At 30.4% G+C, this 115,343-nt stretch carries 92 protein-coding genes and 1 pseudogene (2 of these 93 cut by a window edge); 24 read left to right on the top strand and 69 right to left on the bottom strand.

Annotated features, from left to right (window positions below; translation table 11 throughout):
• From ACULEV_RS03845 to ACULEV_RS03815, 7 genes are all read left to right on the top strand, one after another.
• Positions 1 to 346, top strand: the 3' portion of a protein-coding gene (locus ACULEV_RS03845; protein WP_445457357.1) for an L-dopachrome tautomerase-related protein. 776 nt of this gene lie to the left of the window's left edge; only the last 346 of its 1,122 coding nucleotides appear in the window; the start codon falls outside the window, past its left edge; its stop codon occupies positions 344 to 346.
• A 300-nt stretch (positions 347 to 646) separates the two neighbouring features.
• Entirely contained in the window at positions 647 to 1,387 is a 741-nt protein-coding gene (locus tag ACULEV_RS03840; protein WP_445457356.1) for a hypothetical protein, read from the top strand.
• Between the two features lie 460 nt (positions 1,388 to 1,847).
• Positions 1,848 to 5,066, top strand: a complete 3,219-nt coding sequence (locus ACULEV_RS03835) for a LodA/GoxA family CTQ-dependent oxidase (RefSeq protein ID WP_445457355.1) — start codon at positions 1,848 to 1,850, stop codon at positions 5,064 to 5,066.
• Between the two features lie 2 nt (positions 5,067 to 5,068).
• Entirely contained in the window at positions 5,069 to 6,163 is a 1,095-nt protein-coding gene (locus tag ACULEV_RS03830) for an NAD(P)/FAD-dependent oxidoreductase (protein WP_445457354.1), read from the top strand.
• A gap of 472 nt (positions 6,164 to 6,635) precedes the next feature.
• Positions 6,636 to 7,289, top strand: a complete 654-nt coding sequence (locus ACULEV_RS03825; RefSeq protein WP_445457353.1) for a hypothetical protein — start codon at positions 6,636 to 6,638, stop codon at positions 7,287 to 7,289.
• A 220-nt stretch (positions 7,290 to 7,509) separates the two neighbouring features.
• A complete protein-coding gene (locus ACULEV_RS03820; protein WP_445457352.1) occupies positions 7,510 to 9,822 on the top strand; it encodes an nSTAND3 domain-containing NTPase in 2,313 nt (770 codons plus the stop codon).
• Between the two features lie 251 nt (positions 9,823 to 10,073).
• Positions 10,074 to 14,285, top strand: a complete 4,212-nt coding sequence (locus ACULEV_RS03815; RefSeq protein WP_445457351.1) for a CARDB domain-containing protein — start codon at positions 10,074 to 10,076, stop codon at positions 14,283 to 14,285.
• A gap of 164 nt (positions 14,286 to 14,449) precedes the next feature.
• On the opposite strand, the pseudogene ACULEV_RS03810 reads toward ACULEV_RS03815, so the two are convergent.
• A pseudogene (locus tag ACULEV_RS03810) lies at positions 14,450 to 14,634 on the bottom strand (50S ribosomal protein L19); the annotation flags it as partial.
• Positions 14,635 to 15,126: 492 nt separating this feature from the next.
• On the opposite strand from ACULEV_RS03810, the gene ACULEV_RS03805 reads away from it, so the two are divergent.
• Together ACULEV_RS03805 and ACULEV_RS03800 are read left to right on the top strand one after the other, a co-directional pair.
• Positions 15,127 to 15,906 carry an ABC transporter ATP-binding protein gene (locus ACULEV_RS03805; RefSeq protein WP_445457350.1) on the top strand — a complete coding sequence of 260 codons (780 nt, stop codon included), beginning with the start codon at positions 15,127 to 15,129 and terminating at the stop codon, positions 15,904 to 15,906.
• 73 nt (positions 15,907 to 15,979) lie between these two features.
• The gene (locus tag ACULEV_RS03800) at positions 15,980 to 16,741 is read left to right on the top strand and encodes a dienelactone hydrolase family protein (protein ID WP_445457349.1); all 762 of its coding nucleotides are present in this window, start codon (positions 15,980 to 15,982) and stop codon (positions 16,739 to 16,741) included.
• Positions 16,742 to 16,789: 48 nt separating this feature from the next.
• Here the strand turns inward: ACULEV_RS03800 and ACULEV_RS03795 are convergent, their stop codons facing one another.
• From ACULEV_RS03795 to ACULEV_RS03780, 4 genes are read right to left on the bottom strand one after another with little or no spacing between them, the layout of a single operon-like run.
• A complete protein-coding gene (locus tag ACULEV_RS03795; protein WP_445457348.1) occupies positions 16,790 to 17,227 on the bottom strand; it encodes a hypothetical protein in 438 nt (145 codons plus the stop codon).
• 10 nt (positions 17,228 to 17,237) lie between these two features.
• Positions 17,238 to 17,813 (bottom strand): pseudouridine synthase, encoded by a 576-nt coding sequence (locus tag ACULEV_RS03790; RefSeq protein ID WP_445457347.1) that lies wholly within the window; start codon positions 17,811 to 17,813, stop codon positions 17,238 to 17,240.
• A gap of 9 nt (positions 17,814 to 17,822) precedes the next feature.
• Positions 17,823 to 18,110 carry a type II toxin-antitoxin system RelE/ParE family toxin gene (locus ACULEV_RS03785; RefSeq protein WP_445457346.1) on the bottom strand — a complete coding sequence of 96 codons (288 nt, stop codon included), beginning with the start codon at positions 18,108 to 18,110 and terminating at the stop codon, positions 17,823 to 17,825.
• Positions 18,110 to 18,328, bottom strand: a complete 219-nt coding sequence (locus tag ACULEV_RS03780) for a hypothetical protein (protein ID WP_445457345.1) — start codon at positions 18,326 to 18,328, stop codon at positions 18,110 to 18,112. The genes ACULEV_RS03785 and ACULEV_RS03780 overlap by 1 nt, the downstream gene beginning before the upstream one ends.
• Before the next feature lie 131 nt (positions 18,329 to 18,459).
• On the opposite strand from ACULEV_RS03780, the gene rmuC reads away from it, so the two are divergent.
• The 5 genes from rmuC to ACULEV_RS03755 are packed head-to-tail and all read left to right on the top strand — an operon-like array spanning position 18,460 to position 24,475.
• Positions 18,460 to 19,839 carry a DNA recombination protein RmuC gene (gene rmuC, locus ACULEV_RS03775; RefSeq protein ID WP_445457344.1) on the top strand — a complete coding sequence of 460 codons (1,380 nt, stop codon included), beginning with the start codon at positions 18,460 to 18,462 and terminating at the stop codon, positions 19,837 to 19,839.
• Between the two features lie 3 nt (positions 19,840 to 19,842).
• Positions 19,843 to 20,223 (top strand): 6-phosphogluconate dehydrogenase, encoded by a 381-nt coding sequence (locus tag ACULEV_RS03770; RefSeq protein ID WP_445457343.1) that lies wholly within the window; start codon positions 19,843 to 19,845, stop codon positions 20,221 to 20,223.
• Positions 20,223 to 20,780: an acyl-CoA thioesterase gene (locus ACULEV_RS03765; protein ID WP_445457342.1), complete on the top strand. Its 558-nt coding sequence runs from the start codon at positions 20,223 to 20,225 to the stop codon at positions 20,778 to 20,780. Before ACULEV_RS03770 ends, ACULEV_RS03765 begins: the two co-directional genes overlap by 1 nt.
• Before the next feature lie 60 nt (positions 20,781 to 20,840).
• The gene (locus ACULEV_RS03760; RefSeq protein ID WP_445457341.1) at positions 20,841 to 21,983 is read left to right on the top strand and encodes a hypothetical protein; all 1,143 of its coding nucleotides are present in this window, start codon (positions 20,841 to 20,843) and stop codon (positions 21,981 to 21,983) included.
• Between the two features lie 14 nt (positions 21,984 to 21,997).
• Positions 21,998 to 24,475, top strand: a complete 2,478-nt coding sequence (locus tag ACULEV_RS03755; RefSeq protein ID WP_445457340.1) for an FG-GAP-like repeat-containing protein — start codon at positions 21,998 to 22,000, stop codon at positions 24,473 to 24,475.
• Here ACULEV_RS03755 and ACULEV_RS03750 read toward each other — a convergent pair.
• The 6 genes from ACULEV_RS03750 to ACULEV_RS03725 all read right to left on the bottom strand — a co-directional run bounded on the left by ACULEV_RS03750 (position 24,472) and on the right by ACULEV_RS03725 (position 29,254).
• Positions 24,472 to 25,140 carry a Crp/Fnr family transcriptional regulator gene (locus ACULEV_RS03750; protein ID WP_445457339.1) on the bottom strand — a complete coding sequence of 223 codons (669 nt, stop codon included), beginning with the start codon at positions 25,138 to 25,140 and terminating at the stop codon, positions 24,472 to 24,474. The two genes, ACULEV_RS03755 and ACULEV_RS03750, sit on opposite strands and share 4 nt — an antisense overlap.
• A gap of 429 nt (positions 25,141 to 25,569) precedes the next feature.
• The gene (locus ACULEV_RS03745; RefSeq protein WP_445457338.1) at positions 25,570 to 26,424 is read right to left on the bottom strand and encodes a hypothetical protein; all 855 of its coding nucleotides are present in this window, start codon (positions 26,422 to 26,424) and stop codon (positions 25,570 to 25,572) included.
• Between the two features lie 158 nt (positions 26,425 to 26,582).
• Positions 26,583 to 27,344, bottom strand: coding sequence for a hypothetical protein (locus ACULEV_RS03740; protein ID WP_445457337.1), 762 nt, complete (start codon positions 27,342 to 27,344; stop codon positions 26,583 to 26,585).
• 250 nt (positions 27,345 to 27,594) lie between these two features.
• Complete coding sequence (locus ACULEV_RS03735) at positions 27,595 to 27,822, bottom strand: helix-turn-helix domain-containing protein (protein WP_445457336.1); 228 nt, start codon at positions 27,820 to 27,822, stop codon at positions 27,595 to 27,597.
• 3 nt (positions 27,823 to 27,825) lie between these two features.
• Positions 27,826 to 28,362, bottom strand: coding sequence for a DUF2975 domain-containing protein (locus tag ACULEV_RS03730; RefSeq protein ID WP_445457335.1), 537 nt, complete (start codon positions 28,360 to 28,362; stop codon positions 27,826 to 27,828).
• Between the two features lie 346 nt (positions 28,363 to 28,708).
• Positions 28,709 to 29,254, bottom strand: a complete 546-nt coding sequence (locus ACULEV_RS03725; RefSeq protein ID WP_445457334.1) for a hypothetical protein — start codon at positions 29,252 to 29,254, stop codon at positions 28,709 to 28,711.
• A gap of 111 nt (positions 29,255 to 29,365) precedes the next feature.
• Between ACULEV_RS03725 and ACULEV_RS03720 the strand changes: the two genes are divergently transcribed.
• On the top strand, positions 29,366 to 30,256 hold the full coding sequence (locus ACULEV_RS03720) for a winged helix-turn-helix domain-containing protein (protein ID WP_445457333.1): 891 nt from the start codon (positions 29,366 to 29,368) through the stop codon (positions 30,254 to 30,256).
• A gap of 271 nt (positions 30,257 to 30,527) precedes the next feature.
• Here the strand turns inward: ACULEV_RS03720 and ACULEV_RS03715 are convergent, their stop codons facing one another.
• From ACULEV_RS03715 to ACULEV_RS03665, 11 genes are all read right to left on the bottom strand, one after another.
• Positions 30,528 to 31,259, bottom strand: coding sequence for a hypothetical protein (locus tag ACULEV_RS03715; RefSeq protein WP_445457332.1), 732 nt, complete (start codon positions 31,257 to 31,259; stop codon positions 30,528 to 30,530).
• 163 nt (positions 31,260 to 31,422) lie between these two features.
• On the bottom strand, positions 31,423 to 32,148 hold the full coding sequence (locus ACULEV_RS03710; RefSeq protein WP_445457331.1) for a DUF6794 domain-containing protein: 726 nt from the start codon (positions 32,146 to 32,148) through the stop codon (positions 31,423 to 31,425).
• Positions 32,149 to 32,292: 144 nt separating this feature from the next.
• Complete coding sequence (locus tag ACULEV_RS03705) at positions 32,293 to 32,652, bottom strand: cupin domain-containing protein (protein ID WP_445457330.1); 360 nt, start codon at positions 32,650 to 32,652, stop codon at positions 32,293 to 32,295.
• Positions 32,649 to 33,503 carry a lysostaphin resistance A-like protein gene (locus ACULEV_RS03700; protein WP_445457329.1) on the bottom strand — a complete coding sequence of 285 codons (855 nt, stop codon included), beginning with the start codon at positions 33,501 to 33,503 and terminating at the stop codon, positions 32,649 to 32,651. Before ACULEV_RS03700 ends, ACULEV_RS03705 begins: the two co-directional genes overlap by 4 nt.
• 318 nt (positions 33,504 to 33,821) lie before the next feature.
• Positions 33,822 to 34,577: a DJ-1/PfpI family protein gene (locus ACULEV_RS03695; RefSeq protein ID WP_445457328.1), complete on the bottom strand. Its 756-nt coding sequence runs from the start codon at positions 34,575 to 34,577 to the stop codon at positions 33,822 to 33,824.
• Positions 34,578 to 34,691: 114 nt separating this feature from the next.
• Positions 34,692 to 35,816: an alpha/beta hydrolase-fold protein gene (locus ACULEV_RS03690; RefSeq protein ID WP_445457327.1), complete on the bottom strand. Its 1,125-nt coding sequence runs from the start codon at positions 35,814 to 35,816 to the stop codon at positions 34,692 to 34,694.
• A 152-nt stretch (positions 35,817 to 35,968) separates the two neighbouring features.
• A complete protein-coding gene (locus ACULEV_RS03685; RefSeq protein WP_445457326.1) occupies positions 35,969 to 37,330 on the bottom strand; it encodes an HNH endonuclease in 1,362 nt (453 codons plus the stop codon).
• Between the two features lie 310 nt (positions 37,331 to 37,640).
• A complete protein-coding gene (locus ACULEV_RS03680; protein WP_445457325.1) occupies positions 37,641 to 40,061 on the bottom strand; it encodes a glycoside hydrolase family 31 protein in 2,421 nt (806 codons plus the stop codon).
• Positions 40,062 to 40,107: 46 nt separating this feature from the next.
• Complete coding sequence (gene glgB, locus ACULEV_RS03675) at positions 40,108 to 42,015, bottom strand: 1,4-alpha-glucan branching protein GlgB (protein ID WP_445457324.1); 1,908 nt, start codon at positions 42,013 to 42,015, stop codon at positions 40,108 to 40,110.
• Position 42,016: 1 nt separating this feature from the next.
• The gene (locus tag ACULEV_RS03670) at positions 42,017 to 43,279 is read right to left on the bottom strand and encodes a glucose-1-phosphate adenylyltransferase (protein WP_445457323.1); all 1,263 of its coding nucleotides are present in this window, start codon (positions 43,277 to 43,279) and stop codon (positions 42,017 to 42,019) included.
• A gap of 3 nt (positions 43,280 to 43,282) precedes the next feature.
• Positions 43,283 to 44,689 (bottom strand): glycogen synthase, encoded by a 1,407-nt coding sequence (locus ACULEV_RS03665; RefSeq protein WP_445457322.1) that lies wholly within the window; start codon positions 44,687 to 44,689, stop codon positions 43,283 to 43,285.
• A gap of 291 nt (positions 44,690 to 44,980) precedes the next feature.
• Here ACULEV_RS03665 and ACULEV_RS03660 point away from each other — a divergent pair, with 291 nt between their 5' ends.
• Positions 44,981 to 45,646, top strand: coding sequence for a hypothetical protein (locus ACULEV_RS03660; RefSeq protein WP_445457321.1), 666 nt, complete (start codon positions 44,981 to 44,983; stop codon positions 45,644 to 45,646).
• A gap of 52 nt (positions 45,647 to 45,698) precedes the next feature.
• Here the strand turns inward: ACULEV_RS03660 and ACULEV_RS03655 are convergent, their stop codons facing one another.
• Together ACULEV_RS03655 and ACULEV_RS03650 are read right to left on the bottom strand one after the other, a co-directional pair.
• Positions 45,699 to 47,963, bottom strand: coding sequence for an aconitate hydratase (locus tag ACULEV_RS03655; protein ID WP_445457320.1), 2,265 nt, complete (start codon positions 47,961 to 47,963; stop codon positions 45,699 to 45,701).
• Between the two features lie 398 nt (positions 47,964 to 48,361).
• A complete protein-coding gene (locus tag ACULEV_RS03650; RefSeq protein WP_445457319.1) occupies positions 48,362 to 49,471 on the bottom strand; it encodes an acyltransferase family protein in 1,110 nt (369 codons plus the stop codon).
• Positions 49,472 to 49,503: 32 nt separating this feature from the next.
• Here ACULEV_RS03650 and ACULEV_RS03645 point away from each other — a divergent pair, with 32 nt between their 5' ends.
• The gene (locus ACULEV_RS03645) at positions 49,504 to 50,640 is read left to right on the top strand and encodes a hypothetical protein (RefSeq protein ID WP_445457318.1); all 1,137 of its coding nucleotides are present in this window, start codon (positions 49,504 to 49,506) and stop codon (positions 50,638 to 50,640) included.
• Positions 50,641 to 50,721: 81 nt separating this feature from the next.
• Here ACULEV_RS03645 and ACULEV_RS03640 read toward each other — a convergent pair whose 3' ends face one another.
• The 17 genes from ACULEV_RS03640 to ACULEV_RS03560 form a co-directional block, all read right to left on the bottom strand.
• Positions 50,722 to 52,983, bottom strand: coding sequence for an acyl-CoA dehydrogenase family protein (locus tag ACULEV_RS03640; RefSeq protein WP_445457317.1), 2,262 nt, complete (start codon positions 52,981 to 52,983; stop codon positions 50,722 to 50,724).
• 401 nt (positions 52,984 to 53,384) lie between these two features.
• Positions 53,385 to 54,074 (bottom strand): DUF1963 domain-containing protein, encoded by a 690-nt coding sequence (locus ACULEV_RS03635; RefSeq protein WP_445458516.1) that lies wholly within the window; start codon positions 54,072 to 54,074, stop codon positions 53,385 to 53,387.
• A 130-nt stretch (positions 54,075 to 54,204) separates the two neighbouring features.
• The gene (locus ACULEV_RS03630; protein ID WP_445458515.1) at positions 54,205 to 54,561 is read right to left on the bottom strand and encodes an AHH domain-containing protein; all 357 of its coding nucleotides are present in this window, start codon (positions 54,559 to 54,561) and stop codon (positions 54,205 to 54,207) included.
• Between the two features lie 329 nt (positions 54,562 to 54,890).
• Positions 54,891 to 55,448, bottom strand: coding sequence for a hypothetical protein (locus ACULEV_RS03625; protein WP_445457316.1), 558 nt, complete (start codon positions 55,446 to 55,448; stop codon positions 54,891 to 54,893).
• A 158-nt stretch (positions 55,449 to 55,606) separates the two neighbouring features.
• Positions 55,607 to 56,068: a hypothetical protein gene (locus tag ACULEV_RS03620; protein WP_445457315.1), complete on the bottom strand. Its 462-nt coding sequence runs from the start codon at positions 56,066 to 56,068 to the stop codon at positions 55,607 to 55,609.
• 6 nt (positions 56,069 to 56,074) lie between these two features.
• Positions 56,075 to 56,689: a hypothetical protein gene (locus ACULEV_RS03615; protein WP_445457314.1), complete on the bottom strand. Its 615-nt coding sequence runs from the start codon at positions 56,687 to 56,689 to the stop codon at positions 56,075 to 56,077.
• A gap of 115 nt (positions 56,690 to 56,804) precedes the next feature.
• Complete coding sequence (locus ACULEV_RS03610; RefSeq protein WP_445457313.1) at positions 56,805 to 57,281, bottom strand: hypothetical protein; 477 nt, start codon at positions 57,279 to 57,281, stop codon at positions 56,805 to 56,807.
• Positions 57,282 to 57,295: 14 nt separating this feature from the next.
• The gene (locus ACULEV_RS03605) at positions 57,296 to 57,763 is read right to left on the bottom strand and encodes a hypothetical protein (protein ID WP_445457312.1); all 468 of its coding nucleotides are present in this window, start codon (positions 57,761 to 57,763) and stop codon (positions 57,296 to 57,298) included.
• 31 nt (positions 57,764 to 57,794) lie between these two features.
• Positions 57,795 to 58,235: a hypothetical protein gene (locus tag ACULEV_RS03600; RefSeq protein ID WP_445457311.1), complete on the bottom strand. Its 441-nt coding sequence runs from the start codon at positions 58,233 to 58,235 to the stop codon at positions 57,795 to 57,797.
• On the bottom strand, positions 58,223 to 59,863 hold the full coding sequence (locus tag ACULEV_RS03595) for a hypothetical protein (RefSeq protein WP_445457310.1): 1,641 nt from the start codon (positions 59,861 to 59,863) through the stop codon (positions 58,223 to 58,225). The genes ACULEV_RS03600 and ACULEV_RS03595 overlap by 13 nt, the downstream gene beginning before the upstream one ends.
• 259 nt (positions 59,864 to 60,122) lie before the next feature.
• Positions 60,123 to 61,076 carry an AAA family ATPase gene (locus tag ACULEV_RS03590; RefSeq protein ID WP_445457309.1) on the bottom strand — a complete coding sequence of 318 codons (954 nt, stop codon included), beginning with the start codon at positions 61,074 to 61,076 and terminating at the stop codon, positions 60,123 to 60,125.
• Between the two features lie 218 nt (positions 61,077 to 61,294).
• Positions 61,295 to 62,653, bottom strand: coding sequence for a peptidylprolyl isomerase (locus tag ACULEV_RS03585; protein WP_445457308.1), 1,359 nt, complete (start codon positions 62,651 to 62,653; stop codon positions 61,295 to 61,297).
• On the bottom strand, positions 62,637 to 63,485 hold the full coding sequence (locus tag ACULEV_RS03580) for a hypothetical protein (RefSeq protein ID WP_445457307.1): 849 nt from the start codon (positions 63,483 to 63,485) through the stop codon (positions 62,637 to 62,639). Before ACULEV_RS03580 ends, ACULEV_RS03585 begins: the two co-directional genes overlap by 17 nt.
• Positions 63,485 to 65,455, bottom strand: a complete 1,971-nt coding sequence (locus tag ACULEV_RS03575) for a peptidylprolyl isomerase (protein WP_445457306.1) — start codon at positions 65,453 to 65,455, stop codon at positions 63,485 to 63,487. The genes ACULEV_RS03580 and ACULEV_RS03575 overlap by 1 nt, the downstream gene beginning before the upstream one ends.
• Before the next feature lie 145 nt (positions 65,456 to 65,600).
• Positions 65,601 to 67,544 carry an OmpA family protein gene (locus tag ACULEV_RS03570; protein ID WP_445457305.1) on the bottom strand — a complete coding sequence of 648 codons (1,944 nt, stop codon included), beginning with the start codon at positions 67,542 to 67,544 and terminating at the stop codon, positions 65,601 to 65,603.
• Positions 67,545 to 67,652: 108 nt separating this feature from the next.
• Positions 67,653 to 68,573, bottom strand: coding sequence for a PorP/SprF family type IX secretion system membrane protein (locus tag ACULEV_RS03565; RefSeq protein ID WP_445457304.1), 921 nt, complete (start codon positions 68,571 to 68,573; stop codon positions 67,653 to 67,655).
• 51 nt (positions 68,574 to 68,624) lie between these two features.
• Positions 68,625 to 76,718, bottom strand: coding sequence for a T9SS type B sorting domain-containing protein (locus ACULEV_RS03560; protein ID WP_445457303.1), 8,094 nt, complete (start codon positions 76,716 to 76,718; stop codon positions 68,625 to 68,627).
• Between the two features lie 377 nt (positions 76,719 to 77,095).
• Between ACULEV_RS03560 and ACULEV_RS03555 the strand changes: the two genes are divergently transcribed.
• The gene (locus ACULEV_RS03555) at positions 77,096 to 80,086 is read left to right on the top strand and encodes a ligand-binding sensor domain-containing protein (protein ID WP_445457302.1); all 2,991 of its coding nucleotides are present in this window, start codon (positions 77,096 to 77,098) and stop codon (positions 80,084 to 80,086) included.
• Here ACULEV_RS03555 and ACULEV_RS03550 read toward each other — a convergent pair.
• Entirely contained in the window at positions 80,083 to 80,709 is a 627-nt protein-coding gene (locus ACULEV_RS03550) for a response regulator transcription factor (protein ID WP_445457301.1), read from the bottom strand. The two genes, ACULEV_RS03555 and ACULEV_RS03550, sit on opposite strands and share 4 nt — an antisense overlap.
• 90 nt (positions 80,710 to 80,799) lie before the next feature.
• Here ACULEV_RS03550 and ACULEV_RS03545 point away from each other — a divergent pair, with 90 nt between their 5' ends.
• Positions 80,800 to 82,395 carry a peptide chain release factor 3 gene (locus ACULEV_RS03545; protein ID WP_445457300.1) on the top strand — a complete coding sequence of 532 codons (1,596 nt, stop codon included), beginning with the start codon at positions 80,800 to 80,802 and terminating at the stop codon, positions 82,393 to 82,395.
• A gap of 68 nt (positions 82,396 to 82,463) precedes the next feature.
• Positions 82,464 to 82,664: a hypothetical protein gene (locus tag ACULEV_RS03540; RefSeq protein ID WP_445457299.1), complete on the top strand. Its 201-nt coding sequence runs from the start codon at positions 82,464 to 82,466 to the stop codon at positions 82,662 to 82,664.
• A 37-nt stretch (positions 82,665 to 82,701) separates the two neighbouring features.
• On the opposite strand, the gene ACULEV_RS03535 is transcribed toward ACULEV_RS03540, so the two are convergent.
• The 3 genes from ACULEV_RS03535 to ACULEV_RS03525 form a co-directional block, all read right to left on the bottom strand.
• The gene (locus ACULEV_RS03535; protein WP_445457298.1) at positions 82,702 to 83,580 is read right to left on the bottom strand and encodes a bifunctional 5,10-methylenetetrahydrofolate dehydrogenase/5,10-methenyltetrahydrofolate cyclohydrolase; all 879 of its coding nucleotides are present in this window, start codon (positions 83,578 to 83,580) and stop codon (positions 82,702 to 82,704) included.
• 62 nt (positions 83,581 to 83,642) lie between these two features.
• Complete coding sequence (gene ffh / locus ACULEV_RS03530) at positions 83,643 to 84,980, bottom strand: signal recognition particle protein (protein WP_445457297.1); 1,338 nt, start codon at positions 84,978 to 84,980, stop codon at positions 83,643 to 83,645.
• A gap of 142 nt (positions 84,981 to 85,122) precedes the next feature.
• Positions 85,123 to 86,151, bottom strand: a complete 1,029-nt coding sequence (locus tag ACULEV_RS03525; protein WP_445457296.1) for a hypothetical protein — start codon at positions 86,149 to 86,151, stop codon at positions 85,123 to 85,125.
• A 255-nt stretch (positions 86,152 to 86,406) separates the two neighbouring features.
• On the opposite strand from ACULEV_RS03525, the gene ACULEV_RS03520 reads away from it, so the two are divergent.
• From ACULEV_RS03520 to ACULEV_RS03505, 4 genes are all read left to right on the top strand, one after another.
• Positions 86,407 to 86,922 (top strand): RNA polymerase sigma factor, encoded by a 516-nt coding sequence (locus ACULEV_RS03520; RefSeq protein WP_445457295.1) that lies wholly within the window; start codon positions 86,407 to 86,409, stop codon positions 86,920 to 86,922.
• A gap of 43 nt (positions 86,923 to 86,965) precedes the next feature.
• On the top strand, positions 86,966 to 87,877 hold the full coding sequence (locus ACULEV_RS03515; protein WP_445457294.1) for a FecR family protein: 912 nt from the start codon (positions 86,966 to 86,968) through the stop codon (positions 87,875 to 87,877).
• Entirely contained in the window at positions 87,867 to 90,389 is a 2,523-nt protein-coding gene (locus ACULEV_RS03510; RefSeq protein WP_445457293.1) for a TonB-dependent receptor, read from the top strand. The genes ACULEV_RS03515 and ACULEV_RS03510 overlap by 11 nt, the downstream gene beginning before the upstream one ends.
• 115 nt (positions 90,390 to 90,504) lie before the next feature.
• Positions 90,505 to 90,813, top strand: a complete 309-nt coding sequence (locus ACULEV_RS03505) for a YbjQ family protein (protein ID WP_445457292.1) — start codon at positions 90,505 to 90,507, stop codon at positions 90,811 to 90,813.
• 121 nt (positions 90,814 to 90,934) lie between these two features.
• Here ACULEV_RS03505 and ACULEV_RS03500 read toward each other — a convergent pair whose 3' ends face one another.
• From ACULEV_RS03500 to argS, 24 genes are all read right to left on the bottom strand, one after another.
• Positions 90,935 to 91,123 carry a YgaP family membrane protein gene (locus ACULEV_RS03500; protein ID WP_445457291.1) on the bottom strand — a complete coding sequence of 63 codons (189 nt, stop codon included), beginning with the start codon at positions 91,121 to 91,123 and terminating at the stop codon, positions 90,935 to 90,937.
• A gap of 11 nt (positions 91,124 to 91,134) precedes the next feature.
• Complete coding sequence (locus tag ACULEV_RS03495) at positions 91,135 to 91,440, bottom strand: hypothetical protein (RefSeq protein WP_445457290.1); 306 nt, start codon at positions 91,438 to 91,440, stop codon at positions 91,135 to 91,137.
• Between the two features lie 49 nt (positions 91,441 to 91,489).
• Entirely contained in the window at positions 91,490 to 94,687 is a 3,198-nt protein-coding gene (locus ACULEV_RS03490) for an efflux RND transporter permease subunit (protein WP_445457289.1), read from the bottom strand.
• Between the two features lie 121 nt (positions 94,688 to 94,808).
• Positions 94,809 to 95,888: an efflux RND transporter periplasmic adaptor subunit gene (locus tag ACULEV_RS03485; RefSeq protein WP_445457288.1), complete on the bottom strand. Its 1,080-nt coding sequence runs from the start codon at positions 95,886 to 95,888 to the stop codon at positions 94,809 to 94,811.
• A 229-nt stretch (positions 95,889 to 96,117) separates the two neighbouring features.
• Positions 96,118 to 97,431, bottom strand: a complete 1,314-nt coding sequence (locus ACULEV_RS03480) for a TolC family protein (RefSeq protein WP_445457287.1) — start codon at positions 97,429 to 97,431, stop codon at positions 96,118 to 96,120.
• Between the two features lie 446 nt (positions 97,432 to 97,877).
• Complete coding sequence (locus tag ACULEV_RS03475; protein WP_445457286.1) at positions 97,878 to 98,426, bottom strand: hypothetical protein; 549 nt, start codon at positions 98,424 to 98,426, stop codon at positions 97,878 to 97,880.
• A gap of 852 nt (positions 98,427 to 99,278) precedes the next feature.
• Positions 99,279 to 99,653: a VOC family protein gene (locus ACULEV_RS03470; RefSeq protein WP_445457285.1), complete on the bottom strand. Its 375-nt coding sequence runs from the start codon at positions 99,651 to 99,653 to the stop codon at positions 99,279 to 99,281.
• Between the two features lie 27 nt (positions 99,654 to 99,680).
• Positions 99,681 to 100,037 (bottom strand): hypothetical protein, encoded by a 357-nt coding sequence (locus tag ACULEV_RS03465; RefSeq protein ID WP_445457284.1) that lies wholly within the window; start codon positions 100,035 to 100,037, stop codon positions 99,681 to 99,683.
• Between the two features lie 203 nt (positions 100,038 to 100,240).
• Positions 100,241 to 100,840, bottom strand: coding sequence for a DUF6624 domain-containing protein (locus ACULEV_RS03460; RefSeq protein WP_445457283.1), 600 nt, complete (start codon positions 100,838 to 100,840; stop codon positions 100,241 to 100,243).
• A gap of 74 nt (positions 100,841 to 100,914) precedes the next feature.
• Positions 100,915 to 101,301: a VOC family protein gene (locus tag ACULEV_RS03455; RefSeq protein WP_445457282.1), complete on the bottom strand. Its 387-nt coding sequence runs from the start codon at positions 101,299 to 101,301 to the stop codon at positions 100,915 to 100,917.
• Positions 101,302 to 101,516: 215 nt separating this feature from the next.
• Positions 101,517 to 103,097, bottom strand: a complete 1,581-nt coding sequence (locus ACULEV_RS03450; RefSeq protein WP_445457281.1) for an NADP-dependent glyceraldehyde-3-phosphate dehydrogenase — start codon at positions 103,095 to 103,097, stop codon at positions 101,517 to 101,519.
• Between the two features lie 345 nt (positions 103,098 to 103,442).
• Entirely contained in the window at positions 103,443 to 104,903 is a 1,461-nt protein-coding gene (locus ACULEV_RS03445) for a serine hydrolase (protein WP_445457280.1), read from the bottom strand.
• A 454-nt stretch (positions 104,904 to 105,357) separates the two neighbouring features.
• Positions 105,358 to 105,597: a hypothetical protein gene (locus ACULEV_RS03440; RefSeq protein ID WP_445457279.1), complete on the bottom strand. Its 240-nt coding sequence runs from the start codon at positions 105,595 to 105,597 to the stop codon at positions 105,358 to 105,360.
• 145 nt (positions 105,598 to 105,742) lie between these two features.
• A complete protein-coding gene (locus tag ACULEV_RS03435) occupies positions 105,743 to 106,039 on the bottom strand; it encodes a hypothetical protein (RefSeq protein ID WP_445457278.1) in 297 nt (98 codons plus the stop codon).
• 323 nt (positions 106,040 to 106,362) lie between these two features.
• A complete protein-coding gene (locus ACULEV_RS03430) occupies positions 106,363 to 106,494 on the bottom strand; it encodes a hypothetical protein (RefSeq protein WP_445457277.1) in 132 nt (43 codons plus the stop codon).
• Positions 106,495 to 106,539: 45 nt separating this feature from the next.
• Entirely contained in the window at positions 106,540 to 108,000 is a 1,461-nt protein-coding gene (locus ACULEV_RS03425; protein WP_445457276.1) for an NAD(P)/FAD-dependent oxidoreductase, read from the bottom strand.
• Between the two features lie 38 nt (positions 108,001 to 108,038).
• Positions 108,039 to 108,563, bottom strand: a complete 525-nt coding sequence (locus ACULEV_RS03420; protein ID WP_445457275.1) for a DUF2202 domain-containing protein — start codon at positions 108,561 to 108,563, stop codon at positions 108,039 to 108,041.
• A 125-nt stretch (positions 108,564 to 108,688) separates the two neighbouring features.
• Positions 108,689 to 109,726 carry a cytochrome d ubiquinol oxidase subunit II gene (gene cydB / locus ACULEV_RS03415; RefSeq protein WP_445457274.1) on the bottom strand — a complete coding sequence of 346 codons (1,038 nt, stop codon included), beginning with the start codon at positions 109,724 to 109,726 and terminating at the stop codon, positions 108,689 to 108,691.
• A gap of 12 nt (positions 109,727 to 109,738) precedes the next feature.
• Positions 109,739 to 111,085: a cytochrome ubiquinol oxidase subunit I gene (locus tag ACULEV_RS03410; RefSeq protein WP_445457273.1), complete on the bottom strand. Its 1,347-nt coding sequence runs from the start codon at positions 111,083 to 111,085 to the stop codon at positions 109,739 to 109,741.
• A 49-nt stretch (positions 111,086 to 111,134) separates the two neighbouring features.
• Entirely contained in the window at positions 111,135 to 111,632 is a 498-nt protein-coding gene (locus tag ACULEV_RS03405; protein ID WP_445457272.1) for a methyltransferase family protein, read from the bottom strand.
• 27 nt (positions 111,633 to 111,659) lie between these two features.
• A complete protein-coding gene (locus tag ACULEV_RS03400) occupies positions 111,660 to 111,854 on the bottom strand; it encodes a DUF6132 family protein (RefSeq protein WP_445457271.1) in 195 nt (64 codons plus the stop codon).
• Positions 111,851 to 112,852 carry a Tll0287-like domain-containing protein gene (locus ACULEV_RS03395; RefSeq protein WP_445457270.1) on the bottom strand — a complete coding sequence of 334 codons (1,002 nt, stop codon included), beginning with the start codon at positions 112,850 to 112,852 and terminating at the stop codon, positions 111,851 to 111,853. Before ACULEV_RS03395 ends, ACULEV_RS03400 begins: the two co-directional genes overlap by 4 nt.
• A 411-nt stretch (positions 112,853 to 113,263) precedes the next feature.
• Positions 113,264 to 114,364, bottom strand: coding sequence for a ParA family protein (locus tag ACULEV_RS03390; protein WP_445457269.1), 1,101 nt, complete (start codon positions 114,362 to 114,364; stop codon positions 113,264 to 113,266).
• 146 nt (positions 114,365 to 114,510) lie between these two features.
• Positions 114,511 to 115,343, bottom strand: the end of a protein-coding gene (gene argS / locus ACULEV_RS03385) for an arginine--tRNA ligase (RefSeq protein ID WP_445457268.1). 955 nt of this gene lie beyond the right edge of the window; only the last 833 of its 1,788 coding nucleotides appear in the window; the start codon falls outside the window, past its right edge; it ends in the stop codon at positions 114,511 to 114,513.

Below are 115,343 nucleotides of genomic sequence, written 5' to 3'. Positions count from 1 at the left end.
GATGGGCGAAAATATTTATAGGATTCCAACCCAAGCATTACTTGATAAAAATTTAACTGATGAACTTCTTGGACAACAAGTTGAAAAATTTGCTAAAACGGGTGCCAATGACGGAATTATTTTTGATAAAAATGGTAATTTATATTTGAGTAGCTTAGAAAAAAATGCTATTAGTAAAGTAAACTCTAAAGGAATTATTGAAGAAGTCATTAGTGATAAAGAAATTAAATGGCCAGATTCGTTTGCATTTGACCGTAAAGGAAATTTATTTTTCACTATCTCTCAAATACATTTACCAAAAGAAAAGAGAGGTATATATAAAATTTTTAAGCTAACTTTCAACTGATTTCAAACATGTTATAGCTGATAGCAAAAGTTGTTGTACAATCTTCCAAAAAAGATAATTTTTCAAAATAATTACAAAATAATAATCTCTATAATTACAAAATAATAATCTCTTTTTAGACATGCCATTAATAATTCTGAATAGATAAGGATTTTATTAACTAAGTAGCAATATAATATCTTAAGTTTAAAGACTTATATTGCTATTCTTTATTGAATATTACTTACTATATAATTACTATAACCTTACTATATAATTATTATATATATTTTATATCTTAGCATTATAAAGATTTTACTTATGGCTAAAGGGAAAGGTATTCTTCAAGTGAAAGGTACACTAAATGGTCTTAATTTTTATGTGCTAGATGGTAAGCAAGTAGTGCGAACGGCTGGTGGTGGCTTTAATGGTACAGCCATTAAAACCAAAGATTCTATGGTGCGTGTGAGGGAAAATGGCAGTGAGTTTAAAACTTGTATGCGATGTGTGTCTTTGTTTAAAAAAGCATTGCAACCGTATTTGAATGTACTGAAGGATAACAAATTACACCAACGCTTGGTTAGTTTATTTGCTAAACTTAAGTCTCTTGATACTATTTCTGAAAGAGGAACTCGTCATTTTGTAAAGGGCTTACAAACTCCTGCTGGCAAAAAGTTGTTTACAGGTTTTGTTTTAACGAATGGAAAATCGTTATTGACTATTTTACGTGATAACTATTCTTTTTCTTTTACGAATGGTTTATTGCTTTCTACTTATACTGGTAAAAAGTTATTTCTAGATACGAATGCTACTCATTTTGAGTTGGTTTTGCGCTATATTTCTATTGATTTAGAAAGTGAGGGTTATTCGTTTGTGAGCAGTGATTCTATTTTTTTAGACAAAAACTTCTCTGGTGATGTTACGTTATCTCTTAGCTCTCCTGCAATTTCAAATGGTGTTGTGGTTGCTGTTGTAATTGGCCGTTTTTTCCAAGAGGTTAATGGAAAATTTTTTGGTTTGGAAAATGGAGTTATTGAAGTAGTTGATGTTAAGTATAATTAATGGTTAATGGGAATAATATGACAGATGACAAAATTATTGACCAGATGCAAGAAGAAATTAAAATTTTAAAAGCGGAGAAGATGTGTTTTTGTAAACTTTCAATTTACAAAGGTTCTCGATACTTTTTTATAAAATTGCTATCGCATTTTATAAAAAAACTCGAACTGACGAAGTGCTGGTTATAGAGTTTTTTAGTACAATCATTCAACACAAGCCATGTCATTCCGATAGCTATCGGGATATATTGAGAAGTTTTCATAAAAATTAATAATCATTTTTCCTAAAAACAGGTAAAACTACCTACATCATTTTCCAAGATAAATTTTAGATTTGTAAGGGTGTACTACCAAATAGTGGCTAACTATTGCCCTGTTTTGGTTGTCATAATATCCGATAATACATGCGATTTATGGACTAAAAAGCGAGACTAAATAACCTAACAAACAAATAATTACTAAATATGGACAACAAAAAACGAAACCTTGAAAAACCTACTGCAAACGATGTAAAATGTTGGGATAGTAGTGGCAGTACTGAAATAGTGACACAACGTCTTAAAGAGATGTTTGTAGAAATGGGCCAAAAAACCCGAATTGAAAAAGGACAACATCCCGCTGAAAGGGCTGTTTTTAGAAAACAACATGGCATTGCTTATGGAGAGTTCATCATCGATACAGATCTTCCTGAAGCCTTTAAGGAAGGTATTTTTGCGGGCTCTCGTTATGATTGTGCCGTTCGTTTCTCTAGTGATACAGGAACTACTTCACCTGACTTACACTCTACCTTAGGGGTTGGTTTAAAGTTATTTGGAATTGAAGGTCCAAAACTTTTTGGTGAAGGTACTACTGCGGATTTCATTTTTCAGAATATAGATCGCTTTTTTGCTCGTGATGCACAGCAAATGTGCACGTTTACAACTGCTGGTGTTATTGATAGAGATTATGATACTTATATTGATAAACATCCTGAATTGGCAAGTATTTTACAAGCCATGCAGAAAGAAGAAGCCAGTGTATTAAGTGCTAGTTACTGGGCTATTTTACCATTTAAACTAGGAGAATCTCAAATTGTAAAATATCGTTTGGTTCCAGATGACACTTATAAAGGGGCTCCTTTTGATGATGATAATTATTTACGATTGGATTTAGAAAAACGTTTACGCAATGGAGATGCTACTTTTAGGTTTGAAATACAACTTCGTACTAACGATGCAACCATGCCTATTAATGATGCTCAAGTCGTTTGGAGCACAGAAGAAAGTCCGTACATCTGCATTGCAAAGTTGCATTTACCCCAACAAGATGTAACAGCTATTGGTCAGTCTGAATTTGGAAGTAGTCTTTCTTTCAATATTTGGAGAACTTTAGAAGCCCATAAACCATTAGGTTCTATTGCAGACGCAAGAAAAACAGTATATGCAGCTAGTGCTGAAGCAAGACATCAAGCTAACGGACAACAATTACAAGAACCAAAAGCCATAAATCCGCATTTTAGAGGTAATACAGACGAGGATAGCAATTGTATTGTTAGAGCTGGCATTTATCCTCCTATTGGTGTCATGCGGGTGGGAAATAGTGAAGAGGAATATTTCATAGGCCCTTTGGTAGACGAACCAGAAGTAAAAGATGATGTTTATGCTTATCGCGATAAAACTGGGGCTATAAAACGTCAGGCAGCACAGTTTCGAATTTATGGTTTCAATGCAGCTGGAAAAGCTATTAAGGAATTGACTATGGATAATGCTAAAATTACTTGGCATTCCCATTTGGCTAACCAAAAATCATCTTGGTACCAATTCCAAATTGCCTTAGATATTCCAGATGCATCTGATCCTAATGTTCCACCTTCTCTATTAAGAAATATTGATGTAAAAGACCGTAGTCAGTTATTGATTGATGGTGGTGGTGAAAGTATTTCAAAACCTAATGTCACAGAAGGTAAAAAATTCAAAGGAAAATTCATGGGCAAATCGGTTTATTTAGGGGAAATGCATACCGATGAAAAAGGACGTTTAGTGATGTTAGGTGGTCATGGCAAATCGAAAAACATCAATGGTGATAGAGCTATTACCTTTGCCAACAATGAGGGTTGGTATGATGATATGTCTGATGGACCAGTTACAGCTGAAGTAGAATATGAAGGAGTAGCACTCACTGTTGATCCAGCGTGGGTTATTTGTGCTCCACCAGATTATGCACCGATGCAAAAATCGGTACGCACCATGTGGGATTTAATGCGAAGTGTTGCTGTAGAATCAGGCATGTTAGCTAGACCCGCAAGACCTTCTTTCTGTAAAGACATATTGCCTATTTTTGAAAGAATGACCAATTTACAATGGGTAAATGCAGGATTTGCAGCAGCTTTTGGATGGGGTGGTCCTTTCAATTATACCAGTGTAGAATGGGTAAAAAAATTAAACGATCCTTCTTCAGCTAATATAGAAATGCGTCGTACTATTTCCAATAATTTCCGTAGGTTTGATCAATCTGGAGCTGAAGCTCCACAATTATGGCCTTGGTTGTATGGTGATGCTGTTGCCATTCCTACACAAGGTTCTGTGCGTCAACATTCCACCTTATCTCATTTGCAGTTGGAATTTTTGGATCAATGGGTAGAAGGCGATTTTGATGCCGATTTTGTAGATACAACCGGCTGTCCTTATATTCCACCTGTTAAAAAAATTGACGATTATCCTATTGCGGAACAACCAGATATGTTAACCAAAGCTGCCATGGATTTCTGTTTGGCAGATGCTTTTCATCCTGGCTGTGAAATGACTTGGCCTATGCGAACTTCTGGTATGTATATGGCTCCTTTCCGATTGAAACATGCTCCTAAAACACCAAAAACCGATTATCATTATTATGGTTCTACCATGAATAGTGATGTCTTGACTTTACCTGCCGGTCCTTTATTAGGAGGACAAGTTCCAGGTGGTGTTACTAGATGGATGGCTATTCCTTGGCAAACCGATACAGCAAGTTGTAGAGATGGTTATACTACTGCTTACGATCCTTATTTACCAACATTTTGGCCTGCTAGAGTTCCTAATAATATTTTGAGTGAAGCACGTTACAAAGAAACGATTGACCCTCACTTAGCGGAAGAAACTCGTAGAGAAGCTTTTGCCTATCGTTATTTTTGGTTGGATGATTTGCCATTAGATGGAGCTGCTCCTACACAAACCAATCAGATTAATGCTATGGTAAAGTATTTTGATAAACTAGCAATTGTGCAACCTCGTCCGGGCGTACCAAATAATCCTAATTTTCCACCAGAAATGCAAATTGGTGTAATTCCAAATGAGGAGCAAAACAGGCTGTTATTACAAGAGACAGAAGCTCGATTAAGAAAAATCTTAAATGACAATAAACACTTGGATAAGAAAGAGGAATCCTTATTGCATACTACTTTGGAACATTTGTCTAAGGAAGGTTTGTTTACTGAACAAGTTGTAATGGAGAGCACTCGCGAGCAACTGTTAGAATTGGTTCAGGACGAAATGGTTCAGGATGAAGCTTTAACAAGCGAAGTTGAAAAACTAGTTAATTTATTAGCTTCTAAAGCACATAAACATGCCAAAACTAGAACCGTTCCTCATTCCAGACAACCTAGAAAAGAGGTGGGTGTTCCTGAACAGTTGGTTCGTTTCCAACGTTTTATTCCAAAAAAATATTAGATTTGGCAACAGAAAAAACAGATATAGTAATTATAGGTGGTGGCATTGCAGGTTGCATTGCCGCCATTTCTTTGATAGATAGCTATCAGGTAACATTAGTTGATAAACTTCTTGAACCTACTGAGCGCATTGGAGAATCTTTGGCTCCAGCTTCGCAACGCATTCTAAAACAGTTGGATTTATTGGAGGATTTGGAAAACCAAGTAGGCACTTTGTATCAAAAAAATGTGGGCATGCAATCCTATTGGGGAAGTGATCAAGTACATCTTGTAGATGATTTAAGAAATCCTGATGGTTTTGTTAAAAATTTGAACCGACAAGCTTTTGAATCCTATTTAAGAAAGGCTGTAGAAGCTCGTGGTGTGCATTGTTTGTGGGGTTCAAAACTGCACAGTAGTTCTTATGAAAATTCTCATTGGCAAGTACAACTAAGAGCTAGTGATGACCCTTTACATACTCAGACAATTTCAGCTTCTTTTGTTATTGATGCTAGTGGGCGTCAATCGCATTTTGCAAAGAGTTTGGGCATTAAACGACAAGTGGAAGATAAATTGGTTGCTTGTTGGGTTACTTTACCCAATACCAAAACCAATACCATGAGTACCATTTCTGCTAGTGAAAACGGTTGGTGGTATAGTGCTGTTGTTCCTAATGATAAACGTATTGTAGCTTTTCATACTGATGCTGATTTAATTGCTAAGAGTGAATTAAAATCTACTGCCTCTTTTTTGAAATTGGCACAAAATACTACTGCTATTTCTGAAATATTGAAAGAACACGAACACAGTATCATCTTTCAAGGCACGGTTGCTGCAAATTCAACTAAATTAGAACAAGTTGCTGGGCAACAATGGGTCGCTTTGGGCGATGCGGCTCTTAGTTTTGACCCCTTATCTTCGCAAGGTATGTTTAATGCTATGGCTAGTGCTATGCAATTGCGGGTCTTACTGCTAGAATTTGGATTTACAGCCGAACTCCAAAAAAACTATACGGAACAAATAAATCAAATTTGGCAGCATTACCTGAAACACAAGAGTATTTTTTATCAAGCAGAAACCCGATGGAAAACTGCTGCTTTTTGGGAGAGAAGGCAATAAATATGTTTATTATATTTAGTTCGAGTTTTTTCGATTCCATTTCATTCTATTGGAAAAGTATCGAGAAGCTTTTATAAAAAACTCTTCCTTATTTATTACTCACGCTGATTTTGCTGATTAACGCAGCTTATTTTAACTCCTCGATAAACTGAGGTGGATGGTGTAAAGTACATTCTCGTAACTAGCACTCCGTTAGTTTGAATAGGGTTTATATCATGCAAATAGCGGTTTTATAAACAGTATATCGAGAAGCTTTTGTAAAAAAAACAAAAAAACGTTTCTTAGTTATGGTTTCCCGTAAAAAATAGAAACAAAAACAGGTAGGAATACCTGTATAGGTTTGTAGGTGATTATTTAAATTTGTTAAGATATAGAAAACCAAAAAGTACACATATCTAACCAAAAAAGTTGGCTTTGTGTAGTTTTATGACACACATAAACGAGTTGGTAGCCATTATAAAATCAGTACCCTATGCAAAACCCTTTCCAAATAGAACAAATTTTAGAAAAGTATTTTTCAGAATATGAATCATATCAACGCTATACATTATTAGCAATAATTTTTATAGTTGCCGGCTATCAGATTTGGCAAGCAATATATGTTTCTAAAAAAATCGAAAAATTCAAAAATGACTTAAAGCGATCAGAAATCAAATTTTCAAGATTTCAAAACATGCAAATCGATGCTTTAAAATCAATTTATGATAAGACAGTATCATTTCATTATACAAATCATAGATTTTTAAACCCTGTAAATGCAACGCATGAAAGTTTAAAGTCAAAAATTAAAGAATGGGAAAATGATGCAAGTACCTTAATTGATACATTCCATCGTGAAAGGATTTTGACTCCTCAAAATATTGTTGATGAAGTAAAATTATTAGAAACTGTATTGAAAAAAATTTCTGAGCGATTACATAAAGAATATAGAAGTTTGGAGTCAATGGAGGATTATTATCAAACAAAGAATGTTCAAATCATATATGGAAATCCTGAAGATGAAGTAGCTTCAATAAAGGCTCGGTTAGTGGATTTATCAACCAACGAGGACATACAAAAATCAGATACATCAATTCAAAAGTTTAGAAAAAGCTTAGAAGAATATTTTGAGAGATTAGTACAATAACGTCTGCAAACAAGAGCTTTATGCAAGTGGGGTTTTGGTGTGTATTGGAAAGAGTCAGTGTTTGCACTTCTCTCCTATTTTTCAACTTTTTACTTTCAAACTTTTCGGTATATTTGTATACATCAGTAACAAAAAAACCACCTGCATAAAGCCCCAAGACGTTATAGGCATTTTGGTAGACAGTGTAACATTTAATAATTGCAAACAAATAGAACAGACAATGCCTGACTATAATTTTCTAAATTTATCGCCACCAGAATTTGAAGAACTTTCAAGAGACCTTCTTCAAAAGCATCTTGGCGTTCATCTTGAATCTTTCACAAGTGGACGGGATTCCGGTATTGACCTGAGACATTCATTTAACCCCAAGGACAAATTAATTATTCAGTGTAAGAGATATAAAGACTTTAATTCACTTTACAATAAGTTAAAAAAAGAAATACCAAAAGTAACCAAGCTAAATCCTATTAGATACATCCTAACAACATCCGTTGGACTAACACCAAATCAAAAGGATGAAATAATAACTCTGTTAAACCCATTTATACAATCATCATCAGACATTTTTGGAAGAGACGACTTAAATAATTTATTGGGACAATTTCCCGAAATAGAAAAATTGCATTTTAAACTTTGGCTTTCGAGCACAAACATTCTTGAACGTATCCTTCACAGTAAAATTCATAATCAGTCGAGCTTCGAAGAAGAAAAGGTAAAGGAAACCGTTAGGGTTTATGTCGAAAATAAAAGCTATTACCAAGCACTTGAAATTATAAAATCAAAAAAATACGTAATTATCTCTGGAATGCCAGGTATTGGCAAGACAACATTAGCAAGAATTTTAGTTTACCATTACTTAGCTAACGGTTTTGACGAGTTTGTCTTTCTTTCGGATTCAATAAATGATGGATATGATTTATACAAGGAAAACACAAAACAAGTATTTCTTTTTGACGACTTTTTAGGCAGGAACTTTCTAGACAAAAAATTAAGTAACAACGAGGAACAGAGAATTATCCGATTCATTGAAAAGGTCAGTAGTTCAAATGATAAAGTTCTAATCCTTACGACAAGAGAGTATATTCTAGCACAGGCGAAACTTCGATATGATATTTTTGAAAACCCCTCGCTTGAATTCGCAAAATGCGTCATAGACCTTTCACAATATACAAAGTTTGTTAGAGCAAAAATTCTTTACAATCATTTATTTTTTGCGAAAATAAGCGAATCTCATTTGGCTGACATATTAGACAAAAAAACTTATGCGAAAATTATTAATCACCCTAACTACAACCCTAGGGTTATTGAAACAATTACTCATCCGGACGTATGGAAACATATTAAGCCTGAGGAATTTTCTATCAAATTTATCGATTTTTTGAATTATCCAGAAAGCATTTGGAAACACGTTTATGAAAATCAAATTTCTAAATTTTCTCAATGTGTCTTGGCAAACCTTATGACAGCTGGAGTACCAATTCTCTTGGATGACCTAAAGCAACTTATTCAAAATTTCGCGAAAACACATTCAAAAAAATATGAAATATCATATAGTGAAATTGATTTTAAAAAATCAATCCGAGAATTAGAAAACACGTTTATTAGTATCAAAAAAGATTCTATAAATAAGTTTGCCGTTGACTATCAAAATCCATCAGTTCAGGATTTTCTCGTTAATTATTTCAAAGAATTTCCTGATTATATAAAGGACATAATAAATTCCTCAATTTATTTTAACCAGTTGTTTAAAATATTTGCAATAGAAGAATACTACCAGATGCGTGGTGAAACAGTACAAAGGAAGAACAGAATAATTCTTAAAGGAAATCTAAAAGAAATTTACATAAATAAAATCTTAACTGATTTTGACTTCCTTAACACCTCTGTAATTTCAAGGGTAACCTTTTCAGCAACAAACAACTCGCAATGGTATAAAAAACAGTACTCTGACTACACGAAAATCAATGAAATAACTAAAGAATTTCTAGTTGATGAGCATCCAATAATTAAACAATTCATCCTCGATAGATTTCAAAGTATTATTGAACCAAATGATTTGAGTGGTGAAGAACTTGGATACTATATCAATATTTTAGACCAATTTAAAGACGAGTGTACTTTTGATAAAAATGAAACTATAAAGTCTTTTTCGAAAAACATTGTAATGCTTCAACAGACACAAGATTTTGAAAGATTTGAAGATTTGTTTCCTGATGAGTATCAAGAATTCATTGAATCTGACGAGGACTTTTTAAACAATATTGAAGAATTGATGAAAGAGGAATCTTCAAATGCGGAAGAATACTATTTAGAAGATACACTTTATGAAATAAAATCTGTAGGAGACAAATTTGGAATAGATTACTACGGATTAAAGGAAAAGATTGAAGAAAGAATGGAGGCTTACAAGACAAAACAAGAAGAAGAATATAATTGGGACGATGAGAAAAAAGAAAGTTCTTATGAACCCCAAAATGAGAATGATACTATACGTGATATGTTTGATAGTTTAAGAACCGAATTAAATAATTAACAATACAGACAAATTTAATCAGAAGAAAAACGTCCTATAACAATAGCCACAAGAAATTGCCCGCTACGCATTCTATGATAAAAAACAACTAAAAATGATAAATGAAAGATTTTTTATCAGATTGTCCAGAATTAGTAAAAAAGTTCAATAAAATTCAATAAAAAACATCTAAGATATTTGTTTGTAAAAGATTACAAATAAATTAATTATAACTACATTTGCTAACTTATAAACTGTATATTTCAATTACGATGAAGAGAATTTTACTCCTTTTGTTACTTATTGGTTTTACGTCCTATTCGCAAGAAACACTACCTTATGTAAATAATTTCAATAATGTTAATGCATTGACAGGTTGGAATCATTATGCAATTTCAGGAACCGACGATTGGGAACACGGTTTGGCTTCATTAGAACCTAATACCAATAATTTAGCTTGGGAAACTAAACTTCAGGGCACACCTACAACTAGTTCTGTTAGGGTTTTGGAAACACCCTCATTTGATTTAACCAATGCTGCGCTTCCGTATGTACTTTCGTTTAAACGTACAAGTAATATAAATTCTTCTAGTTTTTATTTAGATTTCTCTATTGATAATGGAGTAACTTGGCAATTATTAAATCCAACGACAACTTTTAAAAAAAACTGGCAAACTAGTGGCGGTTTTAACTATTCATCATCGGGTTACAGTACTGTTTCGGCAATTAACCTTTCTTCTTTACAAGGGAATGCAAATGTAAAATTTAGATTCCGTTTTGCAACCTATTCTTATTGCAATGGTTTTGGTTGGGTTATTGATGATTTTTCAATTGCTCCAGAATATTATAATATTTGGGCCTCTCAGGGTACTACTATTGAAATTTCACCACTTTGTCCAGAAATTAAAGTTGTTAGTATACTTAATTTTAGTAATCAATATACAGCCTATTTTAATGTAACTACAAAATACTATTTGTCTACAGATACTGTTTTGGATGCAGGGGATACATATTTAGATGAAAAAGCTTCAAATATAGTAACAACTGTTTCAAGCTGGGAAAAGATTATTCCAACGCCATCTTCTTTAACTCCGGGACAATATTATATTTTGTATGTTCACGATTTTAATAATACAGTTAATGAAAATAATGAATCTGATAATGTGTCATATGCATCATTACTAGTAAAACCAATTTATAGCCTTCCCTTCTTTGATGATTTTGAATCGAATCAACAAAACTGGAAAGCTACACAGCATCCAGCAAGTACAACTCCTATGATTTGGACACTAGGTGAAGGAACTAGACATCATATTGAAGGGACACATTCTGGTAATTATGCCTGGCATACGAGCGGAACGGTGAATGAAAATATACCAGAGTCTACAGGTCAATGGGTAGAGTCTCCTTATTTTAATTTAAGTTCCTTAACGGAACCGTTGTATTTAAGTTTTTGGTTTAAGGAGCATTATAGCAATAGTGGAGTTGGGGCTTATGGTAATTTCTACAAAGTGCAATATATTTCAGGATGTGGAGATTATTGGCAGGATTTTTACACTATTCCAGAAAACGCTTCGGACGAGTGGGAGTTTGTAAATATTCCAATACCAGCTGCAATGGCTTCCTCACAAAACATTCGATTCCGAATAACATTCCAAACAAATTATTTAAAACCAGAAGGAATTATTTTTGATGATTTATATATTGGTCCTGCAAAAGCTGATTTAACGATAGAAAGAATTGATTTTAATAATAGATTTACTGCTTCTCAGCAAGCTTCAGATGAAATCAAATATTATCTTACTAATAGTGGAAAAGTAAACACTGGAGTTTCTTCCACATCTTTTTATTGGTCTAACGATCAGAATCTTGATGCTTCCGATGTCTTATTAGGACAGCAGACCTATACAGATGTGACAGCAGAAACAGAGCAGTGGGAACAATTTACATTTACTAAGCCCACACAACAAGCTGGCGAGTATTATATCATTTATAGTTTAGATGCTGGTAATCAGGTTGAAGAGATTTTTGAGACTAATAATATTGGTTTTATTAAAATGGAACAAACACCAACGCAAGGTTTTCCATATTTCAATGATTTTGAGACACAAGCTCAGCATTGGGTTCATGATAAAAGTTTAGGAAATGATGATTGGGTATTAACTGTTCCTAATGGACAAGATTTAAATGCTGCATTTTCTGGGACTAAGGCATGGATTACTAATGCAAATGGTATTCTTTCTAGTTTAAGTAGAATGCACCTTTATACACCAGTTTTCGATTTGTCGCAAAGTGTTAATCCAGTTTTAGAGTTCGACATGCTAACTGATGCAAAACACTCTAGAACAGGAGCAATTAATTTAAGTTACTCTATAGATAATGGTGCTACCTGGCAAGTTCTTACGCCAATAAATGACTCGTATACTAAATGGTCGAAAACTATGAAATATAATGAAAATACTGGTTTAGATGAAGATTATCAGACACATGGCACTAATCTTATGTTTAGCAGTCATGAAAGTGTTTTAAGTACACAAGAATATTATAATTCTAGAGATGTTGACAGGAATACCCATTATGCTATAAACATTCCTCAGCTAAAGAACTATGAAAATATCAGGTTTAGATTTAATGTTACCAAGTTTGATAATGCAGATAATAACTATCCAAATTACTCAGGTGAAGGTTTTTTGTTGGACAATTTTTCAATATCCGAAGCAACAATTGATTTAACTGTACCTTACAGTAAAGATATGTATGTGAGTTCCTTGTCGGATTATATTAATTTTTCTATCGATATTAAGAATAATGGCAATTATATAAGTAATGCAACCGATATAAAGTTTTATTTGTCTTCGGATGCTACCTTAGATGCTGGTGATTACTTATTGGGAACTGCTCCAATTTCACAAATTCGTCCTGAGTTCAAACATCACAAGAGTTTGGAATATGCAGTTCCTGCAAATTTCAGTTCTTATTCTTATTTACTTTATGTAGTGGATGGGAATAATCTTAATCCAGAATCAATTGAAACAAATAATACAGGTGCTTGGGATTTAAAACTAAATGGAGTAACTGTTTTTCCTTATCAGGAGAATTTTGAAGAAGCGGTTATAAATGGTTGGCATGGCTATTCTTATAATGGTCTATCCCCAAATGTTCTGGATAATTACCGAGCAGTTACAAGAATTCCACAAGCTATTCAAGAAAGTTTATATCAACGCATTTATGATGGTGTTTTAAGAACGGAGTATGTTGCTTACGGACCATGGCAGAGTTTTTTAACACCAATGTATTATATTCAGAGTCCTGTTTTTGATTTTACAGGTCAGACACAACCATTGTTTATGGCTTTTGATTATATGTGTATTGGACAATCTTTCACCAATGGTGGGAATATGGAATATTCTACAGATGGAGGTACGACGTGGAATCTAATTACAACGGCTAGTGGTTCATCTGTAAACTGGTACCAAAATTATCAGACGCTGTCTGATTTAAATAATGAGCCTGGTTGGTTTGATTTGTCGGGTAAAATTTTGACAGCGAAGATGAATATCTCTTTTCTTCAAAATCAATCAAATGTTGTTTTCCGATTCAAGTATTTTAGTAATACAGCTAGTGCACCGATTGCAAGCAGAGGTTTTAGATTGGATAATTTTGTTATCGGAGATGATACAGCTGTTAATAGGTTTAGTTGTCTAGAAGAAGTTCCTTATGCATTTGACTTTAATGCATTTGACCAGACTTGTTGGGAAATAACAGATAATGATCTTACGATTTTAACTTTGAGATCAGGAGGCATGAATTGGGAGATTGTAGATAATTTTGCCAATACACCAAACAATACATCTGCTAAAATCGATTTAATTGGCTCAGGTAATACCAATGGAGTGTGGATGATTTCGCCTAAATATCAAATGATTGCTAGTAATAAGTTGAAATTCAGAATCGCACTTACAGAAATGGGAAGTACCAATGCGGCAACTATGGATACTGATGATAGAGTTATTCTTTATTTTTCAATTAACAATGGACTAACGTGGTCTATTTTGGAAGAATGGAATAGTCAGACACCGATTTCAAACACAAGTGAAATTGTCAATTTTAATTATTTGCCAGAATCTGGACATGTTCGTTTTGCTTTTTGGGCTACAAATGGTTCTATGAATCAAAATACACCAACGACTTTTTATGTTGATGATTTTGAGCTATATAGTAGCACGTTAGGTGTAAATGATTTTAATCAAATAAATCTAAACTATTATCCAAATCCAGTTGTTGATATTTTAAATATTAAGTCTATGACAGGAAGCTTTTTGACTAAAATTGAAGTTAGTAATGTTTCGGGGCAATTATTGATGACCGAACTTCCAAATACTGCTGATTTTGGTGTGAATATGGTAGGTTTGAGTGCGGGTATTTACTTTGTAACTGTTCAATCGGAAGAAGGTGTTAAGCGATTTAAAGTCTTGAAGAAATAATTGAAATGATTTACTATATTAAAGCCTTTAAAATTCAAGGCTTTTTTGTTTTTCGTTATAAATATTGTTGGTAGAATTATGGTAATAGTATAGCCATTAATGCAATACGTTTAAAGTAGCTAATAATATGTTTAGGGATATAGTGTAAAAGACATAAAGGAGAATTAGTTTTTGTATCTTCTTTCTTTGATTTTTGCTTTTTTACCAGTAAGATCTCTGAAGTAGTAGATACGAACTTTACCTCTTTGGTTCACTTCACCTTTTTTGTAAAGCTGGCATGTTAACTGGGAAGATACGCTCTACACCAACACTCCTGACATTTACGAATTGTAAAAGTTTCAGTTACTCCACAAAGGCTCCTAACTTCGTGCTAAATTAGAGCTACTAATGAGATGCTTACAGCATGACAAGTTTGGGGATGATGATAAATGAAAAATTAAAAACTAAAAATGATAAATGAAATACTATGTCATCAAAATTTTTAATTTTTAGTTAATAAACATAATCTTGTTCCTGCTAGTGTGAGTGTCATGCTCGTACTAACAAACGATTGCAAATAAAGAAAAAAATTAATATAATTGTGGGCACGAGCAAGTTGCTCGTGCTAGCTTTAGGGGTTTTCCCAAAATTGTGTATCGCAATTATAAACGCCAAATATAGCCCCGATAGGAACGGCATCCTTTTCTTTTTTTCTTTAAAAAAAGAAAAGATAGAGTGGATAGCGGGACTGATTTTCTACTGAAGGACTATTTTTGTGCTTCTACTAACAAAAAAAATACCTTTATTCTTATTTCTATCTCTAAATATTTTAGTTTTGCTAAAAGTGTACAACAACTTTAAAATGGCTAAAAAAGTAATACATAGCGAACATCTTTCCATAGGTTATACTAGCAAAAATACTACGAGAACAATTATTGAAAATTGTGATATTAGTTTGGAATCGGGTAAGTTGGTTGCGCTTATAGGTGCTAATGGAATTGGGAAATCTACTTTGTTAAAGACTTTGACGGGTATAATTCCTCCTATAAAAGGAACTGTTTTTTTACATGATAAAAAGTTGTCTCAATACAAACCTAATGAATTAGCACAAGAACTGAGCCTTGTTTTAACGGAGAGCCTTCCTCCTAGCAATTTAACGGTTTATGAAATTGTTGCTTTGGGCAGACAACCTTATACCAATTGGTTAGGAACGCTAACAGAGGAAGATAAAAATAAAGTCATTGAAGCCATTGAATTAACAGGAATTACTGATTTTATGCATAAAAAGCATTATGAAATTAGTGATGGTCAATTGCAAAAAGCTTTAATTGCAAGGGCTTTGGCTCAAGATACTGCCATTATTATTTTAGATGAACCTACAACGCATTTGGATTTGGTTCACAAGGTTTCTTTACTAAAATTGTTGAAAAAATTAACTCATGAGACTAATAAAACTATCTTATATTCGACTCATGATATTGATTTGGCAATTCAATTGTGTGATGAAATGATTGTTTTAACCAAAAATAAATTGGTAAAAGACCAACCTTGTAATTTAATTGAGCAGAATGTTTTTAACGAATTGTTTCAAAATGAATCAGTTGTTTTTGATAAAACGATTGGTAAATTTAAAGTGATTTAAAAAATAAATCTTTTATGTTCTGTTTTATGAAATAACACCAAGTTTTTACTAATTTTATGCAAAATTTACAAAAATGAAAAAGATCATATTATTCACTATTCTTATTAATTTTTCCATGAATGCCCAATTAAAAACAGTTGCTTATACAGATGGCACTCAAAAACTAGAAGGTTTTTTTGCTAAAGCGACAATAGAGAATCCAAAAAACATTGGAATTATTGTATTACCTGCTTGGATGGGAATTGACAATCATGCTAAAGAATCTGCTGAAGCGTTAGCTGCTTTAGGCTATCATGCTTTTGTGGCTGATATCTATGGAATGGGTAATAAGCCTGCTAATACAACTGAAGCGGGCAAACTAGCGGGTTATTTTAAAAACAATTATAAAGATTACCAAAGAAGAATACAATTAGCCATTGACCAATTGATAAAACAAGGTGCAAATCCAGATGAAATAGTGGTTATTGGTTATTGTTTTGGAGGAACTGGTGCTATTGAAGCAGCAAGAGGGAACTTAAAAGTAAAAGGGGTTGTTTCATTTCATGGTGGTTTAGGTAAAGATCCAATGCGCCAAACGGAAGTTATTACACCAAAAATATTAGTTCTTCATGGTGCAGATGATCCTTTTGTGCCTCAAAAAGAGGTATTGGCTTTTCAAGATGAGATGAAAATAGGAAAGGCTGTCTGGCAAATGAATTTTTATGCGAATGCGGTTCATGCTTTTACCCATAAAGATTTAGATACTGATAATAGTAAAGGAGCTGCTTATAACGAATTAGCCGATAAAAGAAGTTGGCAAGCCATGAAAGATTTTTTTGTTGAGATTTTTAATTAAAAAATACTACAATATAAAAAAGAGGCTGTTTGAACAGCCTCTTTTTTATTAACAATCATGAGCATAATAATATTCTAAGTCTAATTTTTCTTCTAATTTTTCAATCTCACTTGGAGTTGTTTTAACTTTGATAAGATTTACTTCAAACTGTTTTTTACCATCTGGTGATATCCAAATTCCTTGAAGTGTTCCTTCTTTTCTTGTAAGAATCAAAATTCCTGTATTAAAATGCTCCACCATAGTAAATTGATTTTTAGTTTCCGAAAAAACAATTTCAAGTAGTAACCAGTTATTTGTTTTGTTTTGTTTGTATTTATACATTCCAGTAGCATACACAGTTGGACAGCCATTTTCTGCAATTTTCAAATACAACGATATACTTTTGTCTCCTAATTTACCTTCATACAATTCTTGTGAAAGTATAGTATCTTGACCAAAACTTACTGAAGTAATTAACAGTAAAAAAGCAATTAAATTTGTTTTCATTTTATTTGTTTTATTCATTTGTAGTACTTATTTCTATTTCTTTCACTTCACCTGCATTCAATCCTTCGAGATGCATATTTCCTATTCGAACTCGAATTAATCTCAAAGTAGGAAAACCAACCGCAGAAGTCATTTTTCTTACTTGACGGAACTTACCTTCGGTAACGGTTATTGAAACCCAAGAAGTGGGTCCATGTCGTTCGTCTCTAATTCTTTTTCCAGGACCAATGTAATCTGGCAACACAGGAATTAATTTTGCCGAGCAATTTCTAGTTAAATATTTTGTTCCATTAACTCCTATTTCAACTCCATTTTGCAAAAGTTCCACAGCTTCTTGTGTAATAATTCCATCTACCTGTGCATAGTATTCTTTTTCAACTGTTTTTCTTCTTACTTGTTCGCTTACTTTTCCATCGGTTGTAAGTAATAACAAGCCTTCTGAATCTTCATCTAACCGACCTATTGCCATGGTTCCTTCTGGAAAAGGATATAATTCACCTAGTAGTTTTTTCTTTCGTTTTAATTCATACACAAACTGACTCAAATAGCCATGTGGTTTGTGAAGCATGAAATGGTGGTGGTTCATTAATAAAAATTAAATAATTTCTATTGGATTTTGACGGTTATCCCAAAAATAAAGCAATTGTATACTTACTTTATTTACTTCATAAAACAAACTGCAATTTTTATGAATCACGGCTTTTCTAATGTTTTCAAAATCTGAATATTGTTTAAAAAGATAAGGTTGATTTTTAATGAGAGTAGAAATTGAATCTACTTCTAAAGTAAAACTTAATGCTTCTTTTTTTCCAAATTTAGCATCTATTTGAGAAACAATTTCATCAAAAGTTATAACTGCATTTTTAGACCAAATAATTTCCATTATTGATACTTTGCAATATATTTTTGCATTACTTCATCATGACTAAATACTTCACCATTTTTTACTTGTTCTTGACTTTCAATTATGCTTTCTTTTACTTTATTTGGCAAATTAGAAAACAACTCTTCATCATTAAAGGAAATTTTAGCATGTATTGCATTAGCAATTGCGACTAACATGTTTTTGTATTGCTCTTCTGTTTCAATAATAACTTTCATAATAATACCTTTTTACAAATGTACGAATATTTTAAAATCAACAATTAGAATAATTAATCATTAAATAGTAATCATTTTTAATCAATTAAAAAGTAATTCCTTAAATTTACAATTGAATTTAGTTAACTTATATGACACAGATAATTTTAGTACTAGCCGCATTCATCATCGCTTTAGCCATAGGTTTTTACCTTGGAAAATTACTTTCTAAAACACAATCCCAAGCAGAAAAATCGGGTTTGGAAGAGCGTGTTAGTGGTTTGGTCAACCAAATAGAACAATTAAAAAATCAATTTCAAGCTGAAAAAATACAGTTTGAGAAAAATTTAGTTCAGGTGGTTTCTGAAAAAGAAATTATTCAAAAAGAGAAAGAAGCATTGGCTATACATTTGGCTAAAAAAGAAAATGATTTTGATAATTTATTGGAACGCAATAAGGAACAAAAACAAGAGGTAAATGAGTTGCAGGAAAAGTTTACTAAGGAGTTTGAAAACTTAGCCAACAAAATATTAGAGGAAAAGACCACCAAATTTACAGAGCAGAATAAAGAAAACATGAAGATTATCTTGAATCCGCTTCAAGAGAAAATTCAGTTGTTTGAAAAGAAAGTAGAAGACACACACAAAGAAAGTATAGATTATCATGCTGCTTTGCGCCAGCAAATTCTTGGTCTTCGCGAAATGAATGATAAAATGAGTAAGGAAACCATTAACCTTACCAAAGCTTTAAAAGGAGACAGTAAAATGCAAGGGAATTGGGGCGAACTTGTATTGGAACGTGTGTTAGAAAAATCAGGATTAGAAAAAGGGCGTGAATATGAGGTACAACAAAGTTTTACTTCAGAAACTGGAACAAGAATTTTGCCCGATGTTATTATTAATCTTCCTGATGGAAAGAAAATGGTCGTCGATTCTAAAGTTTCACTTACTGCTTATGAACGTTTTGTAAATGAAGAAGATGATATTTTAAAAACTAATTTTCTAAAAGAGCATGTAAATTCAGTAAAACGTCATGTGGATCAATTGAGTGATAAGAACTATCAGGACATTTATCACATGGAAAGTCCTGATTTTGTATTGCTTTTTATTCCTATTGAACCTGCCTTTGCATTGGCACTCAATGAAGATTCTAATTTATACAACAAGGCTTTTGAAAAAAACATTGTAATTGTGACTCCTTCTACTCTTTTGGCAACTTTAAGAACAATAGACAGTATGTGGACTAATCAAAAACAACAAGAAAATGCCATTGAAATTGCAAGACAAGCGGGTGCTTTATATGATAAATTTGAAGGTTTCGTTACCGATTTAATAAAGATTGGTAAAAAAATGGACGAAGCTAAAGGAGAATATGGAAATGCTATGAACAAACTGGTAGAAGGAAAAGGAAATCTTGTTACTAGTGTAGAAAAATTAAGAAAAATGGGAGCTAAAGCTAAAAAAGCACTTCCTGAAAGTGTTTTAAAAAGAGCTTCTGAAAATGAAATAAATACAACAATAGAAAACGAATAAATTATGACAATCTTTAAAAAAATAATGTTTTTTGGTACTTTACTAACAGTACTAATTATTGTTGCTTATATGACCTATATCTATTATGTGCCTTATAGTGATGGTGTTCGATCTGGAGAATTAATTAAAATTAGTCACAAAGGCTATGTTGTAAAAACATGGGAAGGAGAAATAAGTCAAGGTATTTCGGGTGCCCAAATTTTTAAGTTTTCTGTTTTAGACAATGATAAAGAAGTAATTGATAGTTTGAAAATCTTACAAGGTAATTTTGTAAAAGTTGAATATGTAGAAAGACTTCGCACGTTCTTTTGGTGGGGCGATAGTCGTTATTTTGTAACCAAAGTAGAAAAAGAAACATCTCCTTATTTTAACAATGGTGAATAATGAAAAAAGATTCTAATACGGTTGAGGCTTCAAAAGTTACTTTTTCTGAACTTATGCTTCCATCGCATTCCAATTTTAGTGGAAAAATTCATGGCGGTTATTTGTTACAATTAATGGATCAAATTGCTTTTGCAAGTGCTTCAAAATATTCGGGTTGTTATTGTGTAACTGCTTCTGTTGATACGGTTGATTTTTTAAATCCTATAGAAATTGGTGAATTGGTTACCTTAAAAGCTTCTGTAAATTATGTTGGTAATACGTCAATGGTTGTAGGCATTAGAGTCGTATCTGAAAACATTCAAACTGGAAAAATAAAACATTGCAATTCTAGCTATTTTACTATGGTTGCCAAAGATGAAAATGGAAATACTGCAAAAGTTCCTAAATTAATTTTATCTAGTTCGGAAGAAGTAAGACGTTTCTTTGATTCTTTAAGAAGAATTAATCAGAAGAAAAAATTAGTCACATTAGAAGAAAAATTTGATCATAAATCCAAAGAATCATTGGAGCTTTTAAAAAAATATAATGTTATAGTCAATTATAACTTAGATATTTAAGTTAAAAAATTATTGAAAAATAGTAAAAAAAGTTATATTTGTTAAACAACATTATTAAATATGACAAAAAATTACACTTTTTTTATTTTAAAACTTTTTACTGTTTCTTTTTTATTTTCTTCTTGTAGTGATGATGACAGTTATGAAGAAATTCCTACTTCTCCAGTAATAGTAGATTTATCTCAAGTTCCTTATTCTAAATTGTCTGACTATCATTTTTTTGAAGGGGATTTAAAAAACCAAACTCCATCGCTTGATGTTATTCCTTATGAGCCTGCAAGTGCTCTCTTTACAGATTATGCTCATAAAAAGCGTTTTATATGGATGCCTCCCAATAAAAAGGGAACGTATAATGGTGACAGCAATATAGTAGAACTTCCTGTAGGTGCTGCTTTGATAAAAACATTTTATTATGAAAATGTACAGAATGTTTCGCCCATAGGATCTTCTCGCATTATTGAAACTAGAATAATGATTAGAAAAGAATCGGGATGGATTTTTGCTAATTATGTTTGGAATGAAGCACAAACTGAAGCTTTCTTAGATTTAAATGGAAGTGACACTCATATAGAATGGAAAGACGAAAACAATGCTACTAAAACAGCCGATTATCGAATCCCTAATGAAGTGCAATGTATTGCTTGTCATAAAAAAACAGAAAATATTGATACTGATCATCCTATTACTTCTTATATTCCTATAGGAATTAAACCTCAAAACCTGAATTTTGAATATTCTTATGGTAATGAAAATAAAAATCAGCTTTCAAAATGGATGGAAATAGGATATTTAGAAAATTTTACTCTTCCTTCACCAGAACATACTACTGTAAATTATAATGATGCTTCTAAATCACTAGAATTGAGAGCACGCTCTTATGTGGACATCAATTGTGCTCATTGTCATCAAAATGAAAGACATTGTTATTATAGACCCATGCGATTTGCTTTTTATGAAAGTGGTAATATAAATGATGGTTTAACTAATATGGGTGTTTGTGTGAACACAAGTGACATGCAAGATTTTCCTTCTGAGTTAAATAAAATTGTTACTCCTCAAGACATTAGTCAATCCATGCTTTTTTATAGAATTAATACTACTAACGAAAGTTATAGAATGCCATTACACGGAAGAACATTAATTCATACAGAAGGTGTATTACTTATGAAGGATTGGATAAATTCTTTACATGATTGCAACTAACTAAATAACTAAACATGAAAAAAACTACTTTACTTAAAAATAACACCAAAAAGTTACACTTTAGCTTTTTTTTAATTACTCTGATTGCTTGTCAAGTTAATTATTCTCAAAATACTTGTGCTACGGCTCTTCCTATTACAGCTGGTTTACACACTGTTGCTGTAATAGATGGTACTAATATTACTACTAGCTGTTCTACTCCTACTCTTGCTGAATGGTATGTTTATACACCTACTCAAGATTATAGTGTGACTATAACTTCAGATTTGCCTCAAAATATTTGTAGAGACACTAATTTTGAAGTTTATACTGGTACTTGTGCTAGCTTAGTATGTTATACTGGTGATGATGATGCGGGAACTATTCAATGTAATTCTGGAAATATCAATTCTTATCTATCCAGAAAAACATTTAATGTAACTGCTGGAACAACTTATTATATAAACTGGAATAATCAATGGAGTGCAACGGGTTTTGATTTTGAATTAACAGAAGCACCATTCGTACCTAATCCTTGTAATTCTGCCACTCCTATAGTTGCTGGAATCATAACTGTGAATGCTATTGATGAAACAAACATTAATACCACTTGTTCTTCAACATCTATGGCTAAATGGTATTCTTACACTCCTTCTCAAGATTCTGAAGTTACAATAACTTCAGATTTAATAGAAAATATTTGCAAAGACACTAATTTTAGCGTTTATACTGGTAGCTGTTCCTCTCTAGTTTGCTTTACTAGCGATGATAACTCTGGAATTATTGCCTGTAATTCTGGTAATACAAATTCTTTACTTTCTACAAAGACGTTTACTGCAATTGCTGGAACAACCTATTATATAGCATGGGATAACGAATGGAGTGCAGTTGGTTTTAATTTTCAATTAATTGAAACTATAATTCCTCCTCCTCCTATAACTTATACAAACGAGACAGTAAGTACTATAGATAGTAATTATAATTTATGCATTGTAGACATGAATGGTGATTACAAAGATGATATTGTAGGAGTAAGTGCTAATAATCTAAAAATTCATTATCAAACTTCAACTCCAGGATCGTTCACTGTTACCAATTTTCCTATAACTGGAACAAGTAGAATGCCTACTTGGAGTTTAGCTGCTGGTGATTATAATAGAGATGGTTTTAATGATATTGTTTTAGGTAACGGAAGCGGACTTAGCGTTTGGAAATCGGAAAATGGAACTTCTTATACTAATTTTACTCCAGGTGATTATATTTTTTGCCAAAGAACCAATTTTGTGGACCTTAACAATGATGGCCATCTAGATGTTTTTTCTTGTCATGATATTGCACCCAATGTATATTATTTAAATGACGGAAATAGTAATTTAACTTATTACCAAAGTAGTGTTACTCCAGGTGCTATGAATATAGGTGCTACTGGAGGTAATTATTCCACTTTATTTACAGATTTTGACAATGATGGAGATACTGATGTATTTATCTCTAAATGTTCTGGACCACCATGTGAGTTACATAGAAATGATGGTAATGGTGTTTATACCAATATATCTGCGTTAGCTCAAATAGATATTACACCTATTCAAACATGGTCTTCTGCCATTGCCGATTTTGACAATGATGGTGACATGGATATTATAATAACAGCTAGTTCTGGTAGTCATAAATACTTCAGAAATAATTTAGATACTTCTAATAGTGTTGAAGAAGCTTATACAAATATTACTATTGGTTCTGGATGGGATACAAATGCTACAACAAATATAGATAATGTGGCTTATGATTTTGATAATGATGGTTATGTTGATGTATTAGGTGGAGGAAATAAAATTATGTTTAACCAAGGTGATGGTACTTTTATTCCAAAAAATTATACTGGAGGAATTGCTGTTGGAGCTATTGGCGATTTAAATAATGATGGATTTTTAGATATTCTAAACAATAACAATACCATACGTTATGCAGTTCCTAATGGTAACAATTGGTTAAAAGTTAATTTAAACGGTATTCAGAGTAATATTAATGGAATTGGAGCTAGAATAGAAATCTATGGAGCTTGGGGAAAACAAATTAGAGACATAAGAAGTGGTGAAGGATTTAAATATATGAGTTCGTTAAATGCTCATTTTGGAATAGGACAAGAAACAGAAATAACAGAAGTAGTAGTTATTTGGCCTTCTGGAACTGTTGATGTTATTGACAACCCTATATCTAATCAAGCGTTAACAGTAATTGAGGGATCTTCTCCGTTAAGTACTACTGATTTTAATTCTCATGCAATTACTATTTATCCAAATCCTAGTAAAGATTTTCTAACTATTAGTAATATTGATAAAATTGATGTAGCAGAAATAGGAATTTATACTACTACAGGACAACTTGTTAAAACTATAAAAGATGATTATTCTAGAATTACAATAGCTGACTTAGCCAATGGTTTATATATATTGACTATAAAAGATATGAATGGAGAAAAATTTTCTGAACGTTTTATAAAGAGAGATTAACTTACGTTTTTTAGAATAATTTCTTTTCGATTAAAATTAAGATAGCCTTCTTCTTGTAGTTCGTTAATTAAAATATTAAGAGTAGGTCTTGATGTTCCTATAAGTGAAGCAATTTCTTTTTGAGTAAAAGGATGCCTAATTACAGTATCTCCAGAGATGGTGTTTTTGTATCCATAATCTAATGCTAACTCGTTTAAATATTCTTTTAAACGAGTTTTTGTATCTTTAAACAGGAGTAATTTTAATCTGCGTTCTAAGCGTTTAAGTCTAAAACCAATGAATTTGTATATTTTTAAACTTAATTCTCTATTTCCTCGAATTAATTCTAGCATTTCATTGGCAGCAATAGGGCAAATTGAAGTGTCATTTTCTAAAGCTAGCGCAAATTCATTTCTTTTTTCTTCCCCTAAAATGGCTTTTTCTCCAAAAATTTCTCCTTTGGATAATATGGCTGAAATAATCTCATCTCCTTCTTCATTTACATAACCGATTTTTATTTTTCCGGAACTAATTAAGTAAATTTTATCGGCAGAATCTTCTTCTGAATAGATAAAATCGTTCTTCTTATAATTCTTAAAAACATGGTCGTATCCTGCATCTTTAAATTTATGCGGACACATTATATTGAATAAATTCACATCTTCAAAATACCAAATCGAATTCATTTGCCAATTGTTTATTCAAAGTTAATCATATTATAATAATAAAAAAATGTATTAGTTTTTCTAATACATTTTTATCGTTTAATTAACTGTTTTGATTCTTTTTGTTTATAGTATGTTGCAGCTTGAAGTTTCTTTTTGAAGTGAAACAATTATCATTCCGTATTTATAAGCTTTCTATTACTAAGGATTAGTATTAGGAGAATTTTAACTTTTATAGTATTTCTTTCTTTGGTTTATGATAAAACATGAGGCGTTTTCCCAACGGATTGTAATTACCTAGCTGGAAAATGGGTTGCTCTTATGGAACTTGTAACTTCTATCTTGAGATTTTCTTATTATTCATTATGTTTTGAAGTCAGGAGACTTCGAAGAGCTAGCTCAAAGTCAGGAGACTTTGCGCAGCAGGGAAATGCCTTGTTATTGGTAGTTTTATATATTATTTAAAGCTGAGTTGGTTTCTTTAAGTGATTCTAACATTTTTTTATTAAACTCGAACTCTAAATTTATTACATCGTTGCACCATTCAGGTCCATTTTTCATTAACTCTAGGAACTTAAATAAAGATTCTTCTACTTCTTGATCTGTTGAAATATTATTATCAATTTTATCAATTAATTTACTTGTTCTACTTTTCACATCTTCGATGTTCTCTAAGTCATTTAATCCCCTTTTATCTGAGGAAATCATTATTTCCTCGATTCCCAATTTTTCTCCTTTAAAATACTTCAGAGTATCATTTTCATCAGGATTCCAGTTGATAAATTTACAATATGAAGAGTTTTCTGAAATAATTTCTTTTTCAGTTACTATACTAGGAAATTTGGCTTCTATACCAGAAAGTCTAAAGGCTAAAACAACCGATCGTCCAATAAGGTCTAGTGATTGATTACCATTTTCTTCGTGAATTTTAAACAATAACCCATCTTTCTCGAAAGTCACACCATGTCTTATGCCAAATTTATCTTTTGGATTTAAACCTAATTGTGTAACGTTATTCAAAAATGTTAGATGCCAAGCTGCTTTGTATACTTTATTAGCAATTTTCTTTTTGTTTCGATCTAAATCAACATCGAACCAAGCTAAGAACCCATCACCTGTCCATTTAATAAATTTTCCTCCAAAAGAATTCACGAGATTATTTGCTGTCCAATAAAGTCTAGGTAAATATTCTTCAATATCATCTACAGATTCTTCTGAGTTTAAATATTTTGATGATTTTATCACATCACATACCCAAACTATTCCCTTTTTTCTGTCGAATTCAAATTTATTCAAAGTTTTCATAGTCGTTAAAAATTACACAAAACGTTTCGCGGCTTTAAGAAGTTGTTGATTTGTAAGCCCGAAACATTCAATTTAGCACTGAAAATCAAAAGTACAAAACAAACTTTAAATTAAGCCCAAAAACCCCAATTTCTTAAAACCGCTTTTAGCGGCAGTATTTATTCTAGAAGTGTAATTACATTATGAACCGATGTTGTGTGTCTTTCGAATTCAAAATCTACAAGTTCTTTAAACAATGCTTGGTAAAATGTAAAATTTTCTTGTTTCAAGGATTTCAAATGTATTAAGTCATTTCTCAATGCATTAAGTTTAATTATATTTTGATAATCGTCAATATGATCGTTATAAATGTCAATTCCCGTAATAAATGGTAAGATGTGTCGAAATTTTTCTTTGAATTCTTTCCATTCAATATTTTCTTTATCCAAAGTCTTTTCACCCTTTGATAATTGAATATCTTCTGGAATCTTTTGATTAAATAACGCCTCAAGCGACATTGTTAATTGCGTAATTGCTTGGAATGATTCTTTAAAAAAGTCAATAAAATTTGGATACAATTCATCAGGAGTCCAATTTTTAGAAATAATTTCCTTCTGAATTATGATTGCATTTTCACTATGATCAATCGCGGAATTATAATAAATAGCAACTGGATTTGGTTCTTGAAAGATTAATATATTTTGTTTAGCCTTACTGGGTGTAATTTTAGCCATTACGTATGAATCATCTTCATGAGATTGTGCTAAAATTATTTTACCACTTTCTTTCAATTTACCTACTTTTTGAAGAAGTTTTTTTACCAAATCTTCTTGCTCTTGACCCGATAAGTTTGATTTTGTCAAATCAATATGTTGCTCGTTTGCAATATTAATTGGCAATTTCTTGAGGTTAGTTAAAGGTTTTGTTTCAATTTTCTTCATACTATTTTCAGTAATATTACCACTAACTCATTTATATATGTGACAAAATCACATAAAGCCATACTATTTTGGGTAGATATGTGTGACAAACATCATTTATTTAATCTCAAATATAAAAATAATTCATTATAAACCTTTAAATAGTTTTTTTATCTGCCTAGTATGAATTTTAAAATTATATCTAAAAAGCAAAAAAAAAATATTTTATGTATGAGTAAATAGACTGTGTTACAAACGAGTACTAGTTGAATTAGCGTTCGTTGTTCTTTTTTTCGTCATTTGCATATTCTAAAATATCACCAGGCTGGCATTCCAATGCTCTACAAATTGATTCTAAAGTGCTGAAACGAATTGCTTTTGCCTTCCCTGTTTTTAAAATGGAAAGGTTAGATAATGTCAAATCAACTCTTTCAGAAAGTTCATTCAGAGAAATTTTTCGCTTTGCCATCATCACGTCTAAGTTTACAATTATTGACATAGTTTAAACAGTTAAATCGTTTTCGTTTTGAATATCTACTCCTTTTTTGAAAATAGTCGCAATAATATATATAACAGCTCCCATTAAAATAAATGCTTGACTGTCAGCCCAAAATTGGTCTAAGTTGTCGGGAACAAAACCGTGATGCTTTAAACTTTCAACTAACTGTCTGGCAATGTGACTTAACAATCCAATTGAAAGGGTAAAATAACTAACTTGTAAAATTTTTGTTGCAACAAATGCATTAAACGGTTTTGACAAATCCATTTTGTGCATTAGTCTGATAACTGTGTAAAATAGGCAAGCCTTTAAAATTGAAATGATTAAAATAAAGCTATAGACACCGAAAAAAGCTAATCTACTCTCTTTATACATTTCACTTAAGTCCAACTTTTGATAAAGATTTTGGACAAATTCAGGGTTATAAAGGCTGAAAACAAAATTTACTATTAAGCCTCCTGCTTCAATAGACAAGCCTACAAAAATAATCCAGGCTATACTATATAAGCCCCAAAATACGAAGTTGTTTGTTTTTGACATAATTATTTAAGTTTAAAATTATGTCCAAATATAATAAATAATTATTGATAAACAATAAATATAGATTTTTTTACAATAAATTTTTATTAACTTATATTTTAATTGCTAATTTCTATCGCAGTAAATTGTTTTTGGAAATCATCAAGCACTAAATTGTTATCAATCCAATATCCATAATTATTCTTGAAAAACATTTTGAGAATTACTGGGTTAGCCTGCAATTGGTGATTTGCAGGCTTTTAATGTTTTTGCTAGTGTTTCCATATCTCTACGGGAGATTCTTGAACATTCATTAGCGTTTTTTTGAGATGTCAAAACTGGTTTTAAGCCATTAGCGACACCTACCTCAACAACCTTTATTTTTGCTAAAGTCACGTTTAAAAAGCACCTTATTATTTCGTGCAATATAGTCGCCCGATATAATCAAATAGGGATGATTAGGAGAAAGCCCTGCGCTGCGACTTCTTACAATTATTTTGTCATTAACTTTCAAGCTTTTTAGATGCTCAAAATCCTTGGGACTAAATTGCATCATATATTCTTCGTCATTAATCCTAACTATAAGCCATTTTATTCCTGATGATTTCCCGTTGCGCTGAAAAGTAACGGAGGTTACCACGGCCTCCATATTGGTGAAAGCCTTGATGGATTTCTTTATTTTTTCATAACTGGCATGCACTTTTTTACCTTCAGGAGAAACCTCCCATTCTTTGTACTTTATACCGTCAGGTGAAGCCTCCCATTTTTTCCTTTCATCCAGATCGGTTTTCCTGTCAGCAATCGACAACTGCTTTGGGGATGGCTTAGTTTCATTTTTAATTTCACGATTAGCAAATACTAGTCCGCACACCACAACCAATGGTGCTATCAGAAAATAGATGGTTTTTTTCATATGTTTCATATCTTTTTAAATTGATTCTACGAATTTAGTTTGATATTTTTAGGCTTGAGTTATTTGGATTGTAAAAAAAAATGTAAACTTTGTAAATAAAAACTTTACACTATGCCTCTTAGTCGAAATCTCTTTTCTAAAAGACGCAAATATCTGTTCGGGTTAGTATTACTCTTATTTATCTCTGCAATCTATGTGGCTTTAAGTACAGAGGATAGTGACGATTTTGATATATCCAGAAGGGAAGTTTTACTCCGCAGGATTGGACACGAACTACTCTTACAATCGGGCGATAGTACATCAAGAGTTCTTCCAATAAAAAAGATAACTGAAAATGAATATCAAATCAGCTTTGAGAATAAGCTTACCTTTCAAGCTGACTCATTGGTGAATACGACTCAGCGTTTGTTGGCCAAAGACCCGTTTGCACGAGATTATGTTGTTAACGTACTTAACTGTGTTAATTCTAGTGTAGCCTATGGATATGCTATATCCAAAAATAAAAAAGATGATATTGTAGCTTGTAGAGGAAGAAAGCAACCGATTGCATGTTATATGATTAACATTAAATTTAAACCGAATGGCATAATTACAGCAAGAAATAAATATTTTTTGGGCGGTCTATCATTATTAGCATTTGTTGGCTTTGTTTTTTTGATATCAGTTAAGCCACAGAGAGCCTTACCTAAAGAGGAGCATAACAAGATATTTACTTTTGGATCGGTTTTATTTGATGTACAGAAACGGCAGCTACTAATAAATAAAAAAACCATAGATCTTACTGGAACTGAAACGCGTCTGCTACTCATTTTCGCACTATCCCCTAACGTGACTATAGAGAGAAGCCGACTGCAAAAAGAGATATGGGAGGATGAAGGTGTTATTGTGGGGCGTAGTTTGGATATGTTCATATCAAAACTTAGAAAAAAATTAGAGCTTGATCCGAATATTAACATTGTTGTTATACGCAGTAAGGGATATAAGCTTGAAGTTAGCTCTTAAGACCCGAGGCTGACCTATCATTAAAAGAATTATCCTTCATTTCTCGCAAAGTGTACTTAATTTTGAAGTGGCTTCTTAGTAAAGTCTCCTGAAAATGAAGATAATTCCAATTATAAATGATATTTAATATTTCATAGGAATGCGTTTTTAATATTTCTGCTAATGTTTCGGGGCTTTACGTTCAGGCGGAAAATCGAAGCACAAAAACCAATATTATTACAAAAGTTCAATCTAAACCCGTCATATTGCCAAACGACGGTTATGTGCTACCCTAATTTCCATCTTCATTGTAAATATTGAATTTTTCAAAGGAAATAATTCCAAATTCTTTTGAAGTTTCCATATTGTCAACATCAAGGACTAAAGCCTCTGCATCTGGGTCGTCACTTTCGTTTAGTTTGTAACTTACATAATGGTCTTTATAAAGAAACCAATTTTTCTTTGATCGGTCATACTTAAATGTTACCACTTGCTCCCAATGCTGTCCACCTGCAATTCCATGTTCAATGGAAAAGTAACCGTTTTTAATTGTTGTTCCTGTAAATGGATCTCCAAATACTCCACCACAGTCAATACAATAAACAGCATTATCGTTTCTATATATGAGTTTGTATGAATTGTCTGGTTGTCCTAATAATAACAATAAAGGTCGTTTGTCAGGTTTATCCTCGGCATGATTTGAAGTTGTTTCCTCAGTATTTTTTCTAAGAACTAATATTTTATCGGTTAAACCATCAAGATTAGCATCTCCTGATGATATATTAATTGCAGAATAATTTTTCGGAATAAAAGGTTCTAGAACTTCGGGAATTGAATCAATATTTTCATTAAAAGTTTCGTGCTTTCTTATCTCTATGGTGTCAATTGTAGAACTTGTTGATTGTTCTTTGTCGCTAATTTTAGATATCAATGTATCTTTTGTTTGTTCAACGTTTTTATCATTTGTTTTGTTTCCACAAGAAATCAAAATTAACAAAGATCCCAAAATTAAAAGTTTATTCATATTTATTGTTTAAAAGGGTTGTACGTAACGGTTTCTCGTGTATGGCTTGTTGTGGTTAAATATCCGAAGTTTTCGGTTAAGAAGTAAAGTTAGCAAAAAATCACTAACTTTAGCCTAAGAACTTCAGTTTCAATCAGCTATACACGGTGTTGTCAGTAGTTTTTTATTTTATTTTCCACGCTGTTGAAAGTCCAAAATCAAATTCATCTCCTACATTTATTTCTCTCATCATAATTTCTGTATCAGGATGATTTTTACTTAAAACTTTTACTTTAAAAAACACATTAGTTTCGCTATTAATATTGTATTTGTCAGTAATTATTCCGCTAATGGAAAGGTCTTTGGATTCATCAAATTCCCATTCTAAATTTCCATTCGAGCAAGGGAAATCTACAACACTATTGTTTTCACTAACTGGCATTTTTATGGTTAATGTATCTCCAACTGTGTATTTATTAAAAAGTTCAACCGCTTTTATTTTCTGATTTTTGTTACACTCAATTATTGGTTTCCAATATTCCTCATATTTGTCAACTTGAGATTGTAACTCTATATCTTGATTGTTTAAATATCTATGATAAGAAGTCAGAATTATTGAAGACATTTCATCGTAATGATGAATTCCAATTGAGTCAAAAAATTTAGTCAGATTTTCTGATTTCTCGTGATGTCTTAAAAGATTGTTTCTTAAATACATTCCAATTCCGAAGTGGTAATTTCTCGGTGTTGTTGAATCATTTTCCGAAATATTTTTAAAAACATCAATTTCCTTTGAATCCCAATTTTCATTAAGATATTCAAATGAGAATTTCAATTCTTTTGGAATTTGTTCTTGTCCATTACAAGAATAAATTATCAAAGTCAGAAATAAAATTATTAGTATTTTCAATGTGTTTTCAAATTACTGGCAACTAATTTATATGTGCGACAAATGGCACATATAATTTAATCTCAAATATAAAAATAAATTACTATAAAACTTCAAAATACCAAATCGGATACATTTGTATTATTTTCTACTACATTTTTTTAATTAATATTTTTGCTGGTCAATTGATTTTGTAATTTCCGATTTAACTTTTCCAGTATGCTCAGTAGTTTTTGATTCAATAAGCATAATTAAGCATTCTTCTGTAGATGAAACTCTGTGATTTATTCCTTTTTTTACCACATAAAAATCGCCTTTTTGCATAATAAAATCTTCCTGAAATTCAATTTCCATTAACAATGACCCTTCTATAATGTAAAATAATTCGTCTTCATTTTCATGATTATGCCAAGGAATTTCTTGCCCTTTTATTTTTGCTACCTTAATATATTGGTCATTTACTTCTCCTATTATTCTTGGAGAAAAATATTTATCAACATTTAATAACTCGTTTTTTAAATTCATAATTTAATAGTTTTTCTTTTGATTATTTTTCCTTCTTTATTAGATCGATAATATAAAAATATACCGATTGATAATAAAAAAAGAACAGTTATAATAGAACCTTCAATACCGACAGCACCACCAGTAAATAAAAGTGGACCTTCAAATCTTGATTGAATAATAGTTCCCATATCATTTAATCCAGTGAGGTTTGAACCATAAAAAGGTTGGGCAAAATTCCAACCAAGATGAAAGAAAAAGGGCAACCAAATTCTTTTCGTATAAATAAAAAGCATAGACATAGTAAAACCCCAACACAAATCTGTAAAAAGACTAAAAAGGTTTGAATTAGGGTTAAAAAAGTGTGATGTTTCAATTAGCATAATTATTACCAAGGCAATGTGAGTGCCAAGCCAATTTTCTAATTCACGTAAAATTAATCCTCTTATAAAAAGATCTTCAATTAATGCTGCAACTACTAAAGTTGTAAATAATTTTATGGGATAATTTGCTGTTGATATGCCAATAAATTGATAATATCCTAATGAGTATAAAATAAAAATGGACAATGTAATGGTTAAAAATCCAACCGTAAAACCTCCAAACATTTCTTTGGCTAAATATTTTGTAGAAAGTTCTTTTATTTCTCTTTTATCATAAAAACGGAATAGAAAATAATAGCTAAGTAATAAAACAAAAAATGAAATAATATGAATTAATGGATCAGCAATATTTTTATCTTGAATTAAGTTGTACAATAGTGGTTTTGAAATAAAATTTTGAATTGCGACAAAGAGTGATAAACAAATACTAATTCCTAAGATAATTTTTGTAATGGGGAAATACAAAAATTTTTTGATTGATTGATTCATGCTTGATGATTGATTGATTGATTGATTGATTTGACGGAAAGAATACTAAATTGTTACAAAAATTGAAAAGTTCAATTTTAGGTATGAATAAGTAGGTAGCGCTACAAATGAGTACTAGTTGGAGATAAAAGAATGTTTTTATTAATTTTTATAGGAAACCGTAAATAGAGGAAGTAAGTTGTGGTATAACTTAGTGCGTTGCAAACACTTTATTTTCTTTTCAAATAGAAAGTGGGTACTCGTTGCAAACGAGCACCAGATTGGTTTTATTTTAAGTATGAATAAGTAAAAAGAGCCAAAGCAGATTATCCACAGTACTTATTCTTTCCATTTTTGAAGTCGGTCGAGATACAAATAACTTTCTACAAACTTTCTATGTTGGGAACTGGTCATTTTTTCCAATAAATTTAATGCAGCAATGTAACTCGCTAAATTTCCGTTTGAGGAACTAAATTTTCCATCCTCGACAAAAGTTACTAAACTGTCATTTTGGACTTTTAAATTCGGATACTCTTTTTGTAATTGTTCTCCACCACCAATCCATGTAACGATTTTGTGTCCGTCTGCAATTCCTGATTTTCCGATTAATTGTGCTCCTGCACAATTGCTCACAGTAAATTCTGTTTCTTGGTTTTTCTTTTTTATAAAATCCACAATTTTGTCATTATGAACTTGTGCGTACATATCATAAGCACTTGGAATAAATAAAGCTGTTAATTTAGGGCAATTCTCAAAAGTATAATCAGGAACAAAATGCATTCCTTCTTCCGTTGTTATTGGATTTTCAGTTTCAGCTATTGATACAACATTGAAAAGTTGTTTTCCATCTTCTGTAGGTTTTGCAAAAACGTCAGATGTTGCGATGATTTCGCTTTGCAGAACTCCGTTATACATCAAAAGTCCAATTGTGGGTAAATCTGCTTTGAATGGTTTTAGGTGTTTTGTTAGCGTGTCGGTTTTCTTTTCGGTGTGATTTATATTCTCACTTTCTAGATTATTTTTTGATTTGTCAGAGTTACAACCTATTATAATAGTTGCAAAAATCAATATTATTAAAGTTCTAAATTTTGTCATTAAATTTTGTTTTTTGTATTGTGGGTAACGGTGTGTGTATGGCACGTGTCCCAAAAAGCATGTGCTATACACGATTTTGTAGAACGTTTTTACACTTTACTTTTAATGAATCCATCATTCTTTTTTGTTGCATTCCATTAAACCCTGTCGCATTTCTTGTTCAAAGTTTGAATTCGGATATTGGACAAGCCCTGCTTTGAAGTATTTAATAGCATTCTGGTAGTCCTTATGATTTAAATAAAACTGCCCGAAACGATTTTGCCAATAGGCAGAAGCATATCTTTTTGTACCTAAAACATCTTTAAATTCAGTCATGAAAAAATTAAAGTACTCAAAATTATTTCTGTTCCATGCTAACCAAATTAATCCATTTTTTGTGTTGTCATCTATACGGTCATCACCACCAAATCGTTTTGCCCGTTCTTTAAAATAAGTAGTCAGGTAATCCATTCCGCCTAAATCAATATATTGTTGTATACTTTCAAAAACTGGTGAGTCATAATTATAATAGTAGTATTTCAACCCTTTATATATTGCTAAATGCGCTAAGGTTTCATGTACTTCATCATTAAACAAATCATATTTCCAAATAAGATTCTTCGGATTGTTCTTTTTCAATATTTCATGGAACGCTTCAGTTGAACCGATATAATAAATGTCCTTTCTGGAGTTAGCCATAAATAGGTAAATATCTTTTTTTGAAGAAAACTTTTTAACTATGTCTTCAGAAGCATAACCTCCATCAGTTATTATTGCTCCATTAAAAACCTCACTCTTTTCTAAAATTAATTCACTTATATAGTAAGCCGCAGCTTCCCAACCAAAAATGACACGTTCTTTATTTGTTCTGTAATTTGAATCTATATAATGTATGACTTCATTAATTAAAAAATCAGTAAATTTTTTATTTTCATCCCCAAATAATGTTCTTCTTAATGGATTACTATTATTGATACCTACAACAATCATTTCTGGAATAGCACTTGGAGTGCGTAAGGCTTTTTGAATTGCTACACCACTTAAAAAATACCATTGTCCATCTAAAATATAAAGTACTGGATATTCTTGCTTTGAATCTGAATAACCATCAGGTGTATAAATTTGAATTATTCTTTCTTGATTTAATATGGAAGACTTAATAGTATGATGAGCACCAATAGTAATTTGGGAGTTATTTTCTTGTGCTATACATATTATATTTAAAAAACAGCACATAATAAAAATGTATAATGACTTCATAGGTTTGATTTTTTATTGAAATTTCTCAATGTTCTACAACGTTCTGGGACTAAATTAAGCCCATTATTCTGATTTGCCAAATCTCCCAAATACAAAAGCAACTTTCCATTAAGTCTGTTGCTCAAATCCCTTGCAGTAGCTGTTAGTAGCTGTTAGCAGTTGTATTTTACGCTTATTCCCTCAAAAAACTCTCTGTATGGTATGTATATTCTATTGAAACCATTAAATAAACAAATGTACAATCTATTTATTTTTATCCCATTTTGTTCTGCAATTGGTGCTTGTGAAAACTCTTCAATTAGATAAGTTTTGTCATTCTCATAGTTAACTTTTTTGCCAATTAACTGTTTATATTTATTGGAGAATTCTTCAAATTGCTCTGCTCTAATATTAGAATGATAATAATTAAGTTCATCATTATTAGCATCGTCCACGTCGTCCATTAAATAAGGATTTTCAATTGAAAGTTCTGCAATCATTTCAGTACTTTCGTCAATATATTTTTCAGCAAATTGTTTTTGTGTAATTTGTTTGTTCTTTAACTCATTTTGTAATCTATTTGCTATTGAGTTTAATTCAAAATCAATTTTATCACTAAAATCTTTATCTCTTTTTCTTAAAAATAATTTATTAGCCAATGGATTAAAATCAACAATGTTTTCTGGTTTAGATTCTACTAACTTTTTTATTTCATTTAAGTTGATTCCGAGATCACTGTCCATTTTTTCACCTGTTATTGCGTTTTGATAATATTGATGTTCAATATCCTCTCCTATATAATTATCGTCAATCACAATCACTGAACAAATGACATTAAATAGTTCAATATAGACAATTAATTTGTTTTCTATTTTCTTTAAAAAAATGCAATGTGTTATTTCTCCATTAGAAAATTTTCTAATTTCTTCAGTAAGATTGCAATAAAAAACATTTGACAAAGTTTTATCAAGAACTCGAACTTTCAGGGCTAAATCTTTTGTATTTAAGTCTGTCATTTTTATGTAGTGACAATATTCTAATGCTATTTTATTTAATAAAATATTTATTTCAGAATTAGTTTTAAAATCAACCTTGATTCTAAGGGGAACTCCTTTTGTACTTTCTTCAATTGATTTAGCTATGATTTTTGACCCAGTATCCTCTAAAGTTTTAGTAAGTTTTTCAAACTTTTTCATTGCGTCTTTAGGATTCCCGGAAACAGAAACTAGACGTTTTCCTTGAGATTTGAACTCAGAAATATCTAACTTAACTTGTTTTGGAGTTAGATTTTTTTGAAATAAAAATTTATCCTCCCCTTTTAAATTTTCAGCTATTTCACCCGAAGCATTTTTGAATTGAAAAACTAATAATATCGTATTAAAGAATTTTTTAGCAACATTATCTAAATGTAAACCAAAAAAATTATTGCATTCAGAACATATAATTTCTTTTGAGTGTAGCTTTCCATTTAAGCTATTTAGAATTATATGTTCATCCGAATTATCTAAATTATTGTCGCAAAATATACATTTCATAAGGATTCTTTCTGGATAATAACTACTAACTCATTTATATATGCGACAAAATCCCACAACGCCATCCTATTTTGGGTAGATATGTGTAACAAACACATATATTATTTAATCTCAAATATATTAATAATTTGCTACAAATTTCAAATACTCTTTTTGAAATTGTGTCTAAAAAGTCAAACGTACTTTTATAGCCCCGATAGGAACGGCATCCTTTGCTTTTTCTTTTAAAAAAGCAAAGATATAGTGGATAGCGGGTGATGCTAGTACTGAAATACTTTGTGTGTGCTTCTACTAAAAAAAGAAAGGTTGTTTATGGTTTTAAATCTATTTCGCAATATTTGTTGTAAATTCTTATTTCTGTAAAGTCTTTTCTGGCTCTTACAAGGTTAGATTGAATGGCTGAATAATCGATGATTTCTTTGTCTACTTCTACTATTCCTTTTTCGAAAGGTAATCCAATAATATTTAACTCTATAAATTCGTAAGAAGTATTAAACTTGCCTGATTTGAATTGCTGAATAACTAAGGTGTCTTCTTTTCCTATTAAATTAAAGTTTCGAATGCTGTAACGCCCTTTCATATAATCGTAACCGTCTTGACCGTCTTCATACACCATGGAGGATTCTTTTCCTAGTTTATAATAAACATCTAGTTTTAATTCGGTAATTTCTATTTCTCCTACATATTGCTGGATAGGATATTTTGGAATTATAGCTCCTTCTTTTACGAATATAGGCAAGGTGTCTATATCTGCATTTACCCAACATTCTTCTCCTCCTTGGATTAATTCGTTATCAAAGAAGTTATACCATTTCCCTCTTGGGAAATACATTCTTCTTCCTTTGGAATTGGGTTCTACTATAGGACATACTAAAATGCTATCTCCGTAAATGAATTCGTCATTTCTAAAATAGGTTTGCTGGTCTTCCTGATCGTATACTACTAATGATTTTATTATAGGAATTCCTTCTTCTATGTATTTCCAGAATGCTGTGTATAAATATGGTAATAATTGGTAACGAATTTCAATAAATTTACGAACTATGTCGGTTATGTTTGTGCCAAATGCATAAGGTTCTTGATCACCATGATCGCCTGAAGAATGGGTTCTACAAAATGGATGAAAAACGCCTAATTGAATCCATCTTGCATATAATTCTCCGTTAGGTTGTTCTGCAAATCCTCCAATATCTGAACCTACAAATGAGAAGCCAGAAAGGCTCATTCTTTGTGCTTGTGCATTTGCAATTTGTAAGTGTTCCCAAGTGGCTACATTATCTCCTGTCCAAGTTGAGGTATAACGTTGGGTGCCAGAATAAGCAGCTCTTGTGATTACAAAAGGTCTTTTTGGATAGGAGAATTTTTTTAATCCGTGATAGGTTGCTCTAGCCATTTGCATGCCATAGACGTTATGGGCTTTTCTGTGACTACAGTTTGAACCGTCATAATTATGTCTTACATCATCTGGAAATGATTTGCCTGGAACGTCCATTACTGCTGGTTCATTCATATCGTTCCAAACTCCTTTTACTCCTATTTCTTCTATTAATTCTTTAAATAATCCTGCCCACCATTCTCTAACTTTTGGGTTTGTAAAATCGGGGAAATAACATTCTCCTGGCCAAACTTTTCCTTTTACATAAGGTCCATCTGCTCTTTTACAAAAATATTTGTTTTCTAATCCTTCATTAAAGACCCAATAATCTGGATCTATTTTTATTCCTGGATCGATAATTACGATTGTTTTAAATCCGTCTTCGGCTAAGTCAGCTACCATTTGCTTTGGATTTGGGAAATATTCTTTATTCCAAGTAAAACATCTAAAGCCTTCCATATAATCGATGTCTAAGTAAATTGCATCGCAAGGAATTTTTAATGCTCTAAACTTACTGGTTACTTCTTTTACTTTTGCTTCTGGAAAATAACTCCATTTACATTGGTGATACCCTAATGCCCATAAAGGTGGTAAATGCTTTGGTCGACCTGTTAAATCGGTATAATTTGCAATTACATCATTCATTTCTGGTCCGTAAATAAAGTAATAATTCATTTCTCCGCCCATTGCCCAAAAACTGGTTACACTTCTGCGTTCTTGGCAAAAGTCAAAATAGGTTTTAAAGGTATTGTCAAAGAAAATTCCGTAGGATTTTTTAGAATGTAGTCCTATATAAAAAGGAATTGCCTTATAAATAGGATCGGTGTCTTTCCCAAAAGCATAAGAATCTGTAACCCAATTTTCAAATCGTTTTCCTTTTAAATTATTTTGACATGGTTTATCTCCTAAACCATAGAAGCTTTCGCTTACTTCTGAATGTTTAGACATTTTTACAATATCACCTCCTAGTTCGTAGCTTTCTTCCCAATGGAACCCTAATTCATCCTGGCAAATTAATGTTTTATCGACTGCATCATATAATACTGTTTTTAAATCTTTTTTAGAAATAACGCAGATTATTTTTGAAGTAATTATTTCATAGCTTTCTGTAGTTTCATTAATTTCAAGTAAATTGTAACCACGACTAGCACTTGGTGAAATAGCATAAGAAAAATCTCTACTGAATGACCCTACAGTTGTAAATCTAAAACGCAATACACTATCTCTTATTACTGTAACTTGTAAAACAACATTATTAGCTGTATAAAAGTAAATTTTATCGACATCTTTTTTAAAGGATACTATTTTATCTGGAAAAATATTTCCTTTATGTTCTAATTCTGTATTTAAAATCATGACTTACTTTTTTACAATCATTTTTAATTTTCTCTAAAATAATAAATTATTGGTACTTATAAACAGAAATTCCTAAAGGAGGTAAAGAAGTTATGAACGAAAACGTTTGATTGTGAAATAAAACGGCTTCAGTTGCAATGGGAATTTCATTTACAACATTGCTTCCTCCATATTTAAAAGCATCACTATTAAATATTTCTTCCAAAATTCCTTCTTGAGAAACACCTATTCTATAATCTCTAAGCGTATTGGTAGAAAAATTACATATAACAATTAATTTATCTTTTTCATTGTCTCCTTTTCTATAATATGACATTACACTATTTTCATTATCATCATATCTAATCCATTCAAAACCGTCTTGGGTAAAAGGAATATCATGCAATGCATTATTTTTTTTATAAAGAAGGTTTAAATCTGAGATATAATTTTGAAAATTAATATGCGGAAAGAATTCTAGTAAATTCCAATCTAAACTAGATTGAAAATCCCATTCTTCATATTGTGCGATTTCATTTCCCATAAATAGTAATTTTGTTCCAGGATGTGTAAACATATAGCCATAAAGCACTCTCAAATTGGCAAAGCGTTGCCATTCATCACCAGGCATTCGACCTATGATAGATTTTTTACCATAAACTACTTCGTCATGAGATAAAGGAAGCATAAAATTCTCGGTAAACATATAAGCCAAACTGAAAGTAATTTCGTTTTGATGGTATTTTCGATAGATTGTGTCTTTACTAAAATAGTTTAATGTATCATGCATCCAACCCATCATCCATTTCATTCCAAAACCTAAACCACCTATTGATGTAGGTTTTGAAACCATAGGAAAAGCTGTAGATTCTTCTGCAATAGTTTGTACATCTGGATAATTTAAATACACAGTTTCGTTTAATTCTTTAACAAAGCTAATGGCTTCTAAATTTTCGTTTCCACCAAAAATATTCGCATCCCATTCTCCTTCTTCTCTAGAATAATCTAAATAAATTATTGAAGCAACTGCATCTACTCGAAGACCGTCTATATGATAGTGGTCTAACCAAAATAGAGCATTACTAATTAAGAAAGCTCTTACTTCATTTCTACCATAATTAAAAATTAAACTTTTCCAATCGGGATGATAACCTTTCTTTAAATCGGGATGTTCATATAAACATGAGCCATCAAATTTTCCAAGACCGTGAGCATCTTCTGGAAAATGAGAAGGCACCCAATCTAAAATGACACCTATTTCATTTTCGTGAAACTTATCTACTAAATATTTAAATTCTTCTGGGTAACCTAAACGAGAGGTAGGAGCAAAATAACCTGTTATTTGATAACCCCATGAAGGGTCATAAGGATATTCCATTATGGGCATAAACTCTACATGAGTAAAGTTCATTTTTTTTACATACTGTACTAAATCTTCTGCTAATTCAAAATAAGATAAAGAACGATTTTCTTCTACTTTTCTTTTCCAAGAAGTTAAGTGCACTTCATACACTGAAAAGGGCGATTTTAAACTATTCTTTTCCCATCTATTTTTTAACCATTTTTCATCTTTCCAATTATAATTGTCTTCCCAAACTATAGAAGCTGTTTTTGGTGGATGTTCACATCTTCTTGCAAAAGGATCCGCTTTTTCTATATTTTCTGAAGTTATTTTTGAATGAATTTTATATTTATAAGTACTTCCTTTTCCTACATGAGGAATAAAGCCTTCCCAAATTCCAGAAGCGTCCCATCTTACGTTTAATTTATGTTCTTCTTCATTCCAATAATTAAAATCGCCTATTACCGAAACACTTTCTGCACTTGGTGCCCAAACTGCAAAATAAGTTCCGCTTTGTCCCTCTAAGACTACACAATGTGAACCAAGCTTTTCGTAAAGACGATAATGCTTGCCCGATTTAAATAAATTAATGTCAAAATCTGTAAAAAGGCTATATGCAACAACATTTCCCATATTATATAGTAAAGTTTGATGGAATTACCGCTCCTTTTTTAATGATTACAATTCCTTCTCTTACTGTATAAGTTTTTGTATCTATATCCTCTAAATGTGAACCACCTTCAATCTTTACATTGTCACCAATGCAACAATTCTTATCTAAAATGGCATTTTTAATATAACAATTTTTACCAATTCCCATATTTACTACCGACTCATCTAATATTTCTTCTAAAGCTTGATAAAAATCGCTTCCCATCATGTAAGTATTAATTACTATGGATCCTCTTTCAATTTTGGAACGAATTCCAATAACTGAATATTCAATTCTTTCGGCATTTATAATACATCCTGATGCAACAACTGCTTTATACATTTGTGTTCCAGACACTTTTGAAGTAGGTAGCATTCTTGCATTTGTATAAATTGTTTTCGATTTATTATATAAATCAAATTTTGGAAAATCGTCTGCCAAACCTAAATTTGCTTCAAAAAACGATTCGATGTTACCTATATCTGTCCAATACCCTTCAAACTGATAACTTACCACTTTATTTTTATGGATAGATTGTGGAATTATTTCTTTACCAAAGTCAATAGTATCAGGATTTTCCATTAGTTTAACTAACAATTCTCTGTTGAAAATATAAATTCCCATTGAAGCTAAATATTCTCTACCTTCTTCTTTCATTTCTGGACTTACTGCAGATTTCCAATCGGACAACAATTCTTTTGCTGGTTTTTCGATAAAAGAAGTAATTTGATTACTAGCATCAGTTTTCAAAATACCAAAAGAAGTGGCATCTTTTCCATTAACTGGTATCGTCGCTATTGAAATTTCTGCTTTGCTCTCAATATGATTATCTAACATTAATTGGAAATCCATTTGGTACAATTGGTCACCCGATAAAATTAAAAAGTATTCAAAATCATGTTTCAGAAAATGATGCATGCTTTGTCTTACCGCATCAGCTGTTCCTTGAAACCATTTTTGACTCATAGGAGTTTGTTCTGCAGCTAATACATCTACAAAAGCTGAACTAAAAAAGCTAAAATGATAAGTGTTTTTTATATGTCTATTTAATGAAGCAGAATTAAATTGGGTTAACACAAAAATTCTCTTAAAATTAGAATTAATACAATTAGAAATAGGAATATCTACTAATCTATATTCACCAGCAATAGGTACTGCAGGTTTTGATCTATTATCAGTTAATGGATATAATCGAGAACCTTGTCCTCCTCCTAAAATAATCGATACGACTTTTTCTGAAAACATAATTTAGTTTTTTAGTTTTTTATATAGTTGTTGGTATTCTTTTGCAGAAGCTAACCAAGAATGGTCAATTTTCATTATTTGGTTTTTAATTTGTTTTAATAAAACTTGATTGTCATATAATTGAACCGCTTCATCAAGTGCTCTTTTAATTTCTAACACATTAGATTCGGTTATAACAATTCCAAAACCATCTGGTCTACGATAATCTATAATAGTATCTTTTAAACCACCTACATTGTTTACAATAGGAATAGTTCCATAACGAAGTGAGTACATTTGGTTTAAACCACAGGGTTCAACTCTTGAAGGCATTAATAAAAAATCTGCACCAGCATAAATAACATGTGATAAAGCTTCATTATATCCTGCAACATATTTGTATTTATCTCTAAAAATAGCATTCAAATTGGTTAAATCTTCTTGAATTTTTGTGTCACCAGAACCTAAAATTAATATAGACACATCTAATTCTTTTAAATAGCTTGTAAAAAGTTCTGCAAATAAATCGCAACCTTTATCATGAACAAATCGACCAATGAAAGCAATTAATGGTTTATTTTTATCGAATTCATATTGCTCACATAACCAGTTTTTATTTGTTTTTTTTCCTGAAATAGCATTTGTTCTTTTATAATTCTTTTTAAGATATTCATCTGTTTCAGGATTCCAGACTTCGGTATCAATACCATTTAAAATACCGATACATTTTCCTGATTCATGTTTGAGTAAATCTTCTAATCCGTTTGCTTTATGTTTTAATTCTTCCATATATGATGGAGAAACTGTAGTAACTGCCCAAGCACATTTTATGGCTGTTGCCATAGGATTGATTTCTCCATTCCAATCGAGTAATCCTACTTTTGAGAAATCGAATTTTGGAATTAAACCTACTTTTTCATGTGAAAACCATCCTTGATATTGTGCATTATGAATGGTAAAAACTGTTGGTATATTCTTTAATACATCAAATTGATACGATTGTGTCATCATAAAAGGAATTAAAGCCGTATGATGATCATGAACATGAATTATTTCTGGTTTGTTTTCCCAACTTGAAATCCATTTTAGAACTGCAATTTGGAAAGCTAAAAAACGAATTGTATCATCTTGTGAATACACATACTCTGTGTACAGTAACTCTGGGATATCAATAAAATTAATAGTAAACTCAGATTTTTTTGAAAGGTTTACTACTCTAAATGTGTAATTTGTACCACTTATAGGAACTTCACCTTTATAAATCTCTTTAAATTTATTTTTCTGTGTAAAAGGCAAGTTATAAAAAGGCATTATCACTTCTGCCTTTTGATTATTTTTATTTTGAAATTTAGGTAATGCTCCTACAACATCTGCAAGACCGCCTACTTTTGCAACAGGAAAGCATTCAGCAGCTACGTGAATTATTGCCATTTTTTTTGTTAAATTACAATTTTTTACCCTAAAATTGATTAAGAAAAAGAAAATAAAAAAGCCTATTTTCTATTAAAAAAGCTTCTTTTGAACGAATATTTTATCAATTTATTAATATTCTATTTATATATGGTTAAAGTTAAAAAACACTAAGAATAGAACATTTTGAAGTATTAATGAATTTTAAAAAATTAAATATTTAAAATATTAACATTATACGCAATAAAACTATAATAAATTAACATTAATCGTTTTTAAATTTGATATTATCCTAATTTAAATATTACGAATATGAAAAAAATTACTTTGTATTCACATCTATTAGCTACACATTTTTTATTTTCTCAAATAGGCATAGAAACTACAAATCCAACTAGAACATTAGATATTAATGGTGATTTAAGAATAAGAACAACAGAAATTACAAGTAACGAATCGGCTGCTAAGGATTCCATATTGGTAGTCGATAATATGGGAAATTCAAAAAGAATATCATCAAAAACAGTTGTTAATAGTTATCTTAAAACAGTAATTAAAGGACAGTTTTCAAGTAGCTCACTTGTTGATTTAAATTTATTATCAAATAGAGTCAAAATTCCTTTTAATCTTACTGAATTTGATAGTAATTCTGAATTTAATACCACAACAAATACTTATGTTGCTAAACAAGATGGAATTTATTCTATTTCTGCACAAATTAAAGCCAATACTACAGTAGGTGTTGCAACTAATTTTGGAATTGCTATTACAAAAAATGGCACCATTATAAATAGGAATAGTTTTGCAAATATTAGTGTACTCGGTATAAATGTTACACCACCAGTTAGACAGGTTACAACTTTAGTAGAATTAGATATTAATGATACCATAATTTTTGAAATTTTAAGTGACTTAGCCTCAATCACAATTTTAGGAACAAGTGAAGATTGCTTTTTCACCATTCAGCAAATTAGATAAAATAAAAAAAGCTCCAAAAAATTGGAGCTTTTCTTATAAAAATATTAAAAAATTAAGCTTTTCCTGCAGCAATTAAATTTAGTGCAGAACCTGCTTTAAACCATTCAATTTGTCCTTCATTATAGGTATGGTTTGCTAAAATTACATCTTTAGAACCATCTTCATGAACGAATTCTATAGCTAGCGGTTTTCCTGGAGCAAATTCTGTTAAATCTAAGAAATTGATAGTATCATTTTCTTGAATTTTATCATAATCCGCTTCGTTAGCAAATGTTAAACCTAACATTCCTTGTTTTTTAAGATTCGTTTCATGAATACGAGCAAATGATTTTACTAAAACTGCTTCCACTCCTAAAAAACGTGGCTCCATTGCAGCATGCTCACGAGAAGAACCTTCTCCGTAGTTATGATCTCCTACAACAATTGAAGAAATTCCAGCTGCTTTATAAGCTCTTGCCACAGCAGGAACCGCATCATAAGCACCAGTTAATTGATTTTTAACTTTATTTGTTTCTTGGTTATATGCGTTTACAGCACCAATCAACATATTATTTGAAATGTTATCTAAATGCCCACGGAAACGTAGCCAAGGACCTGCCATAGAAATGTGATCTGTAGTACATTTTCCAAAAGCTTTGATTAACAATTTAGCATTTGTAATATTTTTACCATTCCATGGTGCAAATGGAGCTAACAATTGTAAACGTTCCGATGTAGGTGAAACAACAACTTCCACTGATGAACCATCAGCAGCTGGAGCTTGGAAACCTGCATCCTCAACATCAAAACCTTTGCTTGGTAATTCATCTCCTTTTGGTGGAACCAATTTAATTTCTTCACCTTTGTCATTTAATAATGTATCTGTTAAAGGATTGAAATCTAATCTTCCTGAAATTGCTAAAGCAGCAACCATTTCTGGTGATGTTACGAAAGCATGAGTATTTGGGTTACCATCAGCGCGTTTTGAAAAGTTTCTATTAAACGAATGAACGATAGTGTTTTTTTCTTCTTTTTCAGCACCAGCTCTGTCCCATTGACCGATACATGGTCCACAAGCATTGGTAAATACTTTAGTTCCCATTTTTTCAAAAGTAGCTATAATTCCGTCTCTTTCTATAGTGTAACGAATTTGCTCTGAACCTGGATTAATACCAAACTCTGCTTTTGGAGAAATACCGTGAGCAACCGCTTGTTCCACAATTGATGCTGCACGAGACATATCTTCGTAAGAAGAATTTGTACAAGAACCTATTAATCCCCATTCTACTTTTACTGGCCAACCATTAGCTGCAGCTTCTTCTTTCATTTTAGAAACTGGAGTTCCTCTATCTGGTGTAAAAGGTCCGTTAATATGTGGTTCTAATTCTGATAAGTTAATTTCTATTAATTGATCAAAATATTGCGCTGGATCAGCATATACTTCTTTGTCAGCTGTTAAATAAGAAGCCACTTTATCAGCCGCTTTTACAACATCTTGACGATCTGTAGCATTTAAATAACGACGCATAGAATCATCATAACCAAATGTAGAAGTGGTTGCACCAATTTCTGCTCCCATGTTACAAATAGTACCTTTACCAGTACAAGACATAGACTCTGCTCCTTCTCCAAAGTATTCTACAATTGCTCCAGTTCCACCTTTTACAGTAAGAATATCAGCTACTTTAAGAATAACGTCTTTTGGAGCTGTCCATCCGTTTAATTTTCCAGTTAATTTAACTCCAATTAATTTTGGAAACTTTAATTCCCAAGACATACCTGACATTACATCAACTGCATCTGCACCACCTACACCAATTGCTAACATTCCTAATCCACCAGCATTAACTGTGTGAGAATCGGTACCAATCATCATTCCACCTGGAAATGCATAATTTTCTAAAACGATTTGGTGAATAATTCCTGAACCTGGTTTCCAAAAACCAATTCCATATTTATTTGAAACTGATGACAAAAAATCAAAAACTTCACTAGATTGTGATTTTGCACGAGTCAAATCAGCATCTGCACCTACTTTTGCTTGGATTAAGTGATCACAATGTACTGTTGTAGGAACAGCAACTGTTTTTTTACCTGCATGCATGAATTGTAATAAGGCCATTTGTGCAGTCGCATCTTGACAAGCTACTCTATCAGGAGCAAAATCAACATAGTCTTTTCCTCTAGTAAATGCTTGCGTAGGCATTTTTTCCCACAAATGCGAATATAAAATTTTCTCAGATAAGGTAAGTGGACGACCAACTAATTCACGTGCTTTATCCACACGTTCTGCCATAGTTGCATACACTTTTTCAATCATTTCAATATCAAATGCCATACTATTATAAATTATTTTTTGTTAGTTTTAAAAGTGATACAAATTTAATGAATCTTAATGAGATTTAAAAATTTTTAATAAAAGCATCTTTTCAAAGAAATATTATTTAAAAACATTCTATTTTAGTACTAAATATTCAACAAAAAAGAATAAATGCATCTTTTTTTATTAAATTCTTAAATTAAGAATCAAAAATTATTAAATTCTCAAAAATACTAAAACGTTATAGTAGGCTTGTTTTAGAAAAAACAAAGAATATGCTTTAAAAGTTTTTTAATTTACCTCAAATACTATCTTAATTTTACTTTTTTATGATTTTAAAAATAAAATAAGTTCTCTATATTTTATATAATGTTTTAACTAGAACAGATGTAACTAAATGTTTTGTAGACTCTTTTCTATTTATCTCTTAATTTCATCATTGGTTTTTCGTAAAAACGATACATTAGATAAGAAAAGAGTATTGTAATGAAAATATAGATAACTACAATTAAGGAAGCAGAAATGGAAATTTGTAACTCATTTAGTATATATTTCAGTAAAACTGTAATAATACTATAATGTAATAAATATATACTGTAAGAAATTTTACTTACAAACTCAACAGCTTTTGTTATTTTAATATTGGCTTTATTCCAATATACAAATATTGGTAAACCTAAAGCAAAGGTAAAAGCTGAAAAAGTGAAATAAAAAACTCTGAAATATAAAGGCTTTGTATTTATATCGAAACCATAGACATTAAAAACAACAAACTGGAGAAAAAATAAATGTACTGAAATTACAAAAGCATAAAAAGCATATTTTCTCAATACATCTTTATAATAATAGTGTAACCAAGCAACTACAAAACCTATTACAATAGCATCTATTCTATAAATAACTAATGATTTTATGTTTAGATTCCAAGCTTCCATATCTGTTATTGAACTATTTAAATAATAAATATAACGCATTACATTAAAAAAAAGAAGCAACAAAAGGCTTACAAATAAAAAGCTCCTCTTTCTATTTGTTTGAAAAAATTTACCTACAAAAAATAGCACTAAAGGAGTTAAGATATAAGTAAATTCTTCTATGGATAAGCTCCACGATTCTGTAAAAATAATGATGTGATAGCTTGAAAAATTTTGGAGAAATAAAAAATATCTCCACCATCCTTCAATGGAATATCCTAAGTAAATAGCGAGTAGTATATTTAGCACTAAAACCAAATAATAAGCTGGCAAAGTGCGAAACCATCTTCTTTTTAGAAAAACTAATACTTGTTTTTTAGAAAAATGATGGGCAACATACATTTTTAATAAGATAGAACCAATTAGAAAACCACTTAAAACAAAAAACAATTCGACTCCTGTAAAACCAAACAAACCGCTAATTGAAATAAGAAATGGATTGGTGCTATCTATTAAGTAATAAACATGTGAAAACAAAACCAAAGTAATTGCTACTGCTCTAACAACATCTAAACCAAAGATTCTTTGATTATTTTGCAGTTCTTTATTCATTTCGCTTATTTTTGTTCTTATTATTTTGTAGGATGATTAGAAAATCAAAGATATATAAATATTTAGCCTTTACTTTTATAATTTCAAGTGTTTTTGGAATTAGCGTTTATTCTTTTTTATCAAATAGACACCAAGCTATTGTAAAAACCAAGTTGTTGTACACCTTTGGTTTAGTAGATAACAATTGGGAAATTGGTAAACAAAACCAAAAATATAAAATGCTATCTCCTACTTTTCTTATTGATGAAATTTATAAATCGATGGAAGGTCCGAAATCATCTAGATACATACAATTAAGTCCTAATGAAGATTTATTGTGGATTACTGGTTTTGAGGTAAAAGCTGTTGATGCAAAAACCAATGAGTCTATTTCAAATGATTTCATTTGCCATATGAATGTTGATATTAATGATGTAAATTATTATACTAATTGGGATTTAAAAGAGCGTATTGGCAAACAATATCCACGATTGACTTCTTTATCTAATGGTTTTGAAAGCTATAACTATCCAGAAGGCTACGGTGTTCCTATAAAAGGAAGCGATTATTTATACATTACTTCTCAGGCTTTGAACCACAATTACCCTTCTATTTTAAAAAAAATTAAGCATGAAGTAACTATTACTCATGAAAAATATAATGGTACACAAAAACCTTTACTAAGTAAAACAGTTTTTATTCAATTGCCTTACAATAAAAATAATCCTTTTGAAGGACCTTTGTCACCTGGAAGTAACCAATGTATTCCTGTGGAAACTAAAAACCATAGTTATATGGATAAAAAAGGTAATATGCTTTCTGGACATTGGGTTATTCCAAAAGGAAAAAATACTTACCATAGTTCGATTAGCGAACAATTGGATTTACAAGATAGTTTACGTTTGCATTTTTCGGCTATTCATGTGCATCCTTTTGCTACTTCAATTGCTTTGTATGACAAAACAATGAATCAAAACATTTTTAAAAGTGCCATTTCTAATTATAAGGATAAAATAGGATTAATTGAAATAGCTCCTTTTAGTTCGAAAGAAGGAATATGGTTGTATGCCAATCATGATTACGAATTGGTTTTGGAAGTTGATAATACTTCTAACATTAACCAAGATATGATGGGAAGTATGTTTTTGTTTTTTTATGATGCTGAATTAGATAAAAAGATTAAACAATAAATTTTCATTAATTTGCTTATTACATTCACGAGAAAGAATGCTTACGGAAATGATTGAGAATATACTAGATTAGGGTAAAAATTATTGAAAAGCAATTGGTGCTGCTAAACAACTATCAGGAATTGCAAAAGCATCCACCAAGGCAATAGCATTTGGACGAATATCCCAACATAATTGATTGACCATTTTCCGAATGGCTTTAGTTTTTACACTTTCCATATAACCTTCTTCTAAATACCAAGCTTTATTTTTTTCTATTTGAGAAAGCGCATATAATTGGGCCAATTTACTTAAGATAGCTTTAACTGACTCGTCTTCAATTGTTTCGATTGCTATTTGAAATTGTTCGATTGTTACCCGTTCTAAATAGGCTTGTGCTACATCAATCATGTGATGTTGTACTACGTTAAAAGCATCATAAGGCTCCAAACCACTATCGATTAATTTTTTAATTCTTTTAGCTGCTGAAGCTAAAATGCTTTTCTCACGATATTGAAAGGCTTGTAAATGAAATTCCATATCTAACAAATGATTTTCATCTGTTTTTCTTGTTATAATTGGGTTTTTTTCTGCAACAGCTGTTTTAGCATTTTGGTAAACATAATTAATGATTCCTAAAGAACCCATTTCTCCAAATGATTTTCTAAATTCAGATAAACGATTTTTAGCTACTAATTGCATTAATACAGTGTTGTCTCCTTCAAAAGTAGTGTAAACCTCAGTATCATTTTTTAGTGCATCTATTCTGTTTTCTGACAAATAGCCTTTTCCACCACAAGCTTCTCTACACTCTTGCAAAATATCTCTGGTACTCCAAGTAGAATAGGATTTCATTCCTGCTGCCAATGCCTCTATTTCTTGTATTTCTTCATCTGTTTTAGATAGAAAACGACTTGTAAGGTACTGTAAACCAAAATGAATTGCGTAGGTCTTTGCTAAATGGGGTAATAATCTACGTTGGTGTATTCGGTAATTTAAAATTGGAACTTCAGAACCACCTTCTGGACCAAATTGACGTCGTTGATCTCCATACTTAATTGCAATTGTTAAGCCTGATTTAGCTGCAGCAAGTGCAGAACGTGGAATTCCAATTCGACCACCAACTAGAGTTCCTAGCATGGTAAAAAAACGTCTATTATCGCTTGGAATTGGACTTTCAAATTCTCCTTTTTTATTTACGGTAGCAAAACGATCTAGCATGTTTTCTTTAGGAATGACTACATTATTAAAACTAATAGTTCCATTATCAACTCCGTTAAGTCCCATTTTAGGTCCACAATCGCCAATAGTTATTCCTGTTAAAGTATTGCCTTGAGTATCTCTTAGTGGTACGATAAAAGCATTTACACCATAATCATGATTATCTATGATTAATTTAGCAAAAACGGTTGCCATTTGTCCATGTAATGCAGCATTACCTATATATTCTTTTTGTGCCTTTTTATGTGGTGTCTGTATAGTAAAAGTTTGATTGGAATGATTATAAGTTGCTGTTGTTTCCAAGCCTTTTACATTAGAACCATGATGGGTTTCTGTCATAGCAAAACAACCAGGAAGTGTTAAGGTTCCAATATCTTTTAAATATTTTTTATGGTGTTTAGCAGTTCCTAAAGAGTATACACTCATTCCCCATAATCCAAATTGTACTCCAAATTTGATTACTAAACTCAAATCATGATAACTTAGCGTTTCCATAATTGCAAAATAGTCAGCCATATTATCTCCACCTCCATATTCACTTGGATATGCCTTATTTCCAAAATTTTCTTTTGCTAAAATTTTACACCATTCATACACTTTATTTCTATAAGCCGTATTATCTGTTTCTGATTGGTAAGCAAACTCTGGCTTAGAAATTACAGCTTTTACTTTATTTATAATTGCTGCTTGTTTTCCATCTAAAATACCAGTTAATTTACTAACATCAAAATTGGTATGAGTTGTGTTTTTAGTGGTTAGTGTATTCGTTGTGCTTTTGAAAGTACTGATTATTTCTTCTCCTAAAAAACCTAAATCATTTTCAATTTTTGCAAAAGAAGGCTTTAATTTGTCAATATTTGCATCATTATTTGATAAGACTTTTACTAAATCATAAATGGAATTAATTGCAGGATTTACTTGAACTATTTCTTCAAGCTCTTTTTTCCAATTATTTATATTTTCTCGTGATGGAGGATTTGAAACATCCACTTTAGAAAGTAAAAACTGTTGTTCTTTTTCTGAAAGCCAACTTTGTGAAGTTATGAAATCTCTTAATGTTGTAAATTCTTTTTGCGTTAAAAGATCATCAGACCATACTAAGTAAAAAAGTGGTGTAAAAGCTCGTAGTTTGGCATTATCCATAATAATTTAATACTTAAATTAATCTTGATTTTTTTGTAAAACTCTAATTTACTAAAAATACCTCCTACAGAATTTTAATTTTTTATAATATAATGTTAAATCAATGTTTTATACTTGTTTGTTTCAAGAATTGGAGTTTAATCTATTAAATTTTGACTAAGCCATGAAAGTTAGAATCTTTCATTCTTTCTATTACAAGAAAATTGATATCATAAAGTGTTAGTAAAAATGACCCTGTTTCAAATTACATTTCATCTTATTTCTAATTTCTCAATTTTATATGTTGTGATAAAACCTTCTATATTTTCAAATGATTCTATAATTTCTAAAGGATAATATTTTAAAAGAATTTCTTTTTCATTATATTATTTAAATCAAATAATTTATTAGTGTGAATTATTTTAAGTGTTTTGTATTATCAATTTTACATTTTCGAAATTTTTATTTTCTAAATCATGTTTATGAATTCCAAAATATGCAACACTATTCCCAAAATAATCAACTTCTATTTTAGCATCATCAAAGTTCAATTGTAAAAGTAATATAAAATTGTTTTCTTCTTGTCTTACTCTTTTGAAATCTATTTCAGAAAGTTTAGTATCTTCTTCAAATCCAAAATATTGTTTAGACCACCAAAATCTTACACTTCCTTGAACCGCTTTCGGATGTCCTAGTATTTGATGACTAATGTCTAGATTTTCATCTATTGGTAAATAAATTTCAGATTCTATCTCTTCAATTATTTCAATGTCTTCATCAGAGATATTATTCTTTTCTATAATACACTCTTGAAAAGATGGAAAAGTGTAATGCTCAAAAAAAGAAATTGAATGTTCTTTAATTTTAAAGTAATTATTTTTGTCATTTTCAAGAACATTATCCTCAAAATAAAGCACTTTAAACTCTCCTTTTTTAGTGGGATATCTATTACCAATATCTTCTAAAAGTATAAAGAAAAATAAATTGCCTTTTAATTTTAGTGAATTATTTATTTTATTAATTTGATCTAAAGATAATTTACATAGAAATAGTAAAGGTCTTCCATTGTATAACGGCCAATTTTTATCAGAAATAAATGGATTTCCTCCAATCTTTGATTTATTTAATTCTGAAGTTCTTGATTCAGTCTTGAAACAAATTGATTGCAGTAATAACGATTTTATTTTTTCTTTCTCGTTTATATCTGAGTTATTTATTAATTCATATATCTATTTAACATACCTAAAATATTAAATCATTTAAATGTGTATTTGGATTATTTATAATTGCTTGTTTAGCTTGATTTAAAATATTTACTAATGCTGTATATGCTTCATTTGGATTTAAATTTGTTGGTAAAGCATCAAGCTTATTTTTAATTAGACTATTGTAGGTGTTATGATTAGGCTGATTTCTCCATGCAGCAACAGCAATTCCATTTAAAGCTTCACTCATATGAAAAGCATTACCAGATTTTGCTGCATTTTGTATCACATCATGATTTCTCCATACACATGGTAAAATATGATGTGCTTGATCTGCATTGCCTACTGCTAAACCAAGTACTTTTCTTAGCTGACTTCTATTGTCAAAATCAATTGTATTGCCTATTTACTTTCCAAGTAAGTCTAACCTTTGTCACAATAGTTGTAACTGTTTGTGATGCATCGACAATTTTAATAGCATATTTTATCCAATTTACAACAACAACAGTCTATTCCATATCTTATAACGAGAGAGAAAAACTCTACTGATTTTTCATTTTTTTCAAAAATAAAATTATTAAAAGATAAATTATTAATAAAATAGGCATTGTTAAATAAAAGTAGCTTATTAAGTAATATGTATCATGTAAATCTATCATGTAAAAGTGTTCTTCAAAATAAAAATATAACAATATTATTATTGAAAATAAGAGGTAAAAAAGTTTAAATTTTTTCATTTTTAAAAAAAGCATTAAAGTAAGTAAATTGTCCAAAAGTAATATCTTCAAATGAAATATTGCTAATTATTTTATCAGTATAATTATTATTAAATTTATAAAAACCGAGATCTTTTTCTATTACACTAGATATTTTTTCTGTAATATTTTGAAATTTATCAGGATTAGTTATTTTTGGGTAATCTAACCATTGTAAATTCTTTTTATTAATTTTATTTTGAAAGATTTGTATTAAATAAAAAGGGATTATTAAACTTAAATTTATAACAATTCTATACAAGGTAGAGTTTTCTATAATATTTATTTCGTAAGTTAAGCATCTATCGTTCCAGCTTAAAAGTGATTTATCATTTATTTCAATATCATTTATTTTCAATTTTAAAATTGAAAGAATATTTTCATTAGTATTTTGTTTTTCAAAATAATCAATAGTTTTTCTAAGTAATAAATATTCCTTTGTATTAAGGTATGTTTCACTATCTTTAAAAGAACAAATATTTTTTGGATAAAAACTGTATATCAAATTTTTATATATATCAAGCATAAATTTATATTAATTACAATTGCCTGTTCCATAACTAACAGTTTGGTATTGAGTAGGTATTACATTTAAGTTAGAAGAATTAAAATTTACTCTACCACCATTTGTCATTATTGGATAATTATATTTTAATCTTTGTTTAATTGTAAGCCATATATATATTACATTTTTATTCCTTGTCCTCTCCATTTTACAGGATAAACGACAAATTGCTGATCAGAAATAATTTCGATTAAATAAGTTTCAAAAATATAGTTTTTGTCAAAAGTATGAATAGGTAAATTATAAGTACCTGTTTCTTTATTCTTTTTTTGAACTTCTTTAAATCGCTCTTTTCTCCATTTTTTTTCCATTTTTCTTATTTCTTCTATCGAAAAAACTTTATAATTTTTCAATTTAGAAATTGAAAGTGTATCTGCCTTACAATTGTCACTAAATAAAAAACTTTCTCTAGATTTATCTATAAAAACATAACCTTTTTCTGCTTTACTATACTCTTTTTGTATTTTAAATATGCTGGAATCTATTTCTGTTTTAACATATATCTTTATTTTGTTTGTATTTTGACCCAACAGAATAGAAGAATAAAAAAGTAGACTAGTTATTACAATTGAAATTTTCATTAAAAATTAGCTTTTTATAAACATTTGAACTTTTGGGTGTTTAAACCTTGTAGCAATTAACTTATGTAGATTCCAAGTGCTATTATTTTTAACATAAATATATATAGAACTTAATGTTGGAGTTTCTACTTGTACTAATGCTATATTCCTCTCATTAGAATAAATAGGGCTAGATATACTTATATAATTAATTAATTTTTTTGTTATATTAATTTTTTTATCCTCAATGTATTTTTTATTCCATTTAGTGGTAATCTTTTGAGATATAAAATTTTTAGACTCTTTTTTATTAAATACTTTTTCAATAATTGAATCATAATCTTTAGCATTGAAGATTAATTCAGATTTAATACTATCTATTTTAATTTTATTGTTTTGGCTTTCATAAAAACCTAATTCTTCAAAAATAGTTATAATATTATTATTGCTTTTTTCAAAAAACAGGTCTAATTCTTTTAACTTTTTTACATTTCTATTATTTAATATATCATTAATGATTATATAATCATCATCTCCACTATGTATAATGTTTTTATTACAACATGCATAAGAAATAATTATAATGAAAATAAAATAAATTTTACTGACATGGTGTTTCTTTAATAGGTAAAGAGGTATCATCTTCTAAGTTGTTTTGTTCTGTTAAAAAAAAATTATTTGCAATTGCTTATTGACTAGGAGGTTTTTCAATGGAGCAAAGAATAAAAAATGTTAGTTTTAAACTAACATTTTTTATTTAAAGTCCTGATAATTTTTCTAAGACGACTTTTTTTGCTATAAAATATTCCTTGTCATCCTTATCTTTTTCTATAAGATACAAGTCAAATTTAGAAACTATTTCAGAAAAATTTTCAGAATTCATACTTTCAATAATTTCATTATAGAATAAAACATTTTTGATATCTTTTTTTTGAACTATTATTGGAATATTATGGTTTTTTTCATTCCTGTAAACCAAGTTTAAATTTCTATTATTAGAAGGCTTTATTTTGAAACTTTTTATTAATGTTCGTTCTTTATCTATAGATAGATTAATCTCTTTATTTTTAGAATTCTCATTAAAATCAATTACAAACTTTTGAAATAATAAAGTATCATTTTTAACTTCAACAACTGGGTTTTTATCTATAAATAGATATATTTCTTTAACACCTTTTTGCGAATAGCATATAAAAAAAGCATTAAAAAACAATAATAAAGCTACTATTTTCATCTATTATAACTTTTTTACATTTTTATTCCTTGTCCTCTCCATTTTACAGGATAAACGATAAATTGTTGATCAGAAATAATTTCGATTAAATAAGTTTCAAAAATATAGTTTTTGTCAAAAGTATGAATAGGTAAATTATAAGTACCTGTATCTTTATTCTTCTTTTGAACTTCTTTGAATCGTTCTTTTCTCCATTTTTTCTCCATTTTTTTTATTTCTTCAATTGAAGAAATTTTATAATCTTTCAATTTGGAAATTGAAAGCGTATCTGCTTTACAATTGTCACTAAATAAAAAACTTGGCCCTGTTTTACATTCATTATTTAAAATAACTCCTTTCTCTTCTGCTGAATAAAATTTTTGTTTTCTAAAACAATTTGAATCCAATTCAAGTTGTATGTTTGTTTTTATTTGATCTTTTCTTTGTTGTGAAAAAAGAGAAAATGAAATAAGAAAGTTAATTATTACAATTGAAATTTTCATTTTGTATTTTATTGAAAATTAGCATGTTAAATCAATTCTCTGCATCAAACCAATAAACTTCATATTTTAGATATTCATTTTCATCTATTTTTTCAATAAAATATATTTTATTAAAAACATATCTCTTAGAAAACATATCAGATTCTTTTAATCTTTTAATAAAGTAATCAAAGTTTACTGTTTTTAATTTATTTACAGTATTAGATTTTATTTTCTCAATTTTTGTATCATTTATTAATAAAAATCTTTCTAAACATATATTAAAAAAAATCTTCTCTCCTAAACTATGTTTAAACATTTTTCCTTTATAATTAATTACAGTTTCATTACTTTTCTTGTCAGATTCATCTCTAAAACAATCCACCTCTTTTTGATCTTCAAAATAGAGGTAAACAGTATTGTTACTTTGTGCTTTACAAGAAATTTGAAGAGCAAAGACAGTAACTGCCAAAATATTAATTAATTTATGCATGTTTGGTTTGAGTTATTAATTAAATAATTATTTATTATGTTTTCAATTTGTACTTTTTGAAAACTTGAAAGATTTTCCCATACAGTATTATTCATTAATCCTCTCCAAGCCAAGTCTAAATATAGTTGTTCTGGCTGTTGAGTATCTGGAACAGCAATTCCTGTTATAAATTCTTGAGTTGTTCTTGCAATAACATCTCTATAATGTGCAGCCATATAGGTATGGCTCCAATTTTTATAATTTCTAAAATATTCATATAATAAATTATAATTACTATTCTCAAGAGCATCTAAAACATTTTGGTTAGTAATTCCAACTAAATTACCTTGATTAACAGCTTCTATAATCTGTCTAAAAAATTCTGCATGAATAATTTCATGGATGATTGTTTGAGCAACTAATAAATTAGGTTGTTGATTAACACTATTATTATTTATATTTGAAGGAGGTACATTGTTTAGCGTTATAGTTATTAAGTTATTTGCATCAGGAAAAGATGTATTAGCTCTATCATAAGAAATAATATTTCCATTTTCATATACTGCTAATGTTTCTCCTGTGCTATCCAATTTAAATTCTAAATGTGCAATTGTAAATTGACCATCAAATTTATTTATCGCATTATTAAAACCAGTGCTTAAATTTTGTAATTTATTATAAATACATAAAGCTTTCCCTTCTAATTTATTTATAATCTCATTATAAAAATCCACTTCACCACCATCTTTTAAAGCCTTTATGGCTTCTTTTACAAACATCCAAGCTTCACCGTCATTTACTCTAGGATTTAAATAATCTAAAATTGCATTTTTAGTATTTACATTAGCATTATTCCACCAAAGTAATTCTTCAGGAGTTAAAATATTTTCTAGTACATCGGTTATGCTTCCACCTGCTCCATCATTATATAAATTAGGGTTTGAAGTATCGTCTATAATTTCAACTGGTGTTGAAGGATCATTACAAGTAGTAGTAATGTAAATTTCATAATGTGCATCGTTAATATAACCTGTATTACATGATTCTCCTACACCATGTTCTCCTGAATGACTGCATTTTACTTCTACTATATCGATTAAATCTCTACATCTTCCTCTTAAAAGGTTTTCTGTTTTACTTTGATTCTCTTGTTTTACTCCATTAATAAATTGTGTTGATGCAGTTATCTCTAATTCGTTATTTAAAATTTGAGCTTCACCAGTAAATGATTTTAAATCTAATAACACAGTTGGTGTTGTTGGAATGTATTTTAGGTAACCTACTTTTTCAGTTTCATTATAATTTTTTGTTATAATAAACTTTAGAAAATAAGGATTTTGTTGCGAATAAGAATTAAGATTTAAAATATAAGTTGTTAGACTATCTCTTTTTTGAATTTTAATGAAAGTAACATTCGCATCATTTATTCTTGAAAAAGAATCATTGCTAAGTTTATAAAAAGATTTGTTTTGTAAAATTGTTTTAATTTCTGGTGTTTGTATTTCGTTATACAGTTCAGATATTGAGATTTTGCTAGAACTAATACTTACTATATTATCCTCTTTTATTTCTGTAGCAACTTCCTCTTTTTCACAATTGGTAAAAAAGATAACTAACAGAAACCAAGATAATAATTTGATTTTTTTCATGGAATAGATTTTTAAATTTACTGTAAATAATTTTATGGCAAAAATAAATTTAATATTTATGGTAGTCAATACGTATTTACACGTATTTTTAGGGTTTTTCCTACGTAGAAATACGTACAAATTCTTACAAAAGTGTATTTTTTAAAAAGAATAAGTTTTTTTATAAAAAAAGAAGAGAGAGAATGATTTTTTACGAAAAATAATTTAATCCTTTCCTTTTGGCTACCCAAAAAGGAAAGGATTAAATTATTTTATAAGTTTAAAACAACTTCTTAATAATAGCTTCATCTGAAATTCCTTCTGCATCTGCTTTGTAGTTTTTTACAATACGATGACGTAGGATTCCTGTTGCGACTGATTGTACATCTTCTATATCAGGTGAAAATTTACCGTTTAAAGCTGCTTGTGTTTTGGCTGCTAAAATTAGGTTTTGCGAGGCTCTTGGTCCTGCTCCCCAATCGATATAGGTTTTTACAAAATCTGTTGCTAAAGTGTTGTCTGGTCTGGTTTTGCTTACTAAGGTTACTGCATATTCAATTACATTGTCTGGTACAGGAATTTTACGAATTACATTTTGAAAATGAATAATCTCTTCTGCTGTAAATAATGGATTAACTTGTGGTTTAAAATCGGAAGTAGTGGCTTTTACTACATCTACTTCTTCTTGAAAACTTGGATATTCTAGTTTGATAGCAAACATAAAACGGTCTAATTGTGCTTCTGGTAATGGATAAGTTCCTTCTTGCTCAATAGGGTTTTGTGTTGCTAATACAAAATAGGGCAAACTTAATTTGTAATTATGCCCGGCAACAGTAACTGCTCTTTCTTGCATGGCTTCTAATAAAGCAGCTTGTGTTTTTGGAGGTGTACGATTAATTTCGTCTGCTAAAATAATATTAGAAAAAACAGGTCCTTTTATAAATTTAAAATGACGGTTTTCATCGAGTATTTCACTTCCTAGTATATCAGAAGGCATTAAATCAGGTGTAAACTGTATGCGTTTGAAATCTAATCCTAGAGCCTGGGAAATGGTGTTTACCATTAAGGTTTTCGCCAATCCTGGAACACCTATTAATAGTGCATGTCCTCCAGCAAAAATGCTTAATACGATTTGATTGATGACTTCGTCTTGCCCTACAATTACTTTTGCAATTTCTTGTTTTAATGCTTTTTGTTTTTCTACCAATTGTTGAATGGTTGCTACATCTGACATATATGTGGTGGTATTTTTAACGTTATATTTTATAGGTTACTAATGTAAGAAAAAATACTTACAAAAATAAAAGACATTTACTATTTAGCCCTGACAGTAGTGGTATCCTTTTTAACTTTTCTATAAAAGTTAAAAAGATAAAAGCGAATGGCAGGAAATTCATTTACTGATTTGCCCTAACCATTCGCTTCTATTAAAAAAAATTAAGTAAACTCTTCTTATTTTTTTATCCAATTATTAGTAAACTCACATGATTTGTAGTCTTGACTAATTTTTATATAGGTTTCTTCTATTTTTTCTTCTGTCCATTTTCCAATGGTTTTAATTTGCTTATCACGTAATGCTAATTCTTTAATTTTTAAATAATCTTGAGCAAAATCTGCTGTGTGTTCTTCTGTTCTACTATTCACAGTGATAATTTTATAAAATTTACCAGTTCCTTGTTGGCCATCGCTTAAAATAGGTTGTGAAATTTCTCCATCTTTCAATGAGGAAACTTGTCCGTAAAGAGAAGGATCCATTTTTGTTAATTCGAAACGTGGTTCTAGTGTTCTTGGGTTTAATAAGACACCTCCATTATTACGTGTTTCTTTTTCATCTGAAGATGATTTTGCAGCATCTGAAAAAGAAATTTCTTTATTAATAATTTTTGAACGAATTGATTCGATTTTTTCTTTTGCTTCTTTAAGTGCTTCTGGTGTGTATTTTGGAGCAATTAGAATATGACGTAATTCTACTTCTTGTCCTTTTATTTTTTCTACCATAATAATATGGTAACCAAATTCTGTTTCAAATGGATCTGAAATTTCTCCTTCTCCTAATGAAAAGGCTACATCTTTAAATTCTTTTACGAATGGTGTTTTACGGTTCATCTTGTAAAAACCTCCATTTGAACTTGATCCAGGATCTTCAGAAAATAAAACTGCTTTACTAAAGAAACTTGATCCTTCTAAAACTTCTTTACGAATTTGTTTTAATTTGTCTATTACTTTTTGTTTTTCTTCTTCTGCAACTACTGGTTTTATCACAATTTGTGCTACTTCTAATTCAGCACCAAAAGTTGGAATTTCATCTTTTGGAATACCTTTGAAAAAATTACGAACTTCTTCGGGTGTAATTTCTACTTCGTCTACAATTTTCTTTTGCATTTGAGACGTTAGCTTATTATTCTTGATAATATCGAAGAAATAAGAACGAAATTCATCGATATTTTTTTTACGATAGAAAGCAATTACTTTGTCTAGTGAACCTACTTGCTCTACCATTGCATCGATTTGTTGATCCATATAAGAATTTACTTCTTCGTCTGTAACAATAATACTGTCTTGAATGGCTTGATGTGCATATAACTTGTCTTCTAATTGTTTTCCAAACAACTCGCAACGTGTTATGTCTTTTGTATCTACTCCTTGTGCTTTTAACTGTATGTACTCTAAATCGATATCTGAATCTAAAATTACATAATCTCCTACTACACCTACAACTCCGTCCACTTTTTCTTTAGGTGCCTGAGCAAAAATAGTGGTTACCGAAACCAAAAAAAGGACAAGAATTGATTCTTTATTTATAAACTTCATATTTTTTATTTTTGATAGCATCATTTGTAATTTCCGTTTCTATTGTATTTATTAATTCTAATTTTCTGTTATTAATGATTACTTGTTTGATAGTGGGTCTTAAAAATTGTAATGGTGTTGCACTATCTTTTGGTAATACTTTATTGACTTTTACTAACCAAACTGTAGTTGAATCTGGATATTGATAATTGATTCCGTCAACTACATATCTATCTTTATTTTCAAGATTTATAAATGGTAGTTTTTCAAATACTTGGTTAACATCTACCCAAATGGAATCGTTAAATGCATAACTTTTAAACTGTATTGATAAATCTTCAAGATATTTTATATCTTTTTTAGCAAAGGAAGTAAACTTTGCTCTAATATTCTCAAACTTTGGATTTTCTTTAACTAAATTAATATAGCGTAGTTTAACTAGTTCTGTAGGGTTTTTAAAAAACTGTTTGTTTTTTTCGTAGTATTCTTTTATTTCTACTTCTGTTACTACTGTATCTATTTTTTTGAATACTAACTGTTCTATATAAGCCTTTGTATATAAATCGATTTTATATTGGTTAATTAATGCTGCAAATTCTTCTATTTTTTCTTCTGATAGATTAAGTTCTGCTCCTTTGAATAACAGTTTTTGTGTAGCCCAACGGTCTAAAAAGGTTTTTACAATGGCTAGACTATCTGCTTTTGATGTTCCCTTTGGTATTAAATTTTGAATGTCTTTTTTGTATAAATAATCATCACCAACTCTTGCTACAGCCATAGGTTCTTTAGGTTTCCTAAAATAGTCACATGATGTTGTTAAGATAATAAGTATGATTATTTGAAAGAACTTCATTATTTATTTAGTTGTTTTTTAATTTTATTAAATACAGCTTGATTAACTTGAATGGTAAATTCTTTTTTAAGTTCGTTTACCCAATTATTTTCTAAATATTGTTGGTAATCGTTTATTAACTTTCCTTTACATTCTGCAATTGTTTTTGGTTCAGATGGTTTTACTTCTTTAACTAGTGCTGTAAAAAAATAATTTTCTTTTGAAATAATAGCTGTTACTCCTTTTGAATCTATTTTAAATTCTGGTAATATATCATAATCTTCTTCAAAAAGTCCTGATTTAACCATAACGTTAATCTTATCGTCTTTATTGAGTTTCTCTTTAATATATTCTAAAGATTTTCCACTTTTAAGATAGGATTGTGCTTTTTTGATAATTTTACTGTCAGTAGAAGATAATAAATCTACATCTAGTCTTCTTTTCCACAGGTAATCATTTTTATGATTTTCATAGAAATTATTTAATCCTATAGTATCTGTTTTTGCTTTTATCCAAATTTCTTTTTCCATTAAATCAAATAACAATAATCCATCTCTATACTCATCCATTACGTATTTAAATTCTGGAAATTCGTTTTCTAAATTGTTATCGTAATATTCAATTAGTTTTTCATCTAGCCATTTTTCAAAAAGTTCATCAACTAAATTTGAAATAGGTCTAGTTTTTACATTTCCTTTTTGTTGGGTAACCAAATAATTTAAAAAGTCTTTTGTTTTTACTTTTTCTACATTATTTATAACTACAATGTCTCCGTCAAACCCGTTTAAGTTTTCTGGAACATTCCAACTTTGATTATAATAATCATTAGTTACAATCGATTTTACTTTTAATAAAGTTTTATTGCCTATCGTTACAGGATATTTGCTTCTTGCTTTTTTAGCAAGTGTATTTGTAATAATTAAAGATCTTTCGTCTCTTCTTACTTTATTTTCCAATTCGTAACGCATTTCGTCTAGACTTTGAACTGGATGTTTATCTATAAGTTTTACAATATGCCAACCAAACTTAGATTCAAATGGCTCAGAAATTTGATTTTTATCTTTTAAAGAGAAGGCAACATTTTCAAATTCGATAGAAGTTAATTGTCCTACTCCAAAACGTTGCAAAACGCCCCCATTTACAGCACTCGATTTATCTTCTGAAAATTGTTTTGCTAGTGTTTCAAAGCTTTCTCCTTGTTGGATTTTTTTATAAATATCTTGAATGGTTTGTTTTGCTTTAAGTTCAAGTTCTGCAGTAGTCTCTTTATTATTGGGTTTTAAAATCATAATATGAGCTGCTGTAATTTCACCTCTATTTTCTCTTTTATCGGTTACTTTTATAATATGATACCCAAAACGAGTTCTAAATGGATTAGAAATAGTACCCACTGGAGTTTTATAAGCTGCATTTTCAAAAGGATAAACCATTTTAAAGGCTGAAAAATAACCTAAATCTCCTTTGTTATCTTTTGCTGAAGGGTCTTCTGAATATTTAGCTGCCACAGCATCAAAACCTTCGCTTCCTTCTGCTCGTGCTTTTAAATTCATTATGTTGTTGTAAGCTTTTAAAGTGTCTGCTGGAGATGCACTTTCATCTACAAGTACTAAAATATGAGAAGCTCTTACTTCGTTTTTTGTTCTTTCATAAGCTTCTTCAATTAATGAATTAGTTACTTTAGAATCATTCAAATAGTTTTTTGCTAATTGTGTTCTATAAGAGTTTAATTCATTTTGATATTTAGCTTCGTTTTGCAAACCTAATTTATTTGCTTTTTGAACTTTTAATTTATATCCTAAAAAAAGTTCTAAGTATTTATCCAAATCTTTTTGAGAGTCATCTTTTACTAAATCTAAATTTTTATTATAGACTCTTACAAACTCATCTGTGTAAAAAGGTTGGTCATCTATTGTGAACAATGTTTCTTTTTCTTGTGCAGATAAAAAGAATGAAGAATAAAAGCAAATTAAAATAAATGCAATGTTTCTCATAAGATTTTTAGTTTTTTTTATTTCCAACCCACAAAAATAATAATTCAAACTTATATTGCAACTATATGTTGGGCTATTAACAAAAATTTTAAATAAATAAAAAAAGCATCAATTTCTTGATGCTTTTTAGAGTAAAAAATTATGGTTATAAAGCAGTAATAATAAATTCACTACGTCTGTTTGCTTGGTGCTCTTCTTCTGAACATTCAACACCATCAGCGCACTTATTGACTAATTGATTTTCTCCATATCCTTTAGCTGTAAGACGGTTTGCATCAATACCATTTTTAATCATCCATTTCATAGTAGATTGTGCTCTTCTTTCGGATAATTTATCATTATACATGTTTGTTTGACGGCTATCTGTATGAGAACGAATATCTACCTTCATAGTAGGGTTTTGTTTCATTACTTCTACAATTTTTGCTAAATCTACTGCTGCATCTTTACGAATATTAGACTTATCTAAATCGAAATAAATTATTTTTATATCAAATGTTTTAGCTAAATCGGTTCCAATTCCAACTGTTTTAAGTTTTTTAGTTATTTGTAAACTCACTTCAGTTTCCCCAGAAATTTTATCTGTTTTAACAGATCTTTCTACGGTTTCATATTTTGGTAAAGCACCTCTTACATAATAAACTTTACCACACTCTAAATTTTCGAAACGATATTTACCCTCTTCATCAACCATCACTTCAGAAACACTATTCATTTCACTATCTAATAAAGTAATACTTGCATTTTTTACAATTTCACCAGTTTCAGCGTCAGTTATAAGACCTACAATTACTTGTTTACATTCAAACTCTATAGGTTTTAATTCTTTTAGTTTGTAAATATCGTCATACCCATTACCTTCATTACGATTAGAAGAAAAGAACCCTAATTTTGAATTTGAATCTATTAAAAATGCAAAATCATCATGAGGTCCATTTAAAGGTGAACCTAAATTTACTACTTTAGAAATTGATCCATCTTCATATAATTTAACAGCAAAAACATCTAAACCACCAAGCCCTAATTGACCATCTGATGCAAAATATAAAACATTGTCGCTAGATACAAAAGGAAAAGTTTCTCTGGCTTCTGTATTCACTTTTAATCCTAAATTTTCAGGTTTTCCATAAGTACCGTCATCATTAATAGCAACCTTAAAAATATCTGATTGTCCTTTTGTTTCTGGCATATTTGAAGCAAAATATAATGTTTTATTATCTGGACTTAATGCTGGGTGAGCCACACTATATTCATTACTATTAAAAGGTAGTTCTTCAACATCTTTCCAATTTATACCATCAAAAGTTGCTTTGTATAATTTTAAAAGTATGGTTTTTTCACTATCTGTTCTTTTCTTACCATTAATATAGTTGTTCCTTGTAAAATACATCGTTTTACCATCTTTAGTAAAAACAGGAGTTGATTCATTAAACTTAGAATTAACCTTTCTTGATAAGGGTTCAGGAGCGTCTAAAGTTCCATCTGTATTTATTTTTGAAGTATATAAATTAGTAAAAGATTGATTCGTCCATTTACTTCTAATAGTAGAAACACTACCTGTGTCTCTTGCCGAAGCAAAAACTAATTGTTCGTTATAGATAGCTGCTCCGTAGTCAGAATATTCAGAATTTATTCCCGCATTTTCTATGGTATATCTATTTGATATTTTTTTTATATCAGATAAATAATTTATATTTTCTCTATACAGTTTAGAACGATTATCATCTGAGGAAGTTTTTTGAGTGAACTTACTTAAATATTCATTTGCTTTTGTATAGTCTTCTTTTGCTTTTAAACACTGTGCGTATCTATAATAATACTCAGCATCAATATCTTGGTTTAAAGCAAAAAGTTTTTCGTACCATTTTCCAGCTTCTTCTAATTGAGCATTAAAATAATAGGAATTTCCTAATTTTTGAAATAATTCTGCTGATTCATATCCATTTTCAGCAACTTTTTCATAAATCTTAATAGCATCAATATAAGCTAAAGCTTTATATTTATTGTCAGCCGATTCAAGTTTTGCTTTTTGTGCAGAAAGTGATAAAAAGCTAAATAGGCATGTGAATAATATGTATTTAAATTTCATGTGTTTAGATTTTATTTTTTATAGGTAACATATGGTATCACCTTATTTATCATTTGTATTAACATACACAAAGACATTTTTGATAGCGATTTCATAATCATCAATTTATTAGAAGAATCTAGGTGATACCACTTTATCGTAATTTTTAAACAATTCATATCTCAAGAATATCTCATGAGAACCCGAGTTATATTTAGCTAATTTTGTTGTTTCCATATCATAAGCATAACCAATCATCCAAGAATCTGAAACTTGAAAACCAACCATTCCACTTACAGCAGCACTCCATCTGTAGGCTGCTCCAAATGTGAACTTCTCATTGAATAAAAAATTGGCTGAAATATCAACTTGTAGTGGAGCACCTTGAACTAGTTTTCCTAGAACTGCTGGTTTTAACTTTATATTTCCGGTTAAATCAAAAACATGACCTGCAATTAAATGATAATGCATTCTTTCAGAAGCTATCGAAGCAGTAGAATTCTCTTTATTGAAATGTTCGGTTTCTAAAAAATTAGGAACAGAAAAACCAATATAACTTCTATCTGAATGATAATAAACTCCAGCACCTATATTTGGTGAGAATTTATTATCTATATTAGTTGTTCCTAAAACATCTCCTGGATCATATTGACTTAACTTAGTAAAATCGATATTCAACAAATTAGCAGTTCCTTTAACTCCAAAAGATAATTTAAAATTCTCAGAAGTAGGAACAGAATAAGATACATCTACTGAAATTGTATTTTCATCAGATGGACCAATTCTATCATTAATAAAGGATAATCCTAAACCCATTTTTGATTTAGAAATTGGAGTATTTAAAGAAAATGTATTGGTTACTGGAGCACCATCTAAACCTACCCATTGATTTCTATGTAAACCAAATATACTTAAAACACCTCTTGAACCAGCATATGCAGGATTTATATTAACAGTGTTATACATATATTGAGTGAACTGTGAATCTTGTTGTGAGTATGACATAATACTCGCTAAAATAAAAGCTATAAATAATATTCTTTTTTTCATTTTTTTCACTTTTTATAATTACTAACAGGGGTTTTCACCCCTATTAGGTTTTTATCTATTAATATATAAGTATCCTGAACGTTCTTTTCCTTCTCCGTTATCTTTCACATATTTTACGATGTAAAAATAAGTTCCTACTGGTAATTCAGATGATTGACTTATTGTAACTCTTCCTTCAGAAACTCCTCTAAAATATTTACCGTTTTGACCATATCCCGTTGCTTCATAAACTAATACTCCCCAACGATTGTAAATCTCAACTGTATTATTTGGAAATAACTCTATGTTTCTTATTACAAAAACATCATTGTCATTATCTCCATTAGGAGTTACCAAATTATATATTTCTAAATCATCTTCAGATGGCGTATGATTATTATCATCTAAGAAATCATACTCACCATCTCCATCACTATCAAGTGGGTCATTAGGATCTGGTCCATATTCATCTTCATTAGAAATTCCATCATTATCACAATCTGCATCTAAAAATTCTTGAGACTGAGGTAATGTTACATTTTCTGCAACAAAATCACAAAAATCATCTGGATCTGTTCCGTCAGCAATCTCGTCTACATCTGTAACTCCATCTCCGTCCGTATCTGTAATTATAATATATGTAGCTGTTGCTGTATCACAATTATCAGGAGTGGCTCCCGTTTCACAAATTTGATAGGTTATCGTATATGTTCCTGCAAGAGTATTTGGCGCGATTGTTACATTTCCATCCACATCAATACTCAAAGGACCATCTGTAGTTGGTGTAACATCTGTATTAGCTATTGTTACCGGAGTACCATTTAAAGTATCATTTCCTAAAACCGAACCACCAGAAATAGGACCTGTTGTTAGAACAGTGATTGTTGTTGGACCGTCATCTACTGCATCGATTACATTCAATACTACTACTGTTGCGGTAGCTTGATCACAATTTGCTGGTGCAGCTCCTACTTCACAAATCTCATAGACTACTGAATAAGTGCCTGAGGCTGTGTTTGGGTCTACTGTTATGGTTCCGTCTGTATTTAAGGTTAATCCTGATGGAACTGTAATGCCAGTTAGGCTTACTTCTCCTGGATTGGTTCCTATTACTACTGGATTACCGTTTAAAGTGTCATTAGTAACTACTGTTGGTGTAGAATCGCCTACTGCAACTGGTGTGCTACTAAAGTCGTCGTCTACTGCATCGATTACGTTCAATACTACTACTGTTGCAGTAGCTTGATCACAATTTGCTGGTGAAGCTCCTACTTCACAAATCTCATAGACTACTGAATAAGTGCCTGAGGCTGTGTTTGGGTCTACTGTTATGGTTCCGTCTGTATTTAAGGTTAATCCTGATGGAACTGTAATGCCAGTTAGGCTTACTTCTCCTGGATTGGTTCCTATTACTACTGGATTACCGTTTAAAGTGTCATTAGTAACTACTGTTGGTGTAGAATCGCCTACTGCAACTGGTGTGCTACTAAAGTCGTCGTCTACTGCATCGATTACGTTCAATACTACTACTGTTGCAGTAGCTTGATCACAATTTGCTGGTGAAGCTCCTACTTCACAAATCTCATAGACTACTGAATAAGTGCCTGAGGCTGTGTTTGGGTCTACTGTTATGGTTCCGTCTGTATTTAAGGTTAATCCTGATGGAACTGTAATGCCAGTTAGGCTTACTTCTCCTGGATTGGTTCCTATTACTACTGGATTACCGTTTAAAGTGTCATTAGTAACTACTGTTGGTGTAGAATCGCCTACTGCAACTGGTGTGCTACTAAAGTCGTCGTCTACTGCATCGATTACGTTCAATACTACTACTGTTGCAGTAGCTTGATCACAATTTGCTGGTGAAGCTCCTACTTCACAAATCTCATAGACTACTGAATAAGTGCCTGAGGCTGTGTTTGGGTCTACTGTTATGGTTCCGTCTGTATTTAAGGTTAATCCTGATGGAACTGTAATGCCAGTTAGGCTTACTTCTCCTGGATTGGTTCCTATTACTACTGGATTACCGTTTAAAGTGTCATTAGTAACTACTGTTGGTGTAGAATCGCCTACTGCAACTGGTGTGCTACTAAAGTCGTCGTCTACTGCATCGATTACGTTCAATACTACTACTGTTGCAGTAGCTTGATCACAATTTGCTGGTGAAGCTCCTACTTCACAAATCTCATAGACTACTGAATAAGTGCCTGAGGCTGTGTTTGGGTCTACTGTTATGGTTCCGTCTGTATTTAAGGTTAATCCTGATGGAACTGTAATGCCAGTTAGGCTTACTTCTCCTGGATTGGTTCCTATTACTACTGGATTACCGTTTAAAGTGTCATTAGTAACTACTGTTGGTGTAGAATCGCCTACTGCAACTGGTGTGCTACTAAAGTCGTCATCTACTGCATCAATTACGTTCAATACTACTACTGTTGCAGTAGCTTGATCACAATTTGCTGGTGCAGCTCCTACTTCACAAATCTCATAGACTACTGAATAAGTGCCTGAGGCTGTGTTTGGGTCTACTGTTATGGTTCCGTCTGTATTTAAGGTTAATCCTGATGGAACTGTAATGCCAGTTAGGCTTACTTCTCCTGGATTGATTCCTATTACTACTGGATTACCGTTTAAAGTGTCATTAGTAACTACTGTTGGTGTAGAATCGCCTACTGCAACTGGTGTGCTACTAAAGTCGTCATCTACTGCATCAATTACGTTCAATACTACTACTGTTGCAGTAGCTTGATCACAATTTGCTGGTGCAGCTCCTACTTCACAAATCTCATAGACTACTGAATAAGTGCCTGAGGCTGTGTTTGGGTCTACTGTTATGGTTCCGTCTGTATTTAAGGTTAATCCTGATGGAACTGTAATGCCAGTTAGGCTTACTTCTCCTGGATTGGTTCCTATTACTACTGGATTACCGTTTAAAGTGTCATTAGTAACTACTGTTGGTGTAGAATCGCCTACTGCAACTGGTGTGCTACTAAAATCGTCATCTACTGCATCGATTACATTCAATACTACTACTGTTGCGGTAGCTTGATCACAATTTGCTGGTGCAGCTCCTACTTCACAAATCTCATAGACTACTGAATAAGTGCCTGAGGCTGTGTTTGGGTCTACTGTTATGGTTCCGTCTGTATTTAAGGTTAATCCTGATGGAACTGTAATGCCAGTTAGGCTTACTTCTCCTGGATTGGTTCCTATTACTACTGGATTACCGTTTAAAGTGTCATTAGTAACTACTGTTGGTGTAGAATCGCCTACTGCAACTGGTGTGCTACTAAAGTCGTCGTCTACTGCATCGATTACGTTCAATACTACTACTGTTGCAGTAGCTTGATCACAATTTGCTGGTGAAGCTCCTACTTCACAAATCTCATAGACTACTGAATAAGTGCCTGAGGCTGTGTTTGGGTCTACTGTTATGGTTCCGTCTGTATTTAAGGTTAATCCTGATGGAACTGTAATGCCAGTTAGGCTTACTTCTCCTGGATTGGTTCCTATTACTACTGGATTACCGTTTAAAGTGTCATTAGTAACTACTGTTGGTGTAGAATCGCCTACTGCAACTGGTGTGCTACTAAAGTCGTCATCTACTGCATCAATTACGTTCAATACTACTACTGTTGCAGTAGCTTGATCACAATTTGCTGGTGCAGCTCCTACTTCACAAATCTCATAGACTACTGAATAAGTGCCTGAGGCTGTGTTTGGGTCTACTGTTATGGTTCCGTCTGTATTTAAGGTTAATCCTGATGGAACTGTAATGCCAGTTAGGCTTACTTCTCCTGGATTGATTCCTATTACTACTGGATTACCGTTTAAAGTGTCATTAGTAACTACTGTTGGTGTAGAATCGCCTACTGCAACTGGTGTGCTACTAAAGTCGTCATCTACTGCATCAATTACGTTCAATACTACTACTGTTGCAGTAGCTTGATCACAATTTGCTGGTGCAGCTCCTACTTCACAAATCTCATAGACTACTGAATAAGTGCCTGAGGCTGTGTTTGGGTCTACTGTTATGGTTCCGTCTGTATTTAAGGTTAATCCTGATGGAACTGTAATGCCAGTTAGGCTTACTTCTCCTGGATTGGTTCCTATTACTACTGGATTACCGTTTAAAGTGTCATTAGTAACTACTGTTGGTGTAGAATCGCCTACTGCAACTGGTGTGCTACTAAAATCGTCATCTACTGCATCAATTACGTTCAATACTACTACTGTTGCAGTAGCTTGATCACAATTTGCTGGTGAAGCTCCTACTTCACAAATCTCATAGACTACTGAGTATGTGCCTGAGGCTGTGTTTGGGTCTACTGTTATGGTTCCGTCTGTATTTAAGGTTAATCCTGATGGAACTGTAATGCCAGTTAGGCTTACATCTCCTGGATTGGTTCCTATTACTACTGGATTACCGTTTAAAGTATCGTTAGTAACTACTGTTGGTGTAGAATCGCCTACTGCAACTGGTGTGCTACTAAAGTCGTCGTCTACTGCATCAATTACGTTCAATACTACTACTGTTGCGGTAGCTTGATCGCAATTTGCTGGTGTAGCTCCTATTTCACAAATCTCATATACTACTGAGTAAGTGCCTGAGGCTGTGTTTGGGTCTACTGTGATGGTTCCGTCTGTATTTAAGGTTAATCCTGATGGAACTGTAATACCGGTTAGGCTTACTTCTCCTGGATTAGTGCCTATTACTACTGGATTACCGTTTAAAGTATCGTTAGTAACTACTGTTGGTGTAGAATCGCCTACTGCAACTGGTGTGCTACTAAAGTCGTCGTCTACTGCATCAATTACGTTCAATACTACTACTGTTGCGGTAGCTTGATCGCAATTTGCTGGTGTAGCTCCTATTTCACAAATCTCATAGACTACTGAATAAGTGCCTGAGGCTGTGTTTGGGTCTACTGTTATGGTTCCGTCTGTATTTAAGGTTAATCCTGATGGAACTGTAATGCCAGTTAGGCTTACTTCTCCTGGATTGGTTCCTATTACTACTGGATTACCGTTTAAAGTATCGTTAGTAACTACTGTTGGTGTAGAATCGCCTACTGAAACTGGAGTTCCACTAAAGTCGTCATCTACTGCATCGATTACATTCAATACTACTACCGTTGCGGTAGCTTGATCGCAATTTGCTGGTGTAGCTCCTATTTCACAAATCTCATATACTACTGAGTAAGTGCCTGAGGCTGTGTTTGGGTCTACTGTGATGGTTCCGTCTGTATTTAAGGTTAAGCCTGATGGAACTGTAATACCGGTTAGGCTTACTTCTCCTGGATTAGTGCCTATTACTACTGGATTACCGTTTAAAGTGTCATTAGTAACTACTGTTGGTGTAGAATCGCCTACTGCAACTGGTGTGCTACTAAAGTCGTCGTCTACTGCATCGATTACATTCAATACTACTACCGTTGCGGTAGCTTGATCGCAATTTGCTGGTGTAGCTCCTATTTCACAAATCTCATAGACTACTGAGTAAGTGCCTGAGGCTGTGTTTGGGTCTACTGTGATGGTTCCGTCTGTATTTAAGGTTAAGCCTGATGGAACTGTAATACCGGTTAGGCTTACTTCTCCTGGATTAGTGCCTATTACTACTGGATTACCGTTTAAAGTGTCATTAGTAACTACTGTTGGTGTAGAATCGCCTACTGCAACTGGTGTGCTACTAAAGTCGTCATCTACTGCATCGATTACAGCTGCATCAACTACTATTGTAGCGATTGCTGTATCGCAATTGGTTGGGTTTAAGTTCTCACAGATTTGGTAAGTAACATTGTAAGTGCCTGCTGGTGTGCCTGCTGGAACACTAATGTCGCCATTAGGTGCAATACTTACGCCTGTTAATCCACCATCTGCAATTACACTTATTGTTATTTCTGTGTCAACTACTGCAACTCCGTTTAAGGTATCGTTTGTTGTAACATCACCTGCAATTCCTCCTGTTAATCCATTTACACTTGATAAATCTGCTGGAGTAGTATCGTCTACTGCATCGATTAAAGTTAATATAGCTGTAGAAGATATTATATTAGTACAAATATTGTTTGGATGAGTTATAATCACTTGATAACTATATCCATTCATAGGAGCAGTAACTCCAGTCAACGTTAAAGTTGCTGTATTAGCTCCACTATAAATACCTCCATCTGTAATGTTTCCAAAACCTGAACCAGAATCTTCTTGCCATTGATAAACTGTTCCTCCTGAAACATCAGATGCAGGAACTGGCAAGGTATAATCTGGGGTACCATTAACAAATGCTGTAGTATTTATAGCAGAAACGACTACTGAAAATGTTTCATTACCCCCAACATTAGTAGATTGATTTGTTGGTTGAGTAGTTACTGAAACACTTGTTGCAATATAAGTATTAGGATTAGGAACTGAATAAGCAGCACCAATAACTTGACCATTAGCATCAACTTCACTAGCACCAATAACTCCTCCATAAGTTCCATCACCATTACTGTCTGCTGTTGTTGAATTATATGCTTCATTAGCATCAGAACAACCATCATTGTCTGAATCTAAATCAAATTGATTTAATGTTCCATCTAAATCAGTATCATAATTATCGTTAATTCCATCATTATTATCATCTACAAAACCAGTTAAATCTGGATCCAAATAATTTGGAACTCCATCTCCATCATCATCTCCTAAAGGATCTGGTAGTCCTGCAGCATATTCATCTGTGTCCAATATTCCGTCATTGTCATCATCCAAATCACAATCTAAACTTACACCATCATTATCATTATTACCAGTATAATTAGGGTTTTCGATTGGAGTATATAACGATATACTTCCTCCTGACTGACCATCTTGTGAATCATTTCTAAATGCATCTGAATGCACCCCTCCAATTCCACCATTTGCATTTAAAGTAACATTTGCTGGTAAGCTGGCTAAAGAATATAAAAAAACACCACCACCACCACCACCACCAGGTCCATGATGTGAAGCTGTATTTAAATCTTGCCCTTGACCACCATTTATATCAATAATCAAATTACTTGTAAACGATGGAGATTTAATTACTACACTACCTCCGGCACCACCACCACCACCACCATCTGGGGCACCAACAGGGTTTACTGCAACTGGTGAAAGACCATTGGCATTTATACGGAAACCATTTCCAATAATGTCATTAGCAAAAATTATTACAATTCCACCACCATTTGCAGCAGAAGAAGGGTTATTTGTAGTCACAAAACCTGGACCACCTGCACCACCTAAAAATACTTTATCTAAGGCTAAATAAGGCGTCATTGAAAAACCACCCACTCCACCAGCATTTAAGCCACTTACATCGCACCATCTCTTACCTCCTTCTCCACCTGCTCCAAAATTTGAGCCTCCACCACCACCAGAGTCACCAGAAACACCAGAACCACCTCCATTTGCTCGAGGAGCACGACCTCTATCGGTTAATGCATCAAAAAGTGCAATCCCTTCACCTCTAGTAAATGAACTGTTATTAGTATTAGCTAAAACCATTTGAGTACTTGGGTTTATTGTACAATTATCTGGTGTACCATTAAAAGGCATACCAACTCCTGTGAAACCTAAACCTTGTACATCAATATCTGCATTAAAAGTTAATGTATTTGCTGATAAGGCTAAAACTCCACCTGTACCTGTTACATCATCCCAAGGTGCAGCTGTTAGTGTTGCATTAATATTTGCATCATTTAAATCTGGGATTCTTAACACTTGTAATTTCCCTGCAATATTATAGTTTCTTATCAAAGCATATTTTGGAGTAATCACATTTCCTGCAATTGAACCCACTTCAAAAAACTCATAATTTCCTGCTTCATTTATTGCTGTAACTGAACCTCCAGTAGCATTATTTGCAGTTGAAATTGTAGCTCCTTTCATTTGAATAATTAAAGCTTTATCACCAACAGCAAATGCAGATGCATCAACTACTGTGATTGTGTGAATACAATTTGCATCACAAGGCAAACATGCTGGATTATTAATATTTGTTACTGCCGTATAATTGTTTATCACTCCTGAAATATTTTGAGAAGAGATAAACTGACTAAAGAAAAGAAGTAAGAAAACAGATATTTTTAACAAATACCCTGTTGCTACTTTTTTTAAACTAAAAAAATCAAATCGTAATAATTTCATCCTTATCATATATTTATTTAATTATCATACAAAAAAAATATTAACACTTATTACACCTTTATAGTAAATAACGTTAAAAACTGCCTGCAAAAATAAAACATGCCATTTGATTAAAAACAGGTAGAAATACCTGTTTTCTGATTTTCTCTTAAAAAATCAATTAATAATGATCTCCTCATTATTATATATTTACTTAATAGCATTTATAAAAGTGTATTATATTCTTATTAAACAATACACAAATTTTGAGCAAAACTATTAAGATATTTTTAAGATATTTGCATTCTTGGTAGGCTTTCTTCTGTAGAATAAATACTACACCGCACTTAATCGATTATATTTTATATTTCATCGGAATTAATTAACATAAAAAGCTATTGAACAGATTTTATCTCATATTACTCTTACTTCAATTTGGATATTCTCAACAGAATTTTCATGAAGAATGGTATTCTGCTGATACAAAACATTTGCCTCAAAATTCTGTTAAGAGTATTTCTCCTGATAAATATGGTTTTATTTGGATGACTACTGAAAATGGATTAGTACGATTTGATGGTGAAAAATTTAAGGTTTATAATAGTTCAAACACTAATACTACTTCAAACAGGTTTCTATATCTTAGTGGGAATATTCAACAAGATTCCTTAAGGTCTTTTACTGAAGGCTATTCAGACAATATTTTTATAACAAAGAGGAAAGCAACTAAACTTAAAAAAGTAGCTCCTGAGAAAATGGCATTAGAATATGAAAACAAAAGATTTTATCTAGATTATAATTACAGAACAAATCTTGGTTTACTTGACACTAAAATTTATGATTCAAAAGGAAATTATTATTTAATAAAAATGAATAAAATATCATTTTTTGATAAAAAAAGTAACACAACAACAGAAGTTGGGCATAAATACAGTCCAACTAATGATTATTTCCTAATTGAAAACGATTTAATTTGTATGGAATCTAATGGAACTTACTCTTTATATAAAGATAAATTTCAAACTTTGAATAAGATAAACATTCCTGCAAATTCAAAAATAATTTATAATCATTTATCTCAACAATATTTTATTTGTACTCCTAAAGAAACATTATTACTAAAGAAAACAACTAAAAAACTCTATTTAACGACTTTGCATAAACAAAATAACAATAGAGATTACATTATTCGTTGCGCATACTATGACTTAAAAAACAATAAATTATTCATTGGAACAGATAATAAAGGCTTAGCCATATTTACGCTTAATAAATTTAAAATATTAACAAATAAAAATAATATTAACAACGTTTATTATGGAGCTATCCCAATATCTCAAAATGAATTTGTTACTGCAAAAGGAGAATTTTATAACAAAGATAAAATCATAAGAGATTTAAAATTAAATACCTCGGGTTCTCTATATGGAATTACAATTGACCATCAAAAAAACATTTGGATTCAGAACAAGAACAAGCTAATTCGATTAAATAAAATAACAAACTACAAATCACATGATATAATTAATTTTAATTTAGAAGTTTCTGGAATTTTTTGTGATTCAAAAAATAAGATTTGGATTGGTTTTAAAAATGACGAAAATGAATTGGCTGTTGTAGCAACAATTAATGCTAATAGTAAAGAAATTACTCCCGTTTTTTTAAAACATATTGTAGAACCAGTAAGTTTTTTTGTAGAAACACAAAATCATTCCATTTTAATGGTTGGAAAAAAAACAATTATTACTTATGATGAAACTAAAAATAAGATTAAAAGAATACCAACTGGCAAAAATGAGGTGAGAAGTATTTTTATTTGTAAAGACCAAAAAGTATGGGTTTGCACCTATAATAATGGTTTTAGCTTACTTCAAAACGACATCTTCTATAAACTTCCATATGACATCAACCAGTTTTTAACTTCAGCACATTGCATAAATGAAGATAACAATGGGCATTTTTGGATTAGTACAAATAAAGGTTTAATTGAAGTTGATAAAAAAAGTTTATTAAAACATATTGAAGACAAATCACCTATTTATTATCATCATTATGATACTGAAAATGGCTTTTTAACCAATGAATTTAACGGTGGATGTCAACCTTGCAATGTTAAACTTGATAATGGTTATTATGTTTATCCAAGTTTAAATGGGTTAGTTGTTTTTCATCCTGAAAAGGTAAACAAAATATTACCCTCAGGTGATTTTTTTATTAATGAAGTTGAAACTGAAAACAAAACAATTTATTTCAACGATACTTTATTTACAGATAGAGAGAACAATCGTTTAAATATAAAAATAGATTTTCCTTATTTTGGTAATAAAAACAACATTCATTTTGAAGCTAGACTTCAGCTTGAAGAAGATAGCAAATGGGTAAATATTTTAAACGAAAAAACAATTAGTTTTACCCATTTACCTCCTGGACAACATACCTTATTTATTAGAAAATTAGGGGATTTTTCTTCAAAATATCAAACTAAAAAAATTATTATTTGTGTGCCATTTTTATATTATGAAACCCTTTGGTTTAAAATAATTGTTTACTTACTAATTATAGGGATATTTGTATACGGTATTCGACTAAGATACTATTACATTCAAAAGAAAAACGAAGAACTTGAACAAATTGTCCATGAACGAACAAGCACTTTAATTAAAACTATTGATACATTGAAAATCACTAAAAATAGTTTAACTCAGGAAATAATTCAACAAAAAAAACTAATTGGAACTATTAGTCATGATATTAAAAGTCCATTAAAATTTCTATCAATTACTGCAAAACACTTGAATGACAAATTATTGTTTTCGGAAAATGAAACCATTAAAGACAATGCAAAAATAGTACATGATTCAGCCAATCAATTGTACCGTTTTGTAGAAAATTTAGTCGATTATTCTAAAATTTTTATGGAACATAATGATATTAATAAATTAAGAAAAGAAAATATTGATATTATAATTCTCGAAAAAATTAATTTATTTAAGAATATGGCTGAAGCAAATGCAGTAACAATAACTTATAAAAACTTTGCTCCTACTCAGATAAACTTAAATGAAAAAGTAATTGGAATTATCGTTCATAATTTATTAGATAACGCTATAAAAAACACAATTAGTGGCACAATAGCAATTGAAACTAATATTACAACAGACAAAATTTACATTAGTATAGAAGATACAGGCTCAGGCATGCCTAAAGAAATTAAAGATTATTATTTAAATCTTCAAAAAAACTTTGAAACAGATAAACTTGCCATACAAAATTATGGTCTTGGTCTTCATTTGGTTTTAGAACTTTTACGCTTATTAAAAGGGGAATTAAAAATTTATTCGAAAGAAAATGAAGGCACAAAAATAACTCTAATTTTAGATACCAATTAATTATATATTTGATACTTTTCTATTAATTCAACCAAATTATTGATTTTCAATTTTTCGAAGATTCTATTTTTATAAGTACTCACCGTAGACATTTGTATTCCTAAACTATTTGAAATTTCAAGATTACCATCTCCACTAACCAATAAATTTACAATTTCAATTTCTCGTTTAGAAAGTTTATCAAACGGATTTAAAAGTTCTTTATTAAATTTACTATCATTTAATTGATCCATTAAATCATCAGTCAAATATTTCCCATAATCCATAATTGATTTAACCGCTTCAACTATTCTTTCTTCACTACTCAGTTTATTTAAAAAACCATCTGCACCAGCATAAATATATCTTAATGCATAAAATTCTTCTTCATGCGCAGAAAACATAAGTATTTTTACTTCATGAAGAATAGCTCTAATTTCTGAAATCATTTCAATATTTTTTCCACCAGGAATATTAATATCTAAAATGATTAAATCATAATTAAACAACTTAACTTTTTCCAAAGTTTCACTAAAAGTTGAACTGTATTGAATATCTAAATTATCAAATTCTCCATTTAAAATAATTGAAACACCAGCCTTAATAACTAAGTGGTCATCAACAATTAAAATTTTATAACTCATTAGATGGAAATTTATAAATGCTAAAATAATAAATTAATCCTATATTATAATGTGATTTTTTAGTACTATTTTTGCACCAAATTATTACACATGGGTTTTAAAGACGAAATAAAAAGAAGACGTACATTTGGAATTATATCACATCCTGATGCAGGTAAGACTACTTTAACTGAAAAATTATTATTATTTGGTGGTGCTATTCAAGAAGCTGGTGCCGTAAAAAGTAATAAAATAAAAAAAGGAGCTACTTCTGATTTTATGGAAATAGAACGTCAAAGAGGAATATCTGTAGCTACTTCTGTACTCGCTTTTAATTATAAAAATAAAAAAATAAACATTCTAGACACACCAGGTCATAAAGACTTTGCAGAAGACACTTTTAGAACACTAACAGCAGTTGATAGTGTAATTGTTGTAATTGATGTAGCAAAAGGTGTTGAGGAACAAACTGAAAAACTAGTGGAAGTTTGTAGAATGCGAAATATTCCTATGATTGTTTTTATTAACAAATTAGATCGTGAAGGTAAAGATGCTTTTGATTTAATGGATGAAGTAGAGCAAAAGCTAAAACTTAGAGTTACTCCTCTAAGTTATCCCATAGGAATGGGTTATGATTTTCAAGGAATTTACAATATTTGGGAGAAAAACATCAATCTATTTGAAGGAGATAGTCGAAAAAATATAGAAGAAACAATTGCTTTTTCTGACATAGATAGCAAAGAATTAGAAAAAATAATTGGAGAAAAACCAGCTCAAAAATTAAGAGAAGAACTAGAACTTATAAATGAAGTTTATCCAAGTTTTAGTGAATCTGAGTATCTAAATGGTGAATTACAACCTGTTTTTTTTGGTTCGGCATTAAATAATTTTGGAGTTAGAGAATTATTAGATTGTTTTATAGAAATAGCTCCAACACCAAGAGCTAAAGAATCTGACACACGATTAGTCGAACCTGATGAAGAAAAATTTAGTGGTTTTGTTTTTAAAATTCATGCCAACATGGATCCTAAACACAGAGATAGACTTGCCTTTATTAAAATTGTATCTGGTACTTTTGAAAAAAATAAACCCTATTTACATGTAAGACATGGAAAAAACATTAAATTTTCTAGTCCTAATGCTTTTTTTGCTGAAAAGAAAGAAATTGTAGACATCTCTTATGCTGGTGATATTGTTGGACTTCATGATACAGGTAATTTTAAAATTGGAGATACTTTAACTGAAGGGGAAAAAATGAATTTTAAAGGTATTCCTAGTTTTTCTCCAGAGCATTTTAGATACATCAATAATGCAGATCCTTTAAAGTCAAAACAATTAGAAAAAGGAATTGACCAATTAATGGACGAAGGTGTAGCGCAACTATTCACTCTAGAAATGAATGGAAGAAAAGTAATTGGAACTGTTGGTGCTCTTCAATATGAAGTAATTCAATATCGTTTAGAACATGAGTATGGTGCTAAATGCAACTATGAAAATTTTCCTGCTCACAAAGCATGTTGGGTAAAACCAAAAGATCCTAAAAATGAGGAATTTGCCGAATTTAGAAGAGTAAAACAAAAATTTCTAGGTCATGATAAATATGGCCAATTGGTATTTTTAGCAGATAGTGAATTTTCAATACAAATGACACAACAAAAATATCCTAGTGTGGAATTATTTTTTACATCAGATTTTCGTATTTCATGATTTTTTAATATCATTGTAACGTATTTATTCTAAATCAAATACTGCTAACCCAATTAACCTAGAATAAAATGAAATCTAAATTAGTAATTTTTTACCTCACATTATTTGTGAGCTTATTTAGCTTTGTTACTTTTGCTCAAGAAGATCCACCAGCAGATGATGATCCACCAGCAGCGCCAATTAATTCAAAATTAATTTGGTTAGCGCTTCTAGGAATTGCATTTATGGTTTTTTATTTCAAAAATAAGTATCAGAATATTCAAAAATAAAAAAAGTTGCCTTCGCAACTTTTTTTATTAAAAGAAATTATTTATTTCGTTTTTGTTCTCTCGCTAATAAAGTATTTTTCAACAACATAGCAATTGTCATTGGTCCAACACCTCCTGGAACTGGTGTTATAAATGAAGCTTTTTTAGAAACATTTTCAAAATCTACATCACCCGTAATTTTATACCCTTTTTCTGAGTCATCAGGAACACGAGTTATACCTACATCGATAATTACAGCGTCATCCTTAATCATTTCTGCTTTTAAATAATTTGGAACACCTAATGCTGTAATAATAATATCTGCCTGACTTGTTATCTGGTTGATATTTTTAGTGTGACTATGTGTTAAAGTAACCGTTGAATTTCCAGGAAATCCTTTTCTTCCCATTAAAATGCTCATTGGCCTTCCTACAATATGACTTCTACCAATTACTACAGTATGTTTGCCTTTTGTTTCTACATTATATCTTTCTAACAATTCTAGAATACCAAAAGGAGTAGCTGGAATAAAAGTGGTCATATCTAAAGCCATTTTCCCAAAATTCTCAGGATGAAAACCGTCTACGTCCTTACTTGGATCAATAGTCATAATTATTTTTTGAGTATCGATTTGTTCTGGTAATGGTAATTGAACTATAAATCCATCAATATTATCATCTTCATTTAACTCTTTAATTTTCTTTAAAAGTTCCGTTTCAGAAGTAGTACTTGGCATCTTTACAAGAGTTGATTCAAAACCAACACGTTCACAAGATTTCACTTTACTACCTACATAAGTCAAACTTGCTCCATCATTACCTACTATTATAGCAGCTAAATGAGGCACTTTCTCATTATTCTCTTTCATTCTTGCAACTTCGGCAGCAATTTCATTTTTAATTTCTTCCGAAACTTTTTTACCATCTAATAAATTCATTCTGTTGTTGTTAGTGTAGTTATTATATAAAAAAAGAAGACGCGAAATTTCGCGTCTTTGTATTATTTCATTCCTTTCATGCCACCCATCATTTTCATAAGATTCTTGCCTCCTCCTCCTTGCATCATTTTCATCATCTTACTCATTTGATCAAATTGCTTCATCAATTGGTTTACTTCTTCAATCTTTCTACCTGCACCTTTTGCAATTCTAGTTTTACGTTTTACATCTATAAGGGATGGTTTACTTCTTTCCGCAGGTGTCATAGATTGAATTATTGCTTCAATATGTTTGAAGGCATCATCTTCAATTTCAACATCTTTAAGTGCTTTTCCAGCTCCTGGAATCATTCCAACAAGATCTTTCATGCTTCCCATTTTCTTAATCTGTTGAATTTGACTCAAAAAATCGTCAAAACCAAACTCATTTTTTGCAATTTTCTTTTGTAATTTTCTTGCTTCTTCTTCATCATACTGTTCTTGAGCTCTTTCTACCAAAGAAACAACATCACCCATTCCTAAAATTCTATCAGCCATACGAGAAGGATAGAATATATCAATGGCATCCATTTTTTCTCCTGTACCAATAAATTTAATAGGTTTATTTACAACCGATTTAATTGAAATAGCAGCTCCTCCTCGTGTATCACCATCTAATTTTGTAAGTATAACTCCATCAAAATTTAATCTATCATTAAAAGCTTTTGCTGTATTTACTGCATCTTGACCTGTCATAGCATCTACAACAAACAAGGTTTCTTGTGGTTGAATTGCTTTGTGAACATTTGCAATTTCAGTCATCATCTCTTCATCAACTGCTAAACGACCAGCAGTATCAACAATAACCACATTAAAACCATTTGCTTTAGCATGCTTAATTGCATTTTGAGCAATTTCAACTGGATTTTTATTTTCAGGTTCTGAATATACTTCTACTCCTATTTGATCTCCAACAACATGCAGCTGATTAATAGCAGCTGGACGATAAATATCACAAGCAACTAATAATGGTTTTTTTCCTTTTTTAGATTTTAAAAAATTGGCTAATTTACCAGAAAAAGTAGTTTTACCAGAACCTTGTAAACCAGACATTAATATTACAGAAGGTGTTCCAGATAAATTAATTCCTGCTACATCACCACCCATTAATTCAGTTAATTCATCTTTAACAATTTTAACTAATAACTGACCTGGCTGAAGTGTTGTTAATACATTTTCACCTATTGCTTTTTCTTTTACTTTAGAAGTAAAATCCTTAGCAATCTTAAAGTTAACATCGGCATCAAGAAGTGCTCGTCTTACTTCTTTTAAAGTATCTGCTACATTAACATCGGTAATTTTACCATGTCCTTTTAATATATGAAACGCTTTATCTAATTTATCAGTTAAATTATTAAACATAATAGTATTTGATTTTAATAAGTTGCAAAGATAGTATAAAGTGTAAAAGTTTCAAAGTGAGAAAAGAAACTTGTTTCAAATAAAAAAACCAGTCTAAAAGACTGGTTTTAACTTGGGGCAAAAACTAATAAAAAACCAAATTTTAATTCTTAGATAGGTATAAGTAATTATTTCCTCCATTACCTTCTCCTACCAATCTTAACTTAACCAAAGTAGTGGAATATTCTACTACTTTCCATTTTTCTTGTAATCTAACTAAAGCATTATCATCAAATTCTAATTCTAATTTTCTCTCACTTGAGTTGGAATTTATTTCCCAATTTCCAGTAATAAGGTTTCCATTTCCAGTAACTTCAGTAGTACCATTAACATTAAAAGTTAAATTATAACCATTAAAATCAGCAGTAATATCTATATTATTTTTAAAAAAATAGGATACATACCAAGTACCATCAGTTATAACAGATTCTAATGTAATACCATTACTTGAATTATTACCACATTCTTCTATAGCGTTTTCAATTGCATTTTCTAATTGTCCATTAGAATTAATTACAACATTCTGTCCGTTGGAATTAACTATTGAAATGGGATAACTAATTGAAACATAAATATTACCTTCTATAGTTTCAAAGAAATCATATAAATCAATATTATTTTGAATTGTAGTAGCACTTGCTATTTGATTATTACTATCATAAGTATTTATTACAATAGGATAATTTATAGAAATACAATCTATTTCATTAAAATCATCATCTTCATCACAATCATCTAACACTTCATCTAGTTCATCTACATTATTAATTGTTTGCAATTCAAAATTTTGAAATTGAATGACTATTGGGAATATAAAATTCACAATATCATCATCACCTGAAAAAGCGTCTATTGCATTTTGAACAGTTTGATAATCAGAGGCATTACTAACTGTGATTTGTTGACCATTAACAATAACATCCACAGGAAGTTGCACCATAAAACAACTTGAATTATCCAAAACATTATCCTGAGATGTAGGGTTTTGAGCTACTCTAGCCATTATTTCATATAAAGGGGCATTTGCTCTTAAACTGTTATTTGTTTCTTCACTAATCTCAATTTTTTCCTTTTGACAAGAAAGGGTAAAGAATAATAAAGCGATTAATACTATACTATTTAATGTTTTCATAAATTATAAATACTTTCAAATCTCAATATTTTATTCCATTACAATGTAAACAAATTAAAAGCGAGTAACAAAATTAAACACCATATAGTTGTTTGAATAATAAAATAATTTATTTTTTTCTCTTCAAATGATTTTTTGTTTGTTAGCATGCTTATAATATAAATTTCAAATTATTGAGTTTATTTTCATAAATTTGTTTATCTATATTAAACAGTTGCATTACATTTTACCCTACCTGTTTTTATATATTTTTTAATGGAAAACAAAAATAACATTTGTGAAGAACGATTTTTTACTGCTTTTTTTAAATCAAATGTAAAATCGTTGCGTAATTACCTTTTGTATAAATTTGGCAATGAGGAGCAAGCAGAAGACATTACACAAGAAGCTTTTGTGAAATTGTGGCAAAATTGTAAAGATATTCCAATAGAAAAAGCAAAGTCTTATCTTTATACTGTTGCGAATAATGCTTCTTTAAATGTAATCTCTCACCAAAAAGTAATATTAGAATATTCAAAAAACAATAAATTAGATGACAGGAATAATGAAAATCCTGAGCACATATTAGAACAGAAACAATTTAAAGAAAAATTATTAAAGGCAATTAATACTATTAATGAAACGCAACGAATTGCTTTTTTAATGCATAGAATAGATGGTAAAAAATATTCAGAAATTGCTGAAGAATTGAACATAAGTGTTAAAGCTGTCGAAAAAAGAATTCACTTAGCTTTAATAGAAATTAAAAAAGAGATAACCAATTTTAAGTAGGGTAAAAATGATTTAACTTGTTTATTATTAAAAAGCAACATTAATGGAAGAAAAATATATGCTTGCCAAATGGATTAATAATGAATTAACCACGGAAGAAATAAATGATTTTAAAAAAAGTCAAGATTATTCTATATATAAAAATATTAAGGAGTATTCAGCTCAATTAAAAACAAAAGAATTTGATGAAGATGATTTGCTTAATAAAATAAAATTAAGAAAAAATGATTCTACTAAAGTAATCCAAATAGCTCAAAATTGGTTTTTTAGAATTGTGGCATTAATTCTTATTTCATTAGGTGTTTATATGTTTTATCAAGAAAACAATAGTGTTGTAGAATTTGTTGAGAAAGGACATAAATCTACATTTGTTCTTCCTGATAATTCTAAAATTACCTTGAATTCAGATTCAGAACTTAAATATAAAGAAAAGAACTGGGAAAATAATAGAACATTACATCTTACTGGTGAAGCTTATTTTAAAGTAGCCAAAGGAAAAAAGTTTGAAGTAAACACTAATTTAGGTAAAGTAACTGTTTTAGGAACTAAATTTAATGTAAAAGCAAGAAATAATCGCTTTGATGTTATTTGTTTTGAAGGAAAAGTAAAAGTAGATTATAATGACAAAACCATTATCTTAAAACAAAGTGATAAAGTTTCTTTTGAAAACAATGACCTTATAATTCAAAAGAAAACAGCTGAAACTATGCCTAGCTGGTTAAACAATGAAATAGTATTTGATCAAGAACAATTAAAAAACATACTGGAAGAAATTGAACGTCAATACAATATCTCCATAAAGTGTGATTTAGAATCTACAAATCAATTATTTACTGGAGAAATACCCAATAATAACATAGAAGTTGCGTTACAGATTATAGCCACAACCTTCCAATTACAAACAAAAAAAGTTTCTAATTTTCAATATGAATTGAAAAAAATGGATGAGATTTAAACTATGTTTTTCATGTTTGTTTTTCATTGCCCTTGTTTTGCAAGCTACTGCTCAAGACAAGGGCAATACTATTGAATTAAAAACTATTTTAATCTCAATTTCAGAGAAAGAGAATATTGTTTTTAATTATTTAGAAAATGAAATTGCTGTTTTTAAAATTATTCCACCTAATCCAAATTTAAATCTTAAAGAAAAATTAGACTACATCTCAAAAACAACCCATTTAAAATTCTATTTTATTACAGAAAATTACATTTCAATTGTTTTAGATCAAAAACAAAAAAAGGTACTTTGCGGTTATTTAATTGATAGTCAAACCAATGAAAAAATAGAAAATGCTTCAATAAATTACATCAGTACAACTATTTTTACTGTTTCGGATGAAAAAGGATATTTTGAGTTACCCTATAATTCATCTTATTCCATAGAAATAAGTCATTTAGGCTATAAAAAAACAGTTTTAGAAACTAATAAGTTTAAAGAAAATGATTGCATTGAACTTGTTTTAAATCCAAATTCTAGTCAATTAAACGAAGTTATAGCCGAAGTTTATTTAACCAAAGGTATTAGTAAAAAAATAGATGGTTCTTTTGAAATTCAACCAAAAAAATTTTCAATTCTTCCTGGTTTAACTGAACCTGATGTATTTCAAACCATGAAACAATTACCTGGAATTTCAAGTATAGATGAAACTGTTTCAAATATTAATACAAGAGGCGGTTCACATGATCAAAATTTATTTATTTATAATGATATTAGGCTCTTTCAAACGGGTCATTTTTATGGTTTAATTTCTGTTTTAAATCCAAATCTTCCCAATAAAATTAATATCATAAAAAATGGTACATCTGCTTTTTATGGAGAAAGTGTTTCAAGCACTGTTACCATTTCTGCTGATAGTACTACTGAAAAACGTAGTTCAATTGGGTTAAACCTATTAAATATTGACTTCAACACTCATTTTACCATTTCAAACAAATCGTCTTTAGCTATAAGTGGAAGAAGATCATATACCGATTTTTTTCGTTCCCCAACTTATACCAATTATTTTCAGCGAATTTTTCAAAATACTATTGTTACTAATTTTTCAGACAATCAAAACATTGCATTTAATACCAATGAAAATTTCTATTTCTATGATGCTACCTTACAATTTAATCAGAAAATAAAAGAAAAAAGCAACCTTCAAGTAAATTTTATAACCATTTCTAACCAGTTAGATTTAAATCAGAGTAAAGAAGAAAACAATAATACAATAGTAAAAAATAGTACTCTAGGGCAAAAATCTTTAGGTGGTAGTCTTATTTTTAAAACCGATTGGAATTCAAAAAACACTTCTAAACTAATTTTATATGGTTCTTTTTACAAAATAGACTCTAAAAACGAATCAATAATTGGTAATCAAATATTTACACAAGAAAACGCTATTTTAGATACTGGAATTAGAATGGAAAATAGCCATATATTGAATGCTCAATTTACATTTAAAAATGGTTATCAATTTAATGAAATTGGCATCCAAAATTTTGATAAAGTTAATACTCCTTCATTTTCTAGAAAAACAAAAGAGGTTTTACACAATCATGCTTTAATAACTGAAATTGAATATCTTTCAAACAATCAGAAATTCAATTCGTCTTTTGGAATTAGACACAATTATATTTCTCAATTTAACACTTTTATTTTTGAACCTAGACTACGAATTAATTATCAATTATCTAACTTCTTTTCGACTCAACTTTTAGCAGAAAAAAAAAACCAAACCAGTTCACAAATCATAGATTTACAACAAGACTTTTTAGGTGTTGAAAAAAGAAGATGGATTTTGGTAAACAATGAAGATATTCCTATTGTTAGCAGTAATCAAATTGCATTAGGCATTACTTTTAAAAAAAGAAATTGGTTATTTTCTATGGATAATTTTTACAAAAAAGTAGAAGGAATTACCTCTAAAAGTCAAGGTTTTCAAAACCAATTGGAATTTGAAAAAATCATTGGTGAATATACTACTATTGGTTCTGAACTATTAGTTCAAAAACAGATAAAAAATTTCACTTCTTGGATTAGTTATACTATCTCAAAAAACAATTATACATTTGACTTTTTTGTACCCAAAAAATTTCCAAATAATTTTGATATTCAACACAATATAGGACTAGGAATTATTTATAATTTTAATCCTTTAAAAATTGCACTTGGAAGTAAATGGTTTACTGGAAGACCTACAACTTTACCTTTAAATAATTCCATTGAAGACAACTCGATTGTTTATAATAATCCTAATTCAGATAGATTACCCAATTATTTTCAAACTAACATATCTGCTGGTTATACCTTTTCTTTTAAAGATTTATATAAATTACAAATAGGAGTTTCTATACAAAATGCTTTTAACACTAAGAACATTCTTAATCAGTATTTTAGAATTAATCAGAATACAAATTCTATTGAAAAAGTAACTATCTATTCTCTAGAATTAACTCCAAATGCTTATGTTAGGTATTCTTTTTAAATAAAAAAACTTTTAAATTAAGTAGCTCTTATTTAACATTTTCTATCCTAAAATTGAAACAATTGAGTGATTTATTAGACTAATTAGTAATCACAAACCTATTAAATAATAAATTATGATTTTAACGACAACCAATTCCATTGAAGATTTTAAAATTATTGCGTACTGCGGAATTGTAACTGGAATTGCAGTAAATATGCAAAAAACGACAATGACCTTTAGCATGCAAAAATATTATGCAACAGTTAGTGATAGTATTTCAGAAGCTAAAGAGCAAGCTTTTGCACAACTAAAAGAGAATGCTGAAAAATTGAATGCAAATGCTATAGTAGGTATAAAAGTTGATATCGAACTAACAGAAAGTAATATGATTAGTGTTATTATAACAGGAACTGCGGTTAATATAGTAAAGAAGATAAATTAATTTTTTTTTTGAATCCCTAAATAAATACAACACAAAAGTATATTATACTACTCTGTATATTCAAATATTTTAGAAATAAAATGCCGTTTAATGAGCTAAACGACATTTTTAATTAAAGTTATTACTCTTTAACTTTTAATACTTTTCTAAGAATATCTTCCATTAAACACCATTTTGTGAAAGAAGATTGTAGCAAATTAGCGCCAACAAAAATGGTGAACCATAACCAATTTTGGTTAACATACATGGCTAATAATACACTGATTATTATAAATGTTCCAGCGATTGCCCTAATTAATCGATTTATCATATTTTTTTTATTTAATTATATCTTTCTAATTGTAAAACGGCAAGATGAATATGTGAAATAGATTGTTGCTTGGCATTGAAATCATCCACTAAAGCAAACAAACTATCTACATTTTGTTTTTCTACAAAAGCATAAAAAACTACTGACTCTGTTTCATTCATTTCTGAACCAAACCAGTTACTTTCTAGTGCTTCTTCTGTACTATCTCTGTATCCTTTTACATCTCTGTACGAATAAGAAAAGACTTTAGCCTGTTTTAGCATTTTCTTGACTTCTTTATCGAATGCTACTATGGCTGTTATAATTACTAATTTCATAAGCTTTTTATTTAAACCTGACAGGCTTTTGAAACCTGTCAGATTGTTATTATTTATTTTTCTCCCATTTTTTTCGTTCTACAACATAATATATCAAGGGTACAACAATTAAGGTTAGTAATGTGGAAACAATAGCTCCAGCTACTAATGAAATGGCTAATCCTTGGAAAATTGGATCAAATAATATTATTGAGGCTCCAATTACTACCGCTCCTGTTGTGAGTAAAATAGGTGTTGTTCTCACGGCTCCTGCTTCAATTATTGCTTGCTTCATAGGAACTCCATCTTTCAAGCGAATCTCGATAAAGTCAATTAATAAAACTGAGTTCCTGACCATAACTCCTGCTAAAGCAATCATACCTATAAATGAAGTTGCAGTAAAGAAAGCTCCTAAAATCCAATGGCCTAATACAATTCCTACTAATGAAAGTGGAATAGCAACCATCATTACCATAGGTGTTTTAAAATTTTGAAACCAACCTACAATTAACATATAGATTACAATAATTACCACTAGAAAAGCAGTTCCTAAATCACGGAAAACTTCTAAAGTTATTTGCCATTCTCCGTCCCATTTTACGGTAAAATTACTTTCGTCTGTGGGTTGTTCCATATATAATTCATCCACTGAATAGCCTTTTGGTAATTTTATTTTTTGCAATTTTTCATTCATTCCTAAAATAGCATAAACCGGACTTTCCAATGCTCCAGCCATATCTGCCAAAACATACACTACTCTTTTTTGATCTTTACGATAAATAGTATTTTGTAAAGTATCTGTTTTTACTTTTACTAAATCGCTTACAGAAATTACATTTCCTTGCGAACCTTTAATTTTAAGGTTTTGAATATCTTGCAATGACGTTTTATCTTTATCATCTAATGTTAGTACAATTCCAACAGGATTATTGGAACGTTCATCATATAAATTTGACACGGGCATTTCACGTAGCAAATAAGTTAGATTTCCTACTACTTGTTGTGGTGCAATTCCGTTTAACATGGCTTTTTCTCTGTCTACTTCTAGCTTATATTCTACTTGAGGTGCTTCTACCATCCAATCGGCATCTACTACATCATCTGTCGCTTCTAAAATGGCTTTTACTTGCTGAGCTACTTTAATTTGATCTTCATAATTAGGACCATAAACCTCAGCTACTAATGTCGATAAAACTGGTGGTCCTGGTGGAACCTCAACTATTTTTACATTGGCTCCATATTTTTTAGCAATTTTTTGTACTTCAGGACGCACTACTTTTGCAATATCGTGACTTTGTAAATCTCTGTCCTCTTTGTGTAATAAATTCACTTGAATATCAGCCATATTGCTTCCACCACGCATATCGTAATGACGAACCAATCCGTTGAAGGTTATAGGTGCAGATGCTCCGATGTAATTTTGGTAATCCACTACTTCTGGAACTGTTGAAAGGTATTGTGCTATTTCTTTGGTTACTACAGCAGTTCTTTCTAACGTAGTTCCTTCGGGCATATCGATTACTACTTGGAATTCGTTTTTATTATCAAAAGGCAACATTTTCACAGCTACCGATTTGGTAAAAAATAGAGTAACAGAACCCAATAACAATACTATCGTAACAATAAACATTAAGTTACGTTTTTTCGAATTATCCAATAGTGGTTGTTCTATTTTCTTGTAAATTCTATAAATGAAAGAGGTTTCTAAACCTTGTTCTTCCTTATGTGCTTGTTCGTCTTTTTCTTGTAATAAATGATATCCTAAATAAGGAGTAACTGTTAAAGCTACAAACAACGACAATAACATAGCAATAGAAGCTCCTATTGGCATTGGACTCATATATGGTCCCATCATTCCAGATACGAAAGCCATGGGCAAGATAGCTGCGATAACGGTGAAAGTAGCTAGGATTGTTGGATTTCCTACTTCATTAATGGCATAGATGGCTGCTTGTTTAAATGGAAGTCGTTTCATTTTAAAATGCCTATGCATGTTTTCGGCAATAATGATACTATCGTCTACTACAATTCCAACTACAAATACTAATGCAAAAAGTGTAATTCTATTTAGGGTGTAGCCCAATAAATAATAACTAAATAAAGTTAGTGCAAATGTTAATGGTACTGAAAAGAATACTACTAATCCTCCTCTCCAACCCATGGCTAACATTACCAAAATAGTTACAGCAAGAATTGCAATACCTAAGTGCATTAATAATTCGCCAACTTTATGAGAAGCGGTTTCTCCATAATTACGAGAAACTTCCAGATGTACATCAGTAGGAATTAAATTCTTTTTTAAGCTTTCTACTTTTGTTAGAATTTTATCGGCAATTTGCATGGCATCAGCTCCTTTTACTTTAGCTACTGAAATAGTTACTGCTGGATATTCTGATTTATAATTACTGAATTTTTCATTGGCTTTGCCATATCCAAAAGACACATAATTCTTTGGTGTTTGTGGACCATCTTGAATATTTGCCACTTGTTTTAAGTAAACGGGTCTATTTTGGTTTATACCAATCACTAAATTTTCTACATCTTCTGAACTGGTTAAAAACTTCCCAGTTGTTACTAAATATTCTGTGTCGTTTTGAACAAAACTTCCTGATTGAGCGCTTCCGTTATTGGCTTGAATCATTTGCATAATACTTAATGCATCAACTTTATTTTCAGCCATTTTATCTTTGTCTAAAACTACTTTTAGTTCACGCGTTCTTCCTCCTATTTCTTTAGTAATGGCAACATCTTTTACTTTTTCAATTTCTGAGGTTACTTCTTCTGCTATTTGACGCAATTGAAAATCGCTGTAATTTTCGCTCCAAAGCGTTAATCCTAGCATAGGAACATCGTCTATGGAACGGGTTTTTACAATAGGTTGATATACTCCTTGTGGAAACATATCTTGATGTTTCATTAGCTCGTCATATAATTTTACATAGGAATCTTCACTGTTTTCTCCTACATAAAATTGCACCACCATCATGGCTTGACCGTTCATAGCCATACTGTGAATATGCTCTACTCCTTTTATGTTACCAATAATTTTTTCTAGTGGTTTTATGACTCTGCTTTCCACTTCTTTAGGGCTTGCTCCAGGATAGCCTACCATTACGTCTGCCATTGGAACATTTATTTGTGGTTCTTCTTCTCTTGGAATTAAGAACGAACTATAAGAACCAATAATCATCAATGCTACCATTAATAGAATGGTTAGTTTTGAGTTGATGAAGAAATTGGCTATTTTACCTGATATACCTTCTTGCATTTTTTTTAAGTTTAAATGTTTATGAGTTTAAAAGTTTAAAAGGCAATGCTTAAAACTGAAAACTGCGACTAAAAACTGATCACTGAACACTGAACACTGATTACTGATTACTGATTACTGATTACTGAACACTAATTTTAGCTCCGTTAAATAATTTCCCATCTGCTGAAATGATATAAGGCTCGCCTATGGCTAATCCTGATAGAACTTCTACTTGATTTCCATAAGTTTTTCCGATGCGTAACCAACGTAATATGGCTATGTTTCCATTTCCTATGGTGTACACTCCTGTTAGTTGTCCTTCTTTTACTAAGGCACTTTCTGGAACTAAAACGGTTGTTGTGTTTGTTGTAGTTTTTGTTTTTTCAATAGGAAATTGAACGTTGACAAACATGCCTGATAGTATGCTTTTATTCATTTTGTCAAGATTTATTTTTACCAAATATTGTCCGCCTGTATTTTTAGCTGACAAACTTACTTCTATGACTTTTCCTGTTACTTCTTTGTTTAAAGATTTAACGTTTATGGTTACTGGCATTCCGTTTTTTATGGCTGCAATATCACTTTCTGAAACCATTGCTACTACTTGCATTTTCCCTGTACCTTCTATACTTACTAAAGGCATTCCTGGATTTGCCATATCACCTTCTTTTATAAAAGTATTGGTTACTGTTCCGCTAAATGGTGCTGTTATATTAGAATATGAGAATTGTGCTAGTACTTCATTACGCATTTGTTTGGCAGCTTCTAAACCAGCTTTTGCCATTTCGTAACGCGAAGTTATGTCGTCTAGTTCTTTTTGTGAGGCACTTTGTTGTGCAAACAAGTTTGTAAAACGTTCATAGTCTTTCTTTGCGTTGTTAAATGCGGCTGTTGCTTGTGTAATTGATGCATCAACTTGTGCTTTTTTTGCTAGTAAATCGGTATTATTAATGCTTACTAGTTGTTGACCTGCTTTTACGTTTTGTCCTACTTTTACATTTACTTTGGTTACATAACCCATCATTCTTGTGCTTAAATTAGCACTGTTTTCTGATTCTATTTTTCCACTTGCGGATACATACGGGCTTGTGTCGTTTGTACTTTTTCCAGATATTTTTACAACAATTGCTGGTGTGTTATCTACAGTTTCTTTTTTATCACTACCACATGAAATTAGGGTAAGTGTTGTTGCTATAATTAAGGTTGTTATTTTTTTCATTTTAATATTGTTGTATGTTATACGTTGTGTGTTCTAGGTTGTCGGTTTTCTGTTATCTGTTATCTTACTAATAGTTATCACGTTACTTATAGTATTAAGTGTATCGAGAAGTTTTATTTTTTGGAACACAGATTAAAGAAATTGGATAAATCTTAAAATCTATGTTCTATTCTCTTTCTTCTTTCTTCTATCCACTAAGTACTGAGGACTAAGCACTATTCACTAATCACTATTCCATCAAAAACTGTAAATATTCTTTCGTAAAATTATATTCAAATACAGCTTGTAGGTGTTCTAATTCCTTTTGAGCCATTTGGGTTTCAGATGTTAGTAAATCGGTGGTTTTTTCTAATCCTTGTGTGAATCGGTTTTGACGTATTCTGAAAGCTTCTTGACTTTGTTCGAAAGCTAATTTGGATAGATTTACTTTATTTTCTGCATCTTGTAATTGACGATTGGTTTTATTGATTTCTAACTGGCTTTGTTTTTTGTATTGTTCGGTTTCAATGGTAGCTTTGTTGAAATCGGCTTTTGCTTTTTGGGTTTTCCCAATGTTTTTATAGCCATCAAAAATATCCCATGACAATTGTGCTCCTATTAAATAGCCTTTAGCATTGGTACTTAAAAATTTACTATCGTATAATTGGTAATTACCAAATGCATTCAATCTAGGTAGAAAGCTATATTTTGAAGATTGCAACATCTTTTTATAAGCTTCTGATGATTTTTCCATGGCTTGGATATCTTTTCTTGATGTGTTTAGACTAGTGTTTATTGCTTCTAAAGTGATTTCGTTTGCCAATGACTCCGTTGGTTTATAGGTTTTTCCATTGGTCTCTTCGTTTAAAAGAAATCCCAAATAATCGGAAGCATTTTGCACGTTACTTTTGGCATATTGCAATTGGTTGGCAATTTCGTTGACACGTACTTGCACGTTTAACAAATCGGTTTTTTGCAGCATGCCGTTTTTGAAGTAGTTTTCTACCATTTTTAGGTTGCTTTGTGCGGTTTCATTTGCTTTTTCTAATACTTCTACTGCTTTGTAGGCTAATTGCAATTGCATATAGGCTTTTGAGGTTTCTAATACTAGATACTCTTTTGTTCTTTCGGTTTGCAGTTGGAATGCATCCATTTTTGCTTTGGCTGCTTGTCTTCCTAATAAGCCATCGATGTTTAGTAAGGGTTGTTTGACTTCAATTATGGTTGCAAAATTTTGTGTTCTTTCTGGGTCATTTAGCAACGCTGGATTGAAATCGGCTTGGGTTAGGATTTCTTGATTTAATTTGGAACCAAAAGCCATTAAGGGATTTGTGGTTACAATTCCTGTATAAGACAGGTTTACATTTGGCATAAAAAGTGCATTTGACTGACGGTAATCGGCTTTTGCAGATTGAAAAGAAGCTTCTGCCATTTTTATTTGCAGACTTTTTTCTGTTGCCTTTTGCACGACTTCTTCTTTTGAAATGGGAAGCGTTTCTTGACTGTAACTTGTTGTTACCAAAAGCACTAGTCCAATAAGGGTTACCAATTTTATTTTCTTCATTGTTGTTTTATTCTTAATTACAGAAACAAAAGTACAATGTCAAAATGGCTGTTTTGGTAACATGTGTTACATAGGGTTGTAACTTTGGTTACAGAGTAAAAAATTAGAATTCATCTTTTGATAACTAGTACTGTGTATTTGAATAATAGAACACTGCATTTGATTACTAGTTCTGTGTTTTTAATTATTAGAACTGTGTACTTGATTAGTAGAACTCTGCATTTGATTATTAGTTCTGTGTATTTAATAACTAGAACTCTGCAATTGATTAGTAGTTCTGTGTAATCAATAACTAGTTCTGTGTATTTGATTCATAGAACTCTGCATTTAATTATTAGTTCTGTGTAATTGATAACTAGTTCTGTGTATTTGATTAGTAGGTAATGTTTAATTAAACATTACCGAAGAACGAGGTGTACTCATTGTAAAGGAATACTAATGGGATTTTATTCAATAATTTTTTCTTTTGTTAATTCTCCTTTTTCGTTATAAGTTTTCCAAAGCCCCACGCTTTTACCATTCAAAGTTTGTCCTTCTTTAAACAAATAACAAATTTGTAGCTTATATGAGTATTTAAAATATTTCACATTTCTTTTAAAAATGAGATGCTTGTCGGAATGGAAAAATTCAGTTGGATTATCTGCGTTTGAGTCTATTTCAGTAGTTATTGATTCCGTTTTTTTGTTCCCTTTTCGGTCATAAGAATTCCAAGATAATATATTTCCAAATTTTCCTAAAAAAGCTTCACTTGCAATTTGTCCATTTTTATAATATTGAATTTGTTTTCCTGAATAAGTAGAATAGTTTTCTAAATTGTATCTATAAGTTGTAACTGTATTTATCCACCAAATCTTTCCGTTTTTGTAAAAAATGGTGTCTGGTTTGGATTCAATTTCCTCAATTTCACTCACTATTTTTTTAAATCTATCAGTATGTTGTGCATTTGATAAATTACAAATTAAAAATAAAAATAGGATTATTAGAAATTGTTTCATTAAAATCTTTTATAGAGGTTTGGGACTAAATTAAGACTTATTTTGTGAATCTACCAAATCATCCCGAATACAAAACTGTTTTTTTTAATTAAGTTAATTGCCAAAATCTGTTGTAGTTACTATCATATGCCGTTTTAGTATTTGTTTTTGGTAAAATATTTTATTCCTTTCTTTGACAAAATCAATCCATTAAAAGAATATTTTCTAAGATTTTGCAAATGCAGAGATATTGTAATTTCTCTTTCATCCTTTCTAAATATATTGAATAAATATTGATCTTGAAATTTTGGGTTTTCATAAATAATTTTAATGTTTTTAATTTCATCTAGAGAAATTTGTCGTAAAGTAAACCCAAATAGATTTCGAAACTTTAAAATTTTTAATTCAACAAATATTGAATTTACTAATCCAAAAAAAATAATTGTACACAAACAAATTGAAATTATAAAAATCTCTAACAATTCAAGTTCAAAATTTATAGTTTGTTTTAAAATCTTGCTCATTATAAATATGAAGAAAATTAAACCTCCAAAAATCATTGCTACACGAAAATATATAAATTTCAGGTTTGATTCTAATTTCATTGATTGCGGTTTTTTTAAATGACATCTAACTCGTTTATATGTATAATAAAATCCCACAAAGCTATCTTGTTTTGAATAGATATATGTTACAAACGAGTACTTGTTAATAAAAGTTGGTCTCTATTTCATCTACTTCTCACAAATCTAAACTTTTACCTATAATCAACAACAGGTATTTTTACCTGTTTTTATTCTCTTTTGTAAAGATAAAAGAATGCTTTTATTGTTTTTTACGGGAAAACGTAAGTGAAGAAGTTTTTTATTCAAGTTATTTGGTATTTCTCTTTTGCAGATTAAATACTGTTCCTGCTGGATCTTGAATCCAATGCATATTTTCTGGAAGTTCTTCAAGTTCGTCACAAGTTTCTACTCCTTTCGATTGTAAATAGTTTGTGGCTTCCTCTACATCTGGCACTGTTAACTGAAGCCAAGTTTCTGAATGCGTATAGTTGTCGACGCAGTCTAACCATATTACATTATTTCCAAACTTTACTTCGTGTGTTCTGGAGACAGTTGGATTAGTAATGGGTTTTTCTTCGACTTTTAATTTTAAGATATCTTTGTAAAATGCAATGGTCTTTTCATATTTGCTTTTTGGAATCTTTATTGCAATATTAATTCCTGCTTCAAATTTTGTATCCATATTTATCTTTTTTGTTTGTTTTAGTAGTTATTTTATACGTCCAACTTTTTTAGCAACTTCTATATAATCTTCAGATTCAATAAATTCGACAGCTTCAGAGATTATTTTTTTTAGTAATTCTTTTTCTCTCGCTACTATTTTTACTCCGAATTCCGCAACTTTGACTTCAGAAAGTATTTCTGTTTCTAATGCTGATCGAATTTCAACTTCTTCATTATTTAGCAATAGACTTCCAGGTAATGGTAATTTTTCTCGATTTGTTAAAGAAACTTTTTGAACAAATTCAACATCATAAAGAAGTGATTCATTCTTTTTCATTTTTAAAGTGATGGTTCCACCATCCATCCAACAATGAACATCTTCAATTATGACTATCTTTTTCATATCAAAATCTAGTTTGATTAATTATGCATAACTTGCATATAGGTCTAACATATCATCTCAATCTACCTAAAATTGGATAAATAAGTTTGATAAAAGTTGGTATTTAATTTATTTGCTTCTCACAAATCTAAACTTTTACTTATAAACTGGCAATAGAAATTATAGCTGTTTTTTTTATAGAAGGTTAGTTGGATGAGGAAATTTTATTTTATCCAACCAACCTTTTTTTTCCATTCCTCTATTTCCTGTTCTCTTTTATTATAATCAGTAGGTGGCAATTGATTTTCAGCTTTGGCTCGTTTTCTTATAAGTTCTGTTTGTTCTTCGAGTGTGTTAAGTCCAATTGATTTTCTTCTTTCATTAACTTTGATTAAATCGTCAAAAAGGTTTGGACTTAATTCTCTGTTTTCATCCCAATCAAATTGAGTTCCATATAGTTGGGGTTTATTTTCAGATACTGCTATTCGGTCAGTTAGATAGGCTAAATTTATAGGATTTGCTTTATTTTCGCTAACTGCATTTTCTAATAGTTTCAAACACTTTCTCAAGAAGTTAGGTTGTTCAATTGCATGTTGAATAATTAACCAAGCTGCTTCACTGGCTTCTTTACCTACTTTGTCGATTGTAGGATAGCCGATTGTGTCGATGATTTCATCTAATTCATGAGCATTTTTGTCATGGATATAAGCCATTTCTTTATTATACCCTTTTCCAAGTTGTCCTTTTCGAATAAGGCTATCTCGGAATTCCAAATCTGCCTTTTTTAATGCAATTATTCTTTCGGCAATGCTCTTGTATTTCATCCTAAAATTGGTCTTGTTTTATGAATGTAATAAGTTATTGTTATGTTGTTCCTATCTCTATCACTGTCCTAAACTCACATATAAAACACATTGAATTTATGTCCGTCTGGATCTGTAAAAACAAAGCCATAATATCCTTCTCCAAATTCTTCTGCTTTGGAAATAATTTTTCCTCCAGCATTTTCAACTTCTCTTTGCCAATTATTAACTTCTTCTTTACTATCAGCAGATAAGGTGAAAACGACTTCATTTCCTTGTTTTGTATCGGCAATTTCTCCTTTAATATTGGACTTGAGTACTTCCTTTAAAAAGAAATGTATTATAAAATCATTTTGACCCACCAGAAAACTTGTTAGTTCTTTGGATTTACCATTAGGTTTAAAACCTAATTCAGTATAGAATTTAGTAGTTCGATTTAAATCTTCCACAGTTAGATTTGCCCATATTATTTTTGTATTCATAAGTATTAATTTTAAAGTTATAATTACTAGTTTTCTTACTTTTAAAGAATAATTTATCTTCATTGGTAATACCAATACTTTCAATTCTAATATTAATTTCTTATTAATTTTTGAGGTTGTAGCAAGTTGAAAAAAATCTCACCATTAAAAATGTTCTCGATATTTTTTAACTCCCTTTCGCTACATTAAAAAACTCAAACTGACGATTGAGTTAATTACAAAATATAATCGGTATTTATAAAATTACTTTTTTTACTGTCTAATAATTCTTGTAAAATCGCATTGTTATAATCGTTGTCTTTTGATGCCACGAAGGTTCTTATTGAGAACGAACGCAAGGCATCGTGAATACTTAGTGTTCCTACTGCTGAATCTTTTCTTCCTGTAAATGGAAAAACATCTGGTCCTCTTTGGCAAGAGCTATTTAAGTTTACTCTACAAACTAAATTAACTAAAACATCGATTAAAGGTGCAACGGTTGTAATATCTTTTCCAAAAAGACTTACTTGTTGGCCATAATCTGATGCTGCCATATCGTCTAGTGGTTCTTGTATGTCTTTAAAAGTTAAAATGGGTACTACTGGACCAAATTGTTCTTCGTGATACACTCGCATTTTTTTATTGATTGGAAATAAAACAGCTGGAAATATATAATTATCCATTCGCTCTCCTCCTCTTTTATTAATAATAGAAGCTCCATTCGCTTTGGCATCATCAATTAATTCTTGGATGTAATTAGGTTTATCAGCTTCTGGTAAAGGAGTTAGGAATACATTTTCTTCCCAAGGATTACCAAATTTCAGTGCATCTACTTTTTCTGTAAATCTTTTATTAAATTCTGCTGCAATGGATTCGTGTACATAGATAATTTTTAAAGCAGTGCATCTTTGTCCGTTAAAAGAAAGTGAACCTGAAATGCATTCGGAAACGGCTAAATCTAAATTGGCATCGGGTAAAATAATCGCTGGGTTTTTGGCTTCCAAGCCTAAAATTAATCGCAATTTGTTTTTATTAGGGTGCAAATCTTGTAATGCGATTGCCGATTTACTATTACCAATTAATGATAAAACGGTTACTAATCCAGATTTCATAATAGGTGAAGCGACTTCTCTACCTCTACCATATAGCATATTGATAACTCCTTTTGGGAACGAACTTTGAAACGCTTTTAATAAGGGTGCCAATAATAAAACTCCGTATTTTGCTGGTTTAAACAAAACGGTGTTTCCCATGATTAATGCAGGAATTAACAGGGCAAAAGTTTCGTTTAAAGGGTAATTATAAGGCCCAAGACACAAAACAACTCCTAGTGGACTTCGTTTAATCATGGCATTTATTCCTTGAACTTTGTTAAAACGTGCTCCTTCTTGATTTAATTCTTTGTAATCTTTAATGGTATCGTAGATGTATTCCACGGTTCTATCAAATTCTTTTTCACTATCCGGTAAGGTTTTTCCAATTTCCCACATTAATAGTTTTACCACTTCACTTCTGGTTTCTTCCATTTGTTTGACAAACTGCTCCATACATTTGATGCGGTCTTGTACTTTCATGGTTGGCCAAACTCCTTGACCGTTGTTGAAGGCTCTGTTAGAAGATGCTAAAGCTTCTAATGAAGCTGCTTCAGTCATATTTGGTACAGAACCTAAGAGTGTAGGTTGGTATTCTTCACTAGTTGAAATAGTTGAGATAACATCTGCTGTTTCTCCTTCCCAAATTTTTAATTCTCCATCTAATAAATATTCTTTTTGATGTAAAGGTTTTTTTAGTAGTATATTTTCTGGAATTGTTTTCATGTTGTATTACTTCTATTTTTAGTTATTTAGAACAAAATTTTTGCTCTAGTCTTACTATAAAAGTCCTACTATTTTAGTTAACAAACAAATATTTACTGACTAAAACACATTATATAATAAATTATTGTTGATTTGTTAAAAATACTTAAATTAATTATTTCAAAACTGATGGTATTTTTAACTTTACTCCAAAAGGAGAAAAACCTTATTTTAGATTTTCTCCTTTTAATAAGTAATAAATAGTAAGCTTATTGGTATAAAAATTATTGTATTAAATTACCATTAGTGCAATACTATTCTTGTATTTGATATTAAGTTGCTAATTTTCAAAATAATGCGTTTTCTTTATTTAATTGCTTTAAGTTTCTGCAATTGATTTGTTGCATTATTATTGTTAGGATTTAATTGAAGTACTTGCTCATAATTTTTAATAGCTAAGTCTATTTGTTCTAATTCAGCATACGTTTCTCCTAAACTATCATAAACATTTTCACTTTTAGGATATAAATAAACATTTAATTTGAAGATTTCCAAAGCGTCTTTAATTCTTCCTTGCTTTATTAATTTATAACCCCAACCATTTAACTCATTTTCAGAAAAATTAGATTGGCTATTTTTCATTTTAGCAACTATTTTAATTGCGTTTTGATATCCTTTTTTGTCTAATTGCAATTTTAAACTTTTAATAGAAGTTGATAATCCAAATCCGTTAGATTCTTTCATATCAGGAATGTAAAAACCTGCAATTTCATCTATAAATGAATCTGGAGATGCTCCCATTAAATTAGCTAACACGATAATAGAAAGATTATCTTTAGGATATATAAACACAGCTGATCTTCCTCCACCAACTGCAGCAGCAGCTGGATGATCTTTTCTTACTATCACTGGCCAACCTACTGCATATCCATTTAGCAAATTACTAAATCCTGCTGTTTTTCCGTTATTTAATTTGGCTGGTGTAAAAAGTATTGAAAGTGTTTTTTCATTTTTAAAGAATTGATTATTTTGCAAAGCAATAACCCACTGAGCCATTTCTGTAGCTGTTGAACTCATGCCAGCTGCTGTTTGTAAACTCCTAGGAAATGAGAAAAAAGTGTTACAAAGTTTTCCTTTTGAGTATTGATATTGTCCAGCTGCATGTGTTATTACCTCTTTAGTAGCTCCAAAACCTGCTCTTATAGTATTAATCATATTTGCTTTTACCAATTGTTCTTTAGTAATAAATTCATTAAAAGACATACCGCTAAGTGAATCTATAATGCGACCTAATAATAAATAATTAGTTTGATTGTAACTGAATTTTTCTCCTGGAGCAAAAACATTTGGAAGTTCTAATACTTGTTTCCATGATGCTTCTTCTCCATAAGGAGAAATTAAAACAGCTTCATCTTCATCTATTATATCAGGAATTCCAGAGGTATGTGATAATAATTGCAAAACGGTTACATTATTCCAACGCTCAGGTAAGTCATAAAGATATTTTGAAACTGGTGAAGATAAATCTAATTTACCTGCTTCAACCAGTTGCATAATTGAAATGCCTGTGAATGCTTTTGTAATTGAATTAATAGTAAACAAAGTTTCGTCATTTACAGGAACTGAATCTTGAACATTAGCTATTCCATAATTTCCTTTTTTTACAATTACTCCATCTTTAATTATTACTAATTGTAACCCTGGCACTCTTCTTTTTGTCATTTGCTCTTTTACAAAAACATCAATACTATCTTGTTGTGCAAAAATGAAAGTATTAAAAATAGAAAAAACTATTATAATACATGCTGATCTTAAATTTAAAGTCATACTTTGTTTATTATTTTGATTTAAAAAGAGTTGGTAGGATTTAGTGATGATTTTCTGAAAAGTTATAACATCATCCTAAATACAAATTGATATAAATTATAAGTAAGACGAGAATAGGTTTTATATGTTACTCGAAAAATAAAATAAAGTGTATAATTGCATGTCAAATATATAGAACTTTTCTTAACAAAAAATCTTTTAAAAATTATGTTTTTTAGTAAACAATGTTAGTTTTTTAGTAAAAAGCTAACTGTCAAACAATTCTTCTAAAACGTTTGTATTTTAAAGTAAACAAACTTACAATCATAAAAAAAAACAAATTGATACTAATTTGCTATTACTTAACTATAATTTTCACAAATTGTTCCTATTCTACTTGAAGAGCAAGATTTGTCCAAGTATTTCTATGTGTAATGTTACTGTAATGGTTGTAACCAATTCCATTGTAAATAATTTATTCTAATTCAATACAACTATAATTTAAGGTATCAAATATTTCGCAGACTGTTTTAGTAATATTAGTCTCAGCTACTATTCGTAAAATATTATCACAATCTTCTAAATCAAAATTCCATTTTTTAATTTCGTTAATTTCATTGAGGTTTTTGGATATATCCTTAATTTGCTTTTTGTGTTTAACTGATGTTTTGAAAACGTAAACCATAATTAATGCTGTTTTTTTATTTGCTTTCACAAATTTAAAACCATATTGCGACAACAGTATGTCAATAGTAATATGTCAATACTGTTTTTTTTTGAAGTTTGTACTAAATTGTTTTTCTTCATAATTAAGCGTTTAGAATCTTACGTTTTTGCTAACCATAATCATTAAAGATTAATTAAATGAAGGCAATCAAAGTAACTAGCATTAATAAAATATAAATAGTTATTGATGCATCTAAATAAAGGTTAACATACATCGTTCTAAAAGAAGGATGAGATTGTTCTGCACACAGTTTTAAAATGTACTTAAAGAAGGAAATAATCAAACACATAATTGAAATTGCAATAAAAGAAACAATGAATGTCATTATCATTTTATCATAAGTAAATTTTGACTTAAAATGATTTGCTAAATAATTAAACATGATAAAATTTAACAAAATTAAAACGATTACAAATATTAGTCTTTTCATGGGATAAATATTTATTAAGTTAAAAATTTTGGTTAAAATTTTGCAGTTCATCACATAATGATAGCTAATTTCTACTCAACGAATAGCGTGTTAGAATTTTTAAATAAAATTATTTAAGTAAGATTAATGGGGTTATTAATACACTATTTTCTTCTATAAAGATAAAACGTTTTTTTTAGTAATACAATACGTATTTATACGTATTTTTCCTGTTTTTTCGTGGGTATAAATACCCCTAAAAAAGACAAAGAGAGCAACTTTTAAAGCTGCTCTCTTACTAACCAATAAAAAACCACTAAGCATCATCATGATTAAAATGACAATTAGTTTCTTGTTCCTCCATGACCACCAGCAACAATTTTTAAAATTCGAATATTTAAATAAATAAATTTAAAAAATTGTAGAAAAGGATTTTGCATTCTGGAGCGTTGTGATTTTGATATTCTTTGTGTCATTTCTTCTAGTATTTTGTATTGTTATATAATGTAAATAGCTGTTCTTTATTCAGGAATTAACCACCAAAAAGGACGCATTTTTGCTTTATAAATAAAAGCATAATGCAACGCTAATTTTACCCAATGCCCTGCTAAACCTATATCTCCAAATGTTTTATTAATATCTCTTCCACCAGTTTTAGCATACTTTACATAATCAGGTACAATGGGAAAAGTAGTTATACTTACTCCACTTCCTTGTGTCATTCCATATCCAGCGGAAGCAATACAAGCCGCTCCCATATTTCCTAAAGAACCTTTATGATGTAATGATTCTTTTCCAGCTTTTACACTATCAATAATATTATCAGCTACTAATTTTGCTGTAATTCCAGAAGGCATACCTGTGCGAGGTGGTGATGGAAAAATTTCAGTTCCATTTTTGCTCTTACGAGGTTTTGAAATGGAGTGTGGTGGTGCAAAAGCAATTCCTGGAGCAAATATATTTTTGTAAGTTGGGTTTTGATAGGTTTCTGGCCAATCTTGAACAGTCCATTCTTCATAAGGTTTTGTAGTATAATCGGCATCCACTATCATAAATCCTTTAAATAATTTATCGGTTACTTCTTCTTCATTTTTATTATATGCTTTAAAACCATGCCCTGAAAAGGCAGGAATTAACATTGCAAAATCAAATGTTTCTGTTTTATACTCTCCTTCTAAATTTTCATAATGAACTAATCCATCTTCAACTTTATTTACACCAGCTCCTAAAATCCATTTAATTCCGCGGTCTTCAAAAATCATTTCAATCATATCTTTAGATTTCATATTGAAGCCATTGTATTCCATAAGCATTCCGTCCATTCCAAAATCGCCTAATTCATATTCGTTAGAAATCCAAGTAATTTCAGCATTGTCACGAACACCAAATTTTTGTAATTCCTTTTCTACGTTTAAGATATACTCAAACGCAGCTCCTTGACAAGTGGCCTTTGGGTGTCCAGTACCAATTAAGATTTTAACTTTTTTATCTGAGTTTTTTAATTGGCCTATTAAATTATGTAAAGCTTCTGAAGCATGTTCTGCATGGTCATAAGTACAAACAGAATATACTTTATTTGTTGCAGGTAGTAATCCTTCTGTTAAATCAAACGCTAATTTGGGTCCAGTTGCATTTATCAAATAATCATAGGTTATATTTTCTTGAGTTCCTTTGGTTTCACCAAAAACATATTCAACTGTTACAAATGGTTTTTCTTGGGTTATATTTCCTTCTGGATGAAAAGAAATCACTTTGGCTTGTTTGTAACCAATACCTTTTCTTTTATATAATGGTTCTAATGGAAAAATAACATCTTTGGGTTTCATTCTACCAATTCCGACCCAAATATTAGAAGGTACCCATTGGTAATTTCGATTAGGAGAAACTACAAGAACTTCATGTTCTTTTCCTAGTTTTCTTCTTAAGTGGGCCGCAGCTGTATGACCAGCAATTCCTGCTCCTAGTATAACTATTTTTGACATTTTAAATTGGTTTAGTTGTTCGCTATTGGTTTTTCAAATTAATATCTCGATAAATTTCTATTGAAAGCATTTAAGTGATTATAAGAAGCATTTAAAAGATTAGTATAAATTTGTTTTGCATAAGTATCATTTGTGTTACTAATTGCTATTTCTAAATCGTCAATATCTTTTTCTTCAATAATTTTACCCACTTCTAAAGCATCTACTATTGAAATAGAACCTTTAGCAATTAAATCTGCATACATCATTTGTAATTCTTCATTAAAAAAAACACCTTCTTCATTACTTACCTGAAATGTTATATTGTTTTGCAGCAATAAGTTCTTCATAGCTTCCATGTGTTTGGCTTCGCTTTCCTTTATATTAGCAAATACTTGTAGATTCCATTTTTCATTTAAAAAAGTATAAACATCAAACGCTACTTTTTCTTCTTCTAACATGAATTTCATATTATTAATTTCTTCTTGTGTCAGAATCTTATCATCAGTATTATTTTGACATGAAATATTCGTTAGTATGATTAACAAAATTGCTAAAAACTTAAATTTGATTCTATTTTTCATTGGTATGTGATTTAAGATTACTATACAAATTTGAATAAAAATCCTCTTTTCTACAGCTACTTTTGTTACATAAAAAAAGTGCCTAAAAAGGCACTTTAAACAATTCTAAATATTAAAAAAGTTAACTAATAACTAGTATCATCTAATTTTACTTTTCCATAAAATGTTTTATAAAGAAAAAAGAAATATCCAGCTAATAAAGGTGAACCAATAACCACAATGGTTAACATAATACCTAAAGATTTTTGTGATGATGCTGCATTATAAATAGTCACACTGTGATCTGGATGAATTGTTGAAGGCAAAAGTGTGGGATACAATTGAAAAGCTACCAACATCAATAAAAAAGCCATTGTGAGAGACGAAAAAACAAGAGCATGACCATATTTTTTCATTGAGACTAATCTAGGTACATTGGCTACAGCCAAAAAAGCCAAAAGAGGTAAGACAAAAAATACGGGAGTTTCTTTAAAATTATCGGTTACGCCAGGAATAAAAATTAAAGTATATAAAGAAGTTATGGAAAAACTAATGATAAAGAAAATCATCCCTTTTTTTAATAAAAAAGTCAATCTTGCATGCAAACGTCCTTCTGTTTTTAGTAGTAAAAAGATCGCTCCTTGTGTCATAAAAATCGATAAGGTTGTTAGTCCAACCATTATTGCATAAGGACTGAGAAAAGACAAAAACATACCTCCATGATAACTGAACTCGTGACCAATTTCAAATCCTTGCAGCACATTTCCTAAGACAACTCCCAGTAAAAAAGAGATTAATACATTTGAAACAAAATAAATAATATCCCAAGTTTTTCTCCACCAAAGCATTTCTTCTGCACTTCTGAATTTTATAGCTGAAGAACGTAGTACTAATAGCATTAAGAACAGCATAAAAGGAATATACATAGCCGATAACATAGTGGCATACATAACAGGAAATCCTGCAAATAAAGCACCACCTCCTATAATTAACCAAACTTGATTAGCATCCCAAATAGGTCCAATTGCATTTATCGCAATTCTTCTGCTTAAATCTTTTTTTAAAAACAAATGCCAAGATCCAGCTCCATAATCAAAACCTTCTAAAATAGCATACCCTGAAAATAATAATCCTACTACTAAGTACCAAAGCGTGGGATAATCGATTCCTAAAAATGTTTCCATCTGATTTTCTTTTTAAATAATTTCTAATGCATTTTTAGCTTCATCGTACGGTCCGTGTTTGATTTTCTTATTCAACGAATACAAAAACAACAAAAACAATAATGCATATACAATGGTAAACATTACCAATGAAAATATTATCTGATTAGCAGAAACTTCTTGCGAAAACCCTTGACTGGTACGCAAATGCCCATAAACAATCCATGGTTGTCTTCCCATTTCTGCCGCAAACCAACCTACTTGATTGGCAATTTGTGGTAAAATAACCGAAAAGGAGAAAATCCATAGTAACCATTTTGTTTGAAACAATTTTCCTCTCCACCATAAGAAACAAGCATAAAATGTAAGTCCAATTAAAAACATACCTATAGAAACCATGATGTGATAAAATTGAAAGACTGCATTCACTTGGCTTGGTCTATCTTCTTTTTTGAATGCATTTAACCCTGTAACTGGTGCTTCAAAGTCTTGATGTACTAAAAAAGACAACCCACCAGGAATTCCTATTCCTGATACTTTTTGATTTTCATTATCGACCCAACCTAACAAATACAAATCGGCTGGTGCTTCTTTCTCATAATGACCTTCCATTGCTGCTAATTTTGCGGGTTGGTTTTTAGCTACACCATCAGCAGAACTATGTCCAGATATTAATTGTGAAAAAGAAGTTACTGTAGCGACTATTAAAGCTATTTTAAATGCTTTTTTAGACAAATCCACATATCTTCCTTTTCTTAAATAATAAGCATGTACACTAAGCACCATAAAAGCTCCAGCTAAAAAAGCTCCTTGCCAAACATGGATAATTCGGTCTAAGCTAGAAGGATTAAAAACCATAGCCCAAAAATCGGTTACTTCTGCACGGGCATGTACTCCTTCTCCAACAATATGATAACCCGCAGGTGTTTGTTGCCAACTATTAGCCACTACTATCCAAACCGCTGAAAACATAGAACCCAAAAATACACCAATTGTAGAAATAAAATGAACTCTAGGTGAAACTCTATTCCATCCAAAAATTAATATTCCGAGAAATGTACTTTCTAATCCAAAAGCAAATAATCCTTCTGCTGCTAAAGCACTTCCAAATATATCTCCAACATATTTAGAATAAACAGCCCAATTGGTTCCAAACTCAAATTCCATTATGATTCCTGTAGCAACTCCAATTCCAAAGGTTATAGCAAATATTTTTAACCAAAAACGAGTTAATACTTCATACTCACTTTTTCCGGTTTTCAAATATAACCCTTCCATAATAACCATAATTAATCCAATCCCTATACTTAGAGGTGGATAGATATAATGAAAAGCAATAGTGAAAGCGAATTGTATTCTAGCTAATATTTCAACATCCATAATTGTTCTTTTTATTTTTACACAAAATTATTCGATTTTAAATCAATCATTAGGCAACAAGAATTGCATTTTTCTTTCCTTTTTTAAAACATAAATCAATCATTTTAATAAAAAAATAACTCGTTTTTTGCTTATAAATAGTATAATTTGGAAACTTATCTTGTAATAATATTTCTTCGTATGCTGATTTAAAGTAGAATAAAATCAATAATAATATACTAATAATCGACTTATAAACAGAAGCTAAGTAAAAACTACTTTCAAAAACGAATAGAACAATCCCAGTATAAATAGGGTGTCTACTATATTTATACAAATCGTTTTGTATTAAAATAGCCTTGTTTTTAGGAGTAGGAAAAGGGGAAATTTTTTTATTGAGTTGTATAGTAGCTACAATAATTATTAGCAATCCAGTTATTGCTATAAACAAACTTACTGTTTTCAATCCATTTGAAATGGAAATTAGAATAGTAAAATCAAGAATAAAACAAGCAAACAAACAAATTTGTATTCCTACAAAAAACAAGTCTTTATACTTAATGTTCATTTTAGTTTTAAACTTTGTATAAAAGTACTATTTTTTCTTTTCTCTTACAAACAAATTAAAGAACAAACCACCCATTAAACCTCCATATAAAGTACTATTTATTGGCCTAGATGTAATAGCACAAGTACCAGAGGCACAACCCACATAATAATAGTAAGCATAACCAAAAATTAATCCCATTACAACTCCTATTCCTGTGATAATATATCCTCTTTTTGTCATTGTTTTTTATCAAAAGTTATGCTCCAAATTCCTCTTACTTCATTTTCTGAATAACCAATAGCTAAATCATTAGGATATAAATTTAGTATTTTTTCTTTTACCTCAGTTTTTATGTTATCTGATTTTCCATGACATTGCAAGCACATACTATTAGTAGTAATGGGATAATAAAAATTAACTTTATCCTTTAATTCTTCTACTATTGCAGTGGGTTCTTCTTTTTTTGCAATTTGATTTTTAAATGTTTCAATATGCTTTAATTCAACGACATTAGCTTTGTTTTTTGGATTTCTGTTTTTATCAGATACTCTTCTTATGGTGGCATTATACTTAACTGACATACTATCTGTTAAAGGCATTGCTTGACTATTGCAAAATGCTAATGCTTCTATTGTGCCTTTCTTTTGGATTTTATCCATAAGATTTTGACCTAATATCTTTTTAGTCGCAAGAGCATATTCTAATCCTATATCTTCATATGTTTTTTCTTTTTCCTCAAACACAAATTTCTTACCTGGTTGTGACCAATTATCATGTCCGCGACTTTCCCAATGTTCTTTAAACCAAGTAGGTTCTTCAATTTGATAATCAAACATAAAACCAGCTATTTGTGCAACTGTATTTTCAGGAAAGACTTGCTTTGGCATCACACCAAATTTTTTAACTGCTCCAAACATTTTGGTTTTATCTTCAGATGGATTTTCCACAAATGTTGTTATTGCTTTTACAAAATCTTCTTTCGTTTTATAATCCATTAAATATCTCGATTTCACGGCAATCATTGGTGGAGCTATTCGTCCTTCATTTTCTAATGCACTTGGACTATGACACAAATAGCATTGCTTTTCCATCAAACCTTTTGCCTGTTCAGGATTATCTTTTGCCTGTTCGGAATTAGTCGTGATTATTGGAGTTTTAGTTTCTTGATAGGTTTCGTTCTTTTGCTTACAACTAAAAGAAATCAGTCCTAACACAACAATTATAAGTATTTTCTTCATTTGAATATATTTTTTCTTTTGACAAAAAACAGCATAGTATAGAAATTGCATATAAAGAATTATGCTATGCTTTGCTATTCATCAAATTTAAACTTGAAATCCAAATTTCACAGTAACTAAAGTTACAGAACTTCTATCTTCATAAAAACTTATAATTATAAATAAACAAGTACCTGAATTTAAAGTAGATACAATACAAAAGCAGTCAATTTTACGAAAGATTTGGAATTAACTATTTAGGGAAGTCAAAGATGTTAATGGAATACAAAAAATAGAAGTACATTTTATAACCTAACAAAATGTTTTGTCGTTGATATAAATTAAAAATGGATACAAAAACATAGCTACAATTTGAAAAACGATAAAGAAGTAAAAAAAATTATAGCATTTTTAAAATCAATTTATTCTTGTTTATTCTCTCTTTTTAAAAACAGTTAATTCATATCTATCTACCCTTTGGTTGTAAAAATGGATATACAGATAATTTTTTTTAAAAAAACTAGTTCGTTCTCTAATTCTAAAAACCCAAACATCACTATAAACATCATTATAGGAATCTGTAAATATAGTAATGATGTCTTTTTTGCTTAAGCCAATTAATTTCTCGTAGTTTTCAGAAAAATAATTAGCACTATTTTTATCTTTATTAATGGGTAATTTCTCAAAAATAGTAGTTAAATCTTTCTCTTTCGTTGTGTCTTCTAGAATTTTATGTAAACTTTTACCTAGACTATCATTATTCATTTCGTCAGTTTTATTATTTTCTATAATTTCTGTTGCTAAAGATAAGTAATTTATAGCACCTCTACTACTTGCGTCAAAATCAATTACAGCTTTCCTATGACTTTGTGCTTCACTTATTTTTACATTTCTTTCTATTACAGTTTTGAAAACCATCGTTCTAAAATGACTTTTTATTTCTTGTATAATCACATTAGAAAATGCCAAACGCTTATCGTACATCGTTATCAAAACACCTTCAATATCTAAATTACGGTTGTAATTTTGCTTAATGGTTTTAAATGCACTAAACAATCTATTCAATCCATTTAGTGCATAATATTCGCATTGAACTGGAATTAAAATAGAATCTGCAACTGCTAAAAAACTGGTGGTAATAAAATTTAAAGAGGGTCCACAATCTATTATGATGTAATTGTAGTCATTTTTCAAATCTGCTAAGGTATGCTTTAATTCATGATGAGTTCCAAAGTAATTTTTTCCTTGTATCTCAAGTTTTACCAAATCAATACTTGTTGGAATTAAACTTAAATTTGGAGTTTCAGTCTCAAAAGGAGTAATGGTATTTTTATGATAATTAAATAAATCTATTGTAAACGTACAAACTTCATCATCAGCCACTGGAAAAGAACTCGTGGTGTTTGCCTGTGGATCACCATCGATTAGAAGTGTCTTTTTTTCTAAAATAGCCAGAGAAGCCGCTAAATTTATAGAGGTTGAAGATTTACCCACACCACCTTTTTGATTTGCTATCGCAATAATTTTAGACATCAAACTTTATATAAGTCATTAATAAGTACATTTTTGCTTAATTTTTCTCTACTCGTTCTTACAAATATATGAAATATATTATGTAAAAAAATTACAAAAAAAAGAGACCACAATGGATCTCTTTAAGTCTTATCATCAATTAAAAATTACATTCTATTTGGAACTTGAATTCCTAATAATTGAAAAGCATTTTTAATGGTATTACCCACTGTTTTAGACAATTGAACTCTAAATGCCTTTTTCTCCACATTTTGTTCTGGTAAGATAGGCACATTTTGATAAAAAGAATTAAACTCTTTTACTAAATCATACGTATAATTAGCAATCAAAGCTGGACTATGATTTTCAGCAGCACTTTGAATCACATCTGGAAATAATTGTACTTGTTTGATTAATTCTTTCTCTTTTTCGTGTATTTCAATTTCACTAGATATAACCGTATTTTGGTAATTAAAATCGGCTTTTCTTAGAATCGATTGAATACGAGCATAGGTATATTGAATAAATGGTCCAGTATTTCCATTAAAATCTACCGATTCTTCTGGGTTGAACATCATTTGTTTCTTTGGGTCAACCTTTAACATATAATATTTTAAAGCACCTAAACCAATAATTTTATATAAAGCCGCCTTTTCTTCGTCATTATAACCGTCAAGTTTTCCTAATTCTTCCGAAATATTTTTTGCGGTTACTGTCATTTCTTCCATTAAATCATCAGCGTCTACAACAGTTCCTTCACGGGATTTCATTTTTCCAGAAGGTAATTCTACCATTCCATAACTTAAATGATATAAATTTTCTGCCCAATCAAATCCTAATTTCTTAAGGATTAAGAATAACACTTTAAAATGATAATCTTGTTCGTTACCTACTGTATAAACCATTCCACCAACATCTGGATAATCTTTTACACGTTGAATGGCTGTTCCAATATCTTGCGTCATATAAACTGCAGTTCCATCTGAACGTAGCACGATTT

Source organism: Flavobacterium sp. HNIBRBA15423 (genome assembly GCF_052655965.1).
The sequence above is the reverse complement of the archived record's forward strand: the minus strand, read 5'-3'. Positions and strand labels throughout refer to the sequence as shown.

Bases quoted from the DNA above. Each gene is read 5' to 3' on its own strand.
- ACULEV_RS03840 (WP_445457356.1), top strand. From the start codon at position 647: ATGGCTAAAGGGAAAGGTATTCTTCAAGTGAAAGGTACACTAAATGGT.
- ACULEV_RS03835 (WP_445457355.1), top strand. From the start codon at position 1,848: ATGGACAACAAAAAACGAAACCTTGAAAAACCTACTGCAAACGATGTA.
- ACULEV_RS03825 (WP_445457353.1), top strand. From the start codon at position 6,636: ATGCAAAACCCTTTCCAAATAGAACAAATTTTAGAAAAGTATTTTTCA.
- ACULEV_RS03820 (WP_445457352.1), top strand. From the start codon at position 7,510: ATGCCTGACTATAATTTTCTAAATTTATCGCCACCAGAATTTGAAGAA.
- ACULEV_RS03815 (WP_445457351.1), top strand. From the start codon at position 10,074: ATGAAGAGAATTTTACTCCTTTTGTTACTTATTGGTTTTACGTCCTAT.
- ACULEV_RS03805 (WP_445457350.1), top strand. From the start codon at position 15,127: ATGGCTAAAAAAGTAATACATAGCGAACATCTTTCCATAGGTTATACT.
- ACULEV_RS03800 (WP_445457349.1), top strand. From the start codon at position 15,980: ATGAAAAAGATCATATTATTCACTATTCTTATTAATTTTTCCATGAAT.
- ACULEV_RS03795 (WP_445457348.1), bottom strand. From the start codon at position 17,227: ATGAAAACAAATTTAATTGCTTTTTTACTGTTAATTACTTCAGTAAGT.
- ACULEV_RS03790 (WP_445457347.1), bottom strand. From the start codon at position 17,813: ATGAACCACCACCATTTCATGCTTCACAAACCACATGGCTATTTGAGT.
- ACULEV_RS03785 (WP_445457346.1), bottom strand. From the start codon at position 18,110: ATGGAAATTATTTGGTCTAAAAATGCAGTTATAACTTTTGATGAAATT.
- ACULEV_RS03780 (WP_445457345.1), bottom strand. From the start codon at position 18,328: ATGAAAGTTATTATTGAAACAGAAGAGCAATACAAAAACATGTTAGTC.
- rmuC (WP_445457344.1), top strand. From the start codon at position 18,460: ATGACACAGATAATTTTAGTACTAGCCGCATTCATCATCGCTTTAGCC.
- ACULEV_RS03770 (WP_445457343.1), top strand. From the start codon at position 19,843: ATGACAATCTTTAAAAAAATAATGTTTTTTGGTACTTTACTAACAGTA.
- ACULEV_RS03765 (WP_445457342.1), top strand. From the start codon at position 20,223: ATGAAAAAAGATTCTAATACGGTTGAGGCTTCAAAAGTTACTTTTTCT.
- ACULEV_RS03760 (WP_445457341.1), top strand. From the start codon at position 20,841: ATGACAAAAAATTACACTTTTTTTATTTTAAAACTTTTTACTGTTTCT.
- ACULEV_RS03755 (WP_445457340.1), top strand. From the start codon at position 21,998: ATGAAAAAAACTACTTTACTTAAAAATAACACCAAAAAGTTACACTTT.
- ACULEV_RS03750 (WP_445457339.1), bottom strand. From the start codon at position 25,140: ATGAATTCGATTTGGTATTTTGAAGATGTGAATTTATTCAATATAATG.
- ACULEV_RS03745 (WP_445457338.1), bottom strand. From the start codon at position 26,424: ATGAAAACTTTGAATAAATTTGAATTCGACAGAAAAAAGGGAATAGTT.
- ACULEV_RS03740 (WP_445457337.1), bottom strand. From the start codon at position 27,344: ATGAAGAAAATTGAAACAAAACCTTTAACTAACCTCAAGAAATTGCCA.
- ACULEV_RS03735 (WP_445457336.1), bottom strand. From the start codon at position 27,822: ATGTCAATAATTGTAAACTTAGACGTGATGATGGCAAAGCGAAAAATT.
- ACULEV_RS03730 (WP_445457335.1), bottom strand. From the start codon at position 28,362: ATGTCAAAAACAAACAACTTCGTATTTTGGGGCTTATATAGTATAGCC.
- ACULEV_RS03725 (WP_445457334.1), bottom strand. From the start codon at position 29,254: ATGAAAAAAACCATCTATTTTCTGATAGCACCATTGGTTGTGGTGTGC.
- ACULEV_RS03720 (WP_445457333.1), top strand. From the start codon at position 29,366: ATGCCTCTTAGTCGAAATCTCTTTTCTAAAAGACGCAAATATCTGTTC.
- ACULEV_RS03715 (WP_445457332.1), bottom strand. From the start codon at position 31,259: ATGAATAAACTTTTAATTTTGGGATCTTTGTTAATTTTGATTTCTTGT.
- ACULEV_RS03705 (WP_445457330.1), bottom strand. From the start codon at position 32,652: ATGAATTTAAAAAACGAGTTATTAAATGTTGATAAATATTTTTCTCCA.
- ACULEV_RS03700 (WP_445457329.1), bottom strand. From the start codon at position 33,503: ATGAATCAATCAATCAAAAAATTTTTGTATTTCCCCATTACAAAAATT.
- ACULEV_RS03695 (WP_445457328.1), bottom strand. From the start codon at position 34,577: ATGACAAAATTTAGAACTTTAATAATATTGATTTTTGCAACTATTATA.
- ACULEV_RS03690 (WP_445457327.1), bottom strand. From the start codon at position 35,816: ATGAAGTCATTATACATTTTTATTATGTGCTGTTTTTTAAATATAATA.
- ACULEV_RS03685 (WP_445457326.1), bottom strand. From the start codon at position 37,330: ATGAAATGTATATTTTGCGACAATAATTTAGATAATTCGGATGAACAT.
- ACULEV_RS03680 (WP_445457325.1), bottom strand. From the start codon at position 40,061: ATGATTTTAAATACAGAATTAGAACATAAAGGAAATATTTTTCCAGAT.
- glgB (WP_445457324.1), bottom strand. From the start codon at position 42,015: ATGGGAAATGTTGTTGCATATAGCCTTTTTACAGATTTTGACATTAAT.
- ACULEV_RS03670 (WP_445457323.1), bottom strand. From the start codon at position 43,279: ATGTTTTCAGAAAAAGTCGTATCGATTATTTTAGGAGGAGGACAAGGT.
- ACULEV_RS03665 (WP_445457322.1), bottom strand. From the start codon at position 44,689: ATGGCAATAATTCACGTAGCTGCTGAATGCTTTCCTGTTGCAAAAGTA.
- ACULEV_RS03660 (WP_445457321.1), top strand. From the start codon at position 44,981: ATGAAAAAAATTACTTTGTATTCACATCTATTAGCTACACATTTTTTA.
- ACULEV_RS03655 (WP_445457320.1), bottom strand. From the start codon at position 47,963: ATGGCATTTGATATTGAAATGATTGAAAAAGTGTATGCAACTATGGCA.
- ACULEV_RS03650 (WP_445457319.1), bottom strand. From the start codon at position 49,471: ATGAATAAAGAACTGCAAAATAATCAAAGAATCTTTGGTTTAGATGTT.
- ACULEV_RS03645 (WP_445457318.1), top strand. From the start codon at position 49,504: ATGATTAGAAAATCAAAGATATATAAATATTTAGCCTTTACTTTTATA.
- ACULEV_RS03640 (WP_445457317.1), bottom strand. From the start codon at position 52,983: ATGGATAATGCCAAACTACGAGCTTTTACACCACTTTTTTACTTAGTA.
- ACULEV_RS03625 (WP_445457316.1), bottom strand. From the start codon at position 55,448: ATGCTTGATATATATAAAAATTTGATATACAGTTTTTATCCAAAAAAT.
- ACULEV_RS03620 (WP_445457315.1), bottom strand. From the start codon at position 56,068: ATGAAAATTTCAATTGTAATAACTAGTCTACTTTTTTATTCTTCTATT.
- ACULEV_RS03615 (WP_445457314.1), bottom strand. From the start codon at position 56,689: ATGATACCTCTTTACCTATTAAAGAAACACCATGTCAGTAAAATTTAT.
- ACULEV_RS03610 (WP_445457313.1), bottom strand. From the start codon at position 57,281: ATGAAAATAGTAGCTTTATTATTGTTTTTTAATGCTTTTTTTATATGC.
- ACULEV_RS03605 (WP_445457312.1), bottom strand. From the start codon at position 57,763: ATGAAAATTTCAATTGTAATAATTAACTTTCTTATTTCATTTTCTCTT.
- ACULEV_RS03600 (WP_445457311.1), bottom strand. From the start codon at position 58,235: ATGCATAAATTAATTAATATTTTGGCAGTTACTGTCTTTGCTCTTCAA.
- ACULEV_RS03595 (WP_445457310.1), bottom strand. From the start codon at position 59,863: ATGAAAAAAATCAAATTATTATCTTGGTTTCTGTTAGTTATCTTTTTT.
- ACULEV_RS03590 (WP_445457309.1), bottom strand. From the start codon at position 61,076: ATGTCAGATGTAGCAACCATTCAACAATTGGTAGAAAAACAAAAAGCA.
- ACULEV_RS03585 (WP_445457308.1), bottom strand. From the start codon at position 62,653: ATGAAGTTTATAAATAAAGAATCAATTCTTGTCCTTTTTTTGGTTTCG.
- ACULEV_RS03580 (WP_445457307.1), bottom strand. From the start codon at position 63,485: ATGAAGTTCTTTCAAATAATCATACTTATTATCTTAACAACATCATGT.
- ACULEV_RS03575 (WP_445457306.1), bottom strand. From the start codon at position 65,455: ATGAGAAACATTGCATTTATTTTAATTTGCTTTTATTCTTCATTCTTT.
- ACULEV_RS03570 (WP_445457305.1), bottom strand. From the start codon at position 67,544: ATGAAATTTAAATACATATTATTCACATGCCTATTTAGCTTTTTATCA.
- ACULEV_RS03565 (WP_445457304.1), bottom strand. From the start codon at position 68,573: ATGAAAAAAAGAATATTATTTATAGCTTTTATTTTAGCGAGTATTATG.
- ACULEV_RS03560 (WP_445457303.1), bottom strand. From the start codon at position 76,718: ATGAAATTATTACGATTTGATTTTTTTAGTTTAAAAAAAGTAGCAACA.
- ACULEV_RS03550 (WP_445457301.1), bottom strand. From the start codon at position 80,709: ATGAGTTATAAAATTTTAATTGTTGATGACCACTTAGTTATTAAGGCT.
- ACULEV_RS03545 (WP_445457300.1), top strand. From the start codon at position 80,800: ATGGGTTTTAAAGACGAAATAAAAAGAAGACGTACATTTGGAATTATA.
- ACULEV_RS03540 (WP_445457299.1), top strand. From the start codon at position 82,464: ATGAAATCTAAATTAGTAATTTTTTACCTCACATTATTTGTGAGCTTA.
- ACULEV_RS03535 (WP_445457298.1), bottom strand. From the start codon at position 83,580: ATGAATTTATTAGATGGTAAAAAAGTTTCGGAAGAAATTAAAAATGAA.
- ffh (WP_445457297.1), bottom strand. From the start codon at position 84,980: ATGTTTAATAATTTAACTGATAAATTAGATAAAGCGTTTCATATATTA.
- ACULEV_RS03525 (WP_445457296.1), bottom strand. From the start codon at position 86,151: ATGAAAACATTAAATAGTATAGTATTAATCGCTTTATTATTCTTTACC.
- ACULEV_RS03520 (WP_445457295.1), top strand. From the start codon at position 86,407: ATGGAAAACAAAAATAACATTTGTGAAGAACGATTTTTTACTGCTTTT.
- ACULEV_RS03515 (WP_445457294.1), top strand. From the start codon at position 86,966: ATGGAAGAAAAATATATGCTTGCCAAATGGATTAATAATGAATTAACC.
- ACULEV_RS03510 (WP_445457293.1), top strand. From the start codon at position 87,867: ATGAGATTTAAACTATGTTTTTCATGTTTGTTTTTCATTGCCCTTGTT.
- ACULEV_RS03505 (WP_445457292.1), top strand. From the start codon at position 90,505: ATGATTTTAACGACAACCAATTCCATTGAAGATTTTAAAATTATTGCG.
- ACULEV_RS03500 (WP_445457291.1), bottom strand. From the start codon at position 91,123: ATGATAAATCGATTAATTAGGGCAATCGCTGGAACATTTATAATAATC.
- ACULEV_RS03495 (WP_445457290.1), bottom strand. From the start codon at position 91,440: ATGAAATTAGTAATTATAACAGCCATAGTAGCATTCGATAAAGAAGTC.
- ACULEV_RS03490 (WP_445457289.1), bottom strand. From the start codon at position 94,687: ATGCAAGAAGGTATATCAGGTAAAATAGCCAATTTCTTCATCAACTCA.
- ACULEV_RS03485 (WP_445457288.1), bottom strand. From the start codon at position 95,888: ATGAAAAAAATAACAACCTTAATTATAGCAACAACACTTACCCTAATT.
- ACULEV_RS03480 (WP_445457287.1), bottom strand. From the start codon at position 97,431: ATGAAGAAAATAAAATTGGTAACCCTTATTGGACTAGTGCTTTTGGTA.
- ACULEV_RS03475 (WP_445457286.1), bottom strand. From the start codon at position 98,426: ATGAAACAATTTCTAATAATCCTATTTTTATTTTTAATTTGTAATTTA.
- ACULEV_RS03470 (WP_445457285.1), bottom strand. From the start codon at position 99,653: ATGGATACAAAATTTGAAGCAGGAATTAATATTGCAATAAAGATTCCA.
- ACULEV_RS03465 (WP_445457284.1), bottom strand. From the start codon at position 100,037: ATGAAAAAGATAGTCATAATTGAAGATGTTCATTGTTGGATGGATGGT.
- ACULEV_RS03460 (WP_445457283.1), bottom strand. From the start codon at position 100,840: ATGAAATACAAGAGCATTGCCGAAAGAATAATTGCATTAAAAAAGGCA.
- ACULEV_RS03455 (WP_445457282.1), bottom strand. From the start codon at position 101,301: ATGAATACAAAAATAATATGGGCAAATCTAACTGTGGAAGATTTAAAT.
- ACULEV_RS03450 (WP_445457281.1), bottom strand. From the start codon at position 103,097: ATGAAAACAATTCCAGAAAATATACTACTAAAAAAACCTTTACATCAA.
- ACULEV_RS03445 (WP_445457280.1), bottom strand. From the start codon at position 104,903: ATGACTTTAAATTTAAGATCAGCATGTATTATAATAGTTTTTTCTATT.
- ACULEV_RS03435 (WP_445457278.1), bottom strand. From the start codon at position 106,039: ATGAAAAGACTAATATTTGTAATCGTTTTAATTTTGTTAAATTTTATC.
- ACULEV_RS03430 (WP_445457277.1), bottom strand. From the start codon at position 106,494: ATGACACAAAGAATATCAAAATCACAACGCTCCAGAATGCAAAATCCT.
- ACULEV_RS03425 (WP_445457276.1), bottom strand. From the start codon at position 108,000: ATGTCAAAAATAGTTATACTAGGAGCAGGAATTGCTGGTCATACAGCT.
- ACULEV_RS03420 (WP_445457275.1), bottom strand. From the start codon at position 108,563: ATGAAAAATAGAATCAAATTTAAGTTTTTAGCAATTTTGTTAATCATA.
- cydB (WP_445457274.1), bottom strand. From the start codon at position 109,726: ATGGAAACATTTTTAGGAATCGATTATCCCACGCTTTGGTACTTAGTA.
- ACULEV_RS03410 (WP_445457273.1), bottom strand. From the start codon at position 111,085: ATGGATGTTGAAATATTAGCTAGAATACAATTCGCTTTCACTATTGCT.
- ACULEV_RS03405 (WP_445457272.1), bottom strand. From the start codon at position 111,632: ATGAACATTAAGTATAAAGACTTGTTTTTTGTAGGAATACAAATTTGT.
- ACULEV_RS03400 (WP_445457271.1), bottom strand. From the start codon at position 111,854: ATGACAAAAAGAGGATATATTATCACAGGAATAGGAGTTGTAATGGGA.
- ACULEV_RS03395 (WP_445457270.1), bottom strand. From the start codon at position 112,852: ATGAAGAAAATACTTATAATTGTTGTGTTAGGACTGATTTCTTTTAGT.
- ACULEV_RS03390 (WP_445457269.1), bottom strand. From the start codon at position 114,364: ATGTCTAAAATTATTGCGATAGCAAATCAAAAAGGTGGTGTGGGTAAA.